This window comes from Idiomarina seosinensis (genome assembly GCF_003987275.1).
Lineage (GTDB): Bacteria > Pseudomonadota > Gammaproteobacteria > Enterobacterales > Alteromonadaceae > Idiomarina > Idiomarina seosinensis.
In genome coordinates this window covers 863,391-978,733 of the sequence record NZ_PIQF01000001.1, presented here as the reverse complement: position 1 = coordinate 978,733, position 115,343 = coordinate 863,391, and the positions used below count along the sequence as shown (strand labels likewise).

The following is a 115,343-nucleotide window of genomic DNA, read 5'->3' as shown; positions in this document are numbered from 1 at the left end:
TACAGTTGACAGGTTCAGCAAGTACAAACAAGTGATGTTGTGAGTAGCTGTTCTTATTGAGTAGCTACTCATTCATAGTTTGAGCAGAATTTAGTGTAAAGGAAACGCAATGCAAGAGGGTGTAATGCGTGAATGGCTGGAATCATCGCATCTAGCCGGAGGAAACGTCGCCTACATCGAACAATTGTTCGAGGCGTACCTGGATGATCCTACTGCTGTCAGTGACGAGTGGCGTGAGATATTTGACTCACTGCCAAAAGGTGACCATGCAGTAGATGTAAAACTTAGCGATGTTCGCGATGAATTCCGAACGTTAGCCAAGAACAAGCTTAAGCAGTCAGGCACTAGTGCCCCCGCCGATCAAAAGCAAGTCAAAGTACTGCAGCTGATTAACGCATACCGATTCCGCGGTCATCAACACGCAAACTTAGACCCGCTTGGATTGTGGAAGCAAGAACAAACTCCCGATTTATCATTAGACTTTCATGACCTAAGTAAAGATGACTTAGAACGTGAGTTTAATGTTGGGTCGTTAGCGGTAGGCACCGAAACAATGAAGCTTAAGGACATCCACAATGTTCTTGAGTCAATTTATTGTGGTTCTATCGGTGCAGAGTACATGCACATTGTTTCGACCGAAGAGAAACGTTGGATCCAACAGCGTTTAGAGGGTGTCAAGGGACAACCCAAATTTGAAAAAGAGCAGCAAATTAAGATCCTGAGGGAGCTTATTTCTGCTGATGGTTTAGAAAAGTATTTGGGCTCAAAATTCCCGGGTGCTAAGCGTTTCTCACTAGAAGGCGGCGATAGTTTAGTGCCGCTATTAAAAGAGTTAATCACTCGTTCAGGTGAGCAGGGCGCTAAAGAAGTGGTTATCGGTATGGCCCACCGAGGTCGTTTAAATGTGTTAGTTAACGTCTTGGGGAAAAAACCACAAGACTTGTTTGACGAATTCGCCGGTAAGCATGCTAATAATAAAGGGTCGGGTGATGTTAAATATCACATGGGCTTCTCGTCGGACTTTGAAACACCAGGTGGTGACGTTCACTTAGCGTTGGCATTTAACCCTTCGCATTTGGAAATCGTTAATCCGGTAGTTATGGGCTCAGTCAGAGCTCGGATGGACCGTCTTGACGACCCGCAAGGCAAAAAAGTATTGCCAATTACCATTCATGGCGATGCAGCCGTTGCCGGCCAGGGTGTGGTTCAGGAAACCTTTAACATGTCCAAAACCCGCGCTTACCAAGTAGGTGGGTCGGTACGTATTGTTATTAATAATCAGGTTGGTTTTACCACATCCAAGCGCGAAGATGCTCGTTCCACGCAATACTGTACTGATATTGCAAAAATGGTGCAGGCGCCTATTTTCCATGTAAATGCAGATGATCCTGAAGCTGTCGTGTTTGTTACACAACTGGCACTGGACTATCGCAATGCGTTTAAGCGTGACGTTGTTATCGACCTTGTCTGTTACCGTCGGCACGGACATAACGAAGCTGACGAGCCTAGTGCAACTCAGCCGGTGATGTACAGTAAGATTAAAAAGCAGCCGGTCGCGCGCGAGCTATATACCAAGCGGTTAGCCGATAAAGGCGTGGTAAAAGAAGACGATGCTAAACAATGGACTCAGGACTACCGGGATGCTCTCGACAAAGGCGAAGTCGTCGTCGATGAGCACCGTCCAATGCGTCAGCATTCAGTAGACTGGTCTCCCTATATTGGTAATGACTGGGACGTTGAATATAATTTCAAAATTAGTGCCGATAAACTGCAAGAGTTAGGCAAAAAGATTACTGCCTTCCCTGAGGACCATAAACTCAATTCACGAGTGGCAAAGGTTTATCAGGAACGCCGAAAAATGGCAAAAGGTGATAAGTCAATGGATTGGGGGTTCGCAGAGACCCTTGCCTATGCAACCTTGGTAGATGAAGGAATCCATATTCGTTTAACGGGTCAGGATTCAGGTCGTGGTACGTTCTTCCACCGCCATGCTGTGTTGCATAATCAAGATGATGCAAGCACCTATATGCCATTGAACAACATAAGAGATGAGCAGGGTCAGATTGAAATTTATGACTCTGTTTTATCAGAGGCAGCGGTTGTTGCGTTTGAATATGGTTACGCGACGGCAGAGCCCAAGTCGCTGATTATGTGGGAAGCACAATTTGGTGACTTTGCCAATGGCGCTCAAGTCGTCATTGATCAGTTCTTAAGTTCCGGTGAGCAAAAGTGGGGCCGTTTCTGTGGTCTTACTCTGTTATTACCTCATGGGTACGAGGGACAGGGGCCTGAACACTCATCCGCTCGGCTAGAGCGTTTTCTGCAGCTATCGGCTGACCATAACTGGTCGGTTTGTGTGCCAACAACGCCGGCCCAAGTATTTCACATGATTCGTCGTCAACAGTTGCGACCGGTGCGTCGTCCGCTAGTGGTAATGACGCCGAAATCGCTGCTGCGTCATCCTTTGGCAATTTCTGAGATGGATGACCTGGCGAACTCAGGTTTCCAGAATGCGATTGGCGAAATAGATGACCTGAATCCGAAGAAAGTAAAACGCGTAGTTATGTGTGCCGGTAAGGTCTATTACGACTTACTGCAAGAGCGCCGCAAGCGTGAGCAAGAAGATGTTGCGATTATTCGGATTGAACAGTTGTATCCGTTCCCGGCTGAAGAAGTAGCCGAGATAATGAAAGATTATCAGCACGTTAAAGAGTTTGTCTGGTGTCAGGAAGAGCCGCAAAACCAGGGGGCCTGGTATAATAGCCAGCATAACTTCTGGGCTGCGATTCCAGCTGGAGCTCAACTAACTTACCGTGGTCGTGACGCGTCAGCGGCACCGGCGGTAGGCTATTTAACTGAGCACAATAAACAGCAACAAAAACTCGTTGACGAAGCGCTAACCATTAAATAGGTGAAGATTAACCATGGCGATTGATATTAAAGTTCCTCAATTACCCGAATCTGTTGCCGATGCTACCATCGCAACATGGCACGTAAAACCAGGCGATAAAGTGTCGCGTGACCAGAATCTGGTTGATATCGAAACCGATAAGGTAGTGCTTGAAGTGTCTGCAGAGGCTGATGGTGTGCTGGGCGAAATAACAGCAGAAGAGGGCACTACGGTAACTGCAGAAGAAGTTATCGGTAAAATTGAAGAAGGCGACGGTAACGGCGCTGACGATTCTGAAGACAAATCTGACGACAAATCGGACGACAAAAAAGAGTCTGAGTCGAAAGAGAAGTCGGATGATAAAAAGGAATCGAAATCAGACAACAGCGACGCTGGTGAAAAGATCGATGTTAAGGTCCCGCAGCTGCCAGAATCAGTTTCTGATGCGACGATTTCTGCCTGGCACTTTAAAGAAGGTGACGAAGTAAAACGCGATCAGAACTTGGTTGATATAGAAACCGATAAAGTAGTTCTGGAAGTCGTGGCTCCGGCTGACGGCGTGCTAGTGAAAATTAAGCACGACGAAGGTGCAACAGTCGGCGCTGATGATGTTATCGGCGTGGTTGAATCTGGTGCTGGCTCTGGTAGCAGCTCGTCAAGCTCTGATGAGTCTAAAGCAGACAGCAAGTCAGACAGTAAAGACGACAGCGGCGAAGGCAGTGACGGAGAAGTTGCTGGCCCGGCAGTACGTCGCTTATTAGGAGAGCATGGCCTGAAACCAAGTGATGTAAAAGGCACTGGTAAAGGTGGTCGGGTAACCAAAGAAGACGTTGAAAAACACGTTAAAGGTGGTTCGTCGAAAGCAGAGTCATCTAAGTCCTCAGACACTAGTAAGCAACAGTCTAAGCAACCTGAAACATCGGGCGACCGCGATCAGAAGCGGGTGCCAATGACTCGTTTGCGGAAACGTATCGCGGAACGTTTGCTGCAGGCTAAAAATGACACGGCGATGTTGACTACGTTTAACGAGATCAACATGAAGCCAATCATGGACTTACGTAAAAAATACAAAGATGTGTTTGAAGAAACACATGGCACTCGTCTTGGCTTTATGGGCTTCTATGTAAAAGCAGTTACTGAAGCTTTAAAACGTTTCCCTGACGTTAATGCTTCAATTGATGGCGATGATATTGTTTATCACAACTATTTTGATGTCAGTATTGCTGTTTCCACGCCGCGCGGCTTGGTAACGCCTGTTTTACGTGACACAGATAAGCTGTCGATTGCAGATATGGAAAACGGTATCCGTGATTTAGCGATTAAAGGTCGTGACGGCAAACTGACCCTGGATGAAATGCAGGGTGGTAATTTCACCATCACTAACGGTGGTGTGTTTGGTTCGCTGTTGTCGACGCCAATTCTTAACCCGCCGCAAAGTGCGATCTTGGGAATGCACAAAATCCAGGAGCGGGCGATGGTTGTTGATGGCAAGATTGAAGTTTTGCCAATGATGTACTTAGCTCTGTCTTATGACCATCGTATTATTGATGGTAAGCAATCGGTCGGCTTCCTGGTCACCGTTAAAGAGTTATTAGAAGATCCTCAACGTCTTATCCTGGATATCTAAGGGACGCTGAGAACCAGCCGCATTGCTAATTTAGCCTTGCGGCTGTTATTTTTGCGCCGATCACGTTAAAATTCGGCGCGGTATTCGGGTAGGCAGCGTTTAAGCTGTTTTTGTTGTTTCAACGAATCGGAAGAGCATCATGAATTTGCATGAGTATCAGGGTAAGCAACTCTTTAAAGAGTTTGGTTTGCCAGTATCTGAAGGTTTTGCCTGCGACACTGCTGATGAAGCGGTAGAAGCGGCAAAACGTATTGGTGGTGACATTTGGGTTGTCAAATGTCAGGTTCACGCTGGTGGCCGCGGTAAAGCGGGCGGCGTAAAATTAGTAAAAAGTTTAGACGAAGTTCGTGCGTTTGCAGAGCAGTGGTTAGGCAAAAACTTAGTAACTTTTCAGACCGACGAAAAAGGTCAGCCGGTTGCTAAGATTTTGGTTGAAAGTTGCACTGACATCGCGGACGAGCTTTATTTAGGTGCGGTTGTTGACCGTGGTTCACGTAAAATTGTGTTCATGGCATCGACTGAAGGCGGCGTAGAAATCGAAAAAGTCGCTGAAGAAACACCTGAAAAAATCTTGAAAGCTGAAATCGATCCTACCGTAGGCGCGCAGCCATACCAAGGTCGTGAGTTAGGCTTTAAGCTAGGCTTGAACCCAGATCAGGTTAAGCAATTTACCAAGATCTTTTTAGGTCTGGCAAAAATGTTCGAACAGTACGACTTAGCGCTGTTGGAAATTAACCCATTGGTTATTACTGATGAAGGCAACATGCACTGTCTGGATGCGAAAGTTGGTATCGACAGCAACGCATTGTACCGTCAGCCTAAAATCCGTGAAATGCACGATCCGTCGCAAGACGACTCGCGTGAAGCAGAAGCGGCTAAATGGGAACTGAACTACGTAGCTCTGGACGGCAACATTGGCTGTATGGTCAACGGTGCAGGTCTTGCTATGGGCACCATGGATATCGTTAAGCTGAGTGGCGGTGAACCTGCTAACTTCCTTGACGTTGGTGGTGGTGCGACGAAAGAGCGTGTTTCAGAAGCGTTCAAAATCATCCTGTCTGATAGCTCTGTTAAAGCCGTATTGGTTAACATCTTCGGTGGAATCGTCCGTTGTGACATGATCGCTGAAGGTATCATTGGCGCGGTAGAAGAAGTTGGCGTTAAGGTTCCTGTCGTGGTTCGCCTGGAAGGTAACAACGCAGAACTGGGTACAGACAAATTGAATGAAAGTGGCCTTAACATTATCGCAGCAGAAAGTTTGTCTGATGCTGCTGATAAAGTGGTTGCTGCGGCAGGAGGTCAATAATGAGCATTTTGATCGATAAAAATACCAAAGTAATCTGCCAGGGCTTTACTGGTGGACAGGGTACATTCCACTCTGAGCAAGCGATTGCCTACGGCACGCAAATGGTCGGTGGTGTTACTCCTGGTAAAGGTGGTCAAGAGCATTTAGGCCTGCCTGTATTCAACACCGTAAAAGAAGCAGTAGAAGCAACAGGCGCAACAGCCTCTGTTATCTACGTTCCGGCTCCTTTTTGTAAAGACTCAATCATCGAAGCTGCTGATGCAGGTATCGAACTGATTGTTTGTATTACTGAAGGTATCCCAACGCTGGATATGCTTTACGTTAAAGAATACCTGACGCACAAAGGCGTGCGTATGATCGGTCCAAACTGCCCGGGTGTTATCACTCCGGACGAGTGTAAGATTGGTATCATGCCTGGTCATATCCACAAGAAAGGTAAAGTGGGTATTGTGTCACGTTCAGGTACATTAACGTACGAAGCCGTTAAGCAAACAACAGACGCCGGTTTCGGTCAGTCTACTTGTGTTGGTATCGGTGGCGACCCTATCCCGGGTTCTAACTTCATCGATATTCTGGAACTGTTCGAAAAAGATCCAGAAACCGAAGCTATCGTTATGATCGGTGAGATCGGTGGTACTGCAGAAGAAGAAGCGGCAGAGTACATTAAAAACAATGTTACTAAACCAGTTGTTTCTTACATTGCAGGTGTTACTGCTCCTCCAGGTAAACGTATGGGCCACGCTGGTGCTATCATTGCTGGTGGTAAAGGTACCGCAGATGAGAAGTTTGCTGCGCTAGAAGCGGCAGGCGTTAAGACAGTACGCAGCCTTGCAGAAATCGGCAAAGCCGTAGCTGAAAAAACAGGCTGGTAATTCCGCCCGTTTAAGAAATCGAAACCCGGCCTCGCGCCGGGTTTTTTTATACCTAAAACGTAGCTCGCGTCCACGACGCGAGATGTCTTACCTTGAAAGCTTAAAAAGCTGGTAGTAATCTGGCATTCTCAACAATTAAAAGGGATTTTATACGTTATGGATCTTAATGCCACGCTTATCGGACAGCTCATTTTTGTACTTGCGATTATTATGGCTGTGATTAGCTATTATCTTGGCAAGCGTAAAACGCAAACTCCGCTAGTAACAACTATTGTTGGTTTGGTATCGGCTTTCGTACCACCTCTGGCGATTATCTTTTTGATGGCGCTGGTGTTGAAAAATGACGTCACCGAGACCCCTTAACGAAGAACTTCTAATGCTTGATAAAAATAAAATTGGCCACCCAGAAACACAATGTAATGGTTGTCAGATTAATGACCACACGCAGGAGCCATGATTTACCTGCGTATTGAAATCTAAAACGCTCAGAGATGACCACCCAAACGCCCATGACCGCAAACCAGGGTGTAAATAACAACCATAACTTTTGGCCAGCAATATTCATTGCCAAATCATGAATGGCGCCGCTGGCGGTGAAGGTTATAATAATCGCGAGCCCGGCCGGTACATATTGCTTACTAGGCTTAAAAATGTGCGTTGTCAGGTAATAGCTCCAAATTGGATTCCAGTAACGCCAGAAGCCGGCGAAAGAGCCCGCTCCTAATGAGCGATATAGCATATTGCGCAGCGAACCCTTAGCCCCTAAAGCAACACCAGTTCGACGTTTTACGTAGTTTGCCAATGTCACGGTTGCAACCAATCATTCAGATGTTGATCAACGGCATAATCAAACAGCATCATTTCTATCTATATCCAACGACTATTGTTTATAATAGTTTTTATTAGTTTGACTTGAATCCATTCGGTTAAGCTGCAAAGTAAGGTATGTTAAGATATTGTACAAAAATTATTGCTAAGACAAGTACACGCCGATGAAATTAGTAATTTGTGATGATTCAAAGCTCGCCAGAAAAAGCATTGAGAAGGCATTACCCAGTGACTGGGATGTCGATATCAACTTTGCCGAAAACGGCGAACAAGCCTTGGCGTTAATCGAGGATGGCCAAGCAGAGTTGCTGTTTTTGGATTTGACCATGCCAGTGATGGACGGCTTTGACGTTCTCAAAGAAATTCGTGATCGGCAATTAGACTGCTTATCTATTGTTATTTCCGGAGATGTTCAGCAAGCATCACAACAGCGCGCAAAGCAGCTAGGCGCGTTGGGTTTTATTAAAAAACCGATCGACAATGATGAACTGCATGAGTTACTAGCTGAATACGGTCTTATCCGTGAATTGCTACCGGAACATCAGCAACGGCGCTCAGTAGAATCAGAACCTGTCGAAGTTACGGATATTTTAAACGAAGTCACCAATGTAGCTTTGGGCGATGCGGCAAAATTACTGAGCGATATGTTGGGAACGTATATCCACCTTCCGCTGCCTAAGGTAACGGTAACTCCGTACCAGGATCTTCCGCGAGTGTTGCAGTTTGACGCAGATACTCATGTTAATGCGGTTTCCGAGGGGTTTGTTGGCAACTCGGTAGCAGGAGAAGCCATTTTATTTGTCGATAACCGCACACTGCACGACTTACCCGATAAGTTGTCACGTTATCATCAGCACAAGTTTGAAGATGACTACCAGAGTATCTTCTTAGATATAGCCTCGGTGCTTATTGCCGCATTCTTGCAACGTTTTGCATCGCAATTGGATCTGGAACTAAATATAAGTCAGCCGTCAGTGATTGGTATGAGCGAACCGGTTAACCAGCTGTTTAAAGAGGCGGTTAAAGATAAACAGGTATTGGTTATTGATATTGATTACGACATTCCTGACTATCATTTAGCATGTGATTTATTTGTCATATTTACAGAGAGTTCTATTGCAGTGCTTGAAGAGCGAGCGGGGTATCTGAATAATGCATAAAACAGAATTGTCGGTTGGGAACCTGCATTGGATTTTACAGATACTTCATAATATTGAAGTCGGTTTGGTGGTTTTTGACCGAGATTACAAAGTTGAAGTTTGGAACGGCTTTATGGAGAATCACAGCGGCATTAGTAGTGTGGCCGCGCGCGATAAAGACCTATTTAAACTATTGCCGACACTGCCTAAAAGTTGGTTTGAATATAAAACTGATGCGGTTTTGAAATTAGGTATCCAGGCGCATTGTAATTGGCAACAAGAAGCTCATAGTTTGTTTTTTGATAATGTTCGGCCATTTACTGCGCAGTCAGAATTTATGTTCCAAAACATTACTCTGTTCCCATTATACTCTACAGAGAAAAAAGTCGAACGCGTCTGTGCTCTCATATACGATGTTAGCGAGGAGGCTAACAACCTGTTGCAGTTGCAGTCGATAAGTCGTACAGATGCATTAAGTCAGCTTTTTAATCGTGGCTACTGGCAGGAGTCATTTGAGCAGGAGTTTGCCCGCTGTCGTCGCTATGGAGATAGCGCATCGGTTATTTTATTAGATATTGATCACTTTAAACCGGTAAACGATAACTACGGCCATCAAGCGGGTGATAAAGCAATTCAATTAATTGCTGATATTATTAAGGAAAACCAACGAGAGACAGATATTTGTGGCCGATACGGCGGAGAGGAGTTTGCTATTACTCTGCCTAAAACCTCGCTGGATGAGGCAGAAATGGTGGCGGAGCGGCTTCGTCAGCAGATTGAAAAAACACCTCTAGAGTTTACTGAGGGCAATAAAAAACAATCCATTCAGTTAACGGTGAGCCTGGGTGTGGCTGAGTTTTCATCGTCATTTCCGAACGCAGATGAATGGCTGCAACAAGCCGACAATGCACTCTATAGCGCTAAAAAGAGCGGCAGAAACAAAGTGGTCGCTAAGTAATAAGCGCCATCTGCACTGCCTGCTCTGAATGTATTTCGGTGGTGTCGTAAAGTGCTAAGTCGGTATCCGACTGCTGTAGCAACAATCCTATTTCGGTACAGCCCAAAATAACGGCTTCGGCACCTTGCTCGCCCAAATCTCTTATTATTTCTTGATAAGCTGCTTTTGAAGAGGAGGTGGTAATACCCTGGCAGAGCTCTTCAAAAATAACCGAATGAATTTGCTCTCGCTGTTTTGCTCCAGGAATTACAACCTCAAGGCCATGCTGTTGCAGACGGTCCCGATAAAAGTCTTGTTCCATAGTAAACTTTGTTCCGAGCAGACCAACGCGTGTAATACTATCTTTTTGCAAAGCCTTGGCCGTTGCGTCGGCAATATGTAGCAGTGGTATTTGCACCGAATGCTCGATTTGCGGCGCAACCTTGTGCATGGTGTTGGTACAAATCAGCAAAAAGTCCACACCTGCTGATTGTAGCGACTGTGCCGCCGAACAAAGAATCTTGGCTGTCGCTTGCCAGTCGCCATTGCGCTGCAATGGTTCAATTTCGGCAAAATCCAGGCTATTGAGAATGACTTTAGCCGAATGAAGCCCACCCAATTGAGACCTTATTTTCTGGTTTATTAACCGGTAATAAGTCTGAGTGGACTCCCAGCTCATGCCACCAATTAGCCCAATCGTCTTCATTTAATACCTCAAGCGTCAACAATCTTGTTTAAACGCTATCAGCTTTTTCTAAATTAATCTATTGAGCACTACTAGCTGGCCTGTCGGTCCTCCCAAAACTGATTTGTCAGCTGATCCAAGCGGCGGGTTATGTTAACCGTTTTGTCGGTTACGTCGCTGCTTAGCTTAGCGGCATCCAGGTTTTGCTCAGAGCTGGTTTTAATAGTGGTAATACTTTCACTAATATTCTGAGAGACTTTGCTTTGCTCCTCAACTGCCTGAGCGATTTGGTCGCTCATTTTTGAGACCGTATTGATAACTTCTAAAATTTCTTCCAGATAAGAGGCGGTTTCCTGGCTTTTTTCGACGCTTTCCTGAGCCATTTTCTCGCCAGATTCCATTGCGTCGACCGCGTTCTTAACGCCGCCCTGAAGATTCTCAATCACGCCTCGAATCTCTTTAGTTGACTCTTGTGTGCGAGTCGCCAACGAGCGCACCTCGTCTGCAACCACAGCAAAGCCGCGGCCCTGTTCGCCAGCTCTGGCTGCTTCGATAGCAGCATTCAATGCCAATAGGTTGGTTTGATCAGCAATTCCCAGAATTACGTCGAGTATTTTCTCAATGTCGTCGCTGCTTCTTGATACTTGATTAATGACCTGCGCGGCACTATTAATCTGAGTTTTTAATTGCGCGATCGAAGCCGCATTAGTGTCAACGACCTGCTTACCGGTGCTTACTGTCGCTAGCCCTTGAGTGGACGCGGCTGATGCTTCCTTAGCGCTTTCAGCGACACTATTAATACTGACGGACATTTGATCAACGGCAGTAGCAACGTGTTCTGTTTGTTCAAATTGCTGCATAGTCCCGGTTTTCGACTGACTGACTGCCGTACTAAGACTGGAGGCATTATCACTCAGGGTATATGACATATCGTTAATTCGACCAATTAACGCGGCATTTTCCGACTCGAGTTTTTTGATGGTAAGCAAGATTGAGCCCGACTCGTCAGAGCGACCGGTGTAAACGTATCGGGCCACTTTATCATCAGTAATATCTTTGACCTGACTGATGGCCTGCTGCAAGGGCTTTAGCCACCAAAAAATAGCACTTACACTAATAATGGTAGCTAGCATGCAGGCAATTAATAGGGCGGTGCCAGAACCAAGTGATAGATAACTCAACAAGGTTGCCAGCAGCGGCAGTAGGGCGCTGGCTAGTAACTTGCTGGTTAGCGATAAAGAGTCTTTAACGCTTGCTGGGCTTTTGCCATTATTGATAGCGGCGTAAGCCGCTCGAGCCCGCTTTACATATTGAGGGTGTGCTTTACGTCGAACCGATTGGTACTCTTGCACGCTGCCGTCTTTCTTAATGGGTGTTGCATAAGCATCGACCCAATAGTGGTCACCGTTTTTGCAGCGGTTTTTGACAATGCCCATCCAGGACTTTTCGGCTTTAAGGTCGGCCCAGAACATCTTGAACACGGGGGATGGCATGTCCGGGTGGCGAACGATATGATGGTTTTTTCCGATTAACTCTTCTTTGGAGAATCCACTAATGTCGATAAAATCATGGTTTATATAAGTAATCTGGCCTTTCAGATTGGTGGTAGAGAGGATATTTGCACGGCTTGAAAATTCTTGTTCAACACCCGTGATAGGTAGATTTTTTTTCATAACTGCCTTGTTACAACTAACAGTGATACCAGTTATCACTGAATGATAGAAAAGTGTTCACACTTAAAAAACGGACATAATATAATCTAATTGATTAGAAACCTGAACAAAAATTCAAAAAAAATGTGAGTGAGGTTCCGTGCACAGATTATTGATGCCGTTACTTGCGCCCTGGCTTATTTTGCAAGGTAAGCGCGTACACAGAAGCACTCTTCGGCTACCTGAGGCCGAGGGGGAGAAACAGGGCAGCTGCGGAACGGGCACAGATTTGAACTTGCTGATCGTCGGAGATTCGGCTGCGGCAGGCGTTGGCTGTAAAACACAGGATGATGCGTTAGCGGGACAGCTGGCTGGTTTACTGTCTAAACACCACCAGGTGAATTGGCAGTTAGTGGCACAGTCATCCAGAACTTGTGCTGGAGTGTTAGACATGGTGCGCAACACCAAACTTAGTCTATCCTCTGTTGACGCAGTCGTTATCTCTGTGGGGGTCAATGACGTGACAAAGCGCACGAGTTATAGGCAGTGGCAACGTGACTTAAATGAACTCACTGGTTATTTACGAGATACACTTGGCGGCGCGCAAATTATTTATACCGGTTTACCGCCAATGCATCATTTTCCGGCGCTGCCGCAGCCGCTGCGTTGGTTTATCGGTCAACAGGCGCGGCAGCTCGATAAGTTGCTGGCTCGACATTGCCTGACAAATGCAAAGGTACACTACCTAAAACTCGATCTGCCGTTTAGTGCAAAATATATGGCCAGAGACGGCTTTCATCCCAATCCAACTGCGGCAAAGATATGGGCCCAACGGGCGGCTGATATTATTCGATCATAGCGAACCATAATAATTAACAGTATGAGGCAGAGATGACGTATTTTTTATTGGTAATAGGCTTGGTTCTTCTGATTGTTGGTGCAGACGGGCTCGTTAAAGGTGCTTCGCGTCTGGCTGAAAAAATGGGTATTCCTGCGGTTGTCATTGGGCTGACTGTGGTCGCCTTTGGTACTAGCGCCCCCGAATTGGCGGTGAGTATTAACTCAGCAGTTGCCGATAAAACCGAACTGGCAATGGCAAACGTTGTTGGCAGCAACATTTTTAACCTGCTTTTTATTTTAGGACTAGCGGCTGTTATCACGCCGCTGGCAATTTCAAAGCAGCTAATACGGCAAGACGTGCCGATAATGGTGCTTGTCACTGGACTTGTGTTTTATATGGCAATGGATGGCCTACTGAGTCTGTGGGAGTCTGTTGTTTTAGTGATCCTGTTAGTGGTTTACACCGGCTTCTTATTTATTCAGGGAAAAAAGTCTGAACCTCTCGCTACGAGATCAAACAGCTCTGACAAGGCCGCTGCCGTTGCGGTAAAAAATTATCCAGTTTGGCAAAGCCTGCTCTGGTTAATCGTTGGTTTGGCGCTACTGATTGTCGGTGCCAATCTGTTAGTCAGCAGTGCTGTCGATATCGCCAGAGCTTTTGGCGTAAGCGAAGCGATTATAGGGCTAACTATCTTAGCGATTGGGACCTCGTTACCCGAAGTTGTTACCTCCATTGTTGCCAGCATTAAAGGCCAAAAGGATATAGCAGTGGGCAATGTGGTAGGTAGTAATACGTTTAATTTACTTGCTGTGCTTGGTATTTCTGGCTTAGTTAGCGGGCAAGGGTTGGTTGGTAATGCACAGTTAATCGAACAGGACTTGCTGGTCATGTTGGGCGTTGCTGTATTGGCTCTACCACTGGTAATAACAGGCAACACTTTAAGCCGTTTAGAGGGCGGTCTCTTTTTTGGTTTGTACGTTCTCTACACGACCTTGTTGATCGGCGCCGCTAAAAATGAAGTCTGGGTTGGTACATTAAGCGCGATAACCTGGTATGTCGTGTTTCCAGTTATTCTTTTAATAGTTACCGTGTCATTGGCCCGGCACCTTAGTAAACAAGACATAAATTAACGCCCTAGATCCAACGGGGCGTTTCAAGCGTAGCCCATAGATAGTTGCTTGATAAACAGTAGGAGGAATAATGCATAAGAGCGAGAAACCAGAAACATTAGCTGAGTTTACTGCTCCGGGTATGAAGAGCGAATCTGCGAAAGAAACAATCGCATTGCTCGACAATCGCATGGTTGCGCTTATTGATTTACAACTGACCCTAAAACACATCCACTGGAACGTTGTTGGGCCTAATTTTATCGGTGTACACGAAATGCTCGACCCGCAAGTTGAGTCAGTTCGAGAAATGACCGATACCATTGCTGAACGTATTGCCACCTTGGGCGGTGTGCCGCTCGGCACGCCTCAATCAATTGTCGACCGTCGCTCATGGCAGGATTATTCGGTTGGCAGAGGTCTGGTTACCGAACATTTAGCCGAATTGGATAAAGTATATAGCGGCATTAATAAAGACCACCGTGACGCACTTAACGCATTAGCTGAGCTGGATCCGGTATCCGAAGATATGTTGATAGGTCAATTGGCCGAACTGGAGCAGTACCAATGGTTTGTTCGGGCCCATATTGAGTCAGCTACCGGTGAGCTTAAAAGCTGAGTTTATAGTAACTCGACTTAATTCAAGCCCGGCCTTCTGATGTCGGGCTTTTTCTATTAATATAGAGCTGGTTTCGCATTAAAAGGAAGTTGTGTGAATTTATTCATAAAAAGAACGCTAAAGATTGGATTGGTTTTGAACGCTCCCCCCGTGTTATTGGTGCTGTCCGATCTTGTAAACCTGGATATTGTTCCGGTTATATTTGCCGGCCTTTTGTGGATGAACATTCCGCTCCAATACCTAGGCATGGCATCCCTGTTTGAGCCAACTCAACTGCAATTTGAAGAGTTTGGCGTCACTGCAGCTGCGCCCACTGTTTGGTGCTCTGTTGTTGCGTTCTGGGTGGTTATATCAGCTCTTATTAGTTATCTGAGCTTGCTTCGTGTTGTGAAAAGCCAAGCTTAAATTTTTAGAAACTCTCTGCCTGGAAAAAGCTTTTGAGTTTTATAATCTCAGCATGAGCTGGGGCTAGAGGTGGTCGCCGCAACTGTAATGGCAGGCATAATAGCGGCGACCATTACTGCTGCTTCGATCGCAGCCACCGCCTCTTTGGCGGCTGTCGAAATCAATTCACCTTTTTCCAGCTGTTTAATGCGTTCTTTGCGGTCCTTTAATTCTTGTTTACTGAATACTTGTGGCAATAGGTGGGCACTATTGGCTAGCGCCACTGTAATAGCTGTGCGGGGCTCAATAGCCTCCTCGTTAGAGAGCACGACATCGCGTAATTCATCGCGTAGTCGTTGCTCGGGCTCAGGATTAATTTCTGGATAAACTCGACGTTCGAACAGCCACAAGACCTTTTCTTTCTCGGCGGCAACAATACCATCATTAGCTAACGCGGCAGCGACCTTGTGCTTTAGGTCTTTGATAGTACCCAGTTCCTGGACCCAGTCATCCAGTGTAAGAGGGCGCTTGGCCTCTAGAATGGTTTGTAAAGCTTCATCCAGTAACGCGTCCCCGGTAGCAGAGCTATCAACAACGGCAACTTTATCTTTATTGTCACTGTCGACCTTAATATGACCTTGTAGTAACAGCTCAGCCAGCAGCGCACCTGCTGTCGCATATTCCACATAGGCACCGCTCATCGTGCCTTGCTCTTCGCGAAGAGCAAGTAGCATAATGGCTTCGTAAAGTGTTAAATCATTAGGGGTAGTCATCATTTGGCTTTTTTGTCGAGTTATTGTTGTTTGAAGAATAAACCGATAGAGAAGGATTGCCAACCCGCCCGCCACAAGACAGTCGCAAAAGTGTCGTATCAACGCTACCATCGGCTTGGTAATGTTTTGCCGACATTCACTAACGGGTAAAAAAATGAAACGAAGCATCTTTGAACAACTGACTTTTCGGTTTAATTTTAACTTTGAACATGCCGGACATACTATCATCGCGTCGGGGAATAGCATCACCGGTAACGAGCTGGTGCGAGTAGATGGAAAATCTGTCAGCGAAAAACGTGTCATAGCTAAAGGGAGTGAGCACATATTCACGCTGAATGATGAGCAATATACGATTCGTTTTACTGTTACGGGCTCGTTCTTCTGTGAGGTAACCTGCGATCTAATTAAAAACGGTGAGGTTATCGCTTCACAGCATATGCGTTCGATAGAGAGTAAGGGTGACTTAGTAAAAATGGTCATAATTCTGTTTGGTGTTGGTCTGTTAACAGGATTTTTAGCGGCTAAAGCAGCTTTAATGGTAATGGGGTAAGGCATGTTAGTGGATAACAACCTCATTAGTGAAGAGCGCAAACGGCGTAACTGGACACAGCAACATTTAGCCGATGCTTGTGGCGTAAGCCTGCGAACTATCCAGCGGGCTGAACGTGATGGTCAGGTGTCTAACGAGACGGTACAGGCATTGAACGCTGTATTTGATATCAACTTGATGCAAGTTGATGCAGAAGTAGTGCTAAAGCAAACAGGTAATATCAAAAATGACAAGCCGGTTTGGTTACAAGCACTGCCACTTATGATTGCTCTGGTTACAGGGATATTTTTAGGAGCGTTTCTGGCCGTTGTGGTGCTGGCGCATTAGGTAACTTGCGCCTAGGGCGCAAGTTACTGTTATGTGCTAACAACCCTATTTAGTCGTTTCTTCGACCATTTCCACCTGGGCCTCGTGGTTTACGCGGTGGACGCTGAGCTTTTTTAGGAGCCGGCGTTCTGCCGGTGAGTTCAACGTCGGTAAAACCGTCCAGTTTATGTCGCTCGATTGGTTGGCCAATGACTTTTTCAATGGCTTTTAGTGTTTTAAATTCTTCGTCCATTACCAATGAAATAGCATGCCCAACTTGACCGGCACGACCGGTGCGGCCAATCCGATGCACATAGTCTTCAGCGACCTGAGGCAGGTCATAATTGATCACATAGGGCAGTTTTTCGATATCGAGGCCACGTGCAGCGATGTCGGTGGCGACAAGCACCTGTACCTTGCCTGCCTTAAAGTCGGCCAGTGCTTTGGTGCGGGCGCCCTGGCTTTTATTGCCGTGAATAGCAGCGGCCAGAAACCCGTCTTTATCCAGCTGTTTCACCAACCGATTAGCGCCGTGCTTGGTGCGTGAAAATACAAGAACTTGGGGCAAGTTTAGGTCGCGCAGTATTTGCATCAGCATGCGCGGCTTTTCGCTCTTCTGCGCGGCATACATGATTTGCTCGATACGTTCTGCGGTGGCGTTCGGTGGCGCTACGGACACTTCTACCGGATCATTGACCAAGCTTTTAGCGAGGGCACGAATGTCATTGGAAAACGTTGCCGAGAACATCAGCGTTTGTCGTTTAGCGGGGAGTAACTTAATAATTTTTTTAATGTCGTTAATGAAGCCCATATCGAGCATGCGGTCGGCTTCATCAAGGACTAATGTTTCTAGTTGCGGAAAGCGAATTGCATTTTGTTGGTAAAGGTCGAGCAGACGTCCCGGTGTGGCGACAAGAATATCAACGCCTTTGCGAAGCTTCATCATCTGCGGATTGATTTTTACACCGCCAAACACTACCGCATAATTTAATGGGAGACCGGCACCATATGTAGCAACGCTCTCGCCGACCTGAGCGGCTAGCTCACGAGTAGGTGTGAGAATTAGAACGCGTGCTGTATTCGCTTTAGCGCGTTCATTTCCCTTAAGCATCTCTAAAATCGGTAAAGTAAAACCTGCGGTTTTACCTGTGCCTGTTTGTGCAGCAGCCATCACGTCATTGCCTGCAAGCACGGCTGGAATAGCCTGGCTTTGAATGGGGGTGGGTTCTGTATAACCTTGGCGTGTTAGTGCGGCTAGAATTTCAGGGCAAAGTCCGAGTTCCGAAAAAGTCATGTATAAATATGCAACTCATTAGTGATAAGTCTGCATATTCTACCTTAGAGCAGCGCTCACTGCATTTTTTTAACTGCTTAATAAGGTTGCGCCTGGAGTTCAACAAGTAAATCGTCTTGATGCGAGGAGCTTTAATGCTGGTTGTACCAGCAAGGCTTTCGTGTCTACAATGCAGTTAATTATCGGCTACGGAACAGTGTTATGGACTTTTCCTACAGTGAAAAAACGAAGGACTACTTAGCGCGGCTTGATACCTTTATGGTTGAGTTTATTGAGCCGTATGAGAACCAATATCAAAAAGAAAATTACCGGCTTAATAGTACCTCGAATTGGCGAGAGTGGCAGGTACCACCGCGGGTTGCGGAGCTTAAACAAATGGCTCGCGAACAGGGACTTTGGAACTTGTTTTTACCCGATGACACATTGGGTGCTGGTTTGTCGACTTTAGAGTACGCGCCGCTCGCAGAGCGCATGGGCCGCAGTTTGCTGGCGCCGGAAATTTTTAATTGTAATGCACCGGATACCGGTAATATGGAAGTTTTGCATTACTTTGGTGACAAAGCTCAGCAAAAACGCTGGTTGCAACCATTACTTGATGGGGAGGTCCGGTCTGTATTCTGCATGACCGAACCTGATGTTGCCTCCTCGGATGCGACTAATATGCAAACCACCATTGTTGCTGAAGGTGATGAGTGGGTTATTAACGGACGTAAGTGGTGGAGCACTGGGTTAGGACATCCGGATGCTGAAATCGCTATCGTGATGGGATTGACTGATGAAGATGCCGATAAACATCATCAGCACTCGATGGTGCTGGTGCCGTTAGATACACCAGGCGTAAATATTGAACGCATGTTGCCGGCATTGGGTGAATATGATGCTCCGTATGGTCATGGGGAAGTTATTTTCGACAATGTGCGGGTTCCCAAAGAGAATATTATTGTTGGCCCGGGAGCTGGTTTTAAGATTGCACAAGGACGCTTGGGTCCAGGCCGTATTCATCATTGTATGCGAGCTATTGGCGCGGCCGAGCGCGCGTTGGAGTTGTTTATTGAGCGCGGAGTTTCGCGTATCGCGTTTGGTCAGCCGTTATTAAAGTTGGGGGGCAATACCGAGCGTTTGGCCGACATGCGGGTAGCGATTGATCAGGCTCGCTTAATGACCCTTTATGCTGCTTGGCAGATCGACAATATTGGCGCACTCAAAGCAATTAAGGAAATCTCGGCTATTAAACTGGTTGCACCAAGCGTGCTACAGCATGTGGTCGACGAAACCATGCAACTTTTTGGTGGCGCGTCTATGTGTCACGACACGCCTTTACCTGGCCTGCTTACCGTTGCCCGTTCGTTGCGTATTGCTGATGGGCCTGATGCTGTGCATCGAGCGACTATTGCGAAAACCGAATTAAAACAGTGGCAGGGACGTAATAATGACAGATAATGTTCTTGATAAAGCCAGTGATGTGCGTGAAGAAGAAGCGCTACCGATAGCGGAGCTTGATCAGTGGCTAACGGACAATATTGGTGACGAGCTGCCAGCCGAGCGCGGCGAACTTAAAATTACTCAATATACCGGTGGTGCTTCTAACTGGACCTACCGGCTGGACTACAATGGTTTAACTCTAGTGTTGCGGCGTCCGCCAGCAGGCACTAAGGCCAAGTCGGCACACGACATGGGTCGAGAGTATCGGTTGCAGAAAAAATTACGGCCTGAATTCCCTTATGTACCGCGTATGTTAGCGCATTGTACCGATGAGTCTGTGATTGGTGCAGAGTTCTATGTTATGGAACATATTACGGGGGTTATTCCACGTCGTCGCTTTCCCAAAGACTTGCAGCTAACGGCCGGACAAGCGCAGCAACTCAATACTAATGCGTTGGATAAGCTTATTGAGCTGCATCGAGTGGATCTCGACAGTACCGGGCTGCGTTCGATTGCTAAAGGTGCTGGTTATACTGACCGCCAGGTCAATGGTTGGTGCGGCCGCTATGAAAAGGCTAAGACCTGGAATGTGTTTGGTGCAGGGTCGGTCATGCGCTGGTTGAAAGAAAATAAACCCAAGCAAGAAACTATTTGTTTAACGCACAACGATTTTCGGTTGGATAATCTGATTTTGAACCCTGATGATGCTACTGAAATTATCGGTATTTTAGACTGGGAACTGGCGACTCTGGGTAATCCATTGATGGACTTGGGCAATGCTCTGGCGTATTGGATAGAGGCCGATGATGACCGGGTAGCGCGAGCAACAAAACGCCAACCTAGTGATTATCCTGGTATGTTAACCCGGCAACAAATTATTGATTATTACTGCCAGCATACCGGTACCAAAATGGATGACTTTGTCTTTTACGAAGTGTTCGGTATGTTCCGGTTGGCGGTTATTGCGCAGCAAATTTATTATCGTTATCACCATAAGCAAACCACCAATAAAACCTTTAAAAACTTTTGGTTTTTGGTCAATTATTTATTGTGGCGCTGTCGTCGTCGCATTGCTCAAACTAAATAAAAACAATAAGAGAGCGATAATATGTCTCAACAACGTAATACGATTTTAATTACTGGAGCTAGTTCTGGTCTGGGGCAAGGCATGGCCCGCGAGTTTGCAGCGCAGGGTAAAAACTTATGCCTGTGCGCACGTCGGCTTGATCGGCTGGAACAGTTAAAACAAGAGCTACAAAGCGAGCACCGCAACATTACTGTAAGCATTAAGACACTGGATGTGAATCAGCACGACGATGTATTTCGGGTGTTTCAGGAGTTTAAGCAAGAACTTGGTACTATCGACCGTTTTATTATTAATGCTGGTATGGGTAAAGGCGCTGCTATTGGTACCGGTTACTTTAAAGCGAATAAGGCGACGGCGGAAACCAACTTTGTTGCCGCTTTAGCGCAGTGTGAAGCAGCGATGGAGATTTTACGCGAGCAGGAAGCAGGACATCTGGTGACTATTTCCTCGATGAGTGCTTTTCGAGGCCTGCCGCGAGCAATGACGGTTTATGCTGCGACGAAAGCTGGTCTGGCCTCATTGACCGAGGGTATTCGGGCCGATTTGTTGAAAACCTATGGCAGTAACAGCCCGATTAAAGTTTCGACGATTTTTCCCGGCTATATTCGTTCAGAGATCAATGAGAAGGTTAAGAACACCCCCTTTATGATAGATACCAAAACCGGTTGTCGGCTATTGGCCAAAGCGATTAACAAAGAGCCGGTAATAGCCTATGTCCCACGTTGGCCTTGGGCTTTGATGGCCTTTCTGATGAAACGTCTACCGTTAAAGTGGGTACTGAAGCTAAGTTAACATAGACCTTAGCTTTCGCAGTTGGCGGTTGCTTGTTTGTCAATCGCCACCGCCACACTTTCACTTTTACCGGCTGGTGTGTGATACAAAAATACCGGCTCTGCCAGGTTCATTTCTAACCGATCGCCGTCGTGAATGACTCGCAAACGTTGGCTTTCCATGACTAAACTGATGCAGCTAGGGGATTGTGTGGTCATCATGCGCTGCCATTTATTGTTAGCAGGCTCCAGCAGCCACAGCTCGTGTCCTTGCCACTGCTTTTGCGCGCCACGTTGACACTGGTAGTGGTGGATTTCGGCCGCATTATCGTCGGTTTGCACTAACTGTTGCAGTTCACAGTCCTCTTCGTTCGGTAAATCCGGCGCCATCGCGGTATACTGATAAACGATGATGCTGATAACAATAACCGCAAAGGTTATACCGGCCGCTGCAATCAGTAGTGCCGCCTTTTTTAGTACTTTCATCATGTCCAACTTTTATGGTCTGCAAAAACACGCTATCGTAATGCTACGACCAAAGCACAATAACAACAAGGAGTCTTTATGTGGCAACGTGTATTTGCCATTTTAGTGGTCATTGTAGGGCTGTTAATGGCGGTATTGGGTGTGGTCAGTGAGGAGCTTGATACTTATATCCGTTCACTGGGCGCTTTAATTATGCTTGTCGGAATTATTTGGTTGTACCGTCAGCCGTCATCAAGGCTGGAGCGCGAAGGTGAAGTGCCACCGTTGCGTTGGTATCAGTCACCAATACTTTGGGTTCCGATTGTTGGCATCATTATTTTTCTTATTAGCTTGGCACTCTAGGACCTGGCAACAATGAATTTATCCAAACGTATTGTTATTTTAGCCGGTGCGGTCGGTTTGTTTTTTTACACCGCAACACAAGATCAGTTGGTTGCTGCAATTGCTGAATACCAACTGGGTTGGTACAAATTAGGTGTTCCAATCGCCTGGGGACTGGTGTTGGGCGGGGTGTTAGCACTGTTAAAACTGCGCAAGGCAGAGTCGTGGCTTGGGCCAATTACGCTGGTGTCTCAGGGCATAACAACGATGGGGATTATTGGCTCAATCGCGGTCTTCGCTAAGCATCAGTTGCTAGTGGTAACGCTGCCGAGCCTGCAAATAGCGACCATCGGTATTGGCCTGTACGTTTTTTGTATTAGTTTTAGCCGGTTGCTGGGCGATGTCGAAGCGCGCACAAGCAAAAAATAAAGGTGCTAAGATTAGTTTATGAATGACGCAAAGATTACCTTGAACGCAGATATTGGTGAAAGTTTTGGTGCCTGGAAAATGGGTGACGATCAACTGATCATGCCACACATTGACTGGGCTAATGTTGCCTGCGGCTTTCATGCCTCGGATCCGTTGACGATGTTGGAAACCGTAAAGCTGGCTAAACAGCACCAAGTGTCAATTGGAGCGCATCCTTCATACCCGGATTTAGTTGGGTTTGGGCGCCGCCACATGGCCTGTAAGCCAGACGAAATTACCGCTATGGTGCAGTATCAGGTTGGCGCGTTAAAGGCGATAGCCAATGGGCAACATATGTCAGTAAGCTACGTAAAGCCACATGGCGCGCTATACAACGATATGCTAAGTGATGGCAATATATTCGACGCCGTTTGTGGTGCGATAAGTGCTTTAAAGCAAAAGTCGGAACAGCCATTACCATTAATGATTATGGCAACTCCTGAAAACCATGCTTGGTTGATGCGAGCTGAAGAGCATGGCGTAGAGCTCATTTTTGAAGGGTTTGCCGATCGGGCATACGACGACAATGGTCGTTTACGCTCGCGTCAATATTCTGATGCTGTTTACGACAATGATGAACAAATTATTGAACAGGGGCGGCGTTTTAACGCGGGAGAGCCCATTATTAGTATTAATGGAAAATCATTGAACATTAAGATTGACTCGTTGTGCGTGCACGGCGATAACCCTAAAGCTATTTCAACCATCGAAAAACTTCGCTCACTACTCGTTGGTGATTAACGCTATGCGCGAAATGAATGACTTCCCGAAACTATTAAATGCCGGTGCTGATGCCTTAATTGTCTGTTTCTCTGAATCCATCAGTGAAAGGGATAACCAACAGGTAATAGCTCTTCAGCAGAGTTTGGCAGAGAGTGATTTGCCCATTTTTGATTTGGTACCAGCCTACTCATCGTTGATGGTTTACTACGATGTTACCCGTATTACCGAACAACCGTTGCGAGAGGCGTTACAGCCTTATATCGCAGATAGCCAGCTGACAAAGGGGCAAGAGCAGGGTCAGTTGCATACCATTGATGTCTATTATGGTGATGAAGTAGGTCCGGATTTAACCCGGGTGATGGAAAGACATGAATTGAGCCAGGAAGAAGTGGTTCGGCAGCATACCGAATCTCCATTTCGGGTTTACGCACTTGGTTTTGCGCCGGGCTTTGCCTACATGGGGACATTGCCTGAACCATTAGTCATGCCGCGGTTAGAGCGGCCGCGGGAACGAATCCCGGCGGGTAGCGTGGCAATTGCTGAGCAACAAACGTCAATTTATCCGCTACAATCACCCGGTGGCTGGAACATTATCGGCCGTACAGCGCAATCTCTTTATCAACCACAAAATGGCATTATTAGTTCATTAAATGTCGGTGATAGTGTGCAGTTCCGGGCAATCAGTAAACAACAGTTTGTCGACAGCGGTGGAGATTTGGAGGGGTTTGATGATTGAAGTTATTGAACCTGGCTTGCAAATGACGCTGCAGGACTTCGGTCGCTTTGGTTATTTAAGCAAGGGTCTGACGCGGGGTGGTCCTGCCGATGAAAGCTCGTTTTTGTGGGCGAATAAACTATTGGGCAATCGATTTGACGCCGCTCAATTAGAGGTCACTTTAGGCGGCGCTAAATTAAAGTTCCATAAGGATTGCAGCTTCGCCATTACTGGCGCTGAAGTTAGTGTAAAACTGGACGATGAAAGCTTAGAAAACTGGCAGAGTTATACCGCAAGAGCGGGGCAGGTGTTAAGTCTTGGTCAGGCACAACATGGCTTGCGAGCCTATCTCGCGATAGCCGGTGGGTTCGATCATGATCCTCAATGGGGGAGTGTTGCGACAGTGACTCGTGAACGGGTTGGTGGACCTAATAGCGACGGTAAACCGATTGCTGCTGGTCAGCAGTTGCACGGGGGCACTGTGGCCGACGTTGTCAATCGCCGAGTTAGCTGGCAGTACCGGCCAGACTACAGTAAAACCCCAGCTCTTGGGCTTATCCCTGGTAATCAATACGATCAGTTTCCGGACGAGTCGAGAGAAAAATTTTGTTATGGCGACTTTTCTATTGATAACAGCAGCAATCGGATGGGTGTACGGCTAAAAGGTGAAGAGCTGAAATATGAGGGTAAAGGTATTATTTCTGAAGGGATTAATATTGGTTCGGTACAGGTACCGCCGAATGGCGAGCCAATCATTATGTTGTGCGATCGTCAGACCTTAGGTGGTTATCCTAAGCTGGGCACCATCAGCCCATTGGACATTAGCCGACTGGCACAATGCCGACCGGGAGATAAAGTTCGCTTTACGCGAGTAAAAATAGACAAAGTACAACAGCAGTTAGCCCGCTATTACCGCTTTTTTGATGTCCAGCTAGCTTGTCAGAAGGCCTAGAAACTGCGATCATAGCCGGTTATTAACACCTTAATTTTAGCTTGTAGTTGGAGAAAGTAGTCTCATGGCAGATACCGAACACCGGCCGAGTAATTTTATTCGTCAGATTATTGATAAAGATTTGGCCTCTGGTAAGCACACACAAGTGCATACCCGCTTCCCGCCAGAACCTAATGGCTTTTTACACATTGGTCACGCGAAATCTATTGTGTTGAACTTTGGTATTGCCGAGGACTACCAGGGTAGCTGTAATCTGCGTTTTGACGACACTAACCCGCTAAAAGAAAAAGTGGATTACGTTGAATCGATCAAAAAAGATGTTGCCTGGCTTGGCTATGGCTGGGAAGGTGAACCGAGATATTCATCGAACTACTTTGAACAGTTGCATGCGTATGCAGTGGAACTGATCGAGAAGGGTCTGGCCTACGTCGATTTCTCTGACAAAGACGTTATGCGCGAGATGCGCGGCACTCTAAAAGAGCCGGGTGTTAACAGCCAGTATCGTGATACCTCAGTCGAAGAAAATCTTGAATTGTTCCAACGTATGACTGCTGGAGAATTTCAAGAGGGTGAATGTTCGTTACGCGCGAAAATCGATATGAGTTCGCCGTTCATGTGTATGCGCGATCCAGTTATTTATCGGGTTCGTTTTGCTCACCACCACCAGACCGGTGACAAGTGGTGCGTTTACCCAATGTACGACTTCACACATTGTATTTCTGATGCTCTGGAAGGTATTACCCACTCTTTATGTACGCTGGAGTTCCAGGATAACCGTCGCTTGTACGACTGGGTACTGGACAATATCAGTATTGATTGTCATCCGCAGCAAATTGAATTCTCCCGATTAAATCTGCAATACGCGGTAATGAGTAAGCGGATTATTAATACTCTGGTTGAAGAAGGTAAAGTTACCGGCTGGGACGACCCACGGGTACCAAGTATTGCTGGTTTGCGTCGTCGTGGTTACACACCGGCCTCTATTCGTGAGTTCTGCCGTCGTATTGGTGTTACCAAAATGGATAATCAGGTAGAAATGAGTATGCTCGAAGCCTGTATTCGCGATGATCTTAACGAAAATGCGCCGCGAGCTATGGCGGTGATGGAACCGATTAAACTGGTTATCGATAACTATCCGGCTGCCGAGACAGAATTGTTAGACGCACCTAACCATCCAAACAATCCGGATATGGGGTCACGTCAGGTCACATTCAGCAAAGAGCTCTACATTGAGCGCGAAGATTTTCGTGAGTCTGCGAATAAGAAGTTCAAGCGACTGGTGCTGGATAAAGAAGTGCGCTTGCGCAATGCTTACGTGGTACGCGCCGATCGTGTTGAGAAGGATTCGGATGGTAACGTAACTACCGTATACTGTACCTACGACCCCGACACTTTAGGTAAAGACCCAGCTGACGGAAGAAAAGTAAAAGGCGTCATTCACTGGGTTTCTGCAGAGACTGCAAAGGCTGCTGAATTTCGTGTTTATGATCGGTTGTTTCAGGTGCCAAATCCAGCCGCTGAGGAAGAGCTGTTTTCGACGTTAAATCCTGAATCGTTGATTCTTAAAAAGGGTTATGTCGAAGCTAATCTTGCAGCCGCAGAAGTTCAGCAAGCGTTTCAGTTTGAACGATTAGGCTATTATTGCCTGGATCAAGATGCCGAAAAGGAAGGTCGCTTGATTTTTAATCAGACGGTAGGCTTGCGCGATAGCTGGGCAAAAATAGAACAACAGCAAGCGGCTGAGTAAGCCGCTTTAATCAATCATGTAGTTATCTAAAAGCTTCGCGCCGTATAGGCGCGACGGCGTATAAAAGCCGCCTTTAGGTGAATGCTCCAGGGTATAAATAGCCAACTCGACAGCACCCTCTGCTGTCACTGAATAACCATTTTTTACTTTAACCCGCATCTGCCGGGTGTCACCCTTCGCATTGCTCACTTCACCCCAAACATAAGTTGGATTGTTGTCACGTTCCTTGGCATCGGGGCCTGCCGACTTGGCGTCAATTTTTGTTTTTAGTTTGCGTTGTATCCATTGCCAATTAAAGATAAAACGAACCAAATTCAGACGTTTAAGGCGCTTAATTAAGCGTGGGCTGGCTGGAATGAAAACTTCTATATTGGGAATTTCCGTGGTGTAATAAGCGGTTGAAACATCGCCCCAGGGGATGGTCATTGCCATTTTAGCGCCATGACCAAAATCGATCTCACGCGACTTCCAGGCTAACGGAACAGATTCTATCGCTCCATTAATACGCGCGGCACCACCTTGTCCAAGCCGTTCAACGCTGGTTTTAGCAGTTCCCCGGCTCATTCGAGAGCCTGAATCGAAGCCCAAAGCGAGGTACGTTGCATCTGGCATCTGTGCGTTAAGGCGGGCAGCAACACAATCTGTGGGAATTACGTCAAAGCCCACACCCGGACATATGACAACGCCGGCTTGTTCTGCTCGCTCGGCTAACTGATGTGCATATTCAAATACATCAATTTCGCCAGTGATATCAAGGTAGTGTGTGTTGCTATCAATACAGGCATGCATTAACGATGCGGCTGTTTGACTAAAAGGGCCAGCACAGTTAACCACAAGATCGACATCCGCCAGCTCTTGTTTAACCTGATCAACATCTTGTAGAGAGAAATCGCGGAACGTTAGTTTTAACTGCTCCGCCAGAGATTCAAGTTTGTCGGCGTTACGACCGGCAAGAACAGGAGAATAGCCGCGCTGTTTGGCTTGTCTGGCGATTAACTCACCCGAGTAGCCGTAGGCGCCGTATATCATCCAGCGCAATGCCACTATTCAGCCTCTGCTGCTAGCTTGTATTGGCAGGTATCGCCGCGCTGACATTCGCCATAGAGATAAAGACTGTGGTTGGTTAGCTTTATTTGGTTTTGTTCAGCGATTCGTAGCTGTCGATCTTCGATAATGTCATCTTCGAATTCGAACACATGGCCACAGGTTAAACATACCAAGTGGTCGTGGTGTTCTTTAGCGCTTAGTTCGAATACTGAGCGGCCGCCTTCAAAGTGATGGCGAGTGATAATACCAGCATCATCAAATTGGTTAAGTACTCGATACACCGTAGCCAGACCAATTTCGTCTTTCTGTTCCAGCAATATTTTGTAAACGTCTTCTGCACTTATATGCTGGTTGTCTGGCTGTTTTAGTATTTCCAGAATTTTCATCCGTGGAGAAGTGACCTTTAGGCCTGCTTTTTTCAACTGTTCGTCGTTGGTTGCCATAATATCAGTCGCCAATAAGTTACTTATATTTAAGATAAAGTGTTCTCAGCATACCTTGAACGACTAGTCGTTTGCTAGTTCTGCCAGACACATTTCGTCGTAAACTTGCTGACACCACTTGGTAACCCGTTCTTTAGTCAGCTCGGGTTGACGGTCTTCATCAATACCAAGACCAACAAAATGAGTATCGTCAGCCATACCTTTGGAAGCTTCGAAGTTGTAGCTATCGGTTGGCCAATGGCCAACGATAACGGCGCCACGCGCTTCAACAATATCGCGGATCATGCCCATCGCATCCAAAAAGTACTCTGCGTAATCTTCCTGATCGCCACAACCAAATATAGCAACAAGCTTATCGGTAAAGTCTATTTCTTCTAACTCAGGGAAAAAGTCGTCCCAATCGCACTGTGCTTCACCGTAGTACCAGGTTGGGATGCCCAGCAACAAAAGGTCGTAGCCAGCAATATCTTCTTTGCTCGACTTGGCAATATCTTTAACATCAACCAGCTTTTTACCCAATTCTTTCTGGATCATTTGAGCGACAGCTTCAGTGTTTCCTGTATCACTACCAAAGAAAATTCCAACGGTTGCCATAAATCAATTTTCACCTGATTTGATAAGGTTAACGACTGCTGGCATGACATCGTTGTCTTCCGCCAGCGTGACTTTTAATACGGCTTCAACCAACTCACCTCGACTACAGTCGAGTTGATCAGCGAGTGCTGTCAATTGCTGGTGAAGCTGTTGATCAGTTTTTAATTCTAGCCGCTTTTTGCCCTGTTGGCGGTCGCGTTGTAGCTGACGACGCTTATTGATGCGTAACTGCTCGTTGCGGGGCAACGGGTTAGTACGCGGGCGCCCGCGGCGGGGCTGTTCGACGAAAAGGTCGATAGTTACTTTATCGTTATTTTCTTTTGCCATGAGCTGATTATCTTAAGGTCAGTTCGGAGTTATATTCCAGCTTCCCAAAACACCTGGATAATGCCCTTGGCGATAAAGCCAAAACAGCCAAGAAACAACACCAGCCAGACGATGACGCGGCCAAACTTAGGCACCGCTGATTTTTTAAGTACATCACGGATTGCTAAGCCAATGAGTAAAAATAGGATACCCAAAGTGATGTTGGTCACGAGTATCTCAATTTGTTCATAGTATTCAGCCAACATGAATTATGTACACCTCAGGCTGGGTTAAAATCGCGCTCAGTTTAGCACAGCAGGGCTTAACTGACGACCTTTAGTGCTCAAGAAATTGTCGGACCAAACGGTTAAAGCTACGCGGCTTCTCGGCGTGCAACCAGTGGCCGGTGCCTTCGATCACTTTTACTTCTACATAATTAAACCGTTCTGTAATTGCATCCCGATGAGTCTCTCGCAGATAGTTAGAATCACCGCCTTTAATAAATAATACAGGGCCGGAATAATGGCCTTCGGTAACGGTGCCCGACAATGATTGGTAGTTATCGACGAGGGCATTCAAGTTAAGTCGCCACTGGTAGCTTTCGTCAGTCTTTTGTAAGTTTTTTAATAAAAATTGTCTAACCCCGGCGGTCTTAATAGATTCTTGCAGTTGTTGGTCTGCTGCTTTACGGCTACTTATCTGACCTAAATCCAACTCTGTTAAGGCAGTTAGGATATCATCATGGGTACCGTCGTAAGCAGCAGGGGCAATGTCGGCGAAGACGGCGCTAATGACGCGCTCTGAATAATCCATCGCGACCTGCATAGCTATTTTGCCGCCCATCGAGTGACCCACAACATGGAATTTATCTAATTTTAGCTGATCGCAGGTTGCGATCACGTCGGCCGCCATTTCTGAGTAGGTCATCGACTGACAGTGGGGAGAGTCACCGTGATTGCGGGCATCCACCATAACGCAGAAAAAATCGTCTTGCAGATCCCGGGCGAGGCTTTTTAAGTTGTCTTTATCACCAAATAATCCATGAATAATAATAACGGCTGTATTCGAATCGTCGCCTAAAGTCTGATATTCCAATGTTACTGACTCTGCCATCGTGCTGCCTTTAATGCTAAACTTTGCCATTATTCTCGGGACTTTATGCTGTGCATGCAAGTGCATTTAATGACGGGGTCAAAAAGCGAAATGAAACGCATCGAAGTGGAAGACGATTTATACGCCTATATTGCAGGCCATACGCAACAAATTGGAGAAAGTGCGTCCGATATTTTACGACGTTTACTGGGGTTGGAACCTGTAATCGCAGGTTCTCAGGAATCGGTACAAAGCAGTGTCGAAGACAATGTGTTTAATCGCCTGAACCAGCAGGACGTGAATGTGCAGAAAAGTGTGGTTGCGCGTTTTTTGCATATTTTGAGTATGCTGTACCGTTCCCATCCAGAGCAATTTGATCAGGTGTTGGCCATCCGCGGACGCGATCGTCAATATTTTGCCCGCTCAGAAGAAGAGTTATTGACCAGTGGCAACAGTACTAATCCAAAGCCGATTGAAGGCTCCCCTTATTGGGTGGTGACCAACAATAACACCACTAAGAAAAAATCAATGTTAACGCAAGTAGCAGAGCAGTTGGGTTACAGCAAACCGGAAGCAGAAAAAATCAGGGACTTTTTATAATGGCACTACATGAACGAGCGGGTACTCCAGCGACAACATCCGACTTGACCAATATTGCGCAGCTCACCAGCGCCTATTATGTGTACGAACCGAATCCTCGTAATCCCAAGCAAAAAGTAAGTTTTGGTACGTCCGGGCACCGTGGTAGTGCTTTAACCAGAAGTTTTAACGAAGCGCATATTTTAGCAATTGCGCAGGCAATCTGTGTCTATCGTGAAGAGCAGGGCATTAATGGCCCTATCTTGGTTGGCAAAGATACCCACGCATTGTCCGAATCCGCTTATTTAAGCGCATTGGATGTATTTCTAGGGAATGGCCTCGAAGTAAGAGTGCAAACAGAACATGAATACACACCGACTCCGGCTATTTCGCACGCCATTATTCGGCATAACCGCGACAGCCAGAATGTATGTGACGGGGTTGTGATTACACCTTCACACAATCCGCCTGAAGATGGTGGTTTTAAGTATAACCCACCACACGGCGGCCCGGCAGACAGCAATGCTACTAAGGCAATCGAGAAATACGCGAATGCGCTACTATCGTCGGGATTAATGGGCGTTAATACCTGTGAGTCGGAAGATGTGCTGGAACATCCTAAACTGGTTTTTTGTGACTGGCGAAAAGAGTATGTAGAAAGCCTGGATGACATTATTGATATGCAGGCAATTCAAGCCGCCGACCTTAAGCTGGGTATTGATGCTATGGGCGGCTCGGGTGCTCGCTACTGGCAACAAATTGCTGATTACTACCAGTTAAACATGGATATTCACAATGCTCATGTTGATCCTGCGTTCGGGTTTATGAGCCTGGATAAAGACGGCAAAATTCGCATGGACTGCTCTTCGCCACAAGCAATGGCCGGTTTACTAGCCTACAAAGATCATTACCAGCTGGCTGGCGGCAACGACCCAGATTACGATCGCCACGGTATTGTAACGCCAACTCATGGCTTGATGAATCCAAATCATTATCTGGCAGTTGCTATTGATTATCTGTGCTCTAGTCGCGACTGGGATACTTCGGTGGCCGTAGGTAAAACCTTAGTTTCCAGTGCCATGATCGACCGGGTGGTAGCCGCGCAACAGCGTGCGCTAATGGAAGTGCCGGTTGGCTTTAAATGGTTCGCGCCAGGTCTTGCTGATAATACAATCGGATTTGCCGGAGAAGAAAGCGCGGGAGCTACTTTCCTGGATAAGAAGGGCAAAGCCTGGACCACCGACAAAGACGGAATGGTAATGGTGTTGTTGGCGGCGGAGATTCTGGCTAAAACCGGTAAAAATCCAGGCCAGTATTACGATGAGCTGTGTCAGCAACATGGAACATCGTACTATCGCCGGGTTGATACCGCATCGACGGCTGAGCAAAACAAAGCATTCTCGGGGATTCGAGCTTATAAAATTAAACTGGCGGAGTTTGCTGGCGAAAGTGTTGAAACAATTAGCACTAAGGCACCGGGCAATGATGCCCAGTTTGGCGGTATCAAGCTGAGCACGGCAAACGGTTGGTTTGCCGCACGTCCTTCGGGTACTGAGCCGGTTTATAAGATCTACGCTGAGAGCTTTAATAGCGAAGAGCATCTGGAGCAGATTATTAATGAAGCCCAGCAGTGGGTTTCTAATCTGCTCAGTAATGATTAATTAGCGTTTTAGGACGGCGTTGCCATCAACGTCGTCACTTTCCTCAATATCATCATCCGGCACTTCTTCCGCCATAGACGTTAATAGCTCGTCCGAAGTTTGTGACGGCGCCAACACTGCAAAGCTGCTGTGTAATTGATCTTCTGCTTTGGCACGGCGAGTGATCCGATATAACGAGTACAAGGCTACCAACGCGGTTAGACCGCCCATTAATAAGAAGAAGAAACTAATTGCCCCAAACTGCATTAGAGCGGCTACCGCGGGCGCACCGATAATAGAGCCGGCACCACCAATTTTAATAATGGCTCCGGTGGCACCAACCATCTGATCTTTTTCCAGATAGTCGTTGGTGTGCGCCATGCCCAATGAATAAAGCGGCAAAATGAAGGCACCAAGAATAGCCACGGCGATATAAATTAACATGGCATTGCCAGCTCCCAACTGCGCCAACACGACCGCAGATAGTGCGCCGCCACTCGCACAAATAGCGATAACAAAGCGGCGGTCGATGCGGTCCGATAATAGCCCAAACGGGGTTTGTGATATTAAGCCACCAACAATAAAGGCCGACATAAAGAAGGTAATCTGCACGATGCTTAAGCCAATATAAGACGCATACATAGGGCCGATACCATAAAACATGGCATAGCAGGCCTGCATCACAAATGAGGTAACCACACCAAGCGGTACGGTTTGAAATAGCATTTTAATCGGTACTTTTTTGTTCTCGTGAGTCGTCGGCTCAGCTGTGACACTAATCAGAATTGGGATAAGCGCCAAATTAATCAGCAGAGCGACTATGGCAAAACCGACAAAGCCGGCAGGATCTGCGACACCCAAAATCAGTTGGCCGCCGATTAGACCGGTATAGATGATAACCAGATAGATAGATAACAAAGTGCCACGGCTGCGATTGTCTGCCATGGTGTTCAGCCAGCTTTCAGCAATTACAAATATCCCTGAAATAGCAAAGCCTGTAACAAAGCGCATGACAAACCAAACTACCGGATCGACCCAAATGGCCTGTATTAAAACACTGAATGCGGCAAGCGCCGCAAGGCCACCAAACGAGCGGATATAGCCAACCCGGCGAATATCTTTAGGAGCTCGGGTTGAACCAAACAGGTAGCCTATAAAATAGGCTGACATGATAAAACCGGTGACCAGGGTTCCGAAGTCTTCAATAGTCGCGCGCAAACTCAGCAGGGTACTGGTCATGCCCACACAGACACCGATTAAGCTGATGCTGGTTAGTAATGAACTGATTCCTCGTAGTTGCTTTTTAAGCATGGCCGACCCTGGTGATGAAATTTGCCTAGTATTCTAGCGATGCTGACCGTTTTTGACTAGCGTAACTTGGTTAATATCAGAACTTTACGATTCCCACAGGCTTATCCACAAGTTGTCACTTGCTGATTGTTAAGTGGCTGTTTAAGATGCTCACAGTAACGACAATAAGAGCGATGTCATGCAAACGAACAATCAGACTGATAAATCAAGACGTTGGCTGTTAAATACAACGTTAGCCCTGACGCTGCTTTTGGTTAGCGTGGTCAACGGCTGGCCAGTGCCAGCCCAGGCAAAATTGATTGAAGATTTATACAGTGCTGAGGTGAAAGTATCGTCGCAAGCAGGTCAACAGCGGCAACAGGCGATAAAACAGGCTTTCGACCAAGTGGTGATAAAGCTGACTGGCCGTTCTGAGCTAGTTGAGCATTCAGCAATAAAGCAGGCTAAATCTCAAGTCAGTGATTACCTGGTGCAGTATGGTTATCAAAATACTGACCAGCGACTGACGTTAAAAGCAACCTTTGACGGGCGTAAGCTACGCGAGTTGTTGGCCGATAATGAACTACCGTACTGGGGCAGCCGAAGACCACAGCTGTTGTTGTGGATAGCACGAGAAGACGAAGACGGAAGCCGCGAGCTAATTAGCAGTGGTGATGAATCGATTTTCTCGCAGCAATTGCGTTTTCTGACGACTCAAGCGGGTGTGCCTATGCAGTGGCCACTGCTGGATTTAACGGACAATATGATTATTTCTCCGACCGATGTATGGGGGCGCTTTTTACAGCCTATTAGAGAGGCCAGTGAACGGTACGCAAGTGACGGTATTGTTGTAGCTAAGATTGCTTCGATAGAAAACCCTGAGCAACCTGAAAAGAATTGGCGTCTTGATTGGTATGTTGAGATTGATTCTTTACGTCTTAGCAACGAAGTATACGCTGAGAGCCAGGATTGGCTGGCAGAGCCATTTGTTACCCAAGTTCAACAGCAACTGGCACAAGCCTACAGTGTCGTTAGAACGGAACAGCAAGAGATTGTTACGTTACCGATTATTGTGCAGCAATTGAGTGACTGGCGAGCGGTACTAGAATTGGAAAGCTTTTTAAAATCGATAGCGTCAGTGCAGTCGGTACGGCTGCAGCAGTACTCAGTTGAACAGTCTGAATTTGTAATCGAAGTACGTGGCAATGTTGATCATCTATTACAAAGCATTCAGCTAGACGGGCGCCTGATATCTCAGGAAATAGGGCCTTTTGTCGATCCGCAGCAACAGCAGGCTGCAACTTATAAATGGGATTCGGAATAACAATCAACGCTAATGACACTAACGTGAATATAAAAACGCCGCAGCAATTGCCGCTGCAAGTACAGTTGCCAGACGACGAGTTGTTCAGCACTTATTATGTTGCTGATAATCAGCAAGCAGTGCATTGGTTACACCAGCAGGCAACAGCCTTGGAGCAGCCAACACTCGCGGATCGCTATAGTTGGCTATCGGGGCCCGCGGGCAGCGGTAAAAGTCATTTGCTACACGCCACCGTGGCGGCTGCCAATAATGTCGGTAAACAGGTAATGTACTTGCCGATGAGTGAGTTGTTAGAAATGGAGCATCCTGGCGCTTTGTTGGAGGGATTAGAGCAGTTTGATCTGCTCTGCCTTGATGATATCGATCAGGTGTTGGACTCCGAGAGTTGGTGCTTTCAGCTGTTTGCTTTAATTAACCGGGTGACCGATAGTCAGCATTGCCGGTTACTAATGAGTGCCTCACAAGCAGCGATACAATGCGGGGTAAGATTGCCTGATCTTGAGTCGAGGTTACAGTGGGCTACGGCGTATCAGTTAGTGCCATTGGATGATACCGCTAAGGCAAAAGCTCTGTCATTACGGGCAAGTTGGCGAGGACTGCAGCTGCCAAATGATGTCTCGCAATTTATGCTACACCGGCTGGGCCGGGATATGCAGCAATTACTGGCTTATTTAAATGAACTGGATACAGCGTCGATGGCGCAGCAGCGCCGTTTAACCATTCCATTTGTTAAACAGACGCTGAAAATTTAGCGTTTCTCTTCGGACTTTTTCTTGAGTCCTAAGCCTTGAGCCTTCCCTTGCAGGCGTGCGTAGCCTGTAGCGCCAATGAATGCGCCAGTGGTCAACAACAGTTCGATAACGGCGTACCAAAACTCCTGCGGGTGGGTATAAATGGCGGTTAAACCGTGTAAAAAATAAAACATTAGAATGAAATTAAACCAAGCGTGCGTATATGCTTTTCCTTTTAGCAAGCCCGGCAAAGGCAATAGCAGCGGTACTACCCAGAATAGAAGAGCCAGTGATAGCGGCAGAGTTATAATGTCATCGCTTTGCAGTAGCGAGTGCCAAAGTACCACAAAGATCAATAGGGACCAGTAACATACCTGGGTTAGTACACGGTAAAAGCTGGGTTGTTGCGGCATAAATTTAGCCATAGGGCCCTCGTTAACTGTCAATATCTGAATCGCGACAAACACATGCCAATTGGCACACCCGACGGCCTAACGCCTGCGCCGATTTTTGTTCATTGTCACTGAGAGTTTGTGATTGCTGTAAATGACTAGCTCCGTATGGAGAGCCGCCAGCTTGATCGCCATGTAGGCTTGGTTGCGAGTATGGAATGCCGGTCAAAAACATACCATGGTGCAATAGTGGCAGCGCTAACGACAATAAGGTGGACTCCTGACCGCCGTGCAGCGACGAGGTGCTGGTAAAAACAGCGCCGGGCTTATTAATTAATGTTCCTTTAAGCCATTCATTTGAGGTTGACTCCCAGAATTTTTGTAGGCCTGAGGCCATGTGCCCAAACCGTGTTGGACTGCCCAGGATGAGCGCATCACAGCTGTCGATGTCCGCTTTGGTTATTGCCAAATCTCGTGAACTTGCTGCATCCTGGTCGCTCTCGATGGTGCGTAACAAAGGTTCTCCGTTGGCCTGAGTAACCCCTTCGGCGATGCTATCGGCAAGCCGCTGAGTAGCGCCGCCTCGGCTAAAATAGAGAATCAGAACTTTTGTGGTCGCCATTATAAAATATCCAATACTGATTCGGGAGGGCGACCTATTGCTGCTTTATTGCCGTTAATGACAATTGGACGCTCGATCAGTTTTGGATTATTAACCATGGCGGTGACTAATTTTTCCGGATCGTGCTCATCGGCTAAACCAAGGTCCTTATATATGGTTTCTTTTTTCCGCATCAGATCTTTGGGTTGTTTGTCCAGCATTGCTAAAATACGTTCAATTTCACTGGCATTAGGCGGAGTCTTTAAATACTCTACTACCTCAGGCTGATAGCCTTTTTCTTCTAATAACGCTAGAGTTTGCCGTGATTTAGAACAGCGTGGATTATGGAAAATAGACAAAGTGCTCATGCGATTGACTCTTTATTCGTTTTCGTTAAAGGTAGAGTAATGTTACCGCAATACTTTCTTTTTAGGCAAAAAACGAGAATAAAAAAATGCAAAGTAGGGTAGTAAAACCAACAGTTAGAGCAATAACAACGCGCTGGGCACTGGCCCTATCCATGTTTAGCGTCTTAACAGCTTGTTCACCGCAGCCCGATGTTAGTACAACTAGCGACGAGTCATTGAGTTGGCAGCAACAAGACGGAACCGTGGTAGTAAACTATTTTGCCGAGTGGTGTGCCCCTTGTTTGCGGGAGCTGCCCGAACTGAACGAGTTTTATCACGAGGATGTGGTCAATAATGATGAATTACAGTTAATTGGGGTTAGTTTTGACCCTTTGACCAATGAACAGGTTCATCAGTTAGCTGAACGTCACGGTATTGAATATCCGCTTGCGTTATCGAAACCAGCACCGGCTTTTCCTTTTGAACGACCTAAAATGTTACCCGCAACTTATATAATTAAAGCGGATGGCTCGGTGGAGGGCCCGTTAATGGGTGAGCAAAGTTTGTCTTCGCTACGAGCAGCCGTGGCTGATTAATGACAATCAATCACATCACATCTTCAGCGCGCTGCTGCTGTATTCGTAACTGGTCAATGCGTGCGTTAAGCCGTTTTTGAGTAATGTCGTTATCGGTATGGTTATGCGCGGTATGTAGTTGGTCAATGGCCAGTTTAAAGTTGCCGCGCAGCGCCAGCGCTTCCGCTCGAGTTTCGTACATAGCTGCTCGTGAGGCACTTTTCTCGTAAGCACTGGTGAGTAGATCCAGCGCCAGCACATGGTTTTTATTTTCTAACAGAAAATGCCGTAATAGCTCAATTGAACGCTGAGTTTCACCGGCTTCCATCGCTGCATTAGCGTAATTTAACGTAATGACAGGCTCGTTGGGACTGCGCTGATAAGCATTATTAAGCATATCTAGCGCATCTGAATAGCGCTCCTGAGCCAGCAGAATATCGGTTTGTACGTCTAAAAAGAAGCGATTGCGAGGGTCGGCGTTTAATAGTGGTGCCAGTATTTGTTCCGCTTGTTGCGCCTTGCCGTCGTCTAACGCTCTAATTGCCAACGCATATTGACCGTAGAATTGCATCATTGGGTCGTCAGATTGCGCGTGTTGTTGCAATTCTGAATTGGTATTTGCCTTGGTATAACGAGCATCTATTCGAGCTTTCGCCAGGAAAAACTCAAGACTGGAAGTAACATTAACCTGGCGCATATTTTCAGCCCGAGCCCGAGTATCGGCGATGCGCGACTCTGGCAGAGGGTGAGTCATCAGCATTTCTGGTGGTTTGCTGACGTAACGGTATTTTTCTGCCAAGCGCCCGAAAAAGCTGGGGACGCCGGCCGGGTCGTAGCCTGCGTCAGCTAATACACCCATCCCAATACGGTCTGCTTCTTGTTCGTACAGCCGTGTATAGTTAATTTGTGATTGATTGGACATACCGAGGGTTGTGTACAATCCGGCCGCGCCAGCCTCGGGGCTGGCCATTCCGAGCAGAATAGATCCAACAATGCCAGCAATAGTCATCGGCACATTACGTTGCTGTTCTTGCATGCGCCGCACTATGTGACGTTGAGTGACGTGAGCCACTTCGTGACCGATAACGGCGGCGAGCTCAGACTCGGTATGAGCTTCTTGTATCAAACCAGTATGTACGCCAACGTAACCGCCCATAAACGCGAACGCATTAATTTCTGAATTGTTAATCCAGAAAAAGTTAAATGGGTAACGGACATTGTCGGCATTACGAACCAAGCTTTGGCCAATTTCGGTTAAGTAGCTGTCGAGTACCGGATCAGCGATGATAGGCGCTCTGGCTCTTACCTGCCGCATATAGAAGTCGCCGATTAATTGCTCGCGTTCTATGCTCATAAAGCTGGCGCCGGTGGTGCCGATTTGTGGCAGGCGGTTATGCTCTTGCGCGGCCGCGGTAGTACACGCAATAGTCAGAACCATTGCGGTGAGTAAACTGGTTAAAAATTGACTGATGGCAGGCATCTACAGCTCTTAAATTACCAAAACATTAATGATGAGATAGAAAATACGATGTTTAGTTCCTTTTTTTAACTGTATGGGGTTATGGAAAGATTGCAAGGGCTGATACTATTTATCTATTGGCCTTAAGGTGAAAAAGCTATGATCAACTATATAAAGCAGTGGTACAACCGGAAATTTTCCGATCCCAACGCCGTTACACTGTTCCTGTTACTAGTATTTACTGTTGCTATTATTGTTTTTTTCGGCAGTTTAATGGCCCCGATTTTAATCGCGGTAGCACTCGCTTATTTACTGGACTGGCCGGTTATGCGGTTTATGTCGATAGGCATGTCCAGGCTTGCCGCAACCATTGTTACCTTTACTTTATTTATTGCTTTGGCTGTTGTCGTGTTTTTCACGCTTATTCCGCTTGTCTGGCAACAAAGCACGACTTTAATCACTGAATTACCGGATATGGTAACTAACCTGCAAGTCTGGTTGCACAAGCTGCCGGAGTTGTTTCCAACCATCGTCGATCAAAATCAAATAAACGAATTAATGCAAGGTTTAAAACGACGGGTAGTCGGTATGGGAGAGCAGCTATTAACGTTGTCACTTAACTCGTTGGTTAATGTAGTGACAATCATGGTGTATTTAATTGTAGTGCCGTTGTTAGTGTTCTTTATGCTTAAAGATCGCGATGAGTTGATGTCGCATTTTAGTCGGTTGCTTCCCTCAAATCGGCAATTAATTAGCCAGGTTGGACAAGAAATGAACCTGCAAATTATGAACTACATCCGTGGTAAAGCGATAGAAGTCGTTGTTGTTACGGTGGTCACCTTTTTTACCTTTTTCTTATTCGAGCTGCGCTACGCCTTATTACTGTCAATTCTAGTCGGATTGTCGGTTCTGATTCCATACATTGGTGCAGCGGTAGTTACGTTGCCAGTATTACTAGTGGCGTTATTTCAGTTTGGTCCTAGTGCTACTTTTGCCTGGATCGCAGTTGCCTACCTTATTATTCAGGCGCTGGACGGAAATCTTTTAGTACCTATTTTATTCTCTGAGGCGGTCAGTCTTAACCCCGTCTATATTATTGCCGCCGTAGTTATATTTGGCGGTATTTGGGGTTTTTGGGGAGTATTCTTTGCGATACCTCTGGCCAGCCTGGTTAAAGCCGTACTAACAGCGTGGTCCAGCGGTATCGAAGAACAACGAGCTAGCCCTTAAGCGTCTTCGCTTAGGGCTTCCAGCACCACTTCGTGGTGGTTTTTGGTTTTAAACTTATCAAAAACCTTGCTGATAGTTCCGTCTTGTTCGACTAAAAAGCTAATGCGATGAATACCATCGTACTCTTTGCCCATGAATTTCTTCGGACCCCAAACGCCAAACTCATCGGCGACTTTATGGTCTTCGTCACTTAATAAAGTAAAGTTTAACTCATCTCGTTCGGTAAATTTGGCGAGGCGCTTTGGCGCATCTGGGCTAATCCCCACCGAAATCACATTATGTTTGGCTAGCTGGTCGCGGGCATCCCGCAGATTTTGTGCCTGTACTGTGCAGCCAGGTGTCATCGCTTTCGGGTAAAAATAAACTAAAACCCGGTTTTGTTTAAGTAGTTCGCTTAATTCTACGGCTTCTTCTTTGGCATTAGGTAACTGAAATTGTGGGGCTTTATCACCCGCTTTTAAGCGTTCCATATATTTCTCCTCGGTTGAGTCCAGTAACTATAGGATACCTGAGCTGTTTCCGGATTAAAAATTCATGGAACCATTGGTGTTAACTGCGTTCCTAGTCTTGTCTTTATAATGGTGTGCCATTACCATTATAAACCGCAAATTTTGATACGGAGTGGTTATGCTTAAAGGTAGTATTGTTGCGTTAGTAACACCTTTCACCAAATACGGCAATATCGACTATAGCGAACTCGAATACTTGGTAGATCGGCATTGTGAGGCTGGAACGGATGCTATCGTCGCTGTTGGTACAACGGGCGAATCGACTACCTTAAGTCATGAAGAGCACATCGACGTGGTCGGTGCGATGGTTGAACTTAGTAAAGGCAGAATTCGGGTAATTGGTGGTAATGGCTCCAACTCTACTAGTGAGGCCGTGCAATTAACTGAAAAGATGATGCATTTGGGCGTTGATGGCTTTTTGAATGTAACCCCGTATTACAACAAACCGTCTATGGCCGGGTTATTAGCTCACTATCAAGCGTGTGCCGAAGCCAGCGATAAGCCGCAAATTCTTTACAATGTTCCCGGCCGCACGGCTTTAGATATGACGCCAGATATGGTTGAGCAGTTAGCCGCTATCGATAATATTATTGGTATAAAAGAAGCGACAGGTGACATTAGCCGGGTAGCAGAGCTAAAACGCCGTTGTGGGGATGACTTTATTTTACTCAGCGGGGATGATCCAACAGCTAGAGAATTCATGCTGGCGGGTGGTCATGGAGTTATTAGTGTTACGGCGAATGTGGCGCCGGCACAGATTAAAGCTTTGGTAGATTTAGCAACTCAAGGCGATCGTGAACAGGCAGAACTTATCGATAGCAAACTTGATGCACTGCATCAGGTGCTTTTTGTTGAATCTAATCCTATTCCGGTAAAATGGGCATTGGCTTTGATGGGCTGGTGCAGTGCTAATTACCGGTTGCCGCTAACACCTCCAGAAGCGCAGAACCAAGAAAAGATAGAAGCTGTGTTGGCCGAACTCGATTTATTAAATTCTCAGGAGTCGTAATGAAATTAACCCGCGTAGCTACCTTAGTAGCCGCCGCTCTTGCTGTTTCAGCTTGCAGTTCATCCCCTAAAGATCAAGCGAGTGGGGACTTCGACTACGCAAAGGCACAACAGCCTGGCAAGCTGGAAATACCGAGTCAACTGGATCGGCCATCAGGCCAATCTAACTATCAGATCCCAGTTGAGCGGGAGTTTGAAGGGCCTATCGGTCAGCAGGTCAATGTTAGTTCCCCACGTTTAATTCGCACGGTAGCCTCGGGCAGTCGAATGCTGGAAGACGAGCAACAATCAACGGTTTATTTTGATGTTGTTGATGGCATGGATAATGATGTTGTTAATTTTGTCTGGCAGGCTACTAATAACGTGTTGCAACGCCATAAGTTGCAATGGGAAAAAAATAACGAAGATACTTGGATAACGAAACCGGTAAATACTGTTTCTGAGTTTGAAATTGAAGATCAAGACGCCAGTTTCTGGAGCTTTTCTGATGAAACTGACTACAAAATTGAAAATAGCTTTCGTTATAAAATTCAGCAGAACCCCGCAGACCATCGTCGTACAACCGCGCTAACTATTGAATTGACAGACGCTGAACAGCTGAAAAATGGAAGTCCTCAGGCAATTCCCGAGTTAACTCGAAATAATATCGAAGTAGATTTGCTGAATAAGATTATCTCCGAAGTCAATCGTTTGCAGCAGCAGGCTGTTGCCGGGCAGAGGAATCAGCAAATACCGCTTGAATTGGCGGTTAATAAAAGTAACGAACCAGCGTTTATTATGGAGTTGGACTTTGATAACGCATGGCCGTTAACTGGTTTGGCGTTAGAGAAAATTGGGTTAAGGGTTGACGACCTTAATCGGGATACCGGTGTCTATTATGTAGAGTATAGCGAGCCGGAGTCCGGTTTCCTGTTTATCGGTGGCGACGATTACGAGCCGCTTGATATCGAAGAAGGCGATTATGAAGTTCGTCTGGTAGAATTTGGTGATGATACGTCAGTTACTGTAATGCTTGATGGTGAGCCGGTTTCAGAACAGTGGCTACAGGCGATTCAAGGCGCATTTGAAAACGCTCTACAAGAGCAAAATAAACGTTAATATAAGGTACTACCGAGTCATGGAAAAACGCAGCGAGTTGTATCGCGGAAAGGCAAAAACAGTTTATGAAACTGACGATAGCTCACGATTAGTGCTGGAGTTTCGTAACGATACATCGGCATTTGACGGCGAAAAAGTTGAGCAGTTAACGGATAAGGGAATGGTTAATAATCGTTTTAATCATTTTATTATGACGAAACTCGAAGAAGCGGGTATTCCGACGCAACTTGATAAGCTGCTAAGTGATAAGGAATCATTAGTTAAAAAATTGGATATGATTCCGGTCGAATGCGTGGTGCGTAATGTCGCTGCGGGCTCGTTAGTAAAACGCCTGGGGGTGAAGGAAGGCACGGACTTGAATCCTCCGACTTTTGAGTTTTTCTTAAAAAATGACGCGTTGCACGATCCTATGGTAAATGAATACCACATTCAGGCGTTTGGTTGGGCAAGCAAAGATCAAATCGAACAGATGAAAGTACTGACTTTTAAAGTTAACTCAGTACTGAAAGCGTTGTTTGAAGAAGCAGGTCTGATACTGGTCGATTATAAGCTTGAGTTTGGCGAATTTGACGGGCAAATCATGTTAGGTGATGAGTTTACACCTGACGGTTGCCGTTTGTGGGACGCTGAAACGCGTGAGAAGCTGGACAAAGACCGTTTCCGCCAAGGCCTTGGCGGAGTGGTAGAGGCATACCGCGAAGTCGCCAACCGGTTAGGGGTTGAATTCCCTGACTAACCCGAGCGTTTATCGTCGCGGTTTGTTTTTACTGAACCAACGTCGGTCGAGTCTTCGTCCGGCGTTTTTTCATTTCTATCGTTATCATCTTTTGGGGTTGGCCATTTGAACTTGCTGGTGTACTTAAGCACCATTAAATTACTGGCAATAACACCAACCACTAAAACGATGATGAGCCACACCAGGTGTTGGTCCATCCGTTGTCCTCGCAAATGTTGTTAATATAATTTTTGTAGATGTCGTTAATATGTTCGAGTATCGTCGATTGCCCCTCGATTTCAAGTGATCTAATCAGTTCAATTAACGCATCAACAGTTAATTGCTGCTGCAGTTTATTGGCAACCGGTCGATAGCTCAGGTGCCAGGGCTCTTGAGCTATCCCGCCTTGATAGCGAGCATAGGGAAAAAAGAAGCCATATTCATGTGCATGTTCGCTTAACCATACCCATAAATTGTAACAGGGACCCTTGGGGTCGCAATATTCAGCTGGTATCAGCTGTAAGCTGCTATCACTGTCGGCGAGCCCTCTGGCATCATAGATGTCAAGGTCGGTGCCCCAGTGGTGGCGACTAGCGCCGGGAAGTGCAGACCAATGAAGTATTGCGGTTAACTTCTCCCGGTTGGTTAATGAGTTAACATCTAAAGAGCTTCCGGTTTTGTCTAGCAGCGGTAACTCACCTCTCCATTTACGGTTCCAAATCGCGAGCTGGCGCTCTAGCGAGCGGAAGCCCGAGGCTATATTCATATTGATACTTTGTTCACTCGCAGCTTGCTTCAGGCGTTGATAAGCTGCTGCCGTATCGGCTTGCAACGAGTGCTGTTCCGATGGCACCGGTTGCAAGTGTGTCTGTGTCTGTCCGGTTAGTTCGGCAAAATTCAGCATGGCTTATTAGTCTCATCTTCTAATAGCTGCTGAAGACAAGCCACATAAACCTCTGTTAATAAATCCAGATCGCTGGCTTTAACGCATTCATTTACTTTATGAATGGTTGCGTTAACAGGCCCTAATTCAACGACCTGAGCGCCGGTCGGCGCGATAAAGCGACCGTCAGAGGTGCCGCCCGCAGTAGATAGTTGCGGGGTATAGGGGCAACATCGACTAATAGCTTGAGTTACCGCATTAACTAACGTGCCAGGCTCGGTCAAAAAGGGCGGCCCGTTAAGTGTCCAGTTGATATGGTAGTCCAGCGAATGCTCATCGAGAATACTTGCAACACGCTGCTTGAGCTGCTCGGCGGTGAGCTCTGTTGAAAAACGAAAGTTAAACTGTACGTCTAGCCGCCCCGGAATAACGTTACCTGCGCCAGTACCAGCATGAATATTGGATATCTGGAAAGTTGTTGACGGAAAATATTGATTGCCGTGGTCCCACTGTTCAGTGGCCAACTGGTGCAACGCAGCAGCTGCGGAATGCACTGGGTTACTGGCCAGATGAGGGTAGGCTACGTGACCCTGTACACCATGTACGGATAGGTCACCGGTTAAGCTGCCGCGTCGACCATTTTTGACCACATCACCTAACTGCTCAGTACTTGAAGGTTCGCCGACAATACACCAATCAATTTTTTCCTGGCGTTGCTCTAAGGTTTTAATGACGCGTTTGGTGCCATTAATAAAAGGCCCTTCCTCGTCACTGGTTATTAAAAAAGCAATATCAAAAGGCAGTTCAGGGTGTGCCTGGATAAACGTTTCTACTGCAACCACCATAGACGCCAAGCTGCCTTTCATGTCCGCTGCGCCGCGGCCAAAAAGATAACCATCTTTGAGTGTTGGCTCAAATGGCGGAGTATCCCAGTCAGCCGGATCGCCTGGGGGTACGACGTCGGTATGACCTGCAAAACAGAATAGCGGTTTGCCGTCTTTCGGTTCGCCACGGCGAGCCCACAAATTAGTGGTGTCTTCGAATACCATGGTTTCTAACCGAAAACCTAACGCCGCCAGTCGTTCTCCAATCATTTGCTGACAACCTTCATCAGCAGGTGTTACTGATGGCCTGGAAATCAGTGCTTTGGCTAAATCGATAGTCGCTGACTGCATAAATTATACGTACCTTTGTTGCCAACTAGCGTCGTTAAACCCGACGTGTGTGCCGTGCTCATCTTGTACCAGAGGTCGTTTAAAGAGAGTGGGCTGCGCTGCGATTAACTCTGCGACTGTGGTGTTGTCAGTTAACTCTTTTTGTTGTTCAGTTAATTGGCGCCAACTGGTGCTGCGTTTGTTAATTAACTGCTCGGCGGGCACTTGACGCAGCCATTGCTCAACTTCGTGGGCGGTCAGGGGCTCTTTTCTGACGTCCCGAAACTGGTAGGAAACATTGTTGTTATCCAGCCATTTAAGTGATTTCTTAACGGTGTCGCAATTACTAATACCATGCACTGTGATCATTTGGATTCCTGCTCTAGCTCGAAAATAGGGGATTCTTTAGCACTTACCGCGCCGCTGTCTCGCCAGCGAATGTTTAGTTTAGATGATGTGAATTGCGTCGGCACTTCAAGTAGTAATGTTAAATAACGCTGTTGTTTATTACCAGCTCGCAACAGTGGTTGATTAACTGCCAGTAGTGGTTGATTGCCCTCAATCGAGTGATTTTCTTTAACCAGCCGCTGCAACGCCGGATTATGGCTAAACTCACGGCCACTGCCAATTATCAGGGTCAGAGTAACGCCACTGTCGTGTCTTAAGCGAATAAAATCACCACTTGCGCTACTTGCCGTAATAGTTCCATTAAAAGGCGCGTAGAGTTTGCTGCCGCTCATCTCAAGCAGCGGACCCTCGCCAAAAATTTGGTTGGTTGCCATCGGTGACGGAGGCTCGTTAGTGGTAACGATACGGCCACTGGCAGGCGAAAAAATAGGAAATAACTCTGTCAACACGATTACGGCTCGGATAATGAATATGATCGTATCTTGGCAAACCTTGGATGGACCTGCAACTGTATCCACATTATCTGTGGATATCTTTGTGAACTACACGCATGTAACTCTATAAGGTGTTGTAAAATAACATAAAATTTCGATGACTAGTAAACGTACAATCGGCCTTTAATTGGTTATAATAACAGCACGCTGTTGATAGGAGAGGGCATGCGACGAAATTTTTTGCAGGTTATTAAAGACGGCCGGGATTACGCCAAAGAATGGCCTCATCATTCGGTTACTGCGGGGTTTACAGAGTCACGGGTAATACCGATGACACAGCACGGCGAACGCTGGACACCTGCAATTGCGGTTCTTAACGCCGTTCTGTTTTATCAATTTATGCCGGCGGAGCAATTAGCTCAAGGGGTTTTACTGTCTTTAATTATGTTGTCGTTACCGTTACAAGGTTTGTATTGGCTAGGTTGGCGTGCGAAACAGCCACTATCACCACGGTTAAAGCGATGGTATAAAGAATTACAGGAAAAATTAAAAGCAAGCGGTGAAAATTGCCGTCCGCAAGGGGGACATGGGCCAGATTATTATGATTTGGCGGTAATTATCCGCCGAGCGTTGGATACGCTACCGCCACACGAACACTAACGGTTGTGTGGCGGCCAATAGTCGTTAGCTAACGTTAAAGGTACTCCAGATCGGCGCGTGGTCCGATGGTTTCTCAATACCCCGTAAGTCGTAGTCAATACCTGTGTCGGTACACTGACTGGCAAGACCCTCTGTGGCCAAAATTAAGTCAATACGCAAGCCTCGGTTATCGTCAAAACCGCGCGAACGATAGTCAAACCAGCTGTATTCATTGGTGTTTTCTGGATTATGCTGACGGTAGGTGTCAGTTAAACCCCAATCTAACAAACGGTTCAGCCATTCCCGCTCTTCGGGTAAAAAGCTGCACTTACCGGTACGCAGCCAACGTTTAGCATTCTGCTCACCAATGCCGATATCTAAATCCTGATGAGAAATATTCATGTCTCCCATGATGACCACTGGGTCGTCCGGATTTAACTGGCTTTCTACATAATTCATTAAGTCCTGGTAAAATTTTTCTTTAGCCGGAAACTTAACCGGGTGGTCGCGACTCTCGCCTTGGGGGAAGTAGCCGTTTAGTACTCGAATGCGCTTACCGTCAGGCATTGGGTAATCACCCATAATCATCCGTCGCTGGGCATCTTCGTCGTCAGTTGGAAAACCGAATTGTGGATTTTCCAACGGCTTTTTACTGAGTAAGGCGACACCGTAGTGACCCTTCTGACCGTGGAAAATAACGTGATAACCCATAGCCTCAACATCTGCCAGTGGAAACTGGTCATCGTGAACTTTGGTTTCCTGTAACCCAATCACGTCGGGTTGATGTTTGTCGATTAGCGCCTGAAGTTGATGCAGTCGGGCACGAATTCCATTGATATTAAAAGAAATAAATTTCATAACGGATTTATTAACTGGGTTGCTATAGATAAATCACATAGTAACAGAGTCACTTGGTTGGCGCGATACGCAAGGGGTGCGCAGCTACTGTAAAAATCGTATACTTCGGTTACCAAAAAAATAATGGAATAGGTGAGTTGTGTTGCAGTTGCTGAATGAGCTGGGAATGATGGTACGCCCGCATTTGTATCAGATTGCGATGGCGATTGTCGCGACATTGTTGGTTATATACGGTAACGAGGTCAACCAACTGATCCGGCGACAAATCTCAGGTCTGCATTTTTTGCTGCGTGCATTAATTTTTGTGTTGGTGTGTGCGTTTGGGTATGGCTACTTATTGATTTGGTTTACGCCGTTGCTGGCTTCCTGGTTGCATCTTGTGCCGCTACATTTAATAGGTCCGGCAACGTTGGCTATTTTGCTGACGTTGGGGTTACTTGCTGAACGAAAGAAACAATTATAAAAGGTTCGTATGACTGACTCGTTATTATCAATAAAAGCCGGCGCACAGGCTTACCAGCAAATAAAAGATAACGGCCTGAGTGCTGACGACATTGATTTAATGCTTGGTGCTTCTGGTGGGCCCAAATGGTTTATTTTGCAGGGCATGGACAGGTGGCTATTTGGGGAGTTTTTTCGTCATAAAAAGCAGCCGTTAAATACGTTGGGAACATCAGCCGGGGCCTGGCGCTTTGCATCCTTAGGACAGCCAGATCCGGTTGCTGCCAGTGACTTGTTTGCACAGCTATATAGCACTCAAACCTACAGCGAAAACCCAGACCGTAAAGAGATAACTGACGAGGCACGGAAACTATTAGCCCGGTACGTACCCGATTCGGCGGTAACTTCAATATTAGCGCAGACCAAAGTTCGGCATCACTTTATTGTTGCGCGTTGTTTACGCAGCACCGCCGCAGAGGGTCGCAGACAAATGCTGGGACTGTTGTCGTCGGCGTTAGCGAATTCGGTTAACCGACGGTCTTTGGGGCGTTATTACGAGAGGGTTATGTTTCATCATCCGCAGTCTGACCTGAATTTTTGCCGTCACTGGAATGATTTGCCGACGCGCTTTGTCGGTCTAACGGAACAAAATTTTCAATCCGCGTTATTGGCGACCGGATCAATCCCTTTAGTATTAGAAGGGGTCAAAGATATTCCTGGTGCGCCGCCGGGGGTGTACCGCGACGGTGGAATTACCGATTACCATTTTGATGTTGATTTATCGCAAGTTAATGGGTTAGTACTTTATCCCCACTTTCATTCGGAAGCGATCCCCGGTTGGTTTGATAAGCGCCTTAAGCGCCGGCGCACAACCGGCAAAGATTGGCCGAATGTAGTCTTTATATCTCCCTCCGACGCATTCGTTAAGTCGCTGCCTTATGGAAAAATTCCCGATCGTACCGATTTCCAGAAGTTACCTGCACCGCAACGGATTAGATACTGGCAGCAGGCAATTGAGGCAGGTCAGCGGTTAGCTGACGAGTTACAGTCATTAGTCGAGACTGGAAATATTCGGAAAAGAGTAGAATTGTGGCGCTAGTTAATTGGCTCAATGACTAAAACTGGCATCGCAAAGTTGTTCAAAACGTTCTGCGGCTAAACGGCGAGCGCGATTGATATCGTGCGCGGTAAGCTGATGAGTTAGCTTTGACAAAACTTCGGTGGCTGACTGCTCTCCAGCTTTCTCCGCCAGTGATAGCCAGCAACAGGCATGAAAGGGACTGTGTGGGAGATGTTGGCCTTGCAAAAACATTTGCCCTAAATAAAGCATGGCTTTACCGTGCCCCAATAGTGCCGCCCGACGGAAGTGCTTAGCAGCCTCGAACGGTGTTTGTTTTATTAACTCTGCGGCCTTTACATAGTGGTGTTTGGCATAGCGCTGCCAATATTCCGGGCCTCTAATTTTAGGGTCACTAATCTGTTCTTGCTGAACCAACTGTTGCCTAGCAATAGCGATGAGTTTATCGACTTGCTCGAGCAGTTGGGTCTGCCATTGATTGACATCAGTTGCCATGGTTTTGCGCCATTTACTGTATGTGATTTATTTTTATTGTTAATCTCAGTGTACCTTAACCGAGTGAAGCAGCAAATAGCCAATGACAACAACTTTGTATCCTTATGAACCAGAACCGGTTACCGGCGAAAGTTTAGAAGAACTAATTAACGCCGGTACGGGTCTATCTGTGTTTGTTTGGGAAGACACAGAGCTGTGGCCGGTGCGATATGTTTCGGAAAATGTCAGTTCTGTTTTTGGTTACTCAAAAGAAGAATTTTTACGGCGTGACGTGCACTTTAAATTTCTTATTCATGAAGACGATCACGACCGTGTTAATCAAGAAGTAGAACTACTTAAATCTGGGGAAACGGGCTACCGGCTAACACATCAAGATTATCGGGTTAAGCACAAACAGGGGCATTATGTCTGGGTTACTGACACCACCGTTGTTAAAACCGATCATGAAAATAATGTTTACCTATTATTTGGGTATTTAATTGATATTACCGAACGTAAAGAGCTGGAACTTAGGCTTGAGACGGAACGTAATCGACTGAGCTTACTATTAGATGCGACTCGCCTGGGTACTTGGGAGTGGAATCCACAGACAGGTCGTACTGAATTTAATCAGCGTTGGGCAAATATTTTTGGGTTTGAGCTGGATGAGTTGGAACGAGATATTAAAACCTGGTCAAACCGCGTTCACGAAGAGGATTATCAACGAGTCATTGACGCGCTGACTGATCACTTACAGGGCAGAACGCCATTTTACGAAAGCGAATACCGGATGCTGCACCGCAATGGCCGCTGGATTTATGTGTTAGATCGCGGACGTATCATCGAACGTGACGGTAATGGCGATGTATTGCGCTATGCTGGCACAATTACCGACGTTACAGAGCAAAAGCAAGCAGAACTAGATGCGCGCCGCGCTGCTCATGCAAAAAACGTTTTTCTGGCTAATATGTCCCACGAAATAAGAACTCCTTTGCATGGCATTTTAGGACTGGCGTCGGTGCTTGAGGGAACGGATGTGACGCCATATCAACAGGGTTTGTTGACGACCATTAAAAATAGTGGTGACTATCTGCTGAATACCCTGAATGATCTACTCGATTTAACACGAGCGGAAGAAGGTCAGCTTAAAATAAAACTGGGAACGCACAGCATTGAGCATATATTGCAGCATGTTCGTTTGTTGTTTGAGCAACGTATAAAAGAAAAGTGCCTTAGTTTTTCGTTGCAGGTTGAAGGCGCACTGCCCAAGCAAACAATTACTGACCATTCCCGGCTTATTCAGATCATCAGCAACCTGGTAAGTAATGCCATTAAATTTACCGATGAAGGGCAAATAGCTATTAAAGCACAGTGGCTCGCCGAGAATAAGCGCAAAGGAGAGCTAGAGATTAAGATTATAGACAGTGGTAGCGGGATTCGTGATACGCGGAGAATCTGGCAACTGTTCGAACAGGAAGATGACGGCCTGAATAAATCACAACAGGGCAGCGGACTCGGCTTAGCGATCGTGCGTAATTTAGTACAATTACTTAGTGGCACTATTCAGGTTGATAGCGAGCTCGGTGAGGGATCGTGTTTTACGGTATGCTTACCCATGGCTGTTCATTTCGGCGGGTCGTTAAGTCATCAGCAGCTCGCCGAGTTGCCATTACCGGAACTTCCAACGATGAATATATTGGTAGTCGATGACAATACGATTAACCAAATGATTGTGCGTGAAATGCTGGTAAGTTTAGGCCAGCAGGTAGCTGCAGTAGAGAGCGGTCAACAAGCTCTGGAGCAACTAAGCGCAGAAGTATTTGACGCAATTTTTATGGATCTACACATGCCCGGTATGGACGGTATGCAGACCACTCAACAAATTCGTGCGCTCGAAATTCAGCAACCTTATATTATTGCGCTAACCGCCAATGCGTTTCACGATACACGAAGTCTGGCGTTACAATCGGGAATGGACGACTATCTCACTAAACCCTTTGTAAAAGAGGATTTGGCGCAAGTTTTAAATCGTATTAAGTAACAAACCAAAGGAATTAAAATGGCATTTAGTAGTACTGATAGCTACATCGTATCTGATCAACTGGCGGCGGCCGTGAATGCCGCAGTGACGCTGGAGAAGCCTTTATTGTTAAAGGGTGAGCCAGGTACCGGTAAAACTCGATTAGCTCAGGAGCTTGCGGATTCGTTAGACGCTGATTTGCTGCAATGGTCAATAAAGTCAACGACTAAAGCACAACAAGGGCTCTACGAGTATGATGCGGTGTCGCGTCTGCGTGATAGTCAGCTGGGTAGTGATAAAGTTCACGATATTAGTAATTATATTAAGCCCGGTAAATTGTGGCAGTCGTTTACCGCGAGTAAAAGGCCAGTATTGCTTATCGATGAGATTGATAAAGCGGATATAGAGTTTCCAAATGATCTGCTGCATGAGCTTGATCAAATGGCGTTTCATGTCTACGAAACAGGAGAACACATTGAGGCGCAACAACGGCCGATTGTGATTATTACATCAAATAATGAGAAGGCATTGCCAGATGCTTTTCTGCGTCGTTGTTTTTTCCATTTTATTCAATTTCCTGATGAGCAAACGTTGGCACAGATCGCGCAAGTTCACTTTCCTAACCTGCAGCCGCAGCTGTTAACTGAGGCGCTAGAGTTATTTTTTGACTTGCGGCAAATACCGGGGATGAAGAAAAAGCCGTCAACCTCTGAATTGCTCGACTGGATTCGCTTGTTGGTGGCCGAAGATATTGATGCTGAGCAATTGCGCCAGTCGCGCCAACAGGGCAGTGCGTTACCCTTGACCGGAGCTTTGTTAAAGCACGAACAAGATGTTGAATTAGTCGAACGAGTTCGCCGTGTTAATTGAATTTTTTCAACTACTTAGAAGCCACGGGGTAAAAACCACGATCACTGAGTGGCTCGATTTACTGGAGGCTTTAAGTCGGCGAGTGGTGTTTGCGGATGTCGACGAGTTTTATTACATCAGTCGCTTAATCTTAGTGAAAGATGAGAGTCTCTATGATCGCTTTGACCGCGCCTTCAGCGAATATGTCGAGCGGGTTGCGCAAGTGGATGTAACGGAGAAAATTCCCGCGGACTGGTTAGAAAATGCATTGAAACGAGAACTCAGTGACGAAGAAAAGGAGAAAGTTAAGCAGCTTGGAAGCTTGGATGAATTATTAAAAAGTTTTCACGAACGCTTGCAGGAGCAACAGGAGCGTCACCAGGGAGGCTCTAAATGGATAGGTACCGGCGGTACATCGCCTTATGGCGCCTATGGCTATCATCCTGGCGGTATTCGCATTGGGCAGCAGGGCAATCGCAATCGTAGCGCTGCAAAAGTTTGGGATAAGCGCGAATTTCGTGATTTGGATGAAGACGCGAGCCTGGAACAACGTAGCTATCAGATAGCGCTCCGCAACCTACGTCAATTTGCTCGCACCGGTGCTCCAACTGAGCTTGATATAGAAGGAACTTTAAAAGCGACGGCGCGCCAAGGTGGTTTGTTGGATTTGCAATGGCAGTCGGAACGACATAATGCTGTAAAAATTTTATTGTTATTGGATGTCGGTGGCTCAATGGATGATCATATTTATCAGGTTCAGCAGTTGTTTACAGCGCTAAAAGGCGAATTTCGCCATCTAGAGCTTTATTACTTCCATAATTGTCCATACGAGGGGTTGTGGCGAAGCAATCAGCGTCGACGCACAGAACAGGTACCGACCGAGCAGGTCATCCAAACTTATGGTGATGATTATAAATTAATTGTTGTTGGCGATGCGACTATGGGTCCATACGAAATTGCCTATCCCGGCGGCAGTGTTGAACACTGGAATGAAGAGCCTGGCGAAGTTTGGTTAAAACGCTTGCTTAAAAAGTTTACTAAAGCGGTTTGGCTTAATCCACAGCCGGAGAGATATTGGGGATATTATCATTCAGTGCGGATGATTAACCAATTGATGCAGGGAAGAATGCAACCATTAACGCTAAATGGCTTACAGCAAGCCACGGATACTATCAAGTAATGAAAAGCGCTAAGCTACTGTTACTTGATGGTGCTCACGACAGCTTACTGGAGCGAGTGAGGTTATGTCGTCAGGCGCAGCGCTCGATCAAGTTACAATATTATTTGTGGCGTGATGATATTAGCGGACTGACTTTACTGAACGAGTTGGTTAAGGCGAGCAAACGCGGAGTAAATATCTATTTGTTGTTGGATGACTTTCACAGCAAGACGCTAGAAACTCTGTTGCGCGACATACAACATTTAAGCAATATCAGTATCAAATTATTCAATCCATTAAAGCATCGCCGTATGCGCTGGCTTAACTGGATAACCGACTTTCGACGCTTAAACCGGCGTATGCATAATAAAGCGTTAATTATCGATGACCAGCTCGCCGTTGTCGGCGGACGTAATGTCGGTGACGAATACTTTGGCACCCACGCCGGTGAGCTGTTTTCCGATTTAGACGTGGCAGTGCGAGGCGAAGTGGTTAATTCGATCAGTCATGATTGGCAGAGCTATTGGGACTGTGACTTAGCGGTCGAGTTAAGCAATATTTCGGGTCGGAGCCAAACCGAGACTTTTTTGAACAGCTGGCGTCGCCACCAACTTAGGGACGAGGCTAAGCAATTGCGAGACTATGTGTTAAAAGAGCCGTTAAAAACGCAGCCTTCTGACGAGTCTTGGTTACCGGTTCGAGCGCACTGGGTTAGTGATGACCCGTTGAAAGCGACGATTGATCGAAAGCCACAACGGTTGTTAACACAGCAAATGACGCGCGTATTAGGGCAGGCTAAACGGCAAATACGGATGGTATCACCATACTTTGTTCCGACCAGTAATGGCGTTCGGGAACTCGAACAATTAAGTGATAGTGGTGTCGATATTCAGGTATTAACCAATTCTCTGTCAGCAACCGATGTGCCGGCAGTGCACGCTGGTTACCAACGCAGCAGACGTCGATTGTTGATGGCGGGGATTAAGCTGTATGAGCTGAGGCGGTTGCACGATGACCATCAAGATTCGAAAAAGCTACTGCCGTATTTTCGCCGCTCTGCTTCCAGTCTGCACGCGAAAACCGTGACCGTTGATGGCAAGTTGGTATTCGTGGGCTCATTCAACTTTGATCCCCGTTCAGCGCAAATAAATACGGAAGCTGGACTGGTTATCCAATCACCGAAGTTAGCCGATAAGATTAATGAAATTTTTGAGCATGAGTTACCGCTAAAGAGTTTTCAGCCAAGGTTGAACCGCTTTTATAAACTGTATTGGCTGGATAAAAGTCAGGTGCCTGCTAAACGTTATTATAAAGAACCGGAAGCCGGTTTGGCGCGCCGCATTGTGGTCTGGTTAACGGCGCGCTTGCCGGTGGAGCATTTACTTTAGCGCTAGATGCGCAGATTGATGATCCAACGTTTTACTTTTTGTTGCAACACAATCAGTGGCACAGCACCGTCTTCTAGTACAACCCGGTGGAACGCTTTAATATCAAATTTATCACCCAATTTGCGTTTCGCTTCACGGCGTAATTCAGCAATTTTCAACTGACCAATTTTATAACCCAACGCTTGTCCAGGTAACGCCATAAACCGCTCTGCTTCGGACACAGCCCGGGCTTCAGCAACCGGCGCATTTTGATACATATACTCAAGTACTTGCTGGCGGCTCCAGCCTTTACTGTGAATACCGGTGTCGGTAACCAGCCTAATTGAACGCCATAATTCTGCGGCTAAGGCGCCAAAATGTTGGTAGGGATCATCGTATAAGCCTAATTCCTGGCCCAGTGATTCGGCGTATAGTCCCCAGCCCTCTATGTAGGCCGTTTCACGGCCAAACTTTCTGAATTTAGGTAAGTCGTTTAGCTGTTGCTGAATAGAAATCTGAAAATGATGTCCAGGTGCGGCTTCGTGTAAAAATAACGCTGTCTTGGCCCAAGTCGGGCGAGATGCTAAATCGTAGGTATTCAGATAAAAGACGGCGGGCCGAGAATTATCGGTTGGTGCAGGTTGATAGGAGCCGGAGCTTGCTGATTGCTCGCGGAACTCTTCCACTTTACGAACTTCATAATTGGCTTCAGGGAATATATTAAAGAGCCGTGGAAGACGCTTATCCACTTTACTGCGTAACGACTTATAGTCTTCTATCATGGCTTCACCACTGTCATAGATAAACTGCGTGTCGTTGGTCATAAAGTCAAAAAAATCCTGCAAGTCGCCCTTAAAGTTAATTTTCTCCATAATATCGCGCATTTTATCTTGAATACGGTGAACCTCTGATTTGCCAAGGGCATGAATCTCGCTAGCGGTGAGGCTGGTCGAAGTATTTGCTTCAATTTGGTATTGATACCAGCCTTTGCCTGCTGGCAGTTGCCCAATACCAAATGATTCGGTGCGTGTATGGGGTAAATAATCATTGGCCAGGTAGTTACGCAACTGCTGGTAGGCCGGAATTACTTGCTGACTAATGATTGTTCGGTAGTGCTCGGTTATTTGCTGTTGCTCTCTGTCAGATAGCGTTGCGGGAAGGTCATTAATCGGATGCCAAAAAATACTCTGTTCAACGTCCTCTACAATATGTGCCCCTATTTGCGGGATAGCCTTTTCAATTAGAACTCGAGGTTGCACGATATCCCGTTCTATCCCCTGTTGCATGTTTTCGCGGGCCTGCTCCAACAGTGCGGGGATTTGTTGCATACGGCTCGCCCAATCGCTGTAATCCTGATAATCGGAAAAAGGTTGTGCCGATGTGCCTGAACCAAGCATAGCAAGCTGGTTGGCTAAGTTATAAAATTGATTAATGGGAATTAACTCGGAAGGAAACTGCATACCACGCAGCGCCATTTCCCGATCGCCTTTAAAAATGTTGTAACTGATTCGAGCTGAGTCTGTAAGCGTGGCCGGATCGACCGAATTAATTCTATCAAGGTATTTTTGTTCAAACTGGCGTTTTTTGCGTAAATGTTCTGGCGATAAAAAATTTGGTAATTGGTCGTTATAGCCTTTTTCGCCAATGTAGGTTGCCAGTAACGGATCAAGCTCAAATTGTTCATTAAAATAGTCGGCATAGAGCTGCTGCAATTTGTCACTGGTGGATACCTGAGTTATTGACGAACTGCTTTGACCAGAGCTACCTGAGTTGTTTCCGGCGGTATCACCACAGCTGCCGATAAAGCCAGCTACAGAGAGTGCCACTAGGGCTTTCTTTAGCATTATTTATACTCCGTTCTATTTCGACCATTAGCTTTTGCCTGATAGAGTGCCTGGTCCGCCGCTACCAGTAAGCTACTATGTTCTGCATAGTGTTGATTACTTGCAACGCCAATACTAACGGTTAATTGGCAATCATCCAGTAGCTTGGAAAAATCATGCTGTTCGACCGCGCGACGGATTCGGTCCGCTGCTTCTACCGCGTCTTCAAGGCCTGTATCAGGCATTAGAATGGCAAATTCCTCACCCCCCCAACGTGCTGCATAATCGACTTCTCTTAGCACGCGTCTCAATAATTGAGCAAGTTCGACCAGTACCTGGTCACCAACCGTGTGTAAAAAACGATCGTTAACTTGTTTGAAAAAGTCGATATCTAGTATCGCTAGGGAGAGTGTATGATGGTTCCGTTGGCTCCGTTTTATTTCATGTTGTAAATATTCATCAAAGGCACGCCGGTTACCTAGTCCTGTTAATGGATCCTGGCGTGCAATAGCCTCTAACTCTGTGGTTTTTTCTTTAACCATCAACTCAAGCTGGTGGCGACTTCGGTTTAAAAAACGAATACGAGTGCGAACAATAATAAAAGTAATTAATGCCAGCAGAAAAGCCGATAATACCCAGGTGGTCGGCCGTTGCCAAAAATGCTCTAACCGGGTAAAGGCAAAAGTAGCTGGCTCACTCCAACTACCACCAGGGTAGGAAGCCCGCACTTGAAACAAGTAGTCATTGGCGGGTAAGGAGGTATACTCGGCGGTCGTAACAGACTCTTTATTAACCCACCCCTCATCAAACCCCAATAACCGAACCTGGTAGCGAATATGGTCAGACATAAGGTAGCCAAGGCCTGCATAATCAAAGGTTATCCGTTGAATATCAGCCGGTAATTGTTCGCCATAACTTAATACTTGGCCATCGGCACTAACCTGTGCGATAACCGCTGGCGGCGCAGTTTCGGCCAGCCTTGACATGTTGTGCGGGTCAACCACTGAGGCTCCATTAGCTGTCGCGAACCACACTCGACCGGCACTGCTTTGAAACAAGGATGGGCCACCACTATTTATTTGTGAATTGCTCATCCCGTCCACCTCTGTGTAACGCTGGTATTCGAGCGGTACTGAGGGATCCTTAAGAGTTTTAGTAAAAGCATCATGGGGGATAAAAAGAGCTCCCCGGTTGGAGCCTATCCAAAGGTTTGCTTTGCCGTCAAATGCCACCGACATGAAGTTATCAAATGGTAGTCCAGTATCGCGATTAAAAATTCGCCAGTCGTCGGTACCCTGTTTGTGTGCAATCAGTCCCCGATCGGTGGCTAGCCATAAGTAACCCGACTGCTCCTCAATTTGAAACGCTAGTTGGGCGTCATTGAGTTGCGATAGGTCGACCGCTTCCGCCTGGTACTGAAAGCCATTATCGGTGTGTTGGATATCGATTTTAGCGACACCACTTACAGACCCGGACCAAAGTGTGCCGCTAGAGTCAAACGCTAGAGCAGTGGTGTAATTGTTGTGCAGGCCATGTTTGGTTGTTATAAGACCCAGAGTATCTGCTGTTACATGACTGATACCGGCCGGTCCCCCTAAAAATAATCCGTCGTCATTATTGGATGCAATTTTTCTAACTTCGTTGTCGGGCAAACCATTGGCTTGGTTATAGTGTTTAACGATTTGTTCGCCATCCCATACGAATGCACCCCCGGTATAAGTGCCAATAACTAGCTGTCCGTTATGCTCAGCGAAAGACAGCACTGACTGGTTTTCTAATTCGGTACCAACAGCTACCGGGTGGCTTCCGTTTTTATCAATCCGGGTGATGCCGTTACTGGTGCCTATGTATACGCCGCCTTGCCATTCAAAAATAGCGCGAACGTAATTGCCGGACAGCCCGTGAGCGGTTGTGTAGCTGGTAAATAAAGCATCGCGAAATTGAACTAAGCCGCCGTGGGTCGATACCCAAACACTGCCTTCGTGATCGTGCGTAATATCGAGTACGTGGTTATTCGGTAGCCCGGAGTCGACATCTAGTGACTCCATGTTACCGTCGCGGAAGCGCCACACACCTTGTCGATATGTACCGATCCATAAATCACCTGCTGGTGAATGATGCAGCGAGCTGATACTAGCAGTAAAATCAGGCAGGTAACGGTCAAAGTTAAAGCCTTTCGATTGTCGATACACGCCCTCTTGAGTACCGACCATAATGCGTCCGTCAGGCGCTCGATGAAGTTCACGGATTAACTTAGGCGGGATGCTATCAATGAGTTCAAACTGAGTGTTATTAGCTGCTTTTACGGCCAGGCCAAGGTTTGTTGCCGCCCACAAATTACCATCATCGTCGATTAGGCTTTGGTAGACGGCATTCGATGGTAAACCATTATCAATGGTAAATTCTGCTGTTCTTTGATCGTTTTCATAAAACAGTAAGCCTTGCTCACTGCTGGCAACCCAAAGGTTACATTGTTGGTCAACATTTACCTGGTTTACAAATGGCGGTGCCGCTTTTAATTCAAGCCACTGGCCTTCATCGTAGCGACTAATGCCGCCACGGGCACCAGCAACATAGAGACTGCCGTTGCAGGGGTTAATATCTAGCGTAAATATCCCAATATCGGGCAAGCCAGTAACCCGTAAGTCGTCATAAATGGTAAAGTCGCGGCCGTTAAAACGGGTTGGTCCCTGCCAGGTACCTAACCACAAGTACCCACTTTGATCCTGAACAATTGCATTGACTGAGTTGTGCGGCAAGCCCCGGCGAGTGGTCCAGGTTTCTCGAATAAAGTGCTCAAGTGATTCACCTTGTTGAACTTCGGGTAATGATAGGGAGTGACTGCTAAAAGGTGTTGCTGTAGCAACAATGAAGAGTAAGGCAAAGTAGTGACGTTTTAGCGCAGGCATTGTCGAGTATTCCGCTTTTAGTTGAACCGTCCGAATTTTATCTTAAGTGGTTGCCAGTAACGATGCAATTAATGTTACAAAAGGATCTAAAAGAGGCTAATACCAGTATTGAAATAACATCCAGTAAAAGGAGCACTACTATGGTTAAAGCGTACGCTGCGCAGTCGGAAAACTCTGGCTTAGCGCAACACGGTATCGAGCGGAGAACATTGCGAAGCGACGATGTGGCGATTGAAATAGATTACTGTGGTGTTTGTCATACCGATATTCACTATGTTGAGAACGATTGGGGTGGCACTATTTATCCAGTGGTACCCGGGCATGAGATCGTTGGCCGAGTAACGGCAGTCGGTGACAAGGTGACGCAGTACAAAGAAGGCGATGTGGTGGGGGTTGGCTGTTTGGTTGACTCCTGTCGGCAGTGTTCGGCCTGTGATCAGGGGCTTGAGCAATACTGCCTTAACGGTATGGTGCCTACTTATAATGGTGAAGACCTGCATGATGGTAGTGTCACATATGGTGGCTACTCAGAAAGCATTGTGGTTAGCGACCGGTTTGTGGTTAAAGTGCCTGATGCGCTGGATGCCGCTAAGGCAGCTCCATTGCTATGCGCCGGCATTACCACCTATTCGCCATTACGCCACTACGGCGTCAAAAAAGGCGACAAAGTCGGTGTTATTGGTATGGGTGGCCTCGGTCATATGGGCGTTAAATTCGCGAAAGCTTTGGGTGCCGAAGTGACTATTTTCACGCGTTCGGAGGCGAAGGTAAAAGAAGCCAAAAAACAGGGCGCTGATCACGTTGTTATTTCAACCGATCAAGAACAAATGCAGGCGGTCGCGGAAACATTTGACTTTATGCTGGATACCGTCCCGGTGAAGCATGATTTAAACCCGTATCTGAATTGTCTTAAATACGACGGTACACACATTATCGTTGGTTTACTGGAACCTGTTGAGCCAGCACTTGAAGCTGGTGCGTTGGTGTTGAAGCGCAGAGTTCTTGCTGGCTCGTTAATTGGCGGTTTGCCAGAAACTCAGGAGATGCTGGACTTCTGTGCTGAGCATGATATCCACTGTGATGTCGAAATGCTGGATATCGAGAATATTAACGAAGCCTATCAGCGCATGAAAAAAGGCGATGTGAAATACCGTTTTGTTATTGACATGCAAAGCCTAAAGCAATCCTAGTATTGAATCGATCCACCTAGTTGTGGTCTACTAAACTCTGGAAGAGGTGCGAGTCTCAGATAACTTAGTAATTTTCCTTTTTAAAAAGGACCTACCACAGGACTAAGTGAGGGGAGAGCTCGCCGAGGTGTTAGCACATGGTATGGCTGATATCGGCTGTAGGGTTTGAATACCCGCAGTTGTCACCGGTAGGTGGAGAGCTTCTGGAGTCTATCCTTATCAAGCTCTCTGAACGTAGTCGTAGTAGGTTCAGGGGATCTCATGTTACCCATTCAAGTTAATAAGTTCGGTGGCACCAGTATGGCTGACGCCGATGCTATTAAATCATGTGTCAGTGTCATCGAACGTCAGCCACAGCCAACGATGGTGGTGGTAAGTGCCTGTGCTGGTGTTACTAACCGGCTGGTAGCTATTAGTCAATCTCAAGCGCAGGTTGAGCGCCAGCGTTTGCTCGACGAAATAATAGTGATTCATCAAGGTATTGCTGAGCAACTTCCCGCTTCTTCAGCTAGTTGTCATCAGCGTCTACAGTCTTTACATGAACAACTGACTGAGCTGGCAGCAGCGCCTTTACCACAACAGCCATCTGAAATTAGTCGTCGACGAGATTTAATACTTAGTTTTGGTGAGCGCTGCTCGAGTGAGTTATTTACTGCGTTTTGGCGTTCGCATAGCGCAGCAGTAGAGATTGTCGATGCTCGCGATATTTTAGTTACTGATAGTTACCACGGTAATGCAACCCCTGACTTATCCGCTACCAAAGAGCGGTGCAAAAGCCTGTCAAGCTTGCTGCAGGAGGGCGTAGGTATAGTGACTCAAGGTTTTATTGGTGCTGACTTACAGGGTTACACGACAACGTTAGGCCGAGGTGGAAGTGATTATAGCGCCGCATTGTTTGCGGCTGCGCTCACTGCTGAGCAGTTAAATATCTGGACCGATGTTGCTGGCATATATACCACTGACCCGCGTATTTGCAGTGACGCTCAGCCGCTGCAGCAAATAAGTTTTGCTGAAGCCGCTGAGCTTGCGACGTTCGGCGCGAAAGTATTACATCCCAAGAGTCTTAAGCCCGCAATCGAACATGGCATAGCGGTTTTTGTTGGACACAGCAGACACCCTGAAAAGGGAGGGACTTTAGTTGTCCCAGAACCAACAACTCGACCTTCTATCAGAGCTCTGGCGAGGCGCCGTCATCAAACCTTGTTAACCGTCAATAGCATAGATATGTTGCATGCTACTGGCTTTTTAGCGCGGCTATTCGACGTATTGGCGCGTTATAACATTAGTGTGGACCTGGTAACCACTTCGGAAGTGAGTATTGCTCTGACGTTAGACGAGGATGGTAGCCGAGCTAATGGTCAATCGTTGCTGCCAGAACCTATGCTGGAAGAGCTGCGACAGTTTGCAACGATTGAGATTGAACAAGGACTCACGCTCATTGCCGTTATTGGCAATGACATTGGCCACTACGGTGATATTTCTCCAAAAGTATTACAAGCAGCGTCGCCTGATCCGGTGCGGATGATCTGCCAGGGAGCCAGCCGCCATAACTTGTGTTTTTTAGTGGCTGATAGCGGCGCTGAACGGATTATTAAAAATCTACACGCAAAGCTATGACGTGACTGGCTAAATCGGTCTATAATGCACGGCAATTTTTCCCGTTTGAATAACAATTAACGCAGAATAAGCGAGTCGTGCAATGGATTTATGGCAAGCCATCATACTAGGGATTGTGCAGGGCATTACTGAGTTTCTTCCGATTTCCAGCTCCGCCCATCTAATTCTGATGCCAGCTGTTACCGGGTGGAGTGATCAGGGCGTGGGCTTTGACTTGTCAGTTCATGTTGGCACCTTACTGGCGGTCATCATGTATTTTCGGAAAGACGTCACTGCACTACTGACCGATGGCATCCGTTCAATACCGGCCGGACAGAATGTTGGTCACAGTAAATTGGGGTGGATGGTCGTTATTGCGACGATTCCAGCCTGTGCAGCTGGCGTTTTTCTGTTGGATTACATTGACACTGTGTTACGAGCAGTATGGGTAATTATTACAACTACCGTGGTGTATGCGGTGTTACTTGCAATTGCTGATAAATGGGGGCGAGGCCAACGTCAACTCACCAATATTGGTTTATTAGATGCCGTGATTGTTGGTTTCGCGCAGGCATTAGCATTGGTGCCTGGTACCTCACGCTCGGGTGCGACTATCACCGCTGGCTTATTTATGGGCCTGAACCGCGAAACCGCGTCCAAGTTTTCATTTTACATGGCAATTCCAATTACGCTCGGCGCCGCATTAATCAAGCTGTTAAGTATTGCTAGTGATAATGTCGCGGTCGATTGGAACGGCTTTTTGATTGGTGGGATAGCATCGTTTGTTACTGCAATAACGGCTATTCATTTTTTCTTAAAGTGGCTCAATGACTTTGGCATGTGGCCTTATGTTATTTATCGGTTGGTACTTGCTGCAGTGTTGTATTGGGTGTTCGTCTAACTATGTATGAGAACTTAAAACAACGACTATTTTCGCTTAAGAATAACCGGTTGTTCGAATTTGCGGTTATTTCGGTGATTATTATTTCTGCATTAGAAATTGGCGCTAAGACCTACGAGCTGCCTGGTCTTACTAATCAGCTGTTGTTGGGACTGGACTGGTTCATCACGGTATTTTTTGTGGTTGAGATCACTATTCGGTATATAGCGGACCAGGATAAGAAAAACTTTTTTAAAGATGGCTGGAATGTGTTCGACACTTTAGTCGTTGTGGTCAGTTTAATTCCAGTCAACGACTCAGAGTTAGCGTTACTTGCGCGGTTGGTGCGAATCTTCCGTGTGCTTCGTATGATCTCTATCATTCCAGAGTTGCGCACGTTAATTACTTCGTTGTTAAAAGCATTGCCACAGATGGGCTATGTGGTGTTGCTGATGTTTATCATTTTCTACATCTATGCCGCTGTCGGTAGCTATTTGTTCGCTGAGATAAACCCATTTCTGTGGGATAACATTGCCACCTCAATGTTGACCTTATTCCGGGTAATGACGTTTGAAGATTGGACCGACATTCAGTATGAAACTATGGAAGTTTATCCCTGGAGTTGGTTTTACTATATGACCTTTATTTTCCTAACCGCTTTTGCCTTCTTAAATATGGTAATCGGCATTGTGGTTAATGTTATGGACAAGGAAAGCCGGCGCGAGGCGGAAGAGCTAAAACAACAACTGGAAGCAGAACAAGGTGAGCAAGTAACGCTTGAAGATTTACAGCAAGAAATAAAAGAGTTAAAACAGTTACTACAGACACAGCAGCCGAAAGGTTAAACATGCAAGTAGGTGGCCACTCGGTGGAAATTACGCGTAAGCGTATTAAACACCTGTACTTAAGAGTTAAGGCGCCGGGCACAGTGCAAGTTTCAGCCCCCAAGCATTGGCCTATGCTATACGTGCGGTCACTGGTCAAAGCGCGACAGAATTGGATAGAACAACAACTCGACAAGCTGGCGCAACAGCCAACGATGTTAGCCCCGTCCTATGAGGAGGGAGCTACTATCTATTTTACTGGTAAAGCGTATCAGCTACGCGCAGTCGCCACATCTCAGCGCGCGATGGTATCAATAAACGATCCACACATTACCCTGCAACTAAAACAGCCTACCGATCTAGTTGCCCGTGAACGGCTACTGGATAAATGGTACCGGCAGCAATTAAAGCAACGTATTGAACAACTATTGGATTACTGGCAACCCATTATGCGCGTTGCAGCTAGTGATTTTGGTGTGCGAAAAATGAAGACGCGCTGGGGAAGCTGTAATATCCGCAGCAAAAAAATTTGGCTAAACTTTGATTTGATCAAAAAGGCACCAGAAAGCCTCGAATACGTTGTGGTGCATGAGCTGACTCACCTATACGAACGTTATCATAACCAACGTTTTTACCGCTTAATGGATGAGTTTTTGCCCGACTGGCAAGCTCGTAAACATAGTCTTAACCATCATGAGTAAATTAATTGAACCTGCGACGACTGCCGATTATCGCAATTTGGCCAAAAAGCGACTACCGCAGCAAATTTTTGATTACTTAGACGGCGGCTCTTACCAGGAGCAAACGCGCTTTGCGAATGAACATGCTTTTACAGCAGTTCAGCTAAAACAGCGCGTGCTGAGAGACGTCAGTAGCGTTAATTTGAATACGACACTGCAGGGGCAGTTATTTTCGATGCCGCTTGCTCTTGGACCCGTTGGCTTGGCAGGACTAATGGCGCGCCGCGGAGAAACCTTGGCGCAGCGTGCTGCAGTTAAGCAGGGCGTCAGTTTTTGCGCATCGACGGTATCTCTCTGCGGAATTGAAGAAGTCGCTGCTGCGGATAATTCGAGGGCCCCCTGGTTTCAGCTGTACGTGATGAAAGATCGTGATTATGTGTTGCGATTACTGCAACGTGCGGAGCAAACCGGTGTGACCACGCTGGTAGTGACCGTAGATTTAGCTGTTTTGGGAAGCCGCTATCGCGACGTTCGTAATGGCTTTGATGGGGTTCAGACGTTGGCCAAGCGCTGGGCCCGAGTAAAGGACTTGGTGAGCCACCCGGCTTGGGTTATCGATGTTGCAGTCAAAGGTAAACCCTTGGTGTTTGGCAATTTAAACGAAGCCGTTCCGGATGCCCGGAGTTTGCCACAATTTAAGAGCTGGGTTGACGCACAGTTTGATGCGTCGGTTAGCTGGGATGACTTAATCTGGTTAAAGCACAACTGGTCCGGCAAGCTGTTAGTCAAAGGCATTATGGATAGTGAGGATGCACAGCAAGCCGCTAAGTTGGGTGCCGATGGCATTATCGTATCCAATCATGGTGGACGTCAGCTGGATGGAGTAAAGCCAACCTTGGAAAAGCTGCCTGAAATTCGTGCCGCTGTTGCAGGTACTAGCTCAGACTCATTTGAAATTTGGATGGATGGTGGGGTTAATAGTGGACTGGACGTTGTTAAGTCGCTGGCGCTTGGCGCTGATGGTTGCTTACTAGGCCGCGCATGGGCGTTCGCGCTGGCTGCTCAGGGTGAACAGGGTGTGGTAAAGTTGTTACAACGTATTGAGAATGAAATGAGAGTTGCCCTGGCATTAATGGGGGAAACTGATATTAATCAGATTGGACCTGACAACCTAGAATAGCAGGCGCACTTTAACCGATAACCGGAGTCGACGATGAAAAAGAATGCCGCAGAATTAACGGTCTTTGCCCTCGAGCAACTGGGGATCCGGCATACTTTCGGTATTCCTGGAGTGCACAACACTGAGCTCTACGACGCGCTGAACAGTAGTGAACAGATTGAACCAATATTGGTCACCCATGAGGGTGGCGCCGCATTTATGGCCGATGGTGTCAGTCGTGCCGCTAAACAACATGCCCAGCAGAATAGTGAGATCGGCGTTTTGGCGATTGTACCGGCGGCTGGTTTCACTCATGCTGCCAGCGGCATTGGTGAAGCATTCCTGGATGGTATACCAATGCTGGTTATTACCGGTGGTACCCGCACCGACACCGGTAATCGCTATCAATTACACGGTGTTGATCAACTTGAGTTAGCTAAACCAATTACCAAAGCGGCTTACCGGATAGAGCACCAGGATGACGTGATAGACACGATCTATCGGGCTTACCAACAAGCGACCGAGGGCAAACCCGGACCGGTACTGATTGAAATACCGGTTAACCTGCAGCTTTTTACCGATACAGTGAGCAAGCCACTTACTTATCAAAACTATTTAGATCGGCAGCCGTTAAAGGAGCCGCGGGAACTGCCTGAACTGACTGCAAAAGCGGTGGAGCTATTAGTCAATGCTAAGCGGCCCGGATTGTTTGTTGGTTGGGGGGCTCGAGGTGCTAAGAAACAATTGATTAACTTAGCTGATAAGCTACAAATTCCGGTCACGACTACGTTACAAGGCCTTTCTTCTTTTCCACACACACACCCGCTGCACGCTGGATTTGGTTTTAGTCCATCAGCAGTACCTGCGGCGCAATATGCGTTTAAGGACTGTGACGTGCTGCTTGCTATTGGTACGCGTTTTTCCGAAATACCAACGGGTAGCTTTAGCGCAGTAGTGCCGGACAACCTAATTCACGTTGATATTGATGGCTCAGTGTTTAATCAAAATTACGTGGCTAAACTGGCAATTGGCGCCGATGCGGAAGACTTTCTGGATGAGTTGCTGGCGCAGTTGAAGGATATCCCGGCGCGAAATGAAAATAAGGAGCTGATTAGTGGTATCGAAAAGCGCAAGTCCGACTATCATCAACAGTGGTTAGAACATGACAGCGGGGAAAGGGTAAATCCAGCGCGCTTCTTTAATCAGCTGCGACAGAAAATGGATGATGACGCGATTACGGTGCTGGATGATGGTAATCACACCTTTTTGACGGCGGAGTTATATCCGTTAGCAGAACCCGCCATACTGTTAACACCAACCGATTATAACGCGATGGGCTACGCTGTTCCTGCGGCGATTGGGGCTAAGTTTGCACAACCTGACAAACAGGTATTTGCGATCGTTGGTGATGGTTGCTTCATGATGACCTGCATGGAAATTTTAACGGCCGCCAGTAATAAATTGGGTGTCATGTATTTTGTGTTTAATGACGGCGAGCTGTCTCAAATAGCTCAAGCCCAACAAATGCCCTATAACCGTAAACCCTGTACTCAAATTGGCCAGGCTGATTTTGAAGGGGTAGCGCAAGCGACGGGCGCAGGCTATGTAGAAATTAAAGATGATTCCTCTATTAGTGACGGAATAACAGAGGCGTTGAAGATATCTGCGGAGGACCGCCCAGTTATTGTGAATGTTGCGATCGACTATAGCAAACAGACTGCCTTTACTTCTGGTACTACAAAATCAACGTTTAAACGTTTTCCGCTAAGTCAGCGTATACGCATTGGTACCCGAGCGGTGATGCGCAAACTGCGAGGTTAAAGGAATTTAGATCAAAAAAACTGTGAAAAGTTAAGGAGTAAATGATGCGGTATCTTCACACCATGGTACGGGTGCAAAACCTGGAGCAGTCGTTGCATTTTTATTGTGATCTATTGGGTCTTAAAGAAATGTATCGTAAAGACAACGAGAAAGGTCGCTTTACTCTAGTTTTTCTGGCTGCTCCGGACGATGTAGATCACGCGGAAAAGAATAAATCGCCGATGCTGGAACTGACTTACAATTGGGATCCTGAGACCTATGATGGCGGGCGTAATTTTGGTCATCTGGCATTTCGAGTAGAAGACATTTATCAGCTTTGCCAACATCTAAAAGACCATGGCGTGACGATCAACCGCCCGCCAAGAGATGGTCACATGGCGTTTGTGCGTTCGCCGGATAATATCTCGATTGAACTATTGCAGGAGGGCGAGCACCTAGCGCCACAAGAGCCTTGGGCGTCAATGGAAAATACCGGTGAATGGTAATTCAGGCCCGGAACCTGTATAATCTGCGCCACAAAATAGCAAACAAGTTATCAAGTTTTTACTTTGGTCCAATCAATAGGAATGACTATGTCGACTGATAAAGCAAAGATTATTTATACTGAAACTGATGAGGCGCCTCGGTTGGCGACTTACTCGCTGTTGCCGGTTATTAAGGCGTTTACTAAAGCAGCAGGTGTTTCGGTTGAGACCCGTGATATTTCTTTGGCAGGTCGCATTATTTCGCAGTTTCCAGGGTATCTGACCGAAGAGCAACGGCAGGCAGATGCTTTGGCGGAACTGGGCGAAATGGCGAAGACAGCAGAAGCAAACATTATCAAGCTGCCAAACATCAGTGCGTCGATCCCACAGATGACAGCCTGCATTAAAGAGTTACAAGCGCAAGGGTACAAGTTGCCAGACTTCCCGTTTGACCCTCAGACGGACGAAGAAAAAGATGCGCGTGCACGCTATGACAAAGTAAAGGGCAGCGCGGTTAACCCCGTTTTGCGTGAGGGCAATTCAGACCGTCGTGCTCCTAGTGCGGTGAAGAATTATGCGAAGAAGCATCCACACCGTATGGGTGAGTGGTCTAAAGACTCAAAATCGCACGTCGCGCACATGAATGACGGCGATTTTTACAGCAGTGAAAAGTCGATGACTTCAGCAGCGGCAGATACTTTCAAAATCGTTTTTGAGTCTAACGGCCAGCAACAAGTACTAAAAGAGTCAGTACCGGTACTGGCGGGCGAAGTTGTAGATGCTGCGGTAATGAGCAAGAAGCAACTTCAGTCGTTTTTCGAAAAAGAAACTGCCGCGGCAAAAGAGCAGGGCGTATTGCTGTCATTGCACTTGAAAGCGACAATGATGAAGGTTTCTGACCCTATTATGTTTGGTCATGCGGTTCGTGTTTTTTATAAGGATGTACTTGAAAAACACGCCGATTTAATGAAACAGATAGAGTTTGATCCAAGTAACGGAATTGGCGATCTGTACGGTAAATTAGACAAGCTAACAGCTGAACAGCGTGATGCGGTTGAGTCTGACCTGAACTCCGTTTATGCCAAGCAACCTGAACTGGCAATGGTTAACTCAGATAAAGGCATTACTAACCTGCACGTTCCTAGCGACATCATTATCGACGCTTCTATGCCGGCGATGATTCGTGATTCAGGCAAAATGTGGGATACCGAAGGTGGTCAGAAAGATGCCAAGGCGATGATCCCGGATCGTTGTTACGCAGGTGTTTATCAAGAAACTATCGACTTCTGTCGCGAGCATGGTGCGTTTGATCCATCGACCATGGGCACCGTGCCGAACGTTGGTTTGATGGCGCAAAAAGCAGAAGAGTATGGTTCGCACGATAAGACCTTTGAAATCCCTGCTGATGGCGTTGTTAAAGTATTTAACCAATCAGGTGATGTGGTATTTGAACACCAGGTTGGCGAAGGTGACATCTGGCGTATGTGTCAGGTTAAAGATGCGCCGATTCGCGACTGGGTGAAACTGGCCGTCAACCGCGCACGGTTAAGCGGTATGCCTGCGGTGTTCTGGTTGGATAGCAATCGGGCGCATGACGCACAGCTGATCAAGAAAGTCGAAGAGTATCTTAAAGAACACGATACTGATGGTTTAGATCTGCAAATTATGGCGCCTGTTGAAGCAACACGTCATACGTTGCAGCGTGTCAGTGAAGGTAAAGACACTATCTCGGTTACCGGTAACGTGCTGCGTGACTACTTAACAGACTTGTTCCCGATTTTAGAGCTAGGGACTTCTGCGAAAATGCTGTCTATTGTGCCATTGATGAACGGTGGTGGTTTGTTCGAAACGGGGGCAGGTGGCTCAGCGCCTAAGCACGTTCAACAGTTTGTAGAAGAAAACCACCTGCGTTGGGATTCATTGGGCGAGTTCCTGGCGTTGGCTGCTTCATTAGAGCACCTCAGCCGGACCTTTGATAATCAGCGGGCTAGAATTCTGGCAGAAACGTTGGATGTGGCTAATGCGAAGTTCCTGGAAGAAAACAAGTCGCCATCGCGTAAAGTTGGCGAAATTGATAACCGGGGCTCTCATTTTTATCTGGCTATGTATTGGGCAGAAGCGTTAGCGAATCAAGGCGATGATGCGGAGCTGAAAGAACGTTTTGCTAAGCTGTTTGAGCAGTTCTCAAGTAAAGAACAAGCAATCGTTCAGGAGCTTAACGATATTCAGGGTGCAAAAGTAGATATCGGTGGATACTACGAGCCAGATTCCAAGAAGGTTTCTGCTGCAATGCGTCCGTGTTCAGTATTGAATGATGCGTTAGCCAGTTTATAATTACCGTTAACAAGCGTAATCGTATAAAAAGCAGGCTTAGGCCTGCTTTTTTTGTTTCAATGGTTTGGAGAATTCATTTTGGCCAGTTCTAATTATTTATTAAATTTATACCAGCGCTGTCTGGCTCTGCCGTTTGGACGAAAAATATTTTCCATCATGTTTGCCCGGAAGGCACCGTACTTCGCTACTATTAAGCCGTTAATTACTGAATTAAGGCCCAATTATTGTCAGCTAACTTTTAACAAGCGAAAAGCGGTTCTCAACCATATCGGAACGGTTCACGCGATTGCCATATGTAACGGTATGGAGATGGCGATGGGAGCGGTAGCCGAAGCCTCGATTCCAAAACACCTGCGTTGGATACCGAAAGGAATGAATGTTCAGTACCTGGCTAAGACCAATAGCGATGTGACAATTACGGCAAAAGCCTCGGAGGATACCTGGCAGCCGGGAGAACAACCCATTCGGGTCGAAGCAAGGCGCGACGACGGCACGGTCGTTGCTGCGGGCGAAATTATAATTTACCTGTCGGAGAAACCGACGCGTTAAAGGGGATTAAAAAAGGGACCGAAAGGTCCCTTTTTAGTTTTAGCAAAACGCTATTCTATTTTAAGGCTTACCAACGGGTTCGTTGGCATCAATTACTGCACCAGGGTGGTCGTCGTCCTCGGCCAGTTTCTCCCATTTACGGGTAAACAAGGCAAGCACAAAGACAACAGCACCAACGCTGACACCAAACACAAATATGGTCCAGTAGAGTTCAGGCATTGCTGAAGGGTTTTCAGGGTCTAGCCCGCCCGCTAAAAGACCGGCAATTACATTACCCATCGCGTAGGTGAGTACGAAAACGCCCATCAGCTGACCGGCCATACGCTTCGGAGACAGTTTACTGACCGCACTTAGAGCAACCGGGCTCAGGCACAATTCACCCACTGTATGGATAAAGTAAACAGCTACCAGCCAATACGGAGCCACTTTTAAGCCACTGGCTGCAGCCTGAGAGGCGAAAAACATAACGATAAAACCGGTTGCCATAATGATTAGACCGAGCGCACTTTTAAAGCCATAAGACGGGTTAATCATACGCTTGCTTAGGTTTATCCAAAGCGCGGCGAAGAACGGTGACAAGGCGACCAGAAAAATCGAATTTAACGACTGGAACCAGGTGGTTGGTATTTCGAAGTCGCCCACCATGCGATCGGTTAAGTCGCGCGCAAACAAGTTAAAGGAAGAACCTGCTTGTTCAAAACCGGCCCAGAAGCAGGTTGAGGCAATACACACTAAAAACAGAGCTCCTAAGCGCTTCATTTCATTTCTGGTGAGCTTGCCAAACAGGAAAATGCTTAAGTAGTAAGCAAAGAAAATTATGGTGAATATTATTGCAACATTACCAGCGACGACGGTTGGATTAATAATAATAACATCGTTTAACGCTAGATAGGTGACCACGGCTAAACCAGCTAATAAGGCCCAAATAAGCATCCAACTGCGCTTCATTCCATTAGGGCCTAAAGGTTTTGGTGGTTCGGCACCAACACCTTTTAGTTTAGGTAAAGTCAGGCGGTACTGAATTAGGCCAAGGGCCATACCAACGGCTGCAGCGCCAAAACCCCAGTGATAACCGACATTAGTTTGTAGGTAGCCTGTTACAAAGTAACCGATGATGGAACCAATATTGATACCCATATAATAGAGGGTATAGCCGCCGTCGCGACGGTCGTCGTTAGGACCATAAAGCTGGCCGACCATCGCCGTAATATTGGGCTTTAACAAACCGGTGCCTAACACCACTAAGATCATGCCAATAAAAAAGCCGGCTTCGCTGGGAATGGCCAACACGATGTGGCCGAGCATAATGATGATACCACCATACCAAGTCGCTTTTTGGCCACCTAATAAACGGTCAGCAATCCAGCCACCAGGCAGGCCCATAAAGTACACCGCACCGGTGTAAAGACCATAAATAGCGGTTGCTGAGGCAACGGTTAGAGCGATACCACCTTCTTGCAGAGTGGCTGTCATAAATAGCACTAACAGCGCACGCATGCCGTAATAACTCATGCGCTCCCACATTTCGGTAAAGAATAGCGTTTGCAAGCCACCCGGCTGACCGAAGAAGCTTGCGTCTTTATCGACGATATTTTTAGGATCCATTCTTATTATCCATTTTGTTATTTAACATCAAATAGTTAGCGTCACTAGCAACTTGTTCGACTAAAGTATGAGTCGGAAAAAGTGGCCTTACTTTACTAGCCAGAACGGAAGAATGGAACCGAAAACGATGAATTCAATGGTTTTTAGGGTGTTTGCTGCTGAAACTCAACTGCAGGAACGGGTTTACTAAATAGAAAGCCCTGGAAAGAGTCACACCCCAACATCTGCAGATGTTGAAAGTGCTGCTCTGTTTCAACACCTTCGGCAACAACACTTAAGCCGAGGTTGTGAGATAGCTGCACGATGGTTCTCACTATCGCGTCCTTTTCAGGCGAACTTAACATTTCTCGGACAAAAGAAACGTCTATTTTGAGCAGGTCAAATGGCAGCTTCATTAAGTAAGACAGCGATGAGTACCCAGTACCGAAGTCATCCAATGCGAACTGAATACCTAATTGCTTAAGTTCATTTATTTTGCCGATAACCTCGTCGACATTCTGCATCAACACACTTTCAGTAAGTTCAATTTTCAGCGAACCTGGGGGAACATCATATTGCCGGATTAAATCATTCAGCTTGTCGACAAAATCGAGCTGCTGGAATTGTGGCGAGCTAACATTTATGGACAACACCAAATGAGCCATGCCCAACTGTTGCCATTGTTTTATGATTTTACAGGCCTGTTGGTTAACCCAGTCGCCGAGTGAAACAATTAAGCCGGTTTCTTCAGCAAGTGGGATAAATTCAGCCGGCGAAATAAAGCCTTGCTTTGGATGCTGCCAACGGATGAGAGCCTCAGCACCGATGACCTGACGGGAGCGGTTAAGCTGGGGCTGCAAATACAATTCTAACTGTTGATTGTTTTCTATCGCCCAACGCAAGTCAGACTCCATTCTGACGCGGTGCTCCATGGTATCAGCCATCTGTGGATGAAACAGTTGTATCTGGCCGAGTCCGCAACGCTTAGCCTCTGCTAACGCTAATGCGGCCTGAACCAAAACCTCATCGGCTGATTTATTTTGTTTATTAAGCAGCGTCATGCCAATACTCATTGAACAACGGTGACGGTAGTCTCTTAACGAATAAGGCTCCTCCAGTCGCTGCTGAATATGTTTTGCCATAGTCATTATGGCCGACTGTGCTTTGGCCGGATTGCCATCACAGGAAATGCGTGCAACGGCGGCAAACTCATTTGAACTCGGTCGCGCCACCATATGAATGTCCAGCGGTAACCGTTCAAGTCGGTGAGTGACAGATTGCAACAAGGTATCACCAAGGGTTGGCCCAAGGGTATTGTTAAGCACTTTGAACTTATCGATGTCGATTAAAAACAGTGCCAGGCATTCGCCGTCCGGCACTTCTTCTTGCTGGGAGTTTAAATACTCCAGCAGTGAGCGCCGATTCGGTAATCCAGTTAGGGTATCGTTATAAGCAAGCTCGCGAATTTTTTTACCAGACTGTTGAATTTGGCGTTGATTTAATTGCAAGCGATGGTCAACAACTGAAGATAGCCAGGCAACAATAGCAATAACAGCTACAGCAATAGCTATCGCATAAATTAGCCAATAATGTTGTTGATGACTTGATGACATAATTGCCGGAAGCGGTGTACTATCTTCATAAAAACGAGCCGCTAACATGGCAACATAATGCATTCCGGTTATTGCCGCAGCAATAATTAAAGCAGTCAGTAGCCGTATTCGCTTGGCCGGAGCTTGACGATTTTGCGGCGCGCGATACCTCCGGTAGGTCGACATTGCGAGCACACCGAGAACGACCGCAACAATAATGGAGCCGGCAAACCAGCCCGGGTGATAGCGCAAATCGGCAGCAAGTACCATAGCTTCCATTCCCAGGTAATGCATCAAACCTATACCGGCACCTAATATAGCGCCTGAGGTTAAGGTCAAAACTACTTTTTTGCGCGAGGACAGAGACTGTTGTTCTTGCAGCTGGTGCGCATAAAGATGTAACGAGTAGGCAATAAAGTTACCGATAATAGCGGGTAGCATAGAGAACAGCGTTAAACCGACAGAGTGAGACACCGAAATAGGGAGTTCAAACGCTAACATGCCGATAAAATGCATGCTCCAAACGCCAATACCGGCAATTACCGCGGTAGCCGCTACCCAACCCCGCTGGCGAACCTTTGAACGATATCCATAAGCTCGATCTAAAATTTTTAAAGCTGAAAGAGAGGCAATAAAAGCAATAACATAGGACAGCAGAACCAGCCAAATATCATAATCACCTTCTAGAGGCAGCTGTTGATGCTGACCTAAATCAAAAAACTGTCGCCAAAAATCGAGCATAGTTGGTGTCTTAAATCCTTTAAGAATATCCTAAAACGGGATATTGTCGACAATATTGGCATGCCCGCGTTGAAAAACAATCAATTTACGGGTATTCTTTACCTATTGTCGACAAACAGTGTCATTGCATGAATTCTACATACGATCCCCAGTATAACTTAAGATCACCAGTTACGTCCGCTGATCGGGTGCTGGTGTCGGTGCAGCAAGCCATTGTTGAAGGGCAGTTAGCTCCGGGTGCAAAGATCAGTGAAACTGGTTTAGCTAAGCAATTTAATGTAAGCCGCGCTCCGCTTCGCGAAGCTCTGGCTCGCTTAGAGCGTTGCCACCTTATCGAGCGAACTCCTAACGCAGGTGCTCGGGTCGTAACGTTAACTGCTGACGGTTTGACTGCACTGTATCAGATTCGCGAGGAACTTGAAGGGCTAGCTTGTCGGTTGGCGGCAGAAAGAATGGCCGATGAAGAAATTGATGCACTAGCCAAATTGCTGGAACAGCATCTAAACAGCCAACGAGTACGAGAAGGCGAAAGTTATTATCAGGAAGCTGGCGATGTCGACTTTCATTACCGCATCATTTTAGCCAGTAAAAATCAGTATTTGATCAACATGCTGTGTGATGAGCTATATTTTCTAGTTCGCATGTATCGCGTGCAATTAGGAATGAATGGTCCTCGTGTTTCTCGAGCTTTTGATGAGCACAAAGCAATTATTAATGCCATCGCCAATCGCGATGGTGAACTCGCCGATTTATTAATGCGTCGTCATATTAGTGCGTCGCGTAAAAATATCGAGAAGAAACTACAAGTAGATAAGGAAGTATCATGACTCAACCGCAAAGTCCGGGCGCTAAACTGCGTCAAGCAATTCAGGCAGAAACCCCCTTACAAATTGTCGGAACCATCAATGCTTATACCGCAATGATGGCGGAAAAAGTTGGCCACAAAGCCTTGTATTTATCGGGGGCAGGTGTCGCCAACGCCTCTTTCGGTTTGCCTGACCTGGGTATGACCTCGCTGAACGATGTATGTGAAGACATTCGTCGCATAACCGGAGCTAGTGATCTACCTTTATTAGTAGACGCAGACACCGGTTGGGGCGGCGCGTTCAATATCGCCCGTACAGTGCAAGAAATGACTCGCGCCGGTGCGGCAGGTATGCACATTGAAGATCAAGTGGCTCAAAAGCGCTGTGGCCATCGTCCGAATAAAGAGATTGTGACACAACAAGAGATGGTTGATCGGGTAAAAGCGGCAGTTGATGCGCGCATTGACGACCAATTTTTGATCATGGCGCGGACCGATGCATTGCAACAACAGGGGCTGGATGCTGCATTAGAACGCGCGCAGGCATGCGTTGACGCTGGAGCGGATGCTATTTTTGCCGAAGCTGTGCATACACTGGATCAATACAAAGCCTTTACTGAGGCATTGGATGTTCCAGTACTTGCAAACATTACCGAGTTTGGTGCGACTCCATTGTTCAATAAGCAAGAGCTGGCAGAGGTTGGTGTTGAGATTGTTTTATACCCACTCAGCGCATTCCGGGCAATGAATAAAGCCGCGCTTAACGTTTATAACAGTATTTTGCAAAATGGCGATCAGAAACAAGTGGTCGATGATATGCAGACGCGAGCAGAGCTATACGAATTTTTGAATTACCATGACTTTGAACAGAAGTTAGACGAGCTATTCAAGAAGTAAACTGCGCAGACAGCGCAGATTGCTATCGATAATAAAATTAAGAGGTAAAGAACTATGGCAGATAAGAAACTAAGTGGCGCAGGATTGCGTGGTCAGTCAGCGGGCGAGACAGCTCTGTGTACTGTTGGTAAATCAGGTTCTGGCTTAACTTACCGAGGCTATGACATCAAGGAACTGGCGGAAAAAGTAAGCTTTGAAGAAGTGGCTTATTTGTTGGCAAAAGGCGAACTTCCGAACCAGTCGCAGTTGGATGACTATAAAAAACGTTTGAAATCACTGCGCGTTTTACCGCAAGAGCTAAAAGACGTCTTAGAGCGTATTCCAAAAGACGCACATCCGATGGATGTTATGCGGACTGGCGCTTCAATGTTAGGCAATCTGGAAACAGAAGAAAGTTTTGACGAAGCTGACGCTCATATCGAGCGCTTGCTAGCAACATTCCCTGGTATGGTGCTTTATTGGTATCGCTTTACCCATGACGGCGTGCGGATTGATACCGACTCAGAAGAATTGTCTATCGGCGCTCATTTCCTGCGGTTATTGCATGACAAATCTCCGTCAAAACTGCATGCGGACGTAATGAACACATCATTAATTTTATACGCAGAGCACGAATTTAACGCGTCCACCTTTACTGCGCGAGTCTGTGCTTCAACGTTGTCTGATCTGCACTCATGTGTGACAGGTGCTATTGGCTCGTTACGCGGACCTCTTCATGGTGGTGCTAACGAAGCGGCAATGGAATTAATTGAAGACATGAAAGACGCTGATGATGCCGAGCAAAAACTGATGGGTATGCTTGAGCGTAAAGAGAAAATCATGGGCTTTGGTCACGCAATTTATCGTGATTTTGACCCTCGCAATGACATTATTAAAGCGTGGTCTAAAAAGCTGTCAGAAGAAGTTGGTGACAGCCGTTTATACGAGGTTTCAGCGCGCTGTGAAGAAGTTATGCGTCGTGAGAAAAACTTATTCCCGAATGCGGATTTCTTCCATGCATCAGCCTATAACTACATGGGCATTCCAACCAAGTTATTTACTCCAATTTTTGTTATGTCTCGTGTTACCGGGTGGACAGCCCACGTTAAAGAGCAACGCGCAAATAATCGGATTATTCGCCCATCGGCAGATTACACCGGGCCAGAATCGCGTGCAGTACCCGCTCTTAACGAACGATAAGCGAGGCTTGGTTGTATGAATTCTGAATACCGTAAAAAGTTAGCCGGCACTACGCTCGAGTATTTCGATACTCGGGCTGCCGTCGAAGCAATAGAGCCCGGCGCTTATGACAAACTGCCATACACATCACGGGTGCTGGCAGAAAACCTGGTTCGTCGTTGTCCTCCGGAAATTTTGACACAGTCACTGGAACAACTGGTGTACCGTAAAAGCGAACACGATTTTCCGTGGTATCCGGCCCGAGTTGTTTGCCATGACATTTTAGGCCAGACAGCGCTCGTTGACCTTGCCGGTCTACGCGATGCGATCAGTGAAAAGGGCGGTGATCCGGCGAAAGTAAATCCGGTCGTTCCAACTCAGCTCATTGTCGACCATTCGTTAGCGGTGGAACACGCAGGGTTTGAAGCCGATGCGTTCGAAAAGAACCGCGCGATTGAAGATCGTCGTAACGATGACCGGTTTCACTTTATCAACTGGACTAAAACCGCGTTTAAAAATGTCGATGTGATCCCGCCAGGCAATGGCATTATGCACCAAATCAACCTGGAGAAAATGTCTCCGGTGGTGCAGGTGCGCGATAATGTTGCCTTTGTCGATACCTGTGTCGGTACTGACAGTCATACACCGATGGTTGATGCACTGGGCGTCATCTCAATAGGCGTAGGTGGCTTAGAGGCAGAAAGTGTGATGTTAGGTCGTGCGTCGTATATGCGCCTGCCGGATATTGTTGGGGTTGAATTGACAGGGAAACTTCGCCCAGGGATTACCAGCACCGACTTAGTCTTGGCGATGACCGAGTTTTTACGTCGTGAACGAGTTGTTGGTGCATACCTGGAATTTTTCGGTGAGGGTGCCGAAGGATTAACAGTTGGTGACCGTGCGACAATTTCTAATATGACCCCAGAATATGGCGCAACTGCAGCCATGTTTTATATTGATGAGCAGACAATCGATTACTTAAAGCTCACGGGTCGTGATGATGACCAGGTTGAATTGGTCGAGAAGTTTGCAAAAGAAACCGGTCTTTGGGGGGACAGCCTTAAGCAGGTTGAGTATCAGCGAGTACTTAAGTTTGATCTGTCAAAGGTCGAACGTAACTTAGCGGGCCCTTCAAATCCTCACTCATTGCTGCCAGCAGCTGATTTGAGTGAGCGTGGTGTGGCAAAACACATTGAGCAACCAGAGCAGGATGAAATGCCTGATGGTGCGGTTATTATTGCCGCTATAACCAGTTGCACCAATACCAGTAATCCCAGAAATATGATTGCTGCGGGCCTTATTGCCCGTAATGCTAATAAGCTGGGCCTGACTCGTAAACCGTGGGTTAAATCTTCATTAGCGCCGGGTTCAAAGACCGTCAAAATGTATCTGGAAGAGGCTGACCTGCTACCCGAACTGGAGCAGCTTGGGTTTGGCGTCGTGGCGTTTGCCTGTACCACTTGTAATGGTATGAGTGGCGCCTTGGATCCAAAAATTCAGCAGGAAATAATCGATCGGGATTTATTTTCTACCGCGGTTTTATCAGGTAATCGTAATTTTGACGGACGAATTCATCCTTATGCCAAGCAGGCATTTTTAGCATCGCCGCCGTTGGTTGTTGCTTATGCAATTGCCGGCACCATCCGTTTTGATATCGAAAAAGACGTATTGGGCTATGACGCTGACGGTAACCCAGTGACGTTAAAAGACATTTGGCCGAGTGATGAAGAAATTGACGCAATGGTTAAACAGAACGTTAAGCCAGAACAGTTCCGTAAGGTTTACGATCCTATGTTTAATCTAAACGTGGACTACGGCGACAAGACAGACCCACTGTATGACTGGCGTCCTGATAGTACTTATATTCGTCGACCGCCCTATTGGGAAGGCACCTCAGCGGCTAAGCGCACGATGAAAGGGATGCGACCGTTAGCGGTATTAGGTGACAACATTACAACCGATCATTTGTCGCCGTCGAATGCCATCATGGCAGACAGCGCGGCCGGTGAGTATCTGGCGAAAATGGGTGTTCCGGAAGAAGACTTTAACTCGTACGCAACACATCGTGGTGATCACTTAACGGCGCAACGGGCGACCTTTGCCAACCCGAAACTGTTTAATGAGATGGTGCGGGATGAAAAAGGCGATGTGATTCAAGGCTCGATGGCTCGAATTGAACCTGAGGGCAAGCCGGTTCGCATGTGGGAAGCCATTGAGCATTACATGCAGAATAAACAGCCGTTAATTATTGTTGCGGGTGCTGATTACGGTCAGGGCTCATCGCGCGACTGGGCTGCCAAAGGTGTTCGTCTTGCTGGTGTTGAAGTTATTGTGGCGGAAGGTTTTGAACGGATTCATCGTACCAACTTAATTGGTATGGGGGTTCTACCGCTTCAATTTGAACAGGGGACGACGCGCAACACCTTAAATATTGATGGTACCGAAACCTTTGATGTTAAAGGTAAGCCCGAAGCCGGTGCTATGTTGACTTTAGTCATTCATCGCACAGACGGCAATAGCGAAGAAGTTCCTGTACATTGCCGACTTGATACCCGAGAAGAGGTGTCAATTTACGAAGCGGGTGGTGTACTGCAACGTTTCGCCCAGGACTTTCTTGAAGCGGAAGCGAGCTAAGGAGTAACTCACACTATGGCAAGCAAACCGCAAATAAAAATTCCCGCCACTTATATGCGTGGCGGGACATCTAAGGGGGTTTTTTTCCGCCTACAAGATTTGCCGGAAGCTGCTCAACAACCCGGTGCAGTGAGAGATGCTGTATTGATGAGGGTAATTGGCAGCCCAGATCCTTACGGTAAGCAAACTGACGGAATGGGTGGGGCGACCTCAAGTACGAGCAAGACGGTTATCGTGTCTAAAAGTGCACAGCCGGGTCATGATGTTGACTATTTATTTGGTCAGGTGTCGATTGATAAGCCTTTTGTCGACTGGAGTGGCAATTGCGGCAACTTATCCTCAGCAGTGGGACCCTTTGCGATAGAAAACGGTTTGGTAGATGCAGATAAAGTGCCAGATAACGGGGTTTGTGAAGTCCGTATTTGGCAAGCCAATATCGGTAAGACCATCGTGAATAAAGTGACTATGGTCAATGGTAGTGTTCAGGAAACGGGGGACTTTGAGCTGGACGGTGTCACTTTTGCGGCGGCTGAGGTTCCCGTTGAGTTTATGGACCCATCGGCCGATGGAGAGTCAATGTTTCCGACCGGTCATTTAGTTGATGACCTGGAAGTGCCCGGAATTGGCACTTTAAAAGCGACGCTGATCAATGCCGGTATTCCGACGATTTTCCTGAATGCTGAGGAAATTGGTTACGACGGAACTGAGCTGCAAGAGGCTATAAACAGTGATGCGGACGCCTTACAACGATTTGAGACGATTCGTGCCCACGGTGCCGTTAAAATGGGTCTGATTGATGACGTTGCTGAGGCAGCAAGTCGCCAACACACACCGAAGGTTGCCTTTGTCGCACCGCCTAAAAGCTATACAGCCTCCAGTGGTAAGCGAGTTAAAGAGTCTGAAGTGGATTTGCTGGTCAGGGCAATGTCGATGGGTAAACTGCACCATGCAATGATGGGCACGGCAGCAGTGGCTATAGGCACCGCTGCTGCAATTCCTGGTACAACCGTTAACCTGGCAGCAGGGGGGAATGACCGCACTATGGTGAACTTCGGTCACCCGTCGGGGACTTTGCAGGTTGGAGCAGAGTGCAAACTGGTCAATGGTCAGTGGACCGCGATTAAAGCCATTATGAGCCGCAGTGCGCGTGTGTTGATGGAAGGACAAGTGCGCATTCCGGGAGATGTCTTGTAACGATTTTAATTGGGCTAAACGGTCGTAAAATGAAACAAGCCACGCAAGTCAGGTTATTAAAAGTTGCCATGATTACCGGTATCAGCCTAATCCTATTGGGGCATGTGGTACTGGTTGTTACTTTTGGTAATGATAACATTGACTTTCGTGGCTATATTTTAGGCGCTGCGATGAATGCTGCTGGCGTTATCCTCTCACTTCCTACCAAAATCTATTTAACTTTGGTGTTAATGGAAAAAGAAGAAAGATCCAATAAAAACACTCATTGGAACGATCTCAATTAATCGGCGTAACCCCAGGGTGTTACCGGTGTTTCAACCGGTTCGGTCAAATCAAAATCGACTCGAAACTCCCGGCCTTCGCGAATTAACCGGTAAGTAAATGTTTCTTCGTGGATATACATTTGCCATATATTGGTATTTGATTGCGGTACACCCAGTTCAATGAATAGCTCTTGGGAATAGGCATCAACTGGAAAAGACTGAGCGCTAGCATAGCCGGCATCTTCAGTATGACCACCGTACATAGTTAGCTGGTCGTAATTGCCGTCAGGCTGGCGATGGTCGTGCTTTAGACTGATGCCGGAGCCTGTTTGAGTTAAGATCCACGTGCGGGAATGATCATCACCAACATGAAATGGAATTTCAATACGTTGATCGCTGCACTTACGGACGTGCATAATCAAGTCACCAGAAAAACCACCGCTGGCTGGTGTATCGACAGTCACTTCACCCTGGTAAGACTGCCCGCAATGCTGATTAATGGCATCAAAAAACTTGCTTTGAGCTTGCGTACTAACAGTAGGGGCAGGTTTAACAACCTCAGTTTCTGTTTGTGCGTAAATACTGCTCGAGGCAACGATAAAAGTTGTTGCTAATACAACCTGCTTCATTATTGTTTCTCCCGCAGACCGCGCTAATGCGCGGTCTTGTTTTAAAAGAGATCAGTCGCCAATATGTTGATCGAAGAATTTAATTAACCGAGGGTACAAATCAAATTTGTTTTCTTCTTTTTGAAAACCGTGACCTTCGTCGTCTTTGACGAGACTTTGATAAGGTTTACCGATTTTATCCAGTGCCGTGGTTAATTGCTCGTAGTGTGAAATTGGCACCCGAACATCCTTCGCGCCATGAACTAAAAACAAGTCCGCTTTAATATTGTTGACTAAATTAACCGGTGAATTAGCTTTAAGCTCTTGTTCATCTTCACCAAGCACACGACGCAAATACTTCTGGCCCGAATCGCGCTCAGCGATATCTCCGTCTTCATAAATGATTAAAATTATTATTATCACCGCACATTTGGTATGCGACTAATTTGCTTATTATGTCAGGTTTAAAACCTTACATTAATATGGACATGTTACAAAGTGTTAACGAGTAATTCTGAAAGTGGTGTGTCGGGATTAAAATGATGTGCTACTTGAGCTTGCAGCAACTCTGCAGATGCGATGGCGTCGGTCATTGCGTCGTGCGGAGCATAAAAAGGTAAGTTGTAGCGTTGGCGGCTATCAGCTAATCGAATCGAGGCTGGCTTTTTACCGGTTAATTTATCCCATAGGCTGGGTGGCTTACGATAGAAACGAGCTTCTATCTCCATGGTGTCAATAATTGGAAAATGTATGGTCTCGTTAATTCTATCTTGCAGTGCGCGCTGCAGGAATGGCCGTTCTATTCCCTGATAGTGTACCACCCAAACTTTTCCGGCCACTGCGTCCAATAGGGGGGCTATTAACTGCTCGAAATCTGGAGCCGCGGCTATAGCGCTGTGGGTTATGCCATGTATAGTAATCGATTCTTCAGTTAGTGTACGCCGCGGCTTTACGATCCATTGCTGCGCACCATTAAGTTCGATGCGGGCCAATGTCATCGGCACTATCGCTACGCTAATAATCCCATGTTGATTTGGGTCCATGCCGGTGGTTTCAAAATCAACTGCTACCAGGGGTACCTCTTTTATTGGTGTATCATTAGCTACAATTCCGGCTTGGTAGTATCGTTTTAATGCTGGTGAGTTGGCTTTTTTGGCCAGCTCAGGGAACCGTTTTCGCCAATCGACCCTCGCTGTTCTTTGCTTTTCTTTATCCGGCATTAAATAAAACATATTAAGCTCCAGAATACTTATAGCGAAGGTATTTTTGTGCGTTACTTAAGATCTGGAAGGCATCTTTTAGATTTTTCCGTTCAAAATCTGATAAATCCTCAGGCGCGACATTATTATCCGGTGGATCTCCCGCTTCTAGCGCTAGCGCCTGATGCCGAATACGGACCATCGAAATAAGTTCTAATGCGTCTCTTAAATCAGGCCCTCGTCCTTCGGGTAAAATACCTGCCTTGATGATGTCATCTAGACGAGCGAATGAGTTGCGTTGGCGTGAACCAATTGCGAGCGCGTGTACGCGAATTAAATCGGCTACTGGGCCAGTACCGCGGCGTTTAGTATTGATACTGTCGCGATGTTTGCCATCTTTCTCCATTAAGAAATCTTTAAAAAAACCAAGAGGAGGGGTTCGGTTCAGCGCGTTTCGAGCCATAGATCCCAAAAAGCGTTTATTACCCGCTGCTTTACTGCGTATAAGCTGGTTTAATTCGTCAGCATATTTGGTTTCACCTTTTACCCCTTCAAGATCAAAGAAAATTGACGCGTGCAGTAAAGTTTCAGGTGAGGGATCTTCGATCCAGTCGGTGAAATATTTTTTCCACTCTTTCAAGGGCTGTCGCCATTTTCGATTGGTGGCCATAATATCGCCGGTGCAATAGGTATAGCCACAGGCATTTAAACCGTCGGAGACGAACTGCGCGATATCTAAAAAGTATTGGTCGTGCTTTTTGACATCGTAATCATCGTGCAGCACCATCGCGTTATCTTGATCGGTAACCACAGTCTGTTCATCTCTGGCCATAGAGCCTAATGCGAGAAAGCAGTAGGGCACAGGGGGAGGGCCATACTTTTCCTCAGCCAACTCTAACAACCGTTGCTTAAAACTGCGACCGATAGTAGCCATGGCTGAGCCGATAATGCGCGAGTTTGCATCTTCTTCAACCATGCGCACATAACTTTTGTGGACATCGGGTACCAAAGTGGCAAGTTCTTCTATGGTGGTTTGCTTAAAGATACTGCTGACCACATACAAGCTACTTTGAGATTCGTGCCGAGCAACATCAGACAAGGCAATCACACCCACCACTTTAGCACTATCGAGCACGGGCAAGTGATGCAAATTGGTGCGCAACATGGTTAATAACGCTTCGAACACACGTTGGTTGCTATAAATAAAGGTAAGATCCTCAGACATAATGTCAGCGACAGCAGAATTTGGATCTTTGTCGACTGCGAGGACTCGTTTACGTAAGTCTTTATCGGTAATGATACCGACTGGTTTTTGCTGCTTTTCACCGTCATAAATTAATAATGATGACACTTTTTCGTTGGTCATCCTGGCAGCAGCTTCAGCGATAGTTGCCGATTTATCAATGGCGACCGGTTCTCTGGTAATCAGCTTTTCAACCTTGACCGCTAAAGTATTGTTGCGGCTTTCGCGCTCTTTGACGGCGCTGCTAACCCGGCGGTGTTCTTCTACCTCAACAGCGTCGGCAAATGCTTCGTATTCGTCAAAGAAACGATTAAACAGTTCGCCTGGAATGTAATAAATCAGAGTATCTTCGATGGTTTTTACCGGGTACCGAACTTTGCCTTTTCTTAATAATCCGGCTTCACCAAAAAAACCACCTTCACTGAGCCTATTATAGAGATCACCGTTGCGATGATAAGTCTCGACTGAGCCACTTCGAACAATATGCCAGTAGCTAATGGATTGGTTAAACTCCAGTACCTGGGAGTCGGCTTTAAAGTAGGCAATTGAAGTATTGCTAGCAGCAATTGAGAGCTCTTCTTCAGGAAGTTCGTTAAAAGGAGAGTAGCGTCTTAAAAAGTTTAGAATTTCTGTGTGCTCGGCTTCCATAAAAGCACCTCATGAGCGAAGGAGCAACACCCTTAAACAGAGGGTGTTGCTCTATTGACGTTATTTCGAAGCTTTACCAAGTCGAGGTTCCGAACGCAAGCCTTGTACAACGGAAATACAAGCGACCAGAAGCACGACGGTAAATGGCAATCCGGTAGAAATTGCCATTGCCTGAAGGGCAACCAGTCCGCCACCGAGGATTAGAGCGATAGCGACTAAGCCTTCAAAGCTACACCAGAATATGCGCTGGGATACGGGGGCTTCAGGCTTACCACCAGCGCTAATGGTATCAATAACCAGTGAACCAGAATCCGATGAAGTGATAAAGAACACCATCACCAAAATGATACCAATAAATGATGCAACTCCGGTCCAAGGGAAGCCTTCCAGCATTACAAATAATTGCAACGCTAACTCCGCATCAGCAATTTCCTTGGCGCCATTTAAGAATTGGTCCATTGCCGTGGTACCAAACACTGTCATCCAGAATACACAGGCCAAGGTAGGAATGATTAATACTGAGATTAAAAATTCACGCACTGTACGGCCGCGGGATACACGGGCAATGAACATACCGACAAATGGTGACCATGCTATCCACCAAGCCCAGTAAAATGCCGTCCAACCCTCTACGAAATTAGTGTCCTCACGTCCAAATGGATTTGAGAAACTGGGAAGCTCAACCACATAAGTGGCAAGGTTTTCGAAAAATCCGGTGAAAATTGCAATAGTAGGTCCTACTATAATGACAAACAGCATTAGCAGCGCAGCCAAAACCATATTTGCCTGAGATAATCGCTGCACACCCGCCTCAAGACCGGCTAATACTGAAATCAGAGCAATTGCCGTAATGCCAATAACCAGGAATACTTCGGTCATGTCACCTTTCGGGATATCAAACAGAAAGTTTAATCCCGCGGCAGCTTGTGAAGCACCCAGTCCTAACGAGGTGGCCAAACCGAATAAGGTGGCCAAAATAGCGATGATGTCGATAACGTGACCTGGCCATCCCCAAACTCGCTCGCCTAAGATAGGATAAAAAATAGAGCGGATGGTTAACGGTAAGCCTTTATTAAAGGCAAACAAGGCAAGCCCAAGAGCTAAGATCGCATAAATTGCCCAAGGGTGAAGTGCCCAGTGGAAAATTGTCGCCGCCATGCCCAGTCGCATTGCTTCGGCTTCGTTGCCACCAGCACCTCCTAATGGAGCCCAGTCGGTGCGAGCACCGCCTTCCATGCTGGTACCACCGAGCGCGCTGCTAAAGTGCGACATAGGTTCAGAAACACCATAAAACATTAGGCCAATGCCCATGCCCGCCGCAAACAACATCGAGAACCAACCCAAGTAGGAGAAATCGGGTTTGGCTTCGGTTCCGCCGAGTCTAACCCGGCCGAGCGGCGTAAAAATAAGTACAATAGCTAAAATAACAAAGATGTTGGCTGCAAGCATAAAGAACCAATCAAGGTTAGCTGTTAACCAGCCGCGTGCGCCAGTAAACAGAGGCTCTGCTTGGTTTTGAAACATCAACGTTAAGAAAACAAAGGCTATAATTGCCAATGCTGAAATTGCAAAAACGCGGTTGTGAAAGTCAAGACCCAATGGTCCAAGCTTCATCACTACGTTGTCTTGGCCGACTTGATAATCCGTGTTAATTGGATTGACTTCACCGTCAGGTATCATTGGATCGTTGGCTTTTCGCTCTCGTTCGAGATCTTTGTCTCCGCGAAGCACCTCTTCTTCTTTTTTATCGATCATCCCTTTCCCCTTAGAAATAAGTGTAAGGACTACTACGTCGTTTATTCTAAATAGATTACATAGATTTACAAATTCACTACTTCCAACCTCAGTATAGAGGTGAGCTTAAATAACTCAATAAAAAAACCAATAACCAAGTATTCGGATAAAATTACCGAACAGCTTCGACAAGAAGCCTTTTACCAAGGTTTGTAACAGTACGTGCTTGGTTACTTAAGATAATCACCCCGCGCTTGCTATCGGAAGTGAAACCAACAAAACTCGAAAAGCCAGCCGTTTGCCCATTATGCCAGACCAGTGTTTTTTCTTTATAGCCCTCTAAAATCCAGGCTAATCCCTGAGCAGTTCCTGGGCTCAAGGTGTGTTGCGGCGTTAGTAACCGGTCGACAACAGGTTGCCAGTTTTGATTAGGCTGCATTAATGCTTTGAGATAATTGACCATATCGTCAACCGTAGATACCACGGCGCCAGCACCTGCTAATGCATCGAAGTGCCAGTGGGGAACGGACTCTCCGTCGATACGATGACCGGCAATTAAGTTGCTATATTGATTAGGTTTGATGGCCAGACCAGTGTTGGTCATTTTCAAAGGTTCGAATAACTCTGACTGAATCAAATCTTTAAAGGTGGTTTGGTGCACTTTAGCCATTGTTTCAGCGAGTAAGCCATAACCAAAATTAGAGTATTGATAAGTTACATCAGGTGCTACTGTAGTTTGCTGCAGTGCTTGTTGTAGGCGTTCAAGTCCATAGGCGGCGTATGGGTCATTAATATTATCCAATGTTTGATTTTGATTGAGTAAGTTATCGGGTAGACGGGGTAGACCTGAATGGTGTGTCGCTAAGTCGATTAACTTAATGTCAGCGACATCCTGATTTGCCTCAGGCCATACATCACCTACAGTTTGCTCTGTTGGTAACTGGCCTTGTTGAATTGAATTGGCCAATAAGAAGGCGACCATTGTTTTTGAAACTGACCCAATTTCAAACTGTTTACCGCTATCAATATTGTAACTTTGCTTGGTTACCTGCCACTCATTATCAACTAATTCTATAATCGCAACTTCAGCCATGTGCTCTGCTAACTGCTCGCTCGCCGTCTTTTGCTCTGATTCGGCAGTAGCATCACCAGGACATAAAGTCAGCGGAAACTGCTGGCCCTGAGTAAACTGTCCGTGGTAACAGTCTGAATCATTAGACTGCCCGACAAAGGATGCCTGAATAATATCAGAGCTAAAGCTAAGTTTACTGCTATCAACATCTACCTGATCAACAGGGATTCCAAAAGAACCTTGGGCTGGACTATCGAGGGTAGCTACTAAATCGCCGCTCTGATTTAGTTTTAAATTGAGCTGTAATGGCAAAGACGATGTTTCATTGAGCACCAACTCTCCCTTATAAGTTCCAGTGAATTGGTCAGGTTCAGATGCTGCGGTAGCCGGCAAGCAGACAACGAGTAGCAATCCGGCTAGTAATTTTAGGGAGAGCATGGCAATGGTCCTTTTCGGCAATAAGTTCGATTTAGTTTTACACATTCGACGGTTGTTAACAAAGTGTTATTGAATTGACCGTTTGTGTCAAAACAACCCGACTGCAATAAATAACTTCAATAAACTCTATATATAGCGAAAATAAAGGCCTTTGGCTTTTTTTAAGGGGGGCCGCCGGGAGAAATAATGATTCGAGTTGAAACTGTCATTTGATTTTAATTGAACGGTCAATTAAAATAAACGCGACTGTAACATTCACTCATTAGTCTTAGATTGTCTCTAACACTAGAAAAATAGGACTTTAAGTCATGAAGTTATATGCACCAATGAAGCCAAGTTTATTGGCATTATCTGTATTCGCTGCGATGAGCACCTCAGCGGTTGCTCAGGAGCAGGAGAATAACGACGAGAAAAAGATCGAAGAAGAAAAAATTGAACAAATTTTGGTAACCGGTCGCAGTGTCTCGTACGCCAATAACACCACTGCCGAAGCAATGAAGCTTCAGCAAACCTCAATGACCAGTGCTCTTGGCGTCATTGACAACCTACCTGGCGTTCTGATTAACGAAGGTGACCCCTTTGGTTCTGATGAATGGTCAACCAGCATTTCAATGCGTGGTTTCCAAATTGATTTAAGTCACCAGCAGATCGGTATGACCATCGACGGTATTGCCAATGGTAACTCCAACTATGGTGGTGGTACTAAGGCTAACCGTTATATTGATACTGAAAACTTAGCTACAGCGCAGGTGTCTCAGGGTACCGCAGATATTGCGTCACGTTCGCACGAAGCGTTAGGCGGTACAATTAATTTTGAAACCATCGATCCTGGCTTTGAACAAAAGACTGTTGTCAGCACCACTTTAGGTGAGAACAACGCCCAAAAATTCTTTGTTCGCCACGAGACCGGTGAAATTGCAAAGGACACGTACGCTTGGGTAAGCTTTTCGAGCCAGGAAAATACTGACTGGATGGACGAAGTTGCGACCAACACTCGTGACCATTTTGCAGGCAAGCTGTTAAGTCGTATAGAAAACGTCGATTTAGAAGCCTATTTTACTTACGATGATGCCCGCGAATATACCTACCAGCGTGTTTACGGTGTTGAGCAATACGAATCAAACAAACAGTGGGACGGTTTGATTCCAAACTGGACTGGTGTTCCTTACCAGGATCAAGCCTACAGAAAAGGCTGGGTAACGCACCGTGAAAATATGTTTGGTTACTTAAAGGCATCGACCAATATTGGCAACTTGCAATTAAAAGGTAATGCTTACGTTCACCAAAACGAAGGCCGTGGCGATTGGATTCCATACTATGTGGCAGACGTAACCGATGATGGTGCCGGTAACCCGCACTCTGAATTGGATACTAGCACCACTGCTTATGGTGGCGCGGCTAATGGCTTTATCTATTTCGTAGACCGTGATGGGCGCTCATTACAGCCGGAAGCAGGCTGTGAAAGTTCGATCACCTTCCCTTATGGTGGCGCAGGCGCAGCACTTGACCCTGATTGCTATGGTCCAGGGGCCGTTCCAGTATCTTCTCACCGCCACACTAACTACGAAAAAGATCGTGTAGGTATTAACGGTGATTTTATTTGGGATACCAGTATCAACGGTATGGCTAACACGTTACGTGGTGGTTTTTGGTACGAAGATTACTCTCGTGAAGAATATCGCAGCTGGCATAAGCTGACAGATTCTGCAACCAGCGCTCGTTGGGAAAATAATCCATATTGGATTCAGTATAGCCGTGAGTTCCCAGTTGATACACTTATGTATTATTTGGAAAACGAAATTGATGCAGGCTTTGCTAAATTTCGTTTGGGTGCAAAAAAATTCGACGTAGACGTTGCTAAAGATGATCAATTTGATAGCAGCAATGATATCGACGTTGATTCAAGTTCGGATGTTTTATTGTCGGCCGGCTTTGTTGCTCCTATCCCAGCGGTTCGCGGTTTAGAGGTGTTCAGTGGCTATTCAGAAAACTTCGCAGCAGTTAAGGACGCGGTATTAGAGCGTGATGACACTGATGTTAGCCAGGTCGAGCCAGAAACGGCTGAAAATATCGATTTAGGTTTACGATATTCGTCGCCTGGTTTCAATGCCAGCTTAACCTACTACACCATTGAATTTGAAAATCGCATCACCTTTATCAGTAATGAAGATGTTGACGGTATCGACTTCTTAGAAGCTGCTGCTGGTGGTTATGTGAACGACGGTGGTGTTGAATCTGATGGCATCGAAGCATCGGTTGATTATCAGCTAAACGATCACTGGAGCGTCTACGGTTCTTATACCAATAACGATTCAACCTATATCGACAAAGACTTTGCCGGTAACCAGGTGGTTGGTAGTGCGGAAGACATGTTCTCAGTGAGCATCGACTACTCTAACGATAGCTATTTTGGTGGTTTCAGCACCAAGTATGTCGGCGAACGTTTTATGGACCAGTCTAATACTTCAAAGACTGATTCTTATACGGTCAGCGATCTCTATTTGGGAACTACTGCCTATGACATCGGTGGTGGTATTGACTCGGTAGAGTTCCGCTTTACTATCAACAACGTATTTGATGAAAGCTACTTGGGCACAATTGCACCAGGCGCAGCCTGGATTGGTGCTCCTCGAGTCGCTGCACTGAATGCCAAGTTTACTTTTTAAGTAGACTGTTATTAAGGAAGAGCCGGTCCGCTGGCTCTTCCTATTTTTTATTGTCACAAAAAGGATAAAGCAATGCGTAAATTTAGTTTAGCGGCAGCGTTGATATTGGCTGTGGCTCCAGCAGCTGCAACAGCTCAGCAGCACGTCTCGCATATTGCGTTTGGCTCGTGTTCTCATCAGGACAAAGACATGCCTATTCTCGATAGCATCATAGCGGATCAACCCGAGGTGTTCTTATTTCTCGGTGATAATGTTTATGGTGATACCGAGAATATGCAGGAACTGCAGGACAAGTACGAAAAACTGGGCGCTAAAGAACGTTTTAAACAGCTTCGTCATCAAACGCGTACGCTCGCTATCTGGGATGACCACGACTACGGAGCAAACGACGCTGGTAAGGATTACCCTAAAAAGGAAGAATCCCGGCAAGTCATGCTGGATTTTTGGGGCGCGTCTGACGACTCTAAACGACGCACGCGGGAAGACGGCATTTATACAGCCGAGATGTACGGCGAAGGTGAACAGAAAATTCACGTTATTATGCCGGATTTGCGTTGGAACCGAGACGACCTAAAACACGTTAGCCGCGACGAATACGCTAACGAACGTGCGCCTAATAACCTGGGTCCTTACGTAAAGCATGATGATATGACGAAAAGCATGCTTGGTGAAAAGCAATGGCAGTGGCTTGAACAGCAACTGCAAAAACCGTCACGAGTTAAAATTATTGCATCGAGCTTACAGCTACTGGCGGATTTTACCGGCTGGGAGGCGTGGGCAAACTTTCCAGCCGATCGTCAGCGACTGTTCAGCTTGATTAAGAAACATAAAGTTAATGGTGTCATTCTGGTCAGCGGTGACACTCATTGGGGTGAGGTTAGCTACTACGACGAAAACCTGGATTATCCATTGTGGGAAGTGACCAGTTCTGGCTTAACTCAGGAATGGAAGAACGTTAGCCCAAATAAACATCGTATTGGTCAATATACCGCCAACGTTAACTATGGCTCGGTAAAAATTGATTGGGAAAAAGACGATCCCTTAGTATCTTTGTCGCTCAAGGACGAAGCCGGTGATATCGTGACTAAACACAGCTTCCGTCTGTCAACGTTGGAGCCATACAAAGAATAGGAACTGAAATGCCAAAAGTAGGGATGCATCCGGTACGACGTCAACAACTTATAGATGCGACCATCGACGTGGTCGCCGAGTTAGGCCTTAAGTCGACGACGATTAATCTAATTGCTAAAAAAGCTGGTCTCTCGTCCGGTATTATTAGCCATTATTTTGGTGGTAAGCAGGCGTTAATTGAAGCGACAGTAAGGTACTTGCTGTCGCGCTTAAGGCTGGAGTCGTCACCAACCGATCCGGTCGCCCGCTTGCTTAAAATTGTCGATTTAAACTTTGCCGATATCCAGCAGTCGTTGCCAAGCACTAAAACCTGGCTAAGTTTTTGGGGTGAATCGATGCACGACGCCGGCTTGTCTCGTCTACAGGAAGTGAACAAACGGCGCTTGTTAACCAATTTACGATACAGCTATCGACAGTTATTAGCTAAGCAACAAGCTCATGAAGCGGCGGAAATGACGGCTGCTTTAATAGACGGTTTTTGGCTTCGGTGTGCTTTGAGTCAACGCCAAAACGACCGTTGCTTTGATATTGCTAAAGAACATTGTAAACGATTTATACTCACGACCTTGGAAACTCAAGGCGTCACTATTAACGATTAAAACGCTGACACGAGGAGTTCAAATTGCCTACTTCTGTACTAAAAAATTATATTGGTGGCGAATATGTTAATGCAGCCAGCGATCGCTGTTTTGACGTTATTTACCCAGCAACGGGTGAACGGATTTACGAAGTCGAGCAAGCGGGTGAAGCGTTATTGATTAATGCCATTCAAAGTGCACAACGTGGTTTTGCTAAGTGGTCAGCGATGGCGCCCGTTGAACGGGCTCGTATTTTACAGAAAGCCGCAAATTTGTTGCGTCAGCGTAATGATAAACTGGCAAAAATAGAAGTGCTGGATACCGGTAAACCGTGGCAGGAAGCGGTAGAAGTTGATGTGCAAACGGGAGCTGACTCGATCGAGTACTTCGCTAACCTGACGCAGTCAATGCTGGGTACTCAACAACCTATTGGTAACGATTTCTTTTACACTCGGCAAGAGCCTCTGGGCGTTTGTTTTGGTATTGGTGCCTGGAATTACCCATTGCAGATAGCCTGCTGGAAATCAGCTGCGGCATTAGCGGCCGGTAACGCCATGATTTTTAAGCCGTCTGAGGAAACGCCGCGCGGTGCAGCAATGTTGGCGGAGATCTTTACTGAAGCAGGGGTGCCGGATGGTGTGTTTAACGTTGTCCATGGTGACGGTGAAGTCGGGCGATATTTAACGGAGCATCCTGATATTGCCAAAGTATCGCTGACCGGCGAAGTTGGCACTGGTAAAAAAGTGATGGCGGCTGCGGCCGGAACGCTTAAGCAAGTGACAATGGAACTTGGCGGAAAATCGCCATTGATTGTATTTGACGATGCTGACATTGACGAAGCGGTTACCGGTGCGATGCTAGGTAACTTTTATACTCAGGGTGAAGTGTGTACCAATGGCACGCGGGTTTTTGTCCATGAGTCGGTGTACCAAAACTTTATTGAACGTTTGCTTGAGCGCACCGAGAACAATATCGTTGCTGGCGACCCCTTAGCTCCAGAGACCAATTTAGGCGCCTTGATTTCGGAATCACATATGAATTCAGTACTCGCCTATATTGATACTGCGAAACAGGAAGGCGCGAAATTATTAACCGGCGGAGAGCGGATCACGCCAGCTGGTTTTGAAAACGGCTATTATGTTGCGCCAACGGTGTTTACCGATTGTGATGATGATATGACCATCTGTCGGGAAGAGATTTTTGGGCCTGTGATGTCGGTAATGACGTTTACTGACGAGGATGACGTAGTAAAGCGAGCCAACAATACTGATTATGGTTTGGCCGCGGGGGTATTTACCACAGATATTCGTCGCGCACACCGTGTTATTGCTCAGATGCAAGCTGGTATATGTTGGATTAACGCATGGGGTAACTCGCCTGCTGAAATGCCGGTTGGTGGCTATAAGCAATCTGGAATCGGTCGTGAAAACGGCGTTGAGACGTTAAAGGCGTATACCCAGACTAAATCTGTCTACGTTGGTATGGATACACTTGAAGGGCCATTTTAATGTCTAGCCAGCATTATGATTACGTTATTGTCGGTGCTGGTTCTGCGGGTTGTGTGCTTGCGAACCGGTTAACTGAAGACAAAGCGGTGCGGGTGTTATTGCTGGAAACTGGTGGCTCGGATAAAAGTATTTTTATTCAAATGCCCACGGCGTTATCGATTCCGATGAATACCAAAAAATATGCCTGGCAGTTTCATAGCGAACCAGAGCCATACTTGAATAACCGTGAAATGCATTGCCCGCGAGGCAAGGTGCTGGGCGGATCTTCTTCGATAAACGGCATGGTCTATGTGCGAGGTCATGCGCGCGACTTTGACGAGTGGGCAGAGCTTGGTGCCGAAAACTGGGACTATCAGAACTGCTTACCTTACTTTAAGAAGTCAGAAGACTGGGCCTTTAATGCCGATGACTACCGTGCCAAAGGCGGTCCATTAGCAGTTAATAATGGCAATAATATGCGCAATCCATTGTATCGTGCATTTATCGATGCTGGAGAGCAAGCCGGCTATTGGCGCACCGAAGACTACAATGGTGGACAGCAGGAAGGCTTCGGTGCAATGCATATGACGGTGAAAAATGGACGTCGCTGGTCAACGGCGAATGCCTATTTACGCCCTGCGATGCAGCGTGACAACCTGACTGTGCGCACGAAGGTGCAGGTAGAACGCATTTTGTTGGAAGACAAAAAAGCGGTAGGTGTCGCGATTATCGGTGAGAATGGCAAAGAGACCATTAAAACTTCCGGTGAAGTGATATTAAGTGCCGGACCGATTGGTTCTCCGCAACTGCTGCAAGTATCAGGTATCGGTCCAAAATCAGTATTGGAACAAGCTAATATTGAGCTTAAGCATGAATTACCCGGTGTCGGTGAAAACTTGCAGGACCATCTGGAGTTTTACTTTCAGTACCGGTGTCAGCAACCCATTAGCCTTAACGGTAAACTAGGCCCACTCAGTAAGTTAGCCATTGGCGTTCGTTGGATCTTATTTAAAACCGGATTGGGCGCCACTAATCACTTTGAATCCTGTGGTTTTATTCGCTCGAAAGAGGGCGTTGAGTGGCCTGATTTGCAGTATCATTTTTTACCTGCTGCTATTCGTTATGACGGTAAAAGCGCTTTTAATGGCCATGGTTTCCAGCTGCATATTGGTCATAACAAACCTAAGAGTCGTGGCTGGGTGCGGGTGCAGTCGGATGACGTTACTGTGGCTCCTAAAATCCAGTTTAATTACCTACAGGCAGAAGAGGATATCGAGGCGTTTCGCGCTTGTGTTCGCTTATCCCGTGAAATTATTGCGCAGTCGGCTATGGACCCGTTTCGTGGAGACGAAATCCAGCCTGGTAAAGCGGTCCAGACCGATGAACAAATCGACGCTTTTGTTCGCGATGCTGTGGAAAGCGCTTATCACCCTTGTGGCAGTTGCCGGATGGGGGCGGTTGATGATCCAATGGCGGTGGTTGATCCTGAGACCAAAGTGCGTGGGATAAGCGGCTTGCGGGTGGTTGACTCTTCATTGTTTCCAACCATTCCAAATGGCAACCTGAATGCACCGACTATCATGTTGGCAGAGCGCGCAGCAGACCTTATAAAATCGGGTACAACGCTTGCAGCTGCTAATGTTTCGGTAGTGCAGGATTCGAACTGGAACTCGAAACAACGCCAGAATACGCCTGCTAGAGAGGTTAAATAATATGTTAACCCTGGTTGGTATTGGTATGGTGTTCTTCATGGTGATGGTTATTCTGATCCTGTGGCGTTGGGGTCAGTTGCCTTTGCAAGGAAAAATCCCGGTATCAACTTGGGTTTTTATCGCAATTTTGTTCACTTCTGGTCTGGATGTCGGCCTTATTATGTTCCCCTTGACCGAGTTTCCGGTTTACGCCGACATTGAAAATAATAAGGAATACGCATTTGCTAATCCTTTAGCAATCGAATTTGGCTTTTGGGGCTTTATGGTCTGGGCAATCTATTTTGTCACGTGCTTCTATTTCTGTGCATTAGAGCCAAAGCTGAAGTTCTTTCAAATTACCTGGGTCAAGTGGATTAACAACATTGTTATTATCGGCACCTGTGCTTTCACCGCCCACCTTTTATACGCGAATTTAAGCTGGTATCTACCAAGTATTGCTCCTGAGTCAGGCTTTCCATGGGTGTTCGCAACCCTGGTATTAGTAACGATTTGTGCGGCAGTATACTCCAGTACCGAGCTTAAATTTGTAAAATTACTGAGTGTCTCTTCCGGTGGCTTGTTTTTTGCCCTAATTATTGGTTTGGGGATCTATATTACGCAACAGCCTAATGTCGCAGCCGGTGATTATTTATCGACATTACCGTTGCTATCAGACTACTTTGTGCATTTACAGCGTTTTATATTACCGATCAATGATTATCACGCGTTCTATCTATTCTGGTGGTTTGCCTGGAGTATTATGATTGGGCAATTTACCGCGCGTTTCGTTGGTAATATGAAAACTGTTACCTTGTTTGCAAATATGCTGATTTGGCCTTCGCTGTCACTTGGGTTGTGGTTTAGTGTACTGTATTTGTTCTATACTAAAGGTATTGATACTGCGGGTTGGATTAACCGTTGTATGGTTGCCGTCGGAGTCGTTTTTGTACTTAACTCATTAGACTCTCTAATTCGACTGTATTCTGACAATTTAAACCTGACTGTGGAGCGTATGGGTAAACCCCGCTATTTTGTGCTGCATAGCGTTTTAATGGTTGGTTTAACGGTTTTATTCAGCCTTGAGTTTATTCGTATCCAATGGGTGGGCGCATTGGTTATCGGAATCGGGTTATGTTGTTTCTTGTATTTGTTAGCAGCTAAAAAGAGGCAATTGTTACCACCGTCTAGGCCAATCATTGGGGTGGCGCGCAAATAAAGACTTTATGAAAAAAAAGCTACTGGATGCCTATCATGAAGCTAAATATCGAGTGCTGACCGAGCCGCAGGTATGTGTTCAGGTTGGCGTCTCCCAGGTGGTTTTGATTGACCATTTTTTTGCCGCTGATAGTTTTTGTATCATTACCGCTTATAATCCGTTAAGTACCAAGCTGAATGATGATGAAAATAAACAGTCTAATGAAAAACTGCTGGACCAAATCAAACAACTATCAGATGTAAAAGTTTGCGCCGATACGGTGGCACAAGATCCAAACAACGAATGGCCCGATGAACGAGGTTTTTTAGTCGCCAACCTCAGCAAAGAACAGGCGTTGCAGCTAGGACGACTGTATCAGCAACATGCAGTGGTGTGGATGCCTTCCCCCGTTTATCGTGCTGAATTATTGCAATGCTCTCAGTCCTGAATCGATAAAATCTATCACTCCGACCGTTTTAATGACTTTGCTCAATCTCTCCATGAGCTGCTATAAATCTAACCAAGCTAATACACCGTAAGCTATATTAGATTTATAAAATTCTTACAGGAATAAAAGGAAGCAACATTATGAGTTCAGGCAAATGTCCGATCGTACATGGCAGTATGACCAGCGAAAAGAAAACCAACACTCACTGGTGGCCTAATTCTCTTAAATTGGAAATCCTGCGTCAGCATGACACCAAAGCAAATCCGATGGACGAAGACTTTGACTATGCTGAAGAGTTTAAGAAAATTGATTTAGAGCAGTTAAAACAAGATTTAAAAGAGTTTATGACCGATAGCCAGGAGTGGTGGCCAGCAGACTGGGGTCACTACGGCGGTTTGATGATACGTATGGCATGGCATTCAGCAGGCTCCTACCGCTTAGCCGACGGCCGCGGTGGCGGCGGTACCGGTAACCAACGGTTTGCACCGCTGAATAGTTGGCCAGACAACGTAAGCCTGGATAAGGCGCGGCGCTTGCTATGGCCGATCAAGAAAAAATACGGTAACAGTCTGTCCTGGGCTGACTTATTCATTCTTGCCGGCAACATGGCCTATGAATCTATGGGACTAAAAACCTTTGGTTTCGCTGGTGGTCGCGAAGATATTTGGCACCCGGAAGAAGACATTTATTGGGGCAGTGAGAAAGAGTGGCTAGCAGAGACTAAAAATCGTTACAGCCCTGACGAACAACGTGATTCTTTGGAAAACCCGCTGGCGGCAGTTCAAATGGGGCTTATCTATGTGAACCCAGAAGGGGTTGATGGGCAGCCAGATCCGTTAAAAACGGCAAAGGATATTCGCGAAACCTTTGCTCGCATGGCGATGAATGATGAAGAGACAGTTGCATTAACGGCGGGCGGCCACACTGTGGGGAAATGCCACGGTAATGGTAAAGAAGAGAATTTAGGGCCGGAGCCTGAGGCAGCAGACGTTGAAGAGCAGGGCATGGGTTGGCGTAATAGTGGCGGTAAAGGCAAAGGCAGAGACACTGTGACAAGCGGTATCGAGGGTGCCTGGACGACTAACCCAACGCAATGGGATAACGGCTATTTTTATCTACTGTTTAACTATGACTGGGAGCTGAAAAAGAGCCCCACGGGTGCCTGGCAGTGGGAACCGGTCGATATTAAAGAGGAAGATAAACCCGTTGATGTCGAAGATCCGTCTATTCGCCTGAACCCGATTATGACTGATGCGGACATGGCCATGGTGAAAGATCCTGAGTACCGTAAGATTTCAGAGAAGTTTTATAACAACCCTGAGTATCTTGCAGAGGTGTTTGCACGAGCCTGGTTCAAACTGACGCACCGCGACCTTGGTCCTAAAGATCGTTACCTAGGCCCGGATGTGCCGGACGAAGATCTCATTTGGCAAGATCCAATCCCGAAAGTTGAATACAGTTTGAGCGAACAAGAAATTGGTGAACTAAAAGAGAAACTGTTAAATAGCGGCTTATCTTCTTATGAACTGATTTCGACGGCGTGGGACAGTGCTCGTACATACCGGGGTTCTGATTTCCGGGGAGGAGCTAACGGCGCTCGTATTCGTTTGGCACCGCAGAAAGACTGGCACGGTAATGAGCCGGAAAAACTGCAGAAGGTGTTAGGTACATTGGAACAACTGCAATCAACATTGGATAAAAAAGTTAGTATTGCTGACCTAATTGTGCTCGGTGGTACTGCCGCTGTTGAAAAGGCTGCGCATGATGGTGGTGTCGATATTACCGTACCATTCACCCCAGGTCGCGGTGATGCCTCCGATGAATGGACCGATGCTGAAAGCTTTGAACCGCTGGAACCATTACATGATGGGTATCGCAATTATCTGAAAAAAGATTATGCAGTGCCGGCCGAGGAGTTGATGCTCGACAGAACTCAGTTAATGGGGCTAACTGCACCAGAAATGACCGTGTTGGTTGGTGGTATGCGAGCATTAGGGGCCAATTATGGTGAGTCCAAGCACGGCTTGTTTACCGATCGTGTGGGTACGCTAACTAATGACTTTTTTGTGAACTTGACCGATATGGACAATGTTTGGAAAAAGGCGGGTGACCACTACGAAGTGCGTGACCGTAGCACAGATGAACTAAAGTGGACTGCCAGCCGCATTGATCTTGTGTTTGGTTCTAACTCGATTTTACGGTCGTACTCAGAACTTTATGCTCAAGACGATAATCAGGAGAAGTTTGTCAAAGACTTTGTTAAGGCCTGGGTTAAAGTCATGGATGCGGACCGTTTTGATGTCTAGCTTGATTAAAACGCGTGCTTTTTAGCACGCGTTTTTTATTTCGCTGCGGCTGCCGAGTCGCGTTGAATGAGACGGGGTTCAAAGACGTTTTGAATGTCACCTAATTTTTGCTGGTAGACATTTTTTAATACCCAACGCGAGGCCATTTGACCCATTCCGCCAATAGGGTAGTCGACTGTGGTTAGTTTAGGGCACATATAGTGGGAAAAGTTAACGTTATCAAATCCAACTACCGATAATTGTTCGGGCAAAGAACGACCCAGCTCCCTGGCTGCAGTCATTGCACCCGCTGCCATCTCGTCATTAGCACATACAACTGCGGTTATTTGAGGATCGGTATTTAGTAGCTGAGTCATCCCGTCGGCACCGCCTTTTTCGTGGTAATCGCCCTCATAAAAAACGCTTTGACTGGAATTGATTGCAAACTCGGCAAGTGCTCTTAAGTGCCCGTTGTACCGCTGTTCGGCATCGTGCTTCCACATTGGACCAGAAATATAGCCGATATTAGTATGCCCAAGTTGTAACAGGTGTTGGGTAGCGAGGTAGCCGCCATGCTGATTATTAAGCGTAATACAACGTTGGTATAACGAGGGAACAAAACGATTTAATAACACAAAGGGGACATCTTTGTCGGCTAATTCTGTTAAATAATCATCGCTTACTGCTTCTACATGCAGTATCAGTGCGTCACAGTTACGACTTTGTAAAAAGGAAATACTCTCTTTTTCTAGTTTTTCATCACTGTGACCCGCCGCAATAATGACGTGTTTACCTGCCTTACGAAAGGCAGTCTCGATATCACTAAGTAGCGTACCGAAAAAAGGACCGTTTAATTCGGACACAACAATACCGATCGAGTTTGACCGGCTAGAAGCGAGTGACTGAGCCACGGAGTTTGGGTGATAACCCAACTTATCCATGGCTTCGAGAACCTTAATGCGGGTTGCTTCTCTAACTGGGGTATTATTATTTATCACCCGTGAAACGGTCGCTAATGACACGCCGGCAAGTTTAGAAACTTCGTAGATTGTCGCCATGTTATGAGTATTGCTCCAGCGCTCTGCTAATTTGTTGTACCCGTGGTTGCTTTAAAGTGTACCTGCGCATCACAAATGCAACAAGCAGAGATGCAATTGCTGGTAAAACGGTAAATGCGATTAAAATGCCAGTTTGTGTGTGGGGGCTTTGCAATTGGTCAGGTGAGTAGTCGTAAAATGCCAACCACCAGCCAGCTATAGCTCCTCCCATAGCAAGACCAAACTTAATAAAGAATACGACCGATGAGTAGACAAGCCCGGTTGCACGGATACCTGTCTTCCAATAACCATAATCGACCACATCAGCAATTTTAGCCCACAGCATAGGGGTTCCCATTTGTAAAAAAAGGCCCCATAAGAAGTACAATGTGAACGCCAAAATCAATTGATCGGGTGACACCCAGTAGGCGGCGACACAAATCAGTGCAGCGATAACCTGAACACTGATATAGGCGGTTACTTTATCGATATACCGACAAACAAATTGCGCCAGTGCGCAGCCGAGAATATTTCCGATCATACCGATGCTAATAAATAGGGTAATAAGATCTTCGCGAACTAAATAATATTTTACGTAATAAATCGCTAAGGTATTTTTCAGGGCAATCCCCGTGAGCACTAACGCTGCGGCAATGGATAGCCGTCGCCACTGTTCGTTAGACCACAACGTGTGCAAACCGTTGCTGAGCGATAAGTGCTGTTGCTTGGGCGGTATAAGCCGTTCACGGGTTCCCAGGAAACAAAGAATAAATAGCAATACGCCAAAAATGCTCAGTGCCAATATGGTTAGCTGGTAACCGAGAACTTTGTTGCCTTGCCCAATCCAGTCAACTAAAGGTAGCGTACAGGTCGCAACCAGTAACCCCCCAAGCATGCCAAATACAAAGCGATAAGATTGCACAGAAACACGCTCTAATGGGTCGGCGGTAAGTACACCTCCAAGCGCTGAATAGGGAATGTTAATAGCGGTATAAGCCAGCATTAGCAACGTATATGTCGCGTAGGCGTACAAAATTTTTGATGTCGTGTTCAGATCGGGAGTGGTAAATGCCAGTACGCTACAGATGGCAAAAGGAACTGCTACCCAGAGCAAGTAAGGTCGAAATTGACCGTATCGAGAGCGGGTTTTATCGGCAATAAGGCCCATCATTGGATCGGTAATAGCATCGATAAGCCTGACCACTAAAAACATAGTACCGACCGCTGCGGCAGGGATACCAAAAATATCGGTATAAAAAAAAGCCAGAAACAACATGACGGTCTGGAAAATGATGTTGCTGGCGGTGTCGCCCAAGCCATAAGCAACTTTTTCTTTGCGGCTTAACATAAGTCCTCCACAGCGGTAAGCTGTGATTGTCGTGTTAAGCACAGCTGCTGTAAAGCTTTTGCACTATTTTTTAGTGTGCGTTGCTGCGTCTGGTAATCAACATAGACGATTCCAAACCTTTGCGTGTAGCCTTCCGCCCATTCAAAATTATCCATTAAACTCCAGGCGAAATAACCGCGGACATCGACGCCGTCATTAATGGCGTCATCTACTGCCAATAGGTGAGACTGAAAATAATCAATTCGACGGGCATCATCGACAATGCCATTATCGATTTGGTCGTCGTAGGCTGCGCCATTCTCAGTGATATAGACTGGCGGTAAGTTTTGGTAGCGCTGATGGAGTCCAATCAGTATTTCAGTCAGGCCGGCCGGATAAACTTCCCAGCCCATAGTGGTTAATTCATCACCGGTTGCCGGAACATCGCTAAACCAGCCTCTTTGGTTTTCCCTAAAAACCGTTCTGGTATAGTAGTTAACGCCGAGGAAGTCTATCGGCTGACTAATAATGTCCATGTCTCCGGAACGTACCTCTGGTTGCTCGTTTGCCGCTAGTTGTTCGAATAAAGGCGGATAACCGCCTTTTAGTAAAGGCTCTATATACCAAAGGTTGTGGTATTGATGAGCAGACTCTGCGGCGAGTTTGTCCTGAACGCTGTCTGAGGCTGGATAACATGGGCTAAAATTTAATACGATGCCATGCTCCGCTAAAGGCGCGTGCTGTCTTAATTTAGGTAAAGCGAGCCCGTGCGCAAGCAATAAATGGTGAGCTGCCTGACGACCTTGCTGGCGACTTTGTTTGCCCGGGGCGTGAATACCGGCCTCGTAGCTTAAATAAGCGCTACAAAATGGCTCGTTCAAAGTTGCGTAACTGACTACCTTGTTACCCAACGCTTTGGCTACAACTTCAGCATAGTCAGCAAAGCGGTAGGCTGTATCCCGGTTTAACCAACCGCCTTGATCCTCTAGGTATTGGGGAAGATCCCAGTGATAAAGAGTCAGGTAACTTTTGATTCCTCTTTTTAATAAAGCATCAACTAAGTTGCTGTAGAACGCTAGCCCTGTCTGATTAACGCTACCATCCGAATTAATTACTCGGCCCCAGGCAATTGAAAATCGATAGGCATCGACTCCTAAAGAAGCTATAAGCTCGACGTCCTGCTGATAGTTCTCTATATGCTCGCAAGCAACATCGCCATTGGATTTATCTTTTATTTTTCCGGGCTTGCGGCAAAAAGTATCCCAGATGCACAGCTCTCGGCCAGCAATGTCTCCTTCAATTTGAAAGGACGATGTAGCGACCCCGAAGGTAAAGTCTTGAGACTTTAAATATGACTGTTTTGGCAGGGTTATTGTTTTCATAAGCGTCCATTCCAGAGTAGGTTTTCATTGCCATTAAATTCAATTATGCTATACATGAAAGCGCTTACATAATATTAGATGGTGTTGACACCATCGTCAAAAAAATAAAGCAAGAGGAAATTATGACAACACCGCAAACATCAGCGTTACATGGTGGCGGCAGTGACAACAACTATCGGTTTGCACTGACTGCGCTCACATCGCTGTTCTTCATTTGGGGCTTTATCACCTGCCTCAACGATATCCTTATTCCGTACCTACGACTGTTGTTTGACTTGAACTATGCGCAGTCGATGCTGATTCAGTTTTGCTTTTTTGGAGCCTATTTTATTATTTCAGTTCCGGCTGGATTGATGGTCGGTAAAATTGGTTACAAAATGGGCATTGTCACAGGTCTGTTGATCGCTGGGGCAGGGTGTGTGTTGTTCTATCCGGCAGCGATGATGGAGGTCTACGGGTTATTTCTGCTGGCATTATTTATCCTTGCCTCTGGTGTGACGATTTTGCAGGTGGCGGCTAATCCCTATGTGACCCGACTTGGTCCTGAGGAGACGTCATCGAGCCGACTGACCATGACCCAAGCGTTTAACTCATTAGGTACCACGGTTGCACCTTTCTTCGGCGCCTGGCTGATATTTGGTGGTGTTGCAGACCCGGAAGTTACTGGAGTGAGTAAAGACACGGTATCAACTCCGTACTTCATTTTAGCGGCAACCTTGGTTTTGATGGCGCTGATATTCGTAAAATTAAAACTCCCCAACATGGGTAAAGTGGATGCGGCAGCACCCTTGCCTACAAAAGGTGGGGCCTGGAGTCAACGCCACTTAGTGTTAGGTGCCATCGGTATTTTTGTTTACGTTGGGGCAGAAGTTGGTATCGGTAGCTTTTTAGCCATTTATTTGTCGCAATCGGATATAGGAAACATGTCGAGCTCACAAGCTTCGCATTATATTTCCTGGTACTTTGGTGGTGCGATGGTAGGCCGCTTTATAGGTGCAGCAGTGATGCAGAAGTTTGCCGGTAACAAGGTGTTGTTATTTAATGCCAGTATCGCAGTTGTTTTAGTGGCCACTACAATTAACAGTAGTGGTGCGTTGGCTATGTGGTCGCTGTTATTTGTCGGTCTATGCAACTCTATAATGTTCCCGACAATTTTCAGTCTGGCACTGCAAAACCTAAAAGAGAGTACCAGCCAAGGGTCTGGCATTCTGTGTTTGGCGATTGTTGGGGGAGCTATTGTTCCTTTATTACAAGGGGCGCTAGCCGATGCTACCAGTGTCCAATTCGCCTTTATTTTACCGTTACTGTGTTACGTGTATATCGCGTTTTACGGGTTTCGCGGTTATAAACCTCAGGCATTTAAATCTATCGCGCGCGCGCAGGAGGCCGAATCATGAAACGCGCTTATCTAACTACTGCCATTGCCTTGGCTTTGTCGGCGACAGTTGGCTGCTCTCCCGCGTCTAACCAACAGTCGGAGCAGGAGGTTTGGCCAAAACTAAACTTGCCGGTTAAGCAACAGCCTGACATGGAACAACGAATCGATACGTTGCTCGATAAAATGACATTAGAGCAAAAAGTCGCGCAAATGATTCAGCCGGAAATCCGTGATATTACCGTCGAGGACATGCGTAAATATGGTTTTGGTTCTTATCTAAACGGTGGTGGCGCATTCCCCAATAACGATAAATATGCGACACCACAAGACTGGATTGCATTGGCCGAGTCCCTTTATCAAGCATCCATTGATGACAGCGTCGATGGAATCGATATTCCAACGATGTGGGGCACCGATGCCGTGCACGGCCATAACAACGTTCTCGGCGCGACGATTTTTCCGCATAACATCGGCTTAGGTGCCGCTAAAAACCCAGAACTGATCAAAGATATTGCCGGTGTCACTGCGACCGAAGTAATGGTTACCGGTATCGATTGGGTGTTTGCACCGACAGTCGCTGTTGCCCGTGATGTTCGCTGGGGCCGTACCTATGAAAGTTATTCAGAAAACCCGCAAATTGTTCACGATTACGCAGCCGCAATTGTAGAGGGCTTGCAAGGTGACGTAGCGAAAAGCTTTCTCGATGAACGGCATGTTATCAGTACCGTAAAACACTTTATTGGTGACGGTGCGACTACCGATGGTATTGACCAGGGTAATGCCGAGATTAGTGAGCAGGAATTATTCGATTATCATGCGCAAGGGTATGTCGGCGGCTTGCAAGCTGGCGCGCAGAGCGTTATGGCCAGCTTTAATAGTTGGAATGGTAAAAAAATCCATGGTGACGAATATCTGCTTACCGATGTACTAAAAGAAAAGATGGGTTTCGACGGCTTTGTCGTTGGTGACTGGAACGGTCATGGTCAAATAGAAGGTTGCACCAACGCTGATTGCCCTCAGGCTGCTAATGCAGGTCTGGATATGTATATGGTGCCGACTGCCGCCTGGAAGCCGCTATATGAAAACCTAATTGCACAGGTGCAGGACGGCACTATCGCAATGGAGCGAATCAACGATGCAGTGCGCCGTATTTTGCGTGTAAAAATGCGGGCGGGGCTATTTGATAAGCCAAGCCCCGCTGAACGTCCTCTGTCCGGTAAGACAGAGCTTATAGGCGCTGAAGAACATCGCGAAGTTGCCCGCCAGGCTGTGCGTGAATCACTGGTGTTACTGAAAAACAAAGACAATGTATTACCGTTAAATCCGAATCAAAATATTTTGGTGGCCGGGCCTGCCGCTGACAATATCGGACAACAATCCGGTGGCTGGACTATTAGCTGGCAGGGTACTGGCAATAGTAATGAAGACTTCCCTGGCGGCACCTCAATTTATCAAGGGATTATGGATGCGGTAACCGCTATGGGCGGCCAAGTTGAGCTGGCCGAAAATGGTCAGTATCAGCAGAAGCCGGATGTCGCTGTCGTGGTTTACGGCGAAACACCGTATGCCGAGGGTAACGGTGACATTGACAACATCGATTATCAGCGCAATAACCCAGTTGATCAGCAGTTATTGGAAAGCTTAAAGGAGCAAGACATCCCGGTAGTATCGGTATTTATTAGTGGTCGCCCGATGTATGTTAACCCTGAGCTTAATGCCTCCGATGCGTTTGTCGCGGCTTGGCTGCCAGGCTCCGAAGGACAAGGTGTTGCGGATGTTATTATTGCCGATGAAAATGGTGAACCACGCCACCCAATGACCGGTGAACTGCCATTTTCCTGGCCAGCTGATCCTTCTCAAGGTCGATTGAATTCTGATCAGGACGATTACGCACCGCTATTGGAAGTCGGTTTTGGTTTGAACTATGGAGAGCAAAATACCTTGTCTGATGATTTGCAAACAGACTTTGTCGATCAGGATGCTCTGGCTGATATGGCGATCTTTGATCGTGCGCCGCAGAGCCCATGGCAGTTGCAAATTTTCAATGACGAGCAGCGTACCGCAGTTACCAGTAGTGTTCAGGAAATCGACAGCGTTGCAAGTTCGACCTTTGACGATCAAGTGCAGGAAGACGCTCGCGAATTCGTGTTTGATGGAACGGGATCGGGAGGGTTTAGCTTTATTAGTCCATTCAGCCGCGATTTACGAGCTTTTGCTGGTGACAACGGCACATTAGAATTATCCTACAAAGTCGATCGTATACCGCAACAGCCAGTGTATCTGCAGATGAACTGCTTGTCTGGTGACTGTCAGGTAAAAATTGACCTACAACACCAGCTGCAGCAGTCGCAACCGGGCGAGTGGGCGACATTGTCGTTGTCAATGCAGTGTTTGCAGCAAGCCGGTTTGGATACGGCAGCGGTAGGGGAGATATTCGGTATTTCTCACGCAGCCGCTTTAAGCTTTAGCATTAGAGATATTCGCTTAGTCGCTGAGCAAGCTGAAGACACTGAAGCGGTTTGTTTAGATTAAGCGACAAACCGTAGTTAAAAAAAAAGCTCCGATGCTAATTCATCGGAGCTTTTTTGTATCCCAGGAAGGATAATTAACGCTTAATTAAAAGCTGTAACGCGCTCCTAGCGCATAACGAGGACCGTACTGACGAGCAAATAAGAACTGCTCTTCGTAACGACCATAACCTTCTTCGGTTTCATTATTTAAGTTGATACCTTCAAAGAATACGGTCAGTTTCTCGTTTACGTCGTAATTGACGCTGAGGTCCCATTGACCAAACGAACGAGCAAACTGCGGCGGTGCATCAGAGGACCCCTGGGCTTGACCGACACCTAACAAATAGCTATCGCGCCATGCATAGGTGGCACGTACCGACCAGCCATGTTTCTCGTAAAATAACTGCAGGTTAGCGGAGTCGCTCAAGCCAACAAGTGGAGATTGTTGGTCTAAGCTATCGACATCAAAGCTGGTATCACCGTCTACTAGAGTCGCATTGGCCGCGGCGCCAAACCCGGTTTCTCCAAACAACTGTTGGATTGCTATTTCAAAACCATTAACTGACTTTTCATCGGTGTTACTCGGCCGGCTGATGTTCCAGACCATCAATGGGTCGTCAGAGTTTGGTTCAATTGCACCATCGGCGTTACCGTGACCATTTGCCAACATTTGTTCGAAAATTGCAGTGGAGGTCGCCTGTTCACCACGAGATTCTATATCGGAAATCGCCTGCTGATAGCGGGGACCTTGGAAAATGTCACGGATGCCGTCGATAGTGGTCTCGGTGATAGTATTTTGAATAAAGTTATCGACGTCTTTTTTAAAGTAGCCAATCGACGCATAGCTACCATCGCCGTAATAGTACTCCAATGACAAGTCGATATTAGTCGATTCAAAGGGCAATAGATTAGGGTTACCACTACTGCCGGTACGAGCGCCCGGTTTTGGACTGCCGCTTAAGCTACGGCCACCGTTGAGTGCGCCAAGTGGGGCACGCGCTATGGTCTTACCGGTAGAGAAACGACCAACCAGGTCTTCAGTGATATCGACTTTAACGTCAAGCATTGGCAAGAACACATCGTGTTCACCCGTCTGCGTTAAGAAGGTCGACTCATCGCCGCCGCCGACATACTGCATGATCCACTCAGAAGGGCTTACCCAGTTAACTTGTTGTTCAACACGCTGACGCACCATACTGGTAACATCCGTTTGCTCATAACGAGCGCCGAAGTTGACCTGGGTAAAGAAGCCAGCAACGTCAAATTCCCATTCAGACTGAATGAAAATGGCGTCGGTTTCTTCTAAAACACTACTACGACCGGTAATGTCGCCTGGACGGATGCCGACATAGTATTCGTCTGCGCCCATACGCTCTTCAGTTAAAAAAGCAGCCTGTCGCGCCAGTGCTTCTTCAATATCGTAGGTGTAGTAATAGTTCTGTGCTAGGTCACTACCACCACCAGCAAATTCGTCAAGAAACCCATCGGTGTTGTTGTAAACGAACATTCCATCGGGGAAAATTTGCGTGAAACTAGGGTTGAAACCCGGACCACCACGCAAACCACTCCAGGCATTATAACCGCCCATGTCTTGTTCTGTGCGAGTTACACCACCGGTAACCTTAACCAGGGGGACATCAAACACTGAGTTATACCAAGTTGCTTCTACTTGATACTGTTTAATGTTGGACTCACCGGGGCTACGCAAAAACTGGCTAAAGTTCGAATCTATTTCACCCCGACCCAGAACATTAGTGCCATTATTCCAAAGCACGCTGGCTTGTGGAATTTCGCCGTTGCGATAATCGTAAATCTTAGTGCGGAGCTGGTCTGAGCCTAAGATGATTTGGCCGGTTGAATGAATGCCTTTATCCGCACCATTATCAATCTTATTACTTGAGTCGTGTACATCGACCCAAAGATTAAGGTCAGGTGTGATATCCCAGCTAAGATTTAAACCAACGGAGTCCGCTTCGATCTCTGTAGTATCCCAGTTAGCGGTAAACGAGGAGTCGTTACCGGCTATATCGGCATAAACAGCGGTGCCGTTCTCGTCTAAAATATAAGAGTTGATGTTACCACCGAACTCATTCCAGATGCCCCAACCATAACCGACACGTCCTGAAGTCCTTCGAGAACCGGTGTAATCTGCGGTCAAGACTATGGTATCTGTTGGCGCAAATTGCAGAGTGACCTGGCCGTTGGTCCGTTCGTTTTGAACGTCGGTAAAGCCATAGTTCATGTCTTTAGGAAAGAAGTGGTTACCGATACGCTCGCCATCATCACCGACCGGACGCGGATCAGTAAACTCACCTTCTTCCAAATCAGGTAGGCCAACATTGGCCTGCCAGCCTTGAATATTGGCATATTGTTGCTGAAAGTCACGACGTTGTTGCGATAGCGATACAGCCACGCCAAACATGTCGTCTGCAAAGGTATCGCTATACAATGCCGCGAGCTCTGGCGTTACCGAATCACCGATATCAACCGAACTGTCGTGCATCGCTTTGCCCGAGATTACGAATTGACGCTCAGAAGTTTGAAAAGGCCGGGTCGTAACAATGTTTACTGTCGCACCCAGACCACCGCTAGGCATCGCCGCCCGAGCTGTTTTATAAACTTCCAGTGCCGTTACGTTTTCGGAAGACAAAGCTTCCATATTGTACGAACGGGAAAAACCGGTAGAAGGCATTTGCCGACCGTTTAAAGTCACCAGGTTGAATTCCGGACCAAAACCCCGAACCGTGATTTCGCTGCCTTCCCCGTCGTTACGGCTAATCGAAACACCAGTGATACGCTGTAACGATTCGGCTAAGTTGGTATCCGGGAATTTACCCATTTCTTCAGCGGAAATGCCGTCGACAACGCCAGAGGACTGGCGTTTAAACGCGGTAGCACGCGACAGACTGCCGCGGATCCCCTGCACATTGATGACTTCCATAGCGTTTTTTTCACGCTGCTGCAGTTGCTGTTCAGTTTGCTCGGTTTCTGCTGATTCTGCTGCCTGTTCTTGTGCAAAAGAGGGAAACATCAGGCCGGCACTCAGTACGACTGAGACGGCTGCCGCGACTGGGCTTTTGCTAAACATAAGTGGTTTTTTCATTATCTTATCCATTTCTGTTTGTCGTACTGATTAAAAATTTTCAATGCTAAGGTTATCAACTTGATAAACGGCGCCGGAAGACTGTCCCCAAGTCGGGAAGATCATAATGACACTGATGTCACTAATATCCAGGCCTGCATCGAATAACGACTGCAGCGTAAAGTTGTAAGTGGCCCATTCGCCGGCAACTGGTTCTTCATCATAATTACCGGCGGATAACGGTAGCTCCACAGCTGTGGCTGCGCCAGAAGATTCAACTTTTACTAGCCATTGTGCATCTGCGCCTGTGGGTTGATCGACGACACGCATGTCAAAGCTAATCGCGCCGTTAGCCAATAACGAAGATGCATCAAAGGTGGCCCCTTCATTCGCAAGGAATCCTAGAACAGTTTCTGGTGAACCCAGGATTTCAAACTGTGCGACATTATTATAGGGCGCATCAACTTCAACGACTTGTGGTTCTGAACCTGCACAGCAGTCCCAGAGCGACCAGTCTGCATTGACTTGTTCGTCGAAGATGGTGATTTCGTCAGAACCAGCACTTGGATCATAAATGCGTGCTTCGTCAACGCGGAATACGGCACCTTCGCCAGTGTCCCAGGCAGGGAATATCATAATAACGTCAATTGCTGAAAGGTCTAAACCGGCATCAGCAAGTTGCTGTAGTGGGAAGGTGTAGGTCTGCCATTCGCCGGTTACTGGCGACTCGCCACCGTTGCCGCTCGCTAAATCGATTTCAACGGCCGTTTCAGCCCCGTTTGATTCTACTTTAAATTTCCAGACCGAATCTTGATTATTCGGTGGCGAAACGACTTTCATATCGAATTCGACAACGCCCTCAACCATTAACGCAGAAGCATCAAATTGAATGCCTGAACCATCTGCTGGTTTAAAACCAACGACGGTTGGGGTCGCACCAATTTCAAACTCTCCAACGATGCCACGCTCTTCGTCAGTAACTTCTTGTGGTGTTGTACCTCCACAGCAGTCCCAAAGCGGCCAGTCAGGGTTTTGCTGGTCATCGAACAGTACTAATTCTGGCGCTTCAGCTTCTGGTGAGGTAATTTCTACGTTAGTTAAGGAGTATTCCGCACCGGCACCTAAGCCCCATGAAGGGAATACCATAAATGCGTCAATGGCATTAGGTTCAAGGCCTGCGTCAACTAATTGTTGTAACGGGTAGGTGTATGTCTGCCATTCCCCGACGGTTGGTGAAACGCCTTCTGAGCTTTCAGTTAAGGGTAACTCAGCAAAGGACGCATTGTTGTCGCTCTCTACCTTAAACAACCATGACGCGGATGAATCGCTTGGTGCAGAATTCAGCTTCATATCAAAACTAATACTGCCGGTTTCGATCATGCCGGTGGCATCAAAAGGTTGAGGCTCGCCACTTTCATCGGTGATGAACTCTTCACGCGAGATAAAGCCATTAACCGTTGGTGTATCGTTAACGACAAACTGATAGACCTGGCCTTTTTCAGCATCATCGATAAGTGCTGGTGTTGAGCCGCCGCAGCAGTCCCAGGCCGGCCAGTTCGGATTTGGTGTACCATCAAAAATAGTTAGGTTTTCAACGGTGGTAGAAGGAGGAGAGGGGATTGGTGCTTCGCCGGTAATCAGTGTTTCCTCATCGTCGTAACCAGCGCGCAGAGTTTCACAGCCTTTACCGGTGTCAGGGTTCTGATTACATTGATATACATTGATGTAGTCGATTTCTAACGTCTGACCATCAGCGAAAGCGCTTTCATCAATACCCAAGTTATTGGTGTTTTCTGGCCAATCACCACCGACAGCTAAGTTCATGATTAAATGAAATTGCTGATCGAATGGTGCAGGACCATAATCAACTGTGAGCTCTCCCGATGACTGGTCATAATACTCAGTAAACCATCCTTGATGATTCAGGCCAATCGCTTCGCCTTTACTGTTAAACCGAACTTGCGAGTCGCGCTGGGTTTGATAAAGGTAACCATCGACATACCAGCGAATTTCGCCTTGCTGCCATTCGATAGCGTAGGTATGGAATTCATCAGCAGGGTTCGCTCCGTCGGCTAATTCGTAAGCTTTCCCGGAAGAACTGTTATCTGGCCAGTCGCGACCGTAGTGCAAGGTGCCGTGTACATTATTTTCGACATTGCCGTCTTCATCGGTGGTTTTTAAGTTAACCGCTTCAACAATGTCGATTTCACCGGATTTTGGCCAGCCGCCATAGACTGAATCAGTTGGCATCATCCAAACCGCAGGCCAGGAACCTTGGCCTTCTGGCATTTTTGCCCGGACTTCGATGCGGCCGTATTTGAAATCACCTTTGTTCTTACTGTTTAATCGCGCAGAAGTATAAGGCAGGGGGCCGTCAGAGTCTTCTCCGGCTGGCATAGCAACAATTTTTAAGGTGCCATCCGAGACAAACGCATTGTCGGGCGAGTCGGTATAGCATTGTTGTTCATTGTTGCCACCACCCTGGCAATTGACTTCAAAGGTCCATTTACTGTCATCGATGCTACTACCTTCAAAGTCATCGCTCCAGACAAGCTCCCAATCGTTTACCGGTTCGGTAGTATCAATTTGGGTATAATCGGTATTCGTCTCGACACTGTCACCACCGCCGCAGCCGGACAGCCCTAGCGCAACGAGCGCTAGCGCTAATGGTTTAAGTGTTAGGTTTGTTGGCTTCATAACTGAATTCCTGGTTAGACATTCTTGTTGTTATTTATTGATTACATCGTTTTATACATTTTAATGTAAGCGCTTTCATAAAATAGAACAAGAAATTAACATCGTCAATTAGTCTCAGTAAAAACTTCTGCGCTTTTTGTTTCAGTTTGTGTTTTTACTGCTTCCATCAATCGTAAAGAATTATCCAGCATGCGGTTACTAAAGCCCCACTCGTTATCATACCAAGCCATAACTTTTACCAAACGACCGCTGACACGGGTTTGTCGACTATCAAAAATACTCGAATGGGGGTTATGGTTAAAGTCACGTGAAACCAAGGGTAGTTGATTGACCTGCAAGATCCCCTCAAGTTTTGGCTTGGTCGCATGTGAACTGATTATTTCGTTAACTTCCTCAACGCTGGTATCGCGACTAGCAATAAAACTTAAATCGACTAATGATACGTTGGGGGTAGGGACGCGAACAGCGAGGCCATCAAAGCGGCCAGCCAGTTCCGGAATAACTAGCCCAACTGCCGCAGCTGCCCCGGTTTTTGAGGGTATCATTGATTCTGTTGCGGCGCGTGCGCGTTGTAAGTCAGGATGGTACGAATCTGCTAGTCGTTGATCGTTAGTGTAAGCATGAACGGTGGTCATTAGGCCTGACTCGATACCCAGTTGTTGATGCAGTGGCTGAGCGACAGGCGCCAAACAGTTGGTGGTACATGAGGCGTTTGAAATAATTTGCATGTCAGCATTTAAGGTATGATCGTTAACTCCGGTCACAATGGTTGCATCAACGTCTTTACCCGGAGCCGAAATAATTACCTTTTTGGCACCTGCATCAATGTGTTTTTGTGCATCAGTTCTTTGCGTAAACAGACCAGTACATTCTAAAACGACATCAACTTCTAGCTCTGCCCAGGGTAACTTGGCTGGATCGCGCTCGCTACAAACCTTAATTGCCTGACCATCAACCATAATTGCTTGGTTACCATGGGTGACAGTTCGATTAAAGGTACCATGTACAGTGTCGTACTGTAGCAAGTGTGCCAGAACTTCCGGATCGCCAAGGTCATTGATGGCGACAACCTTTATTTTATCGGTTAGCTCACGCTCATATAGAGCTCTCAGTATGTTTTTTCCGATCCGACCAAAGCCATTGATGGCTACTTTTATTGTCATAAT

At 46.7% G+C, this 115,343-nt stretch carries 105 protein-coding genes and 1 riboswitch; of the genes, 64 read left to right on the top strand and 41 right to left on the bottom strand.

Features of this window, described 5'->3' with window-relative positions; all coding sequences use genetic code 11:
- Window positions 1-109 precede the first annotated feature (109 nt).
- From CWI81_RS04700 to CWI81_RS04680, 5 genes are all read left to right on the top strand, one after another.
- Window positions 110-2,911, top strand: coding sequence for a 2-oxoglutarate dehydrogenase E1 component (locus CWI81_RS04700; RefSeq protein ID WP_126784084.1), 2,802 nt, complete (start codon window positions 110-112; stop codon window positions 2,909-2,911).
- Between the two features lie 13 nt (window positions 2,912-2,924).
- Window positions 2,925-4,517 carry a 2-oxoglutarate dehydrogenase complex dihydrolipoyllysine-residue succinyltransferase gene (gene odhB / locus CWI81_RS04695; protein ID WP_126784082.1) on the top strand — a complete coding sequence of 531 codons (1,593 nt, stop codon included), beginning with the start codon at window positions 2,925-2,927 and terminating at the stop codon, window positions 4,515-4,517.
- Between the two features lie 139 nt (window positions 4,518-4,656).
- Complete coding sequence (gene sucC / locus CWI81_RS04690) at window positions 4,657-5,823, top strand: ADP-forming succinate--CoA ligase subunit beta (protein WP_126784080.1); 1,167 nt, start codon at window positions 4,657-4,659, stop codon at window positions 5,821-5,823.
- Window positions 5,823-6,695 (top strand): succinate--CoA ligase subunit alpha, encoded by an 873-nt coding sequence (gene sucD / locus CWI81_RS04685; RefSeq protein ID WP_126784079.1) that lies wholly within the window; start codon window positions 5,823-5,825, stop codon window positions 6,693-6,695. The genes sucC and sucD overlap by 1 nt, the downstream gene beginning before the upstream one ends.
- 156 nt (window positions 6,696-6,851) lie before the next feature.
- On the top strand, window positions 6,852-7,058 hold the full coding sequence (locus CWI81_RS04680) for a hypothetical protein (RefSeq protein ID WP_126784077.1): 207 nt from the start codon (window positions 6,852-6,854) through the stop codon (window positions 7,056-7,058).
- A gap of 10 nt (window positions 7,059-7,068) precedes the next feature.
- On the opposite strand, the gene CWI81_RS04675 is transcribed toward CWI81_RS04680, so the two are convergent.
- Window positions 7,069-7,503 carry an MBOAT family O-acyltransferase gene (locus CWI81_RS04675; RefSeq protein WP_241970342.1) on the bottom strand — a complete coding sequence of 145 codons (435 nt, stop codon included), beginning with the start codon at window positions 7,501-7,503 and terminating at the stop codon, window positions 7,069-7,071.
- A gap of 184 nt (window positions 7,504-7,687) precedes the next feature.
- Between CWI81_RS04675 and CWI81_RS04670 the strand changes: the two genes are divergently transcribed.
- Complete coding sequence (locus CWI81_RS04670; protein ID WP_126784074.1) at window positions 7,688-8,683, top strand: response regulator; 996 nt, start codon at window positions 7,688-7,690, stop codon at window positions 8,681-8,683.
- A complete protein-coding gene (locus CWI81_RS04665) occupies window positions 8,676-9,620 on the top strand; it encodes a GGDEF domain-containing protein (RefSeq protein WP_126784072.1) in 945 nt (314 codons plus the stop codon). Before CWI81_RS04670 ends, CWI81_RS04665 begins: the two co-directional genes overlap by 8 nt.
- Here CWI81_RS04665 and CWI81_RS04660 read toward each other — a convergent pair.
- Both CWI81_RS04660 and CWI81_RS04655 read right to left on the bottom strand, forming a co-directional pair.
- Window positions 9,613-10,305: an aspartate/glutamate racemase family protein gene (locus CWI81_RS04660; RefSeq protein ID WP_126784071.1), complete on the bottom strand. Its 693-nt coding sequence runs from the start codon at window positions 10,303-10,305 to the stop codon at window positions 9,613-9,615. The genes CWI81_RS04665 and CWI81_RS04660 overlap by 8 nt on opposite strands.
- A 71-nt stretch (window positions 10,306-10,376) precedes the next feature.
- Window positions 10,377-11,957, bottom strand: coding sequence for a methyl-accepting chemotaxis protein (locus CWI81_RS04655; RefSeq protein WP_126784069.1), 1,581 nt, complete (start codon window positions 11,955-11,957; stop codon window positions 10,377-10,379).
- Between the two features lie 154 nt (window positions 11,958-12,111).
- On the opposite strand from CWI81_RS04655, the gene CWI81_RS04650 reads away from it, so the two are divergent.
- The 4 genes from CWI81_RS04650 to CWI81_RS04635 all read left to right on the top strand — a co-directional run bounded on the left by CWI81_RS04650 (window position 12,112) and on the right by CWI81_RS04635 (window position 14,907).
- Window positions 12,112-12,795, top strand: a complete 684-nt coding sequence (locus CWI81_RS04650; RefSeq protein ID WP_126784067.1) for an SGNH/GDSL hydrolase family protein — start codon at window positions 12,112-12,114, stop codon at window positions 12,793-12,795.
- Window positions 12,796-12,827: 32 nt separating this feature from the next.
- On the top strand, window positions 12,828-13,907 hold the full coding sequence (locus CWI81_RS04645; protein WP_126784066.1) for a calcium/sodium antiporter: 1,080 nt from the start codon (window positions 12,828-12,830) through the stop codon (window positions 13,905-13,907).
- A 70-nt stretch (window positions 13,908-13,977) separates the two neighbouring features.
- Entirely contained in the window at window positions 13,978-14,502 is a 525-nt protein-coding gene (gene dps / locus CWI81_RS04640; protein ID WP_126784064.1) for a DNA starvation/stationary phase protection protein Dps, read from the top strand.
- A gap of 93 nt (window positions 14,503-14,595) precedes the next feature.
- Window positions 14,596-14,907 (top strand): hypothetical protein, encoded by a 312-nt coding sequence (locus tag CWI81_RS04635; RefSeq protein ID WP_126784062.1) that lies wholly within the window; start codon window positions 14,596-14,598, stop codon window positions 14,905-14,907.
- A gap of 47 nt (window positions 14,908-14,954) precedes the next feature.
- Here CWI81_RS04635 and CWI81_RS04630 read toward each other — a convergent pair whose 3' ends face one another.
- On the bottom strand, window positions 14,955-15,827 hold the full coding sequence (locus CWI81_RS04630; protein ID WP_241970341.1) for a GOLPH3/VPS74 family protein: 873 nt from the start codon (window positions 15,825-15,827) through the stop codon (window positions 14,955-14,957).
- Here CWI81_RS04630 and CWI81_RS04625 point away from each other — a divergent pair.
- Both CWI81_RS04625 and CWI81_RS04620 read left to right on the top strand, forming a co-directional pair.
- Window positions 15,814-16,209: a hypothetical protein gene (locus tag CWI81_RS04625; RefSeq protein WP_126784060.1), complete on the top strand. Its 396-nt coding sequence runs from the start codon at window positions 15,814-15,816 to the stop codon at window positions 16,207-16,209. The genes CWI81_RS04630 and CWI81_RS04625 overlap by 14 nt on opposite strands.
- A gap of 3 nt (window positions 16,210-16,212) precedes the next feature.
- Complete coding sequence (locus CWI81_RS04620; protein ID WP_126784059.1) at window positions 16,213-16,536, top strand: helix-turn-helix domain-containing protein; 324 nt, start codon at window positions 16,213-16,215, stop codon at window positions 16,534-16,536.
- A gap of 49 nt (window positions 16,537-16,585) precedes the next feature.
- On the opposite strand, the gene CWI81_RS04615 is transcribed toward CWI81_RS04620, so the two are convergent.
- Window positions 16,586-17,809 carry a DEAD/DEAH box helicase gene (locus CWI81_RS04615; RefSeq protein WP_126784057.1) on the bottom strand — a complete coding sequence of 408 codons (1,224 nt, stop codon included), beginning with the start codon at window positions 17,807-17,809 and terminating at the stop codon, window positions 16,586-16,588.
- Between the two features lie 201 nt (window positions 17,810-18,010).
- Between CWI81_RS04615 and CWI81_RS04610 the strand changes: the two genes are divergently transcribed.
- From CWI81_RS04610 to CWI81_RS04600, 3 genes are read left to right on the top strand one after another with little or no spacing between them, the layout of a single operon-like run.
- A complete protein-coding gene (locus CWI81_RS04610; protein ID WP_126784056.1) occupies window positions 18,011-19,249 on the top strand; it encodes an acyl-CoA dehydrogenase family protein in 1,239 nt (412 codons plus the stop codon).
- Window positions 19,239-20,318, top strand: coding sequence for a phosphotransferase family protein (locus CWI81_RS04605; RefSeq protein WP_126784054.1), 1,080 nt, complete (start codon window positions 19,239-19,241; stop codon window positions 20,316-20,318). Before CWI81_RS04610 ends, CWI81_RS04605 begins: the two co-directional genes overlap by 11 nt.
- 21 nt (window positions 20,319-20,339) lie before the next feature.
- On the top strand, window positions 20,340-21,110 hold the full coding sequence (locus tag CWI81_RS04600) for an SDR family oxidoreductase (protein ID WP_126784053.1): 771 nt from the start codon (window positions 20,340-20,342) through the stop codon (window positions 21,108-21,110).
- Window positions 21,111-21,118: 8 nt separating this feature from the next.
- On the opposite strand, the gene CWI81_RS04595 is transcribed toward CWI81_RS04600, so the two are convergent.
- A complete protein-coding gene (locus tag CWI81_RS04595; RefSeq protein WP_126784051.1) occupies window positions 21,119-21,577 on the bottom strand; it encodes a hypothetical protein in 459 nt (152 codons plus the stop codon).
- Window positions 21,578-21,652: 75 nt separating this feature from the next.
- Here CWI81_RS04595 and CWI81_RS04590 point away from each other — a divergent pair, with 75 nt between their 5' ends.
- The 6 genes from CWI81_RS04590 (at window position 21,653) to glnS (ending at window position 26,500) form a co-directional block, all read left to right on the top strand.
- Window positions 21,653-21,916 carry a hypothetical protein gene (locus tag CWI81_RS04590; protein ID WP_126784049.1) on the top strand — a complete coding sequence of 88 codons (264 nt, stop codon included), beginning with the start codon at window positions 21,653-21,655 and terminating at the stop codon, window positions 21,914-21,916.
- A 12-nt stretch (window positions 21,917-21,928) separates the two neighbouring features.
- On the top strand, window positions 21,929-22,324 hold the full coding sequence (locus CWI81_RS04585; protein WP_126784047.1) for a hypothetical protein: 396 nt from the start codon (window positions 21,929-21,931) through the stop codon (window positions 22,322-22,324).
- A gap of 18 nt (window positions 22,325-22,342) precedes the next feature.
- Window positions 22,343-23,104 (top strand): 5-oxoprolinase subunit PxpA, encoded by a 762-nt coding sequence (locus tag CWI81_RS04580; protein ID WP_126784046.1) that lies wholly within the window; start codon window positions 22,343-22,345, stop codon window positions 23,102-23,104.
- 4 nt (window positions 23,105-23,108) lie between these two features.
- On the top strand, window positions 23,109-23,822 hold the full coding sequence (gene pxpB / locus CWI81_RS04575; protein WP_126784044.1) for a 5-oxoprolinase subunit PxpB: 714 nt from the start codon (window positions 23,109-23,111) through the stop codon (window positions 23,820-23,822).
- The gene (locus tag CWI81_RS04570; protein WP_126784043.1) at window positions 23,815-24,753 is read left to right on the top strand and encodes a 5-oxoprolinase subunit C family protein; all 939 of its coding nucleotides are present in this window, start codon (window positions 23,815-23,817) and stop codon (window positions 24,751-24,753) included. The genes pxpB and CWI81_RS04570 overlap by 8 nt, the downstream gene beginning before the upstream one ends.
- A 64-nt stretch (window positions 24,754-24,817) precedes the next feature.
- Complete coding sequence (gene glnS / locus CWI81_RS04565; protein WP_126784042.1) at window positions 24,818-26,500, top strand: glutamine--tRNA ligase; 1,683 nt, start codon at window positions 24,818-24,820, stop codon at window positions 26,498-26,500.
- A 6-nt stretch (window positions 26,501-26,506) separates the two neighbouring features.
- Here the strand turns inward: glnS and CWI81_RS04560 are convergent, their stop codons facing one another.
- The 6 genes from CWI81_RS04560 to CWI81_RS04535 all read right to left on the bottom strand — a co-directional run bounded on the left by CWI81_RS04560 (window position 26,507) and on the right by CWI81_RS04535 (window position 30,003).
- Window positions 26,507-27,544, bottom strand: a complete 1,038-nt coding sequence (locus CWI81_RS04560; protein ID WP_126784040.1) for a saccharopine dehydrogenase family protein — start codon at window positions 27,542-27,544, stop codon at window positions 26,507-26,509.
- Window positions 27,544-27,990, bottom strand: coding sequence for a ferric iron uptake transcriptional regulator (fur, locus tag CWI81_RS04555; RefSeq protein WP_126784039.1), 447 nt, complete (start codon window positions 27,988-27,990; stop codon window positions 27,544-27,546). Before fur ends, CWI81_RS04560 begins: the two co-directional genes overlap by 1 nt.
- A 63-nt stretch (window positions 27,991-28,053) precedes the next feature.
- Window positions 28,054-28,584 (bottom strand): flavodoxin FldA, encoded by a 531-nt coding sequence (gene fldA, locus CWI81_RS04550; protein ID WP_126784037.1) that lies wholly within the window; start codon window positions 28,582-28,584, stop codon window positions 28,054-28,056.
- Window positions 28,585-28,587: 3 nt separating this feature from the next.
- Entirely contained in the window at window positions 28,588-28,911 is a 324-nt protein-coding gene (gene ybfE, locus CWI81_RS04545; protein ID WP_126784036.1) for a LexA regulated protein, read from the bottom strand.
- Window positions 28,912-28,940: 29 nt separating this feature from the next.
- Window positions 28,941-29,156 (bottom strand): DUF2788 domain-containing protein, encoded by a 216-nt coding sequence (locus tag CWI81_RS04540; RefSeq protein WP_126784034.1) that lies wholly within the window; start codon window positions 29,154-29,156, stop codon window positions 28,941-28,943.
- Between the two features lie 70 nt (window positions 29,157-29,226).
- Window positions 29,227-30,003 carry an alpha/beta fold hydrolase gene (locus CWI81_RS04535; RefSeq protein WP_126784032.1) on the bottom strand — a complete coding sequence of 259 codons (777 nt, stop codon included), beginning with the start codon at window positions 30,001-30,003 and terminating at the stop codon, window positions 29,227-29,229.
- A gap of 90 nt (window positions 30,004-30,093) precedes the next feature.
- Between CWI81_RS04535 and CWI81_RS04530 the strand changes: the two genes are divergently transcribed.
- Window positions 30,094-30,582 (top strand): replication initiation regulator SeqA, encoded by a 489-nt coding sequence (locus tag CWI81_RS04530; protein WP_126784467.1) that lies wholly within the window; start codon window positions 30,094-30,096, stop codon window positions 30,580-30,582.
- Window positions 30,582-32,222, top strand: a complete 1,641-nt coding sequence (pgm, locus tag CWI81_RS04525) for a phosphoglucomutase (alpha-D-glucose-1,6-bisphosphate-dependent) (RefSeq protein ID WP_126784031.1) — start codon at window positions 30,582-30,584, stop codon at window positions 32,220-32,222. The genes CWI81_RS04530 and pgm overlap by 1 nt, the downstream gene beginning before the upstream one ends.
- Here the strand turns inward: pgm and CWI81_RS04520 are convergent, their stop codons facing one another.
- Window positions 32,223-33,512: an MFS transporter gene (locus tag CWI81_RS04520; RefSeq protein ID WP_126784030.1), complete on the bottom strand. Its 1,290-nt coding sequence runs from the start codon at window positions 33,510-33,512 to the stop codon at window positions 32,223-32,225. It lies immediately after the preceding gene.
- A 178-nt stretch (window positions 33,513-33,690) separates the two neighbouring features.
- On the opposite strand from CWI81_RS04520, the gene CWI81_RS04515 reads away from it, so the two are divergent.
- Both CWI81_RS04515 and hda read left to right on the top strand, forming a co-directional pair.
- Entirely contained in the window at window positions 33,691-34,815 is a 1,125-nt protein-coding gene (locus tag CWI81_RS04515; protein ID WP_126784028.1) for a DUF2066 domain-containing protein, read from the top strand.
- Window positions 34,816-34,838: 23 nt separating this feature from the next.
- Entirely contained in the window at window positions 34,839-35,567 is a 729-nt protein-coding gene (hda, locus tag CWI81_RS04510) for a DnaA regulatory inactivator Hda (protein ID WP_241970340.1), read from the top strand.
- On the opposite strand, the gene CWI81_RS04505 is transcribed toward hda, so the two are convergent.
- From CWI81_RS04505 to arsC, 3 genes are read right to left on the bottom strand one after another with little or no spacing between them, the layout of a single operon-like run.
- The gene (locus CWI81_RS04505) at window positions 35,564-35,971 is read right to left on the bottom strand and encodes a DUF2069 domain-containing protein (protein ID WP_420809713.1); all 408 of its coding nucleotides are present in this window, start codon (window positions 35,969-35,971) and stop codon (window positions 35,564-35,566) included. The two genes, hda and CWI81_RS04505, sit on opposite strands and share 4 nt — an antisense overlap.
- Window positions 35,972-35,981: 10 nt before the next feature.
- Entirely contained in the window at window positions 35,982-36,560 is a 579-nt protein-coding gene (locus CWI81_RS04500; protein ID WP_126784024.1) for an NAD(P)H-dependent oxidoreductase, read from the bottom strand.
- Window positions 36,560-36,907 (bottom strand): arsenate reductase (glutaredoxin), encoded by a 348-nt coding sequence (gene arsC / locus CWI81_RS04495; RefSeq protein WP_126784022.1) that lies wholly within the window; start codon window positions 36,905-36,907, stop codon window positions 36,560-36,562. Before arsC ends, CWI81_RS04500 begins: the two co-directional genes overlap by 1 nt.
- Before the next feature lie 86 nt (window positions 36,908-36,993).
- Between arsC and CWI81_RS04490 the strand changes: the two genes are divergently transcribed.
- Window positions 36,994-37,482: a TlpA family protein disulfide reductase gene (locus tag CWI81_RS04490; RefSeq protein WP_241970339.1), complete on the top strand. Its 489-nt coding sequence runs from the start codon at window positions 36,994-36,996 to the stop codon at window positions 37,480-37,482.
- 10 nt (window positions 37,483-37,492) lie between these two features.
- Here the strand turns inward: CWI81_RS04490 and bepA are convergent, their stop codons facing one another.
- Window positions 37,493-38,941 carry a beta-barrel assembly-enhancing protease gene (gene bepA / locus CWI81_RS04485; protein ID WP_126784021.1) on the bottom strand — a complete coding sequence of 483 codons (1,449 nt, stop codon included), beginning with the start codon at window positions 38,939-38,941 and terminating at the stop codon, window positions 37,493-37,495.
- Window positions 38,942-39,079: 138 nt separating this feature from the next.
- Here bepA and CWI81_RS04480 point away from each other — a divergent pair, with 138 nt between their 5' ends.
- Entirely contained in the window at window positions 39,080-40,150 is a 1,071-nt protein-coding gene (locus CWI81_RS04480; protein WP_126784019.1) for an AI-2E family transporter, read from the top strand.
- On the opposite strand, the gene bcp is transcribed toward CWI81_RS04480, so the two are convergent.
- Window positions 40,147-40,620, bottom strand: coding sequence for a thioredoxin-dependent thiol peroxidase (gene bcp, locus CWI81_RS04475; protein WP_126784018.1), 474 nt, complete (start codon window positions 40,618-40,620; stop codon window positions 40,147-40,149). The genes CWI81_RS04480 and bcp overlap by 4 nt on opposite strands.
- 157 nt (window positions 40,621-40,777) lie before the next feature.
- Here bcp and dapA point away from each other — a divergent pair, with 157 nt between their 5' ends.
- The 3 genes from dapA to purC are packed head-to-tail and all read left to right on the top strand — an operon-like array spanning window position 40,778 to window position 43,501.
- Entirely contained in the window at window positions 40,778-41,668 is an 891-nt protein-coding gene (gene dapA, locus CWI81_RS04470) for a 4-hydroxy-tetrahydrodipicolinate synthase (protein ID WP_126784017.1), read from the top strand.
- A complete protein-coding gene (gene bamC / locus CWI81_RS04465) occupies window positions 41,668-42,765 on the top strand; it encodes an outer membrane protein assembly factor BamC (RefSeq protein WP_126784015.1) in 1,098 nt (365 codons plus the stop codon). Before dapA ends, bamC begins: the two co-directional genes overlap by 1 nt.
- Before the next feature lie 19 nt (window positions 42,766-42,784).
- Window positions 42,785-43,501, top strand: coding sequence for a phosphoribosylaminoimidazolesuccinocarboxamide synthase (gene purC / locus CWI81_RS04460; protein ID WP_126784013.1), 717 nt, complete (start codon window positions 42,785-42,787; stop codon window positions 43,499-43,501).
- Here purC and CWI81_RS04455 read toward each other — a convergent pair.
- From CWI81_RS04455 to CWI81_RS04435, 5 genes are read right to left on the bottom strand one after another with little or no spacing between them, the layout of a single operon-like run.
- Window positions 43,498-43,698, bottom strand: coding sequence for a DUF2897 family protein (locus CWI81_RS04455; protein WP_126784011.1), 201 nt, complete (start codon window positions 43,696-43,698; stop codon window positions 43,498-43,500). The two genes, purC and CWI81_RS04455, sit on opposite strands and share 4 nt — an antisense overlap.
- Entirely contained in the window at window positions 43,662-44,384 is a 723-nt protein-coding gene (locus tag CWI81_RS04450; RefSeq protein ID WP_126784010.1) for a M15 family metallopeptidase, read from the bottom strand. Before CWI81_RS04450 ends, CWI81_RS04455 begins: the two co-directional genes overlap by 37 nt.
- A complete protein-coding gene (gene dapE / locus CWI81_RS04445; protein WP_126784008.1) occupies window positions 44,378-45,538 on the bottom strand; it encodes a succinyl-diaminopimelate desuccinylase in 1,161 nt (386 codons plus the stop codon). Before dapE ends, CWI81_RS04450 begins: the two co-directional genes overlap by 7 nt.
- Window positions 45,539-45,541: 3 nt before the next feature.
- A complete protein-coding gene (locus tag CWI81_RS04440) occupies window positions 45,542-45,886 on the bottom strand; it encodes a Spx/MgsR family RNA polymerase-binding regulatory protein (protein ID WP_126784007.1) in 345 nt (114 codons plus the stop codon).
- On the bottom strand, window positions 45,883-46,374 hold the full coding sequence (locus tag CWI81_RS04435; RefSeq protein WP_157983293.1) for a PTS glucose transporter subunit IIA: 492 nt from the start codon (window positions 46,372-46,374) through the stop codon (window positions 45,883-45,885). Before CWI81_RS04435 ends, CWI81_RS04440 begins: the two co-directional genes overlap by 4 nt.
- 210 nt (window positions 46,375-46,584) lie before the next feature.
- Between CWI81_RS04435 and yfbV the strand changes: the two genes are divergently transcribed.
- The gene (yfbV, locus tag CWI81_RS04430; protein WP_126784005.1) at window positions 46,585-47,019 is read left to right on the top strand and encodes a terminus macrodomain insulation protein YfbV; all 435 of its coding nucleotides are present in this window, start codon (window positions 46,585-46,587) and stop codon (window positions 47,017-47,019) included.
- Between the two features lie 24 nt (window positions 47,020-47,043).
- Here yfbV and xthA read toward each other — a convergent pair whose 3' ends face one another.
- Window positions 47,044-47,856 carry an exodeoxyribonuclease III gene (gene xthA, locus CWI81_RS04425; RefSeq protein WP_126784004.1) on the bottom strand — a complete coding sequence of 271 codons (813 nt, stop codon included), beginning with the start codon at window positions 47,854-47,856 and terminating at the stop codon, window positions 47,044-47,046.
- A gap of 139 nt (window positions 47,857-47,995) precedes the next feature.
- On the opposite strand from xthA, the gene CWI81_RS04420 reads away from it, so the two are divergent.
- Window positions 47,996-48,319: a DUF3392 family protein gene (locus tag CWI81_RS04420; protein ID WP_126784003.1), complete on the top strand. Its 324-nt coding sequence runs from the start codon at window positions 47,996-47,998 to the stop codon at window positions 48,317-48,319.
- Between the two features lie 9 nt (window positions 48,320-48,328).
- Complete coding sequence (locus tag CWI81_RS04415; RefSeq protein ID WP_126784002.1) at window positions 48,329-49,396, top strand: alpha/beta hydrolase; 1,068 nt, start codon at window positions 48,329-48,331, stop codon at window positions 49,394-49,396.
- Between the two features lie 9 nt (window positions 49,397-49,405).
- On the opposite strand, the gene CWI81_RS04410 is transcribed toward CWI81_RS04415, so the two are convergent.
- A complete protein-coding gene (locus CWI81_RS04410; RefSeq protein ID WP_126784001.1) occupies window positions 49,406-49,870 on the bottom strand; it encodes an SEL1-like repeat protein in 465 nt (154 codons plus the stop codon).
- Between the two features lie 82 nt (window positions 49,871-49,952).
- On the opposite strand from CWI81_RS04410, the gene CWI81_RS04405 reads away from it, so the two are divergent.
- The 4 genes from CWI81_RS04405 to CWI81_RS04390 are packed head-to-tail and all read left to right on the top strand — an operon-like array spanning window position 49,953 to window position 55,265.
- Entirely contained in the window at window positions 49,953-51,890 is a 1,938-nt protein-coding gene (locus CWI81_RS04405; protein ID WP_126784000.1) for a PAS domain-containing hybrid sensor histidine kinase/response regulator, read from the top strand.
- A gap of 18 nt (window positions 51,891-51,908) precedes the next feature.
- Window positions 51,909-52,739 (top strand): AAA family ATPase, encoded by an 831-nt coding sequence (locus CWI81_RS04400; RefSeq protein ID WP_126783999.1) that lies wholly within the window; start codon window positions 51,909-51,911, stop codon window positions 52,737-52,739.
- Entirely contained in the window at window positions 52,729-53,898 is a 1,170-nt protein-coding gene (locus tag CWI81_RS04395; RefSeq protein WP_126783998.1) for a vWA domain-containing protein, read from the top strand. Before CWI81_RS04400 ends, CWI81_RS04395 begins: the two co-directional genes overlap by 11 nt.
- Entirely contained in the window at window positions 53,898-55,265 is a 1,368-nt protein-coding gene (locus CWI81_RS04390) for a phospholipase D family protein (protein WP_126783997.1), read from the top strand. Before CWI81_RS04395 ends, CWI81_RS04390 begins: the two co-directional genes overlap by 1 nt.
- A 2-nt stretch (window positions 55,266-55,267) precedes the next feature.
- On the opposite strand, the gene CWI81_RS04385 is transcribed toward CWI81_RS04390, so the two are convergent.
- Both CWI81_RS04385 and CWI81_RS04380 read right to left on the bottom strand, forming a co-directional pair.
- Complete coding sequence (locus tag CWI81_RS04385; protein ID WP_126783996.1) at window positions 55,268-57,088, bottom strand: DUF885 domain-containing protein; 1,821 nt, start codon at window positions 57,086-57,088, stop codon at window positions 55,268-55,270.
- Window positions 57,088-59,976 carry a ligand-binding sensor domain-containing diguanylate cyclase gene (locus tag CWI81_RS04380; protein WP_126783995.1) on the bottom strand — a complete coding sequence of 963 codons (2,889 nt, stop codon included), beginning with the start codon at window positions 59,974-59,976 and terminating at the stop codon, window positions 57,088-57,090. The genes CWI81_RS04385 and CWI81_RS04380 overlap by 1 nt, the downstream gene beginning before the upstream one ends.
- A gap of 140 nt (window positions 59,977-60,116) precedes the next feature.
- Here CWI81_RS04380 and CWI81_RS04375 point away from each other — a divergent pair, with 140 nt between their 5' ends.
- From CWI81_RS04375 to CWI81_RS04330, 10 genes are all read left to right on the top strand, one after another.
- Window positions 60,117-61,166 carry an NAD(P)-dependent alcohol dehydrogenase gene (locus CWI81_RS04375; protein WP_126783994.1) on the top strand — a complete coding sequence of 350 codons (1,050 nt, stop codon included), beginning with the start codon at window positions 60,117-60,119 and terminating at the stop codon, window positions 61,164-61,166.
- A gap of 33 nt (window positions 61,167-61,199) precedes the next feature.
- Window positions 61,200-61,377: riboswitch (Lysine riboswitch) on the top strand.
- 50 nt (window positions 61,378-61,427) lie between these two features.
- The gene (lysC, locus tag CWI81_RS04370) at window positions 61,428-62,783 is read left to right on the top strand and encodes a lysine-sensitive aspartokinase 3 (protein ID WP_126783993.1); all 1,356 of its coding nucleotides are present in this window, start codon (window positions 61,428-61,430) and stop codon (window positions 62,781-62,783) included.
- A gap of 82 nt (window positions 62,784-62,865) precedes the next feature.
- A complete protein-coding gene (locus CWI81_RS04365; protein WP_126783992.1) occupies window positions 62,866-63,663 on the top strand; it encodes an undecaprenyl-diphosphate phosphatase in 798 nt (265 codons plus the stop codon).
- 2 nt (window positions 63,664-63,665) lie between these two features.
- Window positions 63,666-64,487, top strand: coding sequence for an ion transporter (locus CWI81_RS04360; RefSeq protein ID WP_126783991.1), 822 nt, complete (start codon window positions 63,666-63,668; stop codon window positions 64,485-64,487).
- Window positions 64,488-64,489: 2 nt separating this feature from the next.
- Window positions 64,490-65,167 carry a M48 family metallopeptidase gene (locus CWI81_RS04355; RefSeq protein ID WP_126783990.1) on the top strand — a complete coding sequence of 226 codons (678 nt, stop codon included), beginning with the start codon at window positions 64,490-64,492 and terminating at the stop codon, window positions 65,165-65,167.
- Window positions 65,160-66,326, top strand: coding sequence for an L-lactate dehydrogenase (locus CWI81_RS04350; RefSeq protein ID WP_126783989.1), 1,167 nt, complete (start codon window positions 65,160-65,162; stop codon window positions 66,324-66,326). Before CWI81_RS04355 ends, CWI81_RS04350 begins: the two co-directional genes overlap by 8 nt.
- A 33-nt stretch (window positions 66,327-66,359) precedes the next feature.
- Window positions 66,360-68,126 carry a thiamine pyrophosphate-binding protein gene (locus CWI81_RS04345; protein ID WP_126783988.1) on the top strand — a complete coding sequence of 589 codons (1,767 nt, stop codon included), beginning with the start codon at window positions 66,360-66,362 and terminating at the stop codon, window positions 68,124-68,126.
- A gap of 44 nt (window positions 68,127-68,170) precedes the next feature.
- On the top strand, window positions 68,171-68,611 hold the full coding sequence (gene gloA, locus CWI81_RS04340; protein WP_126784464.1) for a lactoylglutathione lyase: 441 nt from the start codon (window positions 68,171-68,173) through the stop codon (window positions 68,609-68,611).
- Between the two features lie 87 nt (window positions 68,612-68,698).
- Window positions 68,699-70,924, top strand: coding sequence for an NADP-dependent isocitrate dehydrogenase (locus CWI81_RS04335; protein ID WP_126783987.1), 2,226 nt, complete (start codon window positions 68,699-68,701; stop codon window positions 70,922-70,924).
- A gap of 78 nt (window positions 70,925-71,002) precedes the next feature.
- Complete coding sequence (locus CWI81_RS04330; protein WP_126783986.1) at window positions 71,003-71,473, top strand: hotdog fold domain-containing protein; 471 nt, start codon at window positions 71,003-71,005, stop codon at window positions 71,471-71,473.
- A 60-nt stretch (window positions 71,474-71,533) separates the two neighbouring features.
- Here the strand turns inward: CWI81_RS04330 and CWI81_RS04325 are convergent, their stop codons facing one another.
- A complete protein-coding gene (locus tag CWI81_RS04325; RefSeq protein WP_126783985.1) occupies window positions 71,534-73,078 on the bottom strand; it encodes a peptide MFS transporter in 1,545 nt (514 codons plus the stop codon).
- 143 nt (window positions 73,079-73,221) lie between these two features.
- Complete coding sequence (locus CWI81_RS04320; RefSeq protein WP_126783984.1) at window positions 73,222-75,390, bottom strand: putative bifunctional diguanylate cyclase/phosphodiesterase; 2,169 nt, start codon at window positions 75,388-75,390, stop codon at window positions 73,222-73,224.
- A 128-nt stretch (window positions 75,391-75,518) separates the two neighbouring features.
- Here CWI81_RS04320 and CWI81_RS04315 point away from each other — a divergent pair, with 128 nt between their 5' ends.
- From CWI81_RS04315 to CWI81_RS04290, 6 genes are read left to right on the top strand one after another with little or no spacing between them, the layout of a single operon-like run.
- Entirely contained in the window at window positions 75,519-76,217 is a 699-nt protein-coding gene (locus tag CWI81_RS04315; protein ID WP_126783983.1) for a GntR family transcriptional regulator, read from the top strand.
- Window positions 76,214-77,092, top strand: coding sequence for a methylisocitrate lyase (gene prpB, locus CWI81_RS04310; protein ID WP_126783982.1), 879 nt, complete (start codon window positions 76,214-76,216; stop codon window positions 77,090-77,092). The genes CWI81_RS04315 and prpB overlap by 4 nt, the downstream gene beginning before the upstream one ends.
- A gap of 54 nt (window positions 77,093-77,146) precedes the next feature.
- On the top strand, window positions 77,147-78,271 hold the full coding sequence (gene prpC, locus CWI81_RS04305; protein WP_126783981.1) for a bifunctional 2-methylcitrate synthase/citrate synthase: 1,125 nt from the start codon (window positions 77,147-77,149) through the stop codon (window positions 78,269-78,271).
- 15 nt (window positions 78,272-78,286) lie between these two features.
- Window positions 78,287-80,884 carry a Fe/S-dependent 2-methylisocitrate dehydratase AcnD gene (acnD, locus tag CWI81_RS04300; protein WP_126783980.1) on the top strand — a complete coding sequence of 866 codons (2,598 nt, stop codon included), beginning with the start codon at window positions 78,287-78,289 and terminating at the stop codon, window positions 80,882-80,884.
- A gap of 15 nt (window positions 80,885-80,899) precedes the next feature.
- Complete coding sequence (prpF, locus tag CWI81_RS04295) at window positions 80,900-82,078, top strand: 2-methylaconitate cis-trans isomerase PrpF (RefSeq protein WP_126783979.1); 1,179 nt, start codon at window positions 80,900-80,902, stop codon at window positions 82,076-82,078.
- 29 nt (window positions 82,079-82,107) lie between these two features.
- The gene (locus CWI81_RS04290; protein WP_126783978.1) at window positions 82,108-82,362 is read left to right on the top strand and encodes a hypothetical protein; all 255 of its coding nucleotides are present in this window, start codon (window positions 82,108-82,110) and stop codon (window positions 82,360-82,362) included.
- Here CWI81_RS04290 and CWI81_RS04285 read toward each other — a convergent pair.
- From CWI81_RS04285 to CWI81_RS04260, 6 genes are all read right to left on the bottom strand, one after another.
- The gene (locus CWI81_RS04285) at window positions 82,359-82,970 is read right to left on the bottom strand and encodes a hypothetical protein (protein WP_126783977.1); all 612 of its coding nucleotides are present in this window, start codon (window positions 82,968-82,970) and stop codon (window positions 82,359-82,361) included. The two genes, CWI81_RS04290 and CWI81_RS04285, sit on opposite strands and share 4 nt — an antisense overlap.
- A gap of 51 nt (window positions 82,971-83,021) precedes the next feature.
- The gene (locus CWI81_RS04280; protein ID WP_126783976.1) at window positions 83,022-83,372 is read right to left on the bottom strand and encodes an alpha/beta hydrolase family protein; all 351 of its coding nucleotides are present in this window, start codon (window positions 83,370-83,372) and stop codon (window positions 83,022-83,024) included.
- Window positions 83,373-83,440: 68 nt separating this feature from the next.
- The gene (locus CWI81_RS04275) at window positions 83,441-84,181 is read right to left on the bottom strand and encodes a 3'-5' exonuclease (protein WP_126783975.1); all 741 of its coding nucleotides are present in this window, start codon (window positions 84,179-84,181) and stop codon (window positions 83,441-83,443) included.
- Between the two features lies 1 nt (window position 84,182).
- Complete coding sequence (locus CWI81_RS04270; RefSeq protein ID WP_126783974.1) at window positions 84,183-86,039, bottom strand: DUF294 nucleotidyltransferase-like domain-containing protein; 1,857 nt, start codon at window positions 86,037-86,039, stop codon at window positions 84,183-84,185.
- Between the two features lie 60 nt (window positions 86,040-86,099).
- A complete protein-coding gene (locus tag CWI81_RS04265) occupies window positions 86,100-87,719 on the bottom strand; it encodes a BCCT family transporter (protein ID WP_241970367.1) in 1,620 nt (539 codons plus the stop codon).
- 226 nt (window positions 87,720-87,945) lie between these two features.
- Complete coding sequence (locus tag CWI81_RS04260) at window positions 87,946-89,283, bottom strand: serine hydrolase domain-containing protein (protein ID WP_157983292.1); 1,338 nt, start codon at window positions 89,281-89,283, stop codon at window positions 87,946-87,948.
- Window positions 89,284-89,591: 308 nt separating this feature from the next.
- Between CWI81_RS04260 and CWI81_RS04255 the strand changes: the two genes are divergently transcribed.
- The 8 genes from CWI81_RS04255 to katG all read left to right on the top strand — a co-directional run bounded on the left by CWI81_RS04255 (window position 89,592) and on the right by katG (window position 100,785).
- A complete protein-coding gene (locus CWI81_RS04255; RefSeq protein ID WP_126783972.1) occupies window positions 89,592-91,949 on the top strand; it encodes a TonB-dependent receptor domain-containing protein in 2,358 nt (785 codons plus the stop codon).
- A 72-nt stretch (window positions 91,950-92,021) separates the two neighbouring features.
- Complete coding sequence (locus CWI81_RS04250) at window positions 92,022-93,080, top strand: alkaline phosphatase D family protein (protein ID WP_126783971.1); 1,059 nt, start codon at window positions 92,022-92,024, stop codon at window positions 93,078-93,080.
- Window positions 93,081-93,088: 8 nt separating this feature from the next.
- Complete coding sequence (gene betI, locus CWI81_RS04245; protein ID WP_126783970.1) at window positions 93,089-93,679, top strand: transcriptional regulator BetI; 591 nt, start codon at window positions 93,089-93,091, stop codon at window positions 93,677-93,679.
- Window positions 93,680-93,702: 23 nt separating this feature from the next.
- Window positions 93,703-95,166, top strand: a complete 1,464-nt coding sequence (betB, locus tag CWI81_RS04240) for a betaine-aldehyde dehydrogenase (protein WP_126783969.1) — start codon at window positions 93,703-93,705, stop codon at window positions 95,164-95,166.
- On the top strand, window positions 95,166-96,857 hold the full coding sequence (gene betA / locus CWI81_RS04235) for a choline dehydrogenase (protein WP_126783968.1): 1,692 nt from the start codon (window positions 95,166-95,168) through the stop codon (window positions 96,855-96,857). Before betB ends, betA begins: the two co-directional genes overlap by 1 nt.
- Window position 96,858: 1 nt before the next feature.
- Window positions 96,859-98,052, top strand: coding sequence for a BCCT family transporter (locus CWI81_RS04230; RefSeq protein ID WP_126783967.1), 1,194 nt, complete (start codon window positions 96,859-96,861; stop codon window positions 98,050-98,052).
- 7 nt (window positions 98,053-98,059) lie between these two features.
- A complete protein-coding gene (locus CWI81_RS04225) occupies window positions 98,060-98,479 on the top strand; it encodes a DUF3293 domain-containing protein (RefSeq protein ID WP_126783966.1) in 420 nt (139 codons plus the stop codon).
- A gap of 140 nt (window positions 98,480-98,619) precedes the next feature.
- Window positions 98,620-100,785 (top strand): catalase/peroxidase HPI, encoded by a 2,166-nt coding sequence (katG, locus tag CWI81_RS04220; RefSeq protein WP_126783965.1) that lies wholly within the window; start codon window positions 98,620-98,622, stop codon window positions 100,783-100,785.
- Window positions 100,786-100,820: 35 nt separating this feature from the next.
- Here the strand turns inward: katG and CWI81_RS04215 are convergent, their stop codons facing one another.
- From CWI81_RS04215 to CWI81_RS04205, 3 genes are read right to left on the bottom strand one after another with little or no spacing between them, the layout of a single operon-like run.
- Window positions 100,821-101,822 (bottom strand): LacI family DNA-binding transcriptional regulator, encoded by a 1,002-nt coding sequence (locus CWI81_RS04215; RefSeq protein ID WP_126783964.1) that lies wholly within the window; start codon window positions 101,820-101,822, stop codon window positions 100,821-100,823.
- Between the two features lies 1 nt (window position 101,823).
- The gene (locus CWI81_RS04210) at window positions 101,824-103,149 is read right to left on the bottom strand and encodes a glycoside-pentoside-hexuronide (GPH):cation symporter (protein ID WP_126783963.1); all 1,326 of its coding nucleotides are present in this window, start codon (window positions 103,147-103,149) and stop codon (window positions 101,824-101,826) included.
- Window positions 103,143-104,510: a GH1 family beta-glucosidase gene (locus tag CWI81_RS04205; protein ID WP_126783962.1), complete on the bottom strand. Its 1,368-nt coding sequence runs from the start codon at window positions 104,508-104,510 to the stop codon at window positions 103,143-103,145. Before CWI81_RS04205 ends, CWI81_RS04210 begins: the two co-directional genes overlap by 7 nt.
- Before the next feature lie 122 nt (window positions 104,511-104,632).
- On the opposite strand from CWI81_RS04205, the gene CWI81_RS04200 reads away from it, so the two are divergent.
- Window positions 104,633-105,907 (top strand): sugar MFS transporter, encoded by a 1,275-nt coding sequence (locus CWI81_RS04200; protein ID WP_126783961.1) that lies wholly within the window; start codon window positions 104,633-104,635, stop codon window positions 105,905-105,907.
- Complete coding sequence (locus tag CWI81_RS04195; protein WP_126783960.1) at window positions 105,904-108,420, top strand: glycoside hydrolase family 3 protein; 2,517 nt, start codon at window positions 105,904-105,906, stop codon at window positions 108,418-108,420. Before CWI81_RS04200 ends, CWI81_RS04195 begins: the two co-directional genes overlap by 4 nt.
- A gap of 84 nt (window positions 108,421-108,504) precedes the next feature.
- Here the strand turns inward: CWI81_RS04195 and CWI81_RS04190 are convergent, their stop codons facing one another.
- The 3 genes from CWI81_RS04190 to gap all read right to left on the bottom strand — a co-directional run bounded on the left by CWI81_RS04190 (window position 108,505) and on the right by gap (window position 115,340).
- Window positions 108,505-111,501 carry a TonB-dependent receptor gene (locus CWI81_RS04190; protein WP_126783959.1) on the bottom strand — a complete coding sequence of 999 codons (2,997 nt, stop codon included), beginning with the start codon at window positions 111,499-111,501 and terminating at the stop codon, window positions 108,505-108,507.
- A 30-nt stretch (window positions 111,502-111,531) separates the two neighbouring features.
- Entirely contained in the window at window positions 111,532-114,177 is a 2,646-nt protein-coding gene (locus CWI81_RS04185) for a glycoside hydrolase family 16 protein (RefSeq protein WP_126783958.1), read from the bottom strand.
- Between the two features lie 104 nt (window positions 114,178-114,281).
- Window positions 114,282-115,340: a type I glyceraldehyde-3-phosphate dehydrogenase gene (gene gap, locus CWI81_RS04180; RefSeq protein ID WP_126783957.1), complete on the bottom strand. Its 1,059-nt coding sequence runs from the start codon at window positions 115,338-115,340 to the stop codon at window positions 114,282-114,284.
- Between the last annotated feature and the right edge of the window lie 3 nt (window positions 115,341-115,343).

What these genes read in the sequence shown, in the direction of transcription:
- CWI81_RS04320 (WP_126783984.1), bottom strand. Translation starts at nt 75,390, where the DNA reads ATGCTCGATTTTTGGCGACAGTTTTTTGATTTAGGTCAGCATCAACAG.
- CWI81_RS04355 (WP_126783990.1), top strand. Translation starts at nt 64,490, where the DNA reads ATGCAAGTAGGTGGCCACTCGGTGGAAATTACGCGTAAGCGTATTAAA.
- CWI81_RS04570 (WP_126784043.1), top strand. Translation starts at nt 23,815, where the DNA reads ATGATTGAAGTTATTGAACCTGGCTTGCAAATGACGCTGCAGGACTTC.
- fur (WP_126784039.1), bottom strand. Translation starts at nt 27,990, where the DNA reads ATGGCAACCAACGACGAACAGTTGAAAAAAGCAGGCCTAAAGGTCACT.
- CWI81_RS04440 (WP_126784007.1), bottom strand. Translation starts at nt 45,886, where the DNA reads ATGATCACAGTGCATGGTATTAGTAATTGCGACACCGTTAAGAAATCA.
- dapE (WP_126784008.1), bottom strand. Translation starts at nt 45,538, where the DNA reads ATGCAGTCAGCGACTATCGATTTAGCCAAAGCACTGATTTCCAGGCCA.
- CWI81_RS04400 (WP_126783999.1), top strand. Translation starts at nt 51,909, where the DNA reads ATGGCATTTAGTAGTACTGATAGCTACATCGTATCTGATCAACTGGCG.
- CWI81_RS04200 (WP_126783961.1), top strand. Translation starts at nt 104,633, where the DNA reads ATGACAACACCGCAAACATCAGCGTTACATGGTGGCGGCAGTGACAAC.
- fldA (WP_126784037.1), bottom strand. Translation starts at nt 28,584, where the DNA reads ATGGCAACCGTTGGAATTTTCTTTGGTAGTGATACAGGAAACACTGAA.
- CWI81_RS04530 (WP_126784467.1), top strand. Translation starts at nt 30,094, where the DNA reads ATGAAACGCATCGAAGTGGAAGACGATTTATACGCCTATATTGCAGGC.
- CWI81_RS04195 (WP_126783960.1), top strand. Translation starts at nt 105,904, where the DNA reads ATGAAACGCGCTTATCTAACTACTGCCATTGCCTTGGCTTTGTCGGCG.
- dapA (WP_126784017.1), top strand. Translation starts at nt 40,778, where the DNA reads ATGCTTAAAGGTAGTATTGTTGCGTTAGTAACACCTTTCACCAAATAC.
- bcp (WP_126784018.1), bottom strand. Translation starts at nt 40,620, where the DNA reads ATGGAACGCTTAAAAGCGGGTGATAAAGCCCCACAATTTCAGTTACCT.
- CWI81_RS04360 (WP_126783991.1), top strand. Translation starts at nt 63,666, where the DNA reads ATGTATGAGAACTTAAAACAACGACTATTTTCGCTTAAGAATAACCGG.
- CWI81_RS04630 (WP_241970341.1), bottom strand. Translation starts at nt 15,827, where the DNA reads ATGCTTCGTTTCATTTTTTTACCCGTTAGTGAATGTCGGCAAAACATT.
- CWI81_RS04190 (WP_126783959.1), bottom strand. Translation starts at nt 111,501, where the DNA reads ATGAAAAAACCACTTATGTTTAGCAAAAGCCCAGTCGCGGCAGCCGTC.
- CWI81_RS04385 (WP_126783996.1), bottom strand. Translation starts at nt 57,088, where the DNA reads ATGCTAAAGAAAGCCCTAGTGGCACTCTCTGTAGCTGGCTTTATCGGC.
- CWI81_RS04580 (WP_126784046.1), top strand. Translation starts at nt 22,343, where the DNA reads ATGAATGACGCAAAGATTACCTTGAACGCAGATATTGGTGAAAGTTTT.
- betI (WP_126783970.1), top strand. Translation starts at nt 93,089, where the DNA reads ATGCCAAAAGTAGGGATGCATCCGGTACGACGTCAACAACTTATAGAT.
- CWI81_RS04680 (WP_126784077.1), top strand. Translation starts at nt 6,852, where the DNA reads ATGGATCTTAATGCCACGCTTATCGGACAGCTCATTTTTGTACTTGCG.
- prpF (WP_126783979.1), top strand. Translation starts at nt 80,900, where the DNA reads ATGGCAAGCAAACCGCAAATAAAAATTCCCGCCACTTATATGCGTGGC.
- CWI81_RS04480 (WP_126784019.1), top strand. Translation starts at nt 39,080, where the DNA reads ATGATCAACTATATAAAGCAGTGGTACAACCGGAAATTTTCCGATCCC.
- CWI81_RS04535 (WP_126784032.1), bottom strand. Translation starts at nt 30,003, where the DNA reads ATGGCAGAGTCAGTAACATTGGAATATCAGACTTTAGGCGACGATTCG.
- CWI81_RS04325 (WP_126783985.1), bottom strand. Translation starts at nt 73,078, where the DNA reads ATGGATCCTAAAAATATCGTCGATAAAGACGCAAGCTTCTTCGGTCAG.
- CWI81_RS04210 (WP_126783963.1), bottom strand. Translation starts at nt 103,149, where the DNA reads ATGTTAAGCCGCAAAGAAAAAGTTGCTTATGGCTTGGGCGACACCGCC.
- CWI81_RS04665 (WP_126784072.1), top strand. Translation starts at nt 8,676, where the DNA reads ATGCATAAAACAGAATTGTCGGTTGGGAACCTGCATTGGATTTTACAG.
- CWI81_RS04610 (WP_126784056.1), top strand. Translation starts at nt 18,011, where the DNA reads ATGGACTTTTCCTACAGTGAAAAAACGAAGGACTACTTAGCGCGGCTT.
- CWI81_RS04620 (WP_126784059.1), top strand. Translation starts at nt 16,213, where the DNA reads ATGTTAGTGGATAACAACCTCATTAGTGAAGAGCGCAAACGGCGTAAC.
- katG (WP_126783965.1), top strand. Translation starts at nt 98,620, where the DNA reads ATGAGTTCAGGCAAATGTCCGATCGTACATGGCAGTATGACCAGCGAA.
- CWI81_RS04645 (WP_126784066.1), top strand. Translation starts at nt 12,828, where the DNA reads ATGACGTATTTTTTATTGGTAATAGGCTTGGTTCTTCTGATTGTTGGT.
- CWI81_RS04380 (WP_126783995.1), bottom strand. Translation starts at nt 59,976, where the DNA reads ATGCCTGCGCTAAAACGTCACTACTTTGCCTTACTCTTCATTGTTGCT.
- CWI81_RS04605 (WP_126784054.1), top strand. Translation starts at nt 19,239, where the DNA reads ATGACAGATAATGTTCTTGATAAAGCCAGTGATGTGCGTGAAGAAGAA.
- CWI81_RS04290 (WP_126783978.1), top strand. Translation starts at nt 82,108, where the DNA reads ATGAAACAAGCCACGCAAGTCAGGTTATTAAAAGTTGCCATGATTACC.
- CWI81_RS04405 (WP_126784000.1), top strand. Translation starts at nt 49,953, where the DNA reads ATGACAACAACTTTGTATCCTTATGAACCAGAACCGGTTACCGGCGAA.
- arsC (WP_126784022.1), bottom strand. Translation starts at nt 36,907, where the DNA reads ATGAGCACTTTGTCTATTTTCCATAATCCACGCTGTTCTAAATCACGG.
- CWI81_RS04230 (WP_126783967.1), top strand. Translation starts at nt 96,859, where the DNA reads ATGTTAACCCTGGTTGGTATTGGTATGGTGTTCTTCATGGTGATGGTT.
- CWI81_RS04655 (WP_126784069.1), bottom strand. Translation starts at nt 11,957, where the DNA reads ATGAAAAAAAATCTACCTATCACGGGTGTTGAACAAGAATTTTCAAGC.
- pxpB (WP_126784044.1), top strand. Translation starts at nt 23,109, where the DNA reads ATGCGCGAAATGAATGACTTCCCGAAACTATTAAATGCCGGTGCTGAT.
- CWI81_RS04350 (WP_126783989.1), top strand. Translation starts at nt 65,160, where the DNA reads ATGAGTAAATTAATTGAACCTGCGACGACTGCCGATTATCGCAATTTG.
- CWI81_RS04520 (WP_126784030.1), bottom strand. Translation starts at nt 33,512, where the DNA reads ATGCTTAAAAAGCAACTACGAGGAATCAGTTCATTACTAACCAGCATC.
- odhB (WP_126784082.1), top strand. Translation starts at nt 2,925, where the DNA reads ATGGCGATTGATATTAAAGTTCCTCAATTACCCGAATCTGTTGCCGAT.
- CWI81_RS04390 (WP_126783997.1), top strand. Translation starts at nt 53,898, where the DNA reads ATGAAAAGCGCTAAGCTACTGTTACTTGATGGTGCTCACGACAGCTTA.
- xthA (WP_126784004.1), bottom strand. Translation starts at nt 47,856, where the DNA reads ATGAAATTTATTTCTTTTAATATCAATGGAATTCGTGCCCGACTGCAT.
- betA (WP_126783968.1), top strand. Translation starts at nt 95,166, where the DNA reads ATGTCTAGCCAGCATTATGATTACGTTATTGTCGGTGCTGGTTCTGCG.
- bepA (WP_126784021.1), bottom strand. Translation starts at nt 38,941, where the DNA reads ATGCCTGCCATCAGTCAATTTTTAACCAGTTTACTCACCGCAATGGTT.
- purC (WP_126784013.1), top strand. Translation starts at nt 42,785, where the DNA reads ATGGAAAAACGCAGCGAGTTGTATCGCGGAAAGGCAAAAACAGTTTAT.
- CWI81_RS04590 (WP_126784049.1), top strand. Translation starts at nt 21,653, where the DNA reads ATGTGGCAACGTGTATTTGCCATTTTAGTGGTCATTGTAGGGCTGTTA.
- CWI81_RS04225 (WP_126783966.1), top strand. Translation starts at nt 98,060, where the DNA reads ATGAAAAAAAAGCTACTGGATGCCTATCATGAAGCTAAATATCGAGTG.
- CWI81_RS04205 (WP_126783962.1), bottom strand. Translation starts at nt 104,510, where the DNA reads ATGAAAACAATAACCCTGCCAAAACAGTCATATTTAAAGTCTCAAGAC.
- CWI81_RS04490 (WP_241970339.1), top strand. Translation starts at nt 36,994, where the DNA reads ATGCAAAGTAGGGTAGTAAAACCAACAGTTAGAGCAATAACAACGCGC.
- CWI81_RS04260 (WP_157983292.1), bottom strand. Translation starts at nt 89,283, where the DNA reads ATGCTCTCCCTAAAATTACTAGCCGGATTGCTACTCGTTGTCTGCTTG.
- bamC (WP_126784015.1), top strand. Translation starts at nt 41,668, where the DNA reads ATGAAATTAACCCGCGTAGCTACCTTAGTAGCCGCCGCTCTTGCTGTT.
- ybfE (WP_126784036.1), bottom strand. Translation starts at nt 28,911, where the DNA reads ATGGCAAAAGAAAATAACGATAAAGTAACTATCGACCTTTTCGTCGAA.
- CWI81_RS04670 (WP_126784074.1), top strand. Translation starts at nt 7,688, where the DNA reads ATGAAATTAGTAATTTGTGATGATTCAAAGCTCGCCAGAAAAAGCATT.
- CWI81_RS04615 (WP_126784057.1), bottom strand. Translation starts at nt 17,809, where the DNA reads ATGACTTTTTCGGAACTCGGACTTTGCCCTGAAATTCTAGCCGCACTA.
- CWI81_RS04450 (WP_126784010.1), bottom strand. Translation starts at nt 44,384, where the DNA reads ATGCTGAATTTTGCCGAACTAACCGGACAGACACAGACACACTTGCAA.
- CWI81_RS04585 (WP_126784047.1), top strand. Translation starts at nt 21,929, where the DNA reads ATGAATTTATCCAAACGTATTGTTATTTTAGCCGGTGCGGTCGGTTTG.
- CWI81_RS04250 (WP_126783971.1), top strand. Translation starts at nt 92,022, where the DNA reads ATGCGTAAATTTAGTTTAGCGGCAGCGTTGATATTGGCTGTGGCTCCA.
- CWI81_RS04335 (WP_126783987.1), top strand. Translation starts at nt 68,699, where the DNA reads ATGTCGACTGATAAAGCAAAGATTATTTATACTGAAACTGATGAGGCG.
- CWI81_RS04365 (WP_126783992.1), top strand. Translation starts at nt 62,866, where the DNA reads ATGGATTTATGGCAAGCCATCATACTAGGGATTGTGCAGGGCATTACT.
- CWI81_RS04410 (WP_126784001.1), bottom strand. Translation starts at nt 49,870, where the DNA reads ATGGCAACTGATGTCAATCAATGGCAGACCCAACTGCTCGAGCAAGTC.
- CWI81_RS04505 (WP_420809713.1), bottom strand. Translation starts at nt 35,971, where the DNA reads ATGGCTAAATTTATGCCGCAACAACCCAGCTTTTACCGTGTACTAACC.
- yfbV (WP_126784005.1), top strand. Translation starts at nt 46,585, where the DNA reads ATGCGACGAAATTTTTTGCAGGTTATTAAAGACGGCCGGGATTACGCC.
- CWI81_RS04265 (WP_241970367.1), bottom strand. Translation starts at nt 87,719, where the DNA reads ATGATACCTGACGGTGAAGTCAATCCAATTAACACGGATTATCAAGTC.
- CWI81_RS04215 (WP_126783964.1), bottom strand. Translation starts at nt 101,822, where the DNA reads ATGGCGACAATCTACGAAGTTTCTAAACTTGCCGGCGTGTCATTAGCG.
- CWI81_RS04270 (WP_126783974.1), bottom strand. Translation starts at nt 86,039, where the DNA reads ATGGAAGCCGAGCACACAGAAATTCTAAACTTTTTAAGACGCTACTCT.
- acnD (WP_126783980.1), top strand. Translation starts at nt 78,287, where the DNA reads ATGAATTCTGAATACCGTAAAAAGTTAGCCGGCACTACGCTCGAGTAT.
- CWI81_RS04415 (WP_126784002.1), top strand. Translation starts at nt 48,329, where the DNA reads ATGACTGACTCGTTATTATCAATAAAAGCCGGCGCACAGGCTTACCAG.
- prpC (WP_126783981.1), top strand. Translation starts at nt 77,147, where the DNA reads ATGGCAGATAAGAAACTAAGTGGCGCAGGATTGCGTGGTCAGTCAGCG.
- dps (WP_126784064.1), top strand. Translation starts at nt 13,978, where the DNA reads ATGCATAAGAGCGAGAAACCAGAAACATTAGCTGAGTTTACTGCTCCG.
- CWI81_RS04285 (WP_126783977.1), bottom strand. Translation starts at nt 82,970, where the DNA reads ATGAAGCAGGTTGTATTAGCAACAACTTTTATCGTTGCCTCGAGCAGT.
- lysC (WP_126783993.1), top strand. Translation starts at nt 61,428, where the DNA reads ATGTTACCCATTCAAGTTAATAAGTTCGGTGGCACCAGTATGGCTGAC.
- CWI81_RS04455 (WP_126784011.1), bottom strand. Translation starts at nt 43,698, where the DNA reads ATGGACCAACACCTGGTGTGGCTCATCATCGTTTTAGTGGTTGGTGTT.
- CWI81_RS04595 (WP_126784051.1), bottom strand. Translation starts at nt 21,577, where the DNA reads ATGATGAAAGTACTAAAAAAGGCGGCACTACTGATTGCAGCGGCCGGT.
- gloA (WP_126784464.1), top strand. Translation starts at nt 68,171, where the DNA reads ATGCGGTATCTTCACACCATGGTACGGGTGCAAAACCTGGAGCAGTCG.
- CWI81_RS04345 (WP_126783988.1), top strand. Translation starts at nt 66,360, where the DNA reads ATGAAAAAGAATGCCGCAGAATTAACGGTCTTTGCCCTCGAGCAACTG.
- sucC (WP_126784080.1), top strand. Translation starts at nt 4,657, where the DNA reads ATGAATTTGCATGAGTATCAGGGTAAGCAACTCTTTAAAGAGTTTGGT.
- glnS (WP_126784042.1), top strand. Translation starts at nt 24,818, where the DNA reads ATGGCAGATACCGAACACCGGCCGAGTAATTTTATTCGTCAGATTATT.
- CWI81_RS04625 (WP_126784060.1), top strand. Translation starts at nt 15,814, where the DNA reads ATGAAACGAAGCATCTTTGAACAACTGACTTTTCGGTTTAATTTTAAC.
- CWI81_RS04500 (WP_126784024.1), bottom strand. Translation starts at nt 36,560, where the DNA reads ATGGCGACCACAAAAGTTCTGATTCTCTATTTTAGCCGAGGCGGCGCT.
- CWI81_RS04375 (WP_126783994.1), top strand. Translation starts at nt 60,117, where the DNA reads ATGGTTAAAGCGTACGCTGCGCAGTCGGAAAACTCTGGCTTAGCGCAA.
- CWI81_RS04600 (WP_126784053.1), top strand. Translation starts at nt 20,340, where the DNA reads ATGTCTCAACAACGTAATACGATTTTAATTACTGGAGCTAGTTCTGGT.
- pgm (WP_126784031.1), top strand. Translation starts at nt 30,582, where the DNA reads ATGGCACTACATGAACGAGCGGGTACTCCAGCGACAACATCCGACTTG.
- prpB (WP_126783982.1), top strand. Translation starts at nt 76,214, where the DNA reads ATGACTCAACCGCAAAGTCCGGGCGCTAAACTGCGTCAAGCAATTCAG.
- CWI81_RS04650 (WP_126784067.1), top strand. Translation starts at nt 12,112, where the DNA reads ATGCCGTTACTTGCGCCCTGGCTTATTTTGCAAGGTAAGCGCGTACAC.
- CWI81_RS04700 (WP_126784084.1), top strand. Translation starts at nt 110, where the DNA reads ATGCAAGAGGGTGTAATGCGTGAATGGCTGGAATCATCGCATCTAGCC.
- CWI81_RS04540 (WP_126784034.1), bottom strand. Translation starts at nt 29,156, where the DNA reads ATGTTGGCTGAATACTATGAACAAATTGAGATACTCGTGACCAACATC.
- gap (WP_126783957.1), bottom strand. Translation starts at nt 115,340, where the DNA reads ATGACAATAAAAGTAGCCATCAATGGCTTTGGTCGGATCGGAAAAAAC.
- CWI81_RS04660 (WP_126784071.1), bottom strand. Translation starts at nt 10,305, where the DNA reads ATGAAGACGATTGGGCTAATTGGTGGCATGAGCTGGGAGTCCACTCAG.
- CWI81_RS04255 (WP_126783972.1), top strand. Translation starts at nt 89,592, where the DNA reads ATGAAGTTATATGCACCAATGAAGCCAAGTTTATTGGCATTATCTGTA.
- CWI81_RS04185 (WP_126783958.1), bottom strand. Translation starts at nt 114,177, where the DNA reads ATGAAGCCAACAAACCTAACACTTAAACCATTAGCGCTAGCGCTCGTT.
- sucD (WP_126784079.1), top strand. Translation starts at nt 5,823, where the DNA reads ATGAGCATTTTGATCGATAAAAATACCAAAGTAATCTGCCAGGGCTTT.
- CWI81_RS04515 (WP_126784028.1), top strand. Translation starts at nt 33,691, where the DNA reads ATGCAAACGAACAATCAGACTGATAAATCAAGACGTTGGCTGTTAAAT.
- CWI81_RS04275 (WP_126783975.1), bottom strand. Translation starts at nt 84,181, where the DNA reads ATGTTTTATTTAATGCCGGATAAAGAAAAGCAAAGAACAGCGAGGGTC.
- CWI81_RS04315 (WP_126783983.1), top strand. Translation starts at nt 75,519, where the DNA reads ATGAATTCTACATACGATCCCCAGTATAACTTAAGATCACCAGTTACG.